Annotated in this window: 79 protein-coding genes, 1 tRNA gene and 1 other RNA gene; 21 read left to right on the forward strand and 60 right to left on the reverse strand. The window is 38.8% G+C overall.

The window, feature by feature from the left end:
* Both HC176_RS08050 and HC176_RS08055 read right to left on the reverse strand, forming a co-directional pair.
* The coding region (locus tag HC176_RS08050; protein WP_483414747.1) for an HYR-like domain-containing protein at positions 1 to 2,975 on the reverse strand (2,975 nt) is incomplete at its 3' end.
* Positions 2,976 to 3,004: 29 nt separating this feature from the next.
* Positions 3,005 to 3,529: a hypothetical protein gene (locus tag HC176_RS08055; RefSeq protein ID WP_167917683.1), complete on the reverse strand. Its 525-nt coding sequence runs from the start codon at positions 3,527 to 3,529 to the stop codon at positions 3,005 to 3,007.
* Between the two features lie 508 nt (positions 3,530 to 4,037).
* Between HC176_RS08055 and HC176_RS08060 the strand changes: the two genes are divergently transcribed.
* The 4 genes from HC176_RS08060 (at position 4,038) to HC176_RS08075 (ending at position 8,342) form a co-directional block, all read left to right on the forward strand.
* On the forward strand, positions 4,038 to 4,523 hold the full coding sequence (locus tag HC176_RS08060; protein ID WP_167917684.1) for a SixA phosphatase family protein: 486 nt from the start codon (positions 4,038 to 4,040) through the stop codon (positions 4,521 to 4,523).
* A gap of 91 nt (positions 4,524 to 4,614) precedes the next feature.
* Positions 4,615 to 6,681, forward strand: coding sequence for a polyphosphate kinase 1 (gene ppk1, locus HC176_RS08065; protein WP_167917685.1), 2,067 nt, complete (start codon positions 4,615 to 4,617; stop codon positions 6,679 to 6,681).
* A gap of 1 nt (position 6,682) precedes the next feature.
* Positions 6,683 to 7,588: a Ppx/GppA phosphatase family protein gene (locus HC176_RS08070; protein ID WP_167917686.1), complete on the forward strand. Its 906-nt coding sequence runs from the start codon at positions 6,683 to 6,685 to the stop codon at positions 7,586 to 7,588.
* Positions 7,589 to 7,757: 169 nt separating this feature from the next.
* The gene (locus HC176_RS08075; RefSeq protein ID WP_167917687.1) at positions 7,758 to 8,342 is read left to right on the forward strand and encodes a porin family protein; all 585 of its coding nucleotides are present in this window, start codon (positions 7,758 to 7,760) and stop codon (positions 8,340 to 8,342) included.
* Here the strand turns inward: HC176_RS08075 and HC176_RS08080 are convergent.
* Together HC176_RS08080 and dnaX are read right to left on the reverse strand one after the other, a co-directional pair.
* Positions 8,339 to 8,920, reverse strand: a complete 582-nt coding sequence (locus HC176_RS08080) for a MiaE family protein (protein ID WP_167917688.1) — start codon at positions 8,918 to 8,920, stop codon at positions 8,339 to 8,341. The two genes, HC176_RS08075 and HC176_RS08080, sit on opposite strands and share 4 nt — an antisense overlap.
* A gap of 18 nt (positions 8,921 to 8,938) precedes the next feature.
* Positions 8,939 to 10,657: a DNA polymerase III subunit gamma/tau gene (gene dnaX, locus HC176_RS08085; protein ID WP_167917689.1), complete on the reverse strand. Its 1,719-nt coding sequence runs from the start codon at positions 10,655 to 10,657 to the stop codon at positions 8,939 to 8,941.
* Between the two features lie 240 nt (positions 10,658 to 10,897).
* Between dnaX and rnpB the strand changes: the two genes are divergently transcribed.
* Positions 10,898 to 11,249, forward strand: an RNA gene (gene rnpB / locus HC176_RS08090) — RNase P RNA component class A.
* Positions 11,250 to 11,358: 109 nt separating this feature from the next.
* Here rnpB and HC176_RS08095 read toward each other — a convergent pair.
* The 4 genes from HC176_RS08095 to HC176_RS08110 form a co-directional block, all read right to left on the reverse strand.
* Positions 11,359 to 11,877 carry a nuclear transport factor 2 family protein gene (locus HC176_RS08095; RefSeq protein WP_167917690.1) on the reverse strand — a complete coding sequence of 173 codons (519 nt, stop codon included), beginning with the start codon at positions 11,875 to 11,877 and terminating at the stop codon, positions 11,359 to 11,361.
* Positions 11,878 to 12,031: 154 nt separating this feature from the next.
* On the reverse strand, positions 12,032 to 12,577 hold the full coding sequence (gene rsmD, locus HC176_RS08100; protein WP_167917691.1) for a 16S rRNA (guanine(966)-N(2))-methyltransferase RsmD: 546 nt from the start codon (positions 12,575 to 12,577) through the stop codon (positions 12,032 to 12,034).
* A complete protein-coding gene (locus HC176_RS08105; RefSeq protein ID WP_167917692.1) occupies positions 12,577 to 13,404 on the reverse strand; it encodes a DUF3822 family protein in 828 nt (275 codons plus the stop codon). The genes rsmD and HC176_RS08105 overlap by 1 nt, the downstream gene beginning before the upstream one ends.
* The gene (locus HC176_RS08110; protein WP_209309689.1) at positions 13,388 to 14,125 is read right to left on the reverse strand and encodes a hypothetical protein; all 738 of its coding nucleotides are present in this window, start codon (positions 14,123 to 14,125) and stop codon (positions 13,388 to 13,390) included. Before HC176_RS08110 ends, HC176_RS08105 begins: the two co-directional genes overlap by 17 nt.
* 132 nt (positions 14,126 to 14,257) lie before the next feature.
* On the opposite strand from HC176_RS08110, the gene HC176_RS08115 reads away from it, so the two are divergent.
* The 5 genes from HC176_RS08115 to HC176_RS08135 all read left to right on the forward strand — a co-directional run bounded on the left by HC176_RS08115 (position 14,258) and on the right by HC176_RS08135 (position 19,062).
* A complete protein-coding gene (locus tag HC176_RS08115) occupies positions 14,258 to 15,691 on the forward strand; it encodes an ATP-dependent DNA helicase (protein ID WP_167917693.1) in 1,434 nt (477 codons plus the stop codon).
* Between the two features lie 57 nt (positions 15,692 to 15,748).
* Positions 15,749 to 16,324 carry a DUF4126 domain-containing protein gene (locus tag HC176_RS08120; RefSeq protein ID WP_167917694.1) on the forward strand — a complete coding sequence of 192 codons (576 nt, stop codon included), beginning with the start codon at positions 15,749 to 15,751 and terminating at the stop codon, positions 16,322 to 16,324.
* A 119-nt stretch (positions 16,325 to 16,443) separates the two neighbouring features.
* Complete coding sequence (kdsB, locus tag HC176_RS08125) at positions 16,444 to 17,172, forward strand: 3-deoxy-manno-octulosonate cytidylyltransferase (protein WP_167917695.1); 729 nt, start codon at positions 16,444 to 16,446, stop codon at positions 17,170 to 17,172.
* Complete coding sequence (locus HC176_RS08130) at positions 17,163 to 17,867, forward strand: HAD family hydrolase (RefSeq protein ID WP_167917696.1); 705 nt, start codon at positions 17,163 to 17,165, stop codon at positions 17,865 to 17,867. The genes kdsB and HC176_RS08130 overlap by 10 nt, the downstream gene beginning before the upstream one ends.
* Positions 17,868 to 17,979: 112 nt before the next feature.
* Positions 17,980 to 19,062 (forward strand): iron-containing alcohol dehydrogenase family protein, encoded by a 1,083-nt coding sequence (locus tag HC176_RS08135; protein WP_167917697.1) that lies wholly within the window; start codon positions 17,980 to 17,982, stop codon positions 19,060 to 19,062.
* Between the two features lie 197 nt (positions 19,063 to 19,259).
* Here HC176_RS08135 and HC176_RS08140 read toward each other — a convergent pair whose 3' ends face one another.
* A complete protein-coding gene (locus HC176_RS08140; RefSeq protein ID WP_209309690.1) occupies positions 19,260 to 21,863 on the reverse strand; it encodes a zinc-dependent metalloprotease in 2,604 nt (867 codons plus the stop codon).
* 127 nt (positions 21,864 to 21,990) lie between these two features.
* Between HC176_RS08140 and HC176_RS08145 the strand changes: the two genes are divergently transcribed.
* Complete coding sequence (locus tag HC176_RS08145; RefSeq protein ID WP_167917698.1) at positions 21,991 to 22,734, forward strand: NYN domain-containing protein; 744 nt, start codon at positions 21,991 to 21,993, stop codon at positions 22,732 to 22,734.
* A 53-nt stretch (positions 22,735 to 22,787) separates the two neighbouring features.
* Here HC176_RS08145 and HC176_RS08150 read toward each other — a convergent pair whose 3' ends face one another.
* The 8 genes from HC176_RS08150 to panB form a co-directional block, all read right to left on the reverse strand.
* On the reverse strand, positions 22,788 to 23,771 hold the full coding sequence (locus tag HC176_RS08150; RefSeq protein WP_167917699.1) for a Gfo/Idh/MocA family protein: 984 nt from the start codon (positions 23,769 to 23,771) through the stop codon (positions 22,788 to 22,790).
* Positions 23,772 to 23,837: 66 nt separating this feature from the next.
* Complete coding sequence (locus tag HC176_RS08155) at positions 23,838 to 24,557, reverse strand: YebC/PmpR family DNA-binding transcriptional regulator (protein WP_167917700.1); 720 nt, start codon at positions 24,555 to 24,557, stop codon at positions 23,838 to 23,840.
* Between the two features lie 87 nt (positions 24,558 to 24,644).
* Entirely contained in the window at positions 24,645 to 24,938 is a 294-nt protein-coding gene (locus HC176_RS08160) for a 4a-hydroxytetrahydrobiopterin dehydratase (protein ID WP_167917701.1), read from the reverse strand.
* A 43-nt stretch (positions 24,939 to 24,981) separates the two neighbouring features.
* Entirely contained in the window at positions 24,982 to 25,821 is an 840-nt protein-coding gene (locus HC176_RS08165; protein ID WP_167917702.1) for a sugar nucleotide-binding protein, read from the reverse strand.
* Between the two features lie 29 nt (positions 25,822 to 25,850).
* Positions 25,851 to 26,933, reverse strand: a complete 1,083-nt coding sequence (gene gcvT, locus HC176_RS08170; RefSeq protein ID WP_167917703.1) for a glycine cleavage system aminomethyltransferase GcvT — start codon at positions 26,931 to 26,933, stop codon at positions 25,851 to 25,853.
* Between the two features lie 85 nt (positions 26,934 to 27,018).
* Positions 27,019 to 28,395, reverse strand: a complete 1,377-nt coding sequence (locus HC176_RS08175; RefSeq protein ID WP_342448677.1) for an aldehyde dehydrogenase — start codon at positions 28,393 to 28,395, stop codon at positions 27,019 to 27,021.
* 28 nt (positions 28,396 to 28,423) lie between these two features.
* Complete coding sequence (locus HC176_RS08180; protein ID WP_167917705.1) at positions 28,424 to 29,125, reverse strand: pseudouridine synthase; 702 nt, start codon at positions 29,123 to 29,125, stop codon at positions 28,424 to 28,426.
* 68 nt (positions 29,126 to 29,193) lie between these two features.
* Positions 29,194 to 30,012, reverse strand: a complete 819-nt coding sequence (gene panB, locus HC176_RS08185) for a 3-methyl-2-oxobutanoate hydroxymethyltransferase (RefSeq protein WP_167917706.1) — start codon at positions 30,010 to 30,012, stop codon at positions 29,194 to 29,196.
* A 304-nt stretch (positions 30,013 to 30,316) separates the two neighbouring features.
* Between panB and dnaK the strand changes: the two genes are divergently transcribed.
* Positions 30,317 to 32,230, forward strand: coding sequence for a molecular chaperone DnaK (gene dnaK / locus HC176_RS08190; RefSeq protein ID WP_167917707.1), 1,914 nt, complete (start codon positions 30,317 to 30,319; stop codon positions 32,228 to 32,230).
* Between the two features lie 292 nt (positions 32,231 to 32,522).
* Here the strand turns inward: dnaK and HC176_RS08195 are convergent, their stop codons facing one another.
* Genes HC176_RS08195 through rlmD form a run of 3 tightly spaced genes read right to left on the reverse strand, consistent with a single transcriptional unit; the run spans position 32,523 to position 35,256 of the window.
* The gene (locus HC176_RS08195) at positions 32,523 to 33,287 is read right to left on the reverse strand and encodes a DUF6048 family protein (protein WP_167917708.1); all 765 of its coding nucleotides are present in this window, start codon (positions 33,285 to 33,287) and stop codon (positions 32,523 to 32,525) included.
* Positions 33,253 to 33,828, reverse strand: coding sequence for a DUF6452 family protein (locus tag HC176_RS08200; protein ID WP_167917709.1), 576 nt, complete (start codon positions 33,826 to 33,828; stop codon positions 33,253 to 33,255). Before HC176_RS08200 ends, HC176_RS08195 begins: the two co-directional genes overlap by 35 nt.
* 15 nt (positions 33,829 to 33,843) lie before the next feature.
* Complete coding sequence (gene rlmD, locus HC176_RS08205) at positions 33,844 to 35,256, reverse strand: 23S rRNA (uracil(1939)-C(5))-methyltransferase RlmD (RefSeq protein ID WP_167917710.1); 1,413 nt, start codon at positions 35,254 to 35,256, stop codon at positions 33,844 to 33,846.
* 243 nt (positions 35,257 to 35,499) lie between these two features.
* Here rlmD and rocD point away from each other — a divergent pair, with 243 nt between their 5' ends.
* A complete protein-coding gene (rocD, locus tag HC176_RS08210; RefSeq protein ID WP_167917711.1) occupies positions 35,500 to 36,744 on the forward strand; it encodes an ornithine--oxo-acid transaminase in 1,245 nt (414 codons plus the stop codon).
* A gap of 214 nt (positions 36,745 to 36,958) precedes the next feature.
* Here rocD and HC176_RS08215 read toward each other — a convergent pair whose 3' ends face one another.
* From HC176_RS08215 to HC176_RS08270, 12 genes are all read right to left on the reverse strand, one after another.
* The gene (locus HC176_RS08215; RefSeq protein WP_167917712.1) at positions 36,959 to 37,675 is read right to left on the reverse strand and encodes a hypothetical protein; all 717 of its coding nucleotides are present in this window, start codon (positions 37,673 to 37,675) and stop codon (positions 36,959 to 36,961) included.
* A gap of 69 nt (positions 37,676 to 37,744) precedes the next feature.
* Positions 37,745 to 38,335, reverse strand: coding sequence for a LutC/YkgG family protein (locus tag HC176_RS08220; RefSeq protein ID WP_167917713.1), 591 nt, complete (start codon positions 38,333 to 38,335; stop codon positions 37,745 to 37,747).
* Position 38,336: 1 nt separating this feature from the next.
* On the reverse strand, positions 38,337 to 39,713 hold the full coding sequence (locus HC176_RS08225; protein ID WP_167917714.1) for a lactate utilization protein B: 1,377 nt from the start codon (positions 39,711 to 39,713) through the stop codon (positions 38,337 to 38,339).
* Positions 39,714 to 39,731: 18 nt separating this feature from the next.
* Positions 39,732 to 40,469 (reverse strand): (Fe-S)-binding protein, encoded by a 738-nt coding sequence (locus tag HC176_RS08230; RefSeq protein ID WP_167917715.1) that lies wholly within the window; start codon positions 40,467 to 40,469, stop codon positions 39,732 to 39,734.
* Between the two features lie 42 nt (positions 40,470 to 40,511).
* Positions 40,512 to 41,375 carry a fumarylacetoacetate hydrolase family protein gene (locus HC176_RS08235; protein ID WP_167917716.1) on the reverse strand — a complete coding sequence of 288 codons (864 nt, stop codon included), beginning with the start codon at positions 41,373 to 41,375 and terminating at the stop codon, positions 40,512 to 40,514.
* Positions 41,376 to 41,400: 25 nt separating this feature from the next.
* Positions 41,401 to 42,192: an SDR family NAD(P)-dependent oxidoreductase gene (locus HC176_RS08240; protein WP_167917760.1), complete on the reverse strand. Its 792-nt coding sequence runs from the start codon at positions 42,190 to 42,192 to the stop codon at positions 41,401 to 41,403.
* A gap of 137 nt (positions 42,193 to 42,329) precedes the next feature.
* Positions 42,330 to 43,211 carry an AraC family transcriptional regulator gene (locus HC176_RS08245; protein ID WP_167917717.1) on the reverse strand — a complete coding sequence of 294 codons (882 nt, stop codon included), beginning with the start codon at positions 43,209 to 43,211 and terminating at the stop codon, positions 42,330 to 42,332.
* Positions 43,212 to 43,423: 212 nt separating this feature from the next.
* Positions 43,424 to 44,839: a purine-cytosine permease family protein gene (locus HC176_RS08250; RefSeq protein ID WP_167917718.1), complete on the reverse strand. Its 1,416-nt coding sequence runs from the start codon at positions 44,837 to 44,839 to the stop codon at positions 43,424 to 43,426.
* 41 nt (positions 44,840 to 44,880) lie between these two features.
* Entirely contained in the window at positions 44,881 to 46,170 is a 1,290-nt protein-coding gene (locus HC176_RS08255) for a class II aldolase/adducin family protein (protein WP_167917719.1), read from the reverse strand.
* Positions 46,171 to 46,261: 91 nt separating this feature from the next.
* A complete protein-coding gene (locus tag HC176_RS08260) occupies positions 46,262 to 47,632 on the reverse strand; it encodes an FGGY-family carbohydrate kinase (protein WP_167917720.1) in 1,371 nt (456 codons plus the stop codon).
* Positions 47,633 to 47,727: 95 nt separating this feature from the next.
* Positions 47,728 to 49,008, reverse strand: a complete 1,281-nt coding sequence (locus HC176_RS08265; protein WP_167917721.1) for a sugar isomerase — start codon at positions 49,006 to 49,008, stop codon at positions 47,728 to 47,730.
* Between the two features lie 78 nt (positions 49,009 to 49,086).
* Positions 49,087 to 51,192, reverse strand: coding sequence for a bifunctional aldolase/short-chain dehydrogenase (locus tag HC176_RS08270; RefSeq protein WP_167917722.1), 2,106 nt, complete (start codon positions 51,190 to 51,192; stop codon positions 49,087 to 49,089).
* Positions 51,193 to 51,606: 414 nt separating this feature from the next.
* Here HC176_RS08270 and HC176_RS08275 point away from each other — a divergent pair, with 414 nt between their 5' ends.
* Positions 51,607 to 52,623, forward strand: coding sequence for an AI-2E family transporter (locus HC176_RS08275; protein WP_167917723.1), 1,017 nt, complete (start codon positions 51,607 to 51,609; stop codon positions 52,621 to 52,623).
* Between the two features lie 25 nt (positions 52,624 to 52,648).
* Positions 52,649 to 53,548: a mechanosensitive ion channel family protein gene (locus HC176_RS08280; protein ID WP_167917724.1), complete on the forward strand. Its 900-nt coding sequence runs from the start codon at positions 52,649 to 52,651 to the stop codon at positions 53,546 to 53,548.
* Between the two features lie 252 nt (positions 53,549 to 53,800).
* Here the strand turns inward: HC176_RS08280 and HC176_RS08285 are convergent, their stop codons facing one another.
* From HC176_RS08285 to HC176_RS08350, 14 genes are all read right to left on the reverse strand, one after another.
* Positions 53,801 to 55,105: a cryptochrome/photolyase family protein gene (locus tag HC176_RS08285; protein WP_167917725.1), complete on the reverse strand. Its 1,305-nt coding sequence runs from the start codon at positions 55,103 to 55,105 to the stop codon at positions 53,801 to 53,803.
* Positions 55,102 to 55,584: an SRPBCC family protein gene (locus HC176_RS08290; protein ID WP_167917726.1), complete on the reverse strand. Its 483-nt coding sequence runs from the start codon at positions 55,582 to 55,584 to the stop codon at positions 55,102 to 55,104. Before HC176_RS08290 ends, HC176_RS08285 begins: the two co-directional genes overlap by 4 nt.
* A gap of 4 nt (positions 55,585 to 55,588) precedes the next feature.
* Positions 55,589 to 56,050, reverse strand: a complete 462-nt coding sequence (locus tag HC176_RS08295; protein ID WP_209309691.1) for a TspO/MBR family protein — start codon at positions 56,048 to 56,050, stop codon at positions 55,589 to 55,591.
* Between the two features lie 79 nt (positions 56,051 to 56,129).
* Positions 56,130 to 56,813, reverse strand: a complete 684-nt coding sequence (locus HC176_RS08300; RefSeq protein WP_167917727.1) for an SDR family NAD(P)-dependent oxidoreductase — start codon at positions 56,811 to 56,813, stop codon at positions 56,130 to 56,132.
* Between the two features lie 23 nt (positions 56,814 to 56,836).
* Positions 56,837 to 57,052: a hypothetical protein gene (locus HC176_RS08305; RefSeq protein ID WP_167917728.1), complete on the reverse strand. Its 216-nt coding sequence runs from the start codon at positions 57,050 to 57,052 to the stop codon at positions 56,837 to 56,839.
* A 165-nt stretch (positions 57,053 to 57,217) separates the two neighbouring features.
* Positions 57,218 to 57,442, reverse strand: coding sequence for a hypothetical protein (locus tag HC176_RS08310; protein WP_167917729.1), 225 nt, complete (start codon positions 57,440 to 57,442; stop codon positions 57,218 to 57,220).
* 4 nt (positions 57,443 to 57,446) lie between these two features.
* Positions 57,447 to 58,142, reverse strand: a complete 696-nt coding sequence (gene folE, locus HC176_RS08315) for a GTP cyclohydrolase I FolE (protein ID WP_167917730.1) — start codon at positions 58,140 to 58,142, stop codon at positions 57,447 to 57,449.
* A gap of 35 nt (positions 58,143 to 58,177) precedes the next feature.
* Positions 58,178 to 58,450: a TIGR03643 family protein gene (locus HC176_RS08320; RefSeq protein WP_167917731.1), complete on the reverse strand. Its 273-nt coding sequence runs from the start codon at positions 58,448 to 58,450 to the stop codon at positions 58,178 to 58,180.
* Positions 58,447 to 58,875, reverse strand: coding sequence for a hypothetical protein (locus HC176_RS08325; RefSeq protein WP_167917732.1), 429 nt, complete (start codon positions 58,873 to 58,875; stop codon positions 58,447 to 58,449). The genes HC176_RS08320 and HC176_RS08325 overlap by 4 nt, the downstream gene beginning before the upstream one ends.
* A gap of 108 nt (positions 58,876 to 58,983) precedes the next feature.
* Entirely contained in the window at positions 58,984 to 60,516 is a 1,533-nt protein-coding gene (locus tag HC176_RS08330; protein WP_167917733.1) for a cryptochrome/photolyase family protein, read from the reverse strand.
* A 26-nt stretch (positions 60,517 to 60,542) separates the two neighbouring features.
* Positions 60,543 to 61,967 (reverse strand): SDR family oxidoreductase, encoded by a 1,425-nt coding sequence (locus HC176_RS08335; protein ID WP_167917734.1) that lies wholly within the window; start codon positions 61,965 to 61,967, stop codon positions 60,543 to 60,545.
* A 29-nt stretch (positions 61,968 to 61,996) separates the two neighbouring features.
* Complete coding sequence (locus HC176_RS08340; RefSeq protein WP_167917735.1) at positions 61,997 to 62,632, reverse strand: flavin reductase family protein; 636 nt, start codon at positions 62,630 to 62,632, stop codon at positions 61,997 to 61,999.
* The gene (locus HC176_RS08345; RefSeq protein ID WP_167917736.1) at positions 62,632 to 63,942 is read right to left on the reverse strand and encodes an ABC1 kinase family protein; all 1,311 of its coding nucleotides are present in this window, start codon (positions 63,940 to 63,942) and stop codon (positions 62,632 to 62,634) included. Before HC176_RS08345 ends, HC176_RS08340 begins: the two co-directional genes overlap by 1 nt.
* A gap of 8 nt (positions 63,943 to 63,950) precedes the next feature.
* Entirely contained in the window at positions 63,951 to 64,607 is a 657-nt protein-coding gene (locus HC176_RS08350; protein WP_167917737.1) for a TetR family transcriptional regulator C-terminal domain-containing protein, read from the reverse strand.
* 267 nt (positions 64,608 to 64,874) lie between these two features.
* On the opposite strand from HC176_RS08350, the gene HC176_RS08355 reads away from it, so the two are divergent.
* Positions 64,875 to 65,723: a DUF2911 domain-containing protein gene (locus tag HC176_RS08355; protein WP_167917738.1), complete on the forward strand. Its 849-nt coding sequence runs from the start codon at positions 64,875 to 64,877 to the stop codon at positions 65,721 to 65,723.
* Between the two features lie 83 nt (positions 65,724 to 65,806).
* On the opposite strand, the gene HC176_RS08360 is transcribed toward HC176_RS08355, so the two are convergent.
* The 5 genes from HC176_RS08360 to clpB all read right to left on the reverse strand — a co-directional run bounded on the left by HC176_RS08360 (position 65,807) and on the right by clpB (position 74,857).
* Complete coding sequence (locus HC176_RS08360) at positions 65,807 to 66,502, reverse strand: DsbA family oxidoreductase (RefSeq protein WP_167917739.1); 696 nt, start codon at positions 66,500 to 66,502, stop codon at positions 65,807 to 65,809.
* Between the two features lie 73 nt (positions 66,503 to 66,575).
* On the reverse strand, positions 66,576 to 67,562 hold the full coding sequence (locus HC176_RS08365) for a Gfo/Idh/MocA family protein (RefSeq protein ID WP_167917740.1): 987 nt from the start codon (positions 67,560 to 67,562) through the stop codon (positions 66,576 to 66,578).
* Positions 67,540 to 69,252 (reverse strand): sodium:solute symporter family protein, encoded by a 1,713-nt coding sequence (locus HC176_RS08370; protein ID WP_167917741.1) that lies wholly within the window; start codon positions 69,250 to 69,252, stop codon positions 67,540 to 67,542. The genes HC176_RS08365 and HC176_RS08370 overlap by 23 nt, the downstream gene beginning before the upstream one ends.
* A gap of 116 nt (positions 69,253 to 69,368) precedes the next feature.
* Positions 69,369 to 71,894: a PIG-L family deacetylase gene (locus HC176_RS08375; RefSeq protein WP_167917742.1), complete on the reverse strand. Its 2,526-nt coding sequence runs from the start codon at positions 71,892 to 71,894 to the stop codon at positions 69,369 to 69,371.
* A gap of 356 nt (positions 71,895 to 72,250) precedes the next feature.
* A complete protein-coding gene (gene clpB / locus HC176_RS08380; RefSeq protein ID WP_167917743.1) occupies positions 72,251 to 74,857 on the reverse strand; it encodes an ATP-dependent chaperone ClpB in 2,607 nt (868 codons plus the stop codon).
* Positions 74,858 to 75,060: 203 nt separating this feature from the next.
* On the opposite strand from clpB, the gene ytxJ reads away from it, so the two are divergent.
* The 3 genes from ytxJ to HC176_RS08395 all read left to right on the forward strand — a co-directional run bounded on the left by ytxJ (position 75,061) and on the right by HC176_RS08395 (position 77,019).
* Complete coding sequence (ytxJ, locus tag HC176_RS08385; RefSeq protein WP_167917744.1) at positions 75,061 to 75,450, forward strand: bacillithiol system redox-active protein YtxJ; 390 nt, start codon at positions 75,061 to 75,063, stop codon at positions 75,448 to 75,450.
* A 3-nt stretch (positions 75,451 to 75,453) separates the two neighbouring features.
* A complete protein-coding gene (locus HC176_RS08390) occupies positions 75,454 to 75,861 on the forward strand; it encodes a gamma-glutamylcyclotransferase family protein (protein ID WP_167917745.1) in 408 nt (135 codons plus the stop codon).
* A gap of 69 nt (positions 75,862 to 75,930) precedes the next feature.
* Positions 75,931 to 77,019 (forward strand): adenylate/guanylate cyclase domain-containing protein, encoded by a 1,089-nt coding sequence (locus HC176_RS08395; protein ID WP_167917746.1) that lies wholly within the window; start codon positions 75,931 to 75,933, stop codon positions 77,017 to 77,019.
* A 72-nt stretch (positions 77,020 to 77,091) separates the two neighbouring features.
* Here the strand turns inward: HC176_RS08395 and HC176_RS08400 are convergent, their stop codons facing one another.
* Positions 77,092 to 78,276, reverse strand: coding sequence for a hypothetical protein (locus HC176_RS08400; RefSeq protein WP_167917747.1), 1,185 nt, complete (start codon positions 78,274 to 78,276; stop codon positions 77,092 to 77,094).
* A gap of 208 nt (positions 78,277 to 78,484) precedes the next feature.
* Positions 78,485 to 79,768 (reverse strand): fumarylacetoacetase, encoded by a 1,284-nt coding sequence (gene fahA, locus HC176_RS08405; protein ID WP_167917748.1) that lies wholly within the window; start codon positions 79,766 to 79,768, stop codon positions 78,485 to 78,487.
* Between the two features lie 206 nt (positions 79,769 to 79,974).
* On the opposite strand from fahA, the gene glyA reads away from it, so the two are divergent.
* Complete coding sequence (gene glyA, locus HC176_RS08410) at positions 79,975 to 81,246, forward strand: serine hydroxymethyltransferase (protein WP_167917749.1); 1,272 nt, start codon at positions 79,975 to 79,977, stop codon at positions 81,244 to 81,246.
* A gap of 187 nt (positions 81,247 to 81,433) precedes the next feature.
* On the opposite strand, the gene HC176_RS08415 is transcribed toward glyA, so the two are convergent.
* From HC176_RS08415 to HC176_RS08445, 7 genes are all read right to left on the reverse strand, one after another.
* A complete protein-coding gene (locus tag HC176_RS08415) occupies positions 81,434 to 81,865 on the reverse strand; it encodes a DUF6326 family protein (RefSeq protein WP_167917750.1) in 432 nt (143 codons plus the stop codon).
* Positions 81,849 to 82,481: a hypothetical protein gene (locus HC176_RS08420; RefSeq protein ID WP_209309692.1), complete on the reverse strand. Its 633-nt coding sequence runs from the start codon at positions 82,479 to 82,481 to the stop codon at positions 81,849 to 81,851. Before HC176_RS08420 ends, HC176_RS08415 begins: the two co-directional genes overlap by 17 nt.
* A 64-nt stretch (positions 82,482 to 82,545) precedes the next feature.
* Positions 82,546 to 83,127: a Crp/Fnr family transcriptional regulator gene (locus tag HC176_RS08425; RefSeq protein WP_167917751.1), complete on the reverse strand. Its 582-nt coding sequence runs from the start codon at positions 83,125 to 83,127 to the stop codon at positions 82,546 to 82,548.
* 100 nt (positions 83,128 to 83,227) lie between these two features.
* A complete protein-coding gene (locus tag HC176_RS08430) occupies positions 83,228 to 84,790 on the reverse strand; it encodes a hypothetical protein (protein ID WP_167917752.1) in 1,563 nt (520 codons plus the stop codon).
* A 238-nt stretch (positions 84,791 to 85,028) separates the two neighbouring features.
* The gene (locus tag HC176_RS08435; protein WP_167917753.1) at positions 85,029 to 86,051 is read right to left on the reverse strand and encodes a UDP-glucose--hexose-1-phosphate uridylyltransferase; all 1,023 of its coding nucleotides are present in this window, start codon (positions 86,049 to 86,051) and stop codon (positions 85,029 to 85,031) included.
* On the reverse strand, positions 86,048 to 87,217 hold the full coding sequence (galK, locus tag HC176_RS08440) for a galactokinase (protein WP_167917754.1): 1,170 nt from the start codon (positions 87,215 to 87,217) through the stop codon (positions 86,048 to 86,050). Before galK ends, HC176_RS08435 begins: the two co-directional genes overlap by 4 nt.
* Positions 87,218 to 87,229: 12 nt before the next feature.
* Positions 87,230 to 88,222, reverse strand: a complete 993-nt coding sequence (locus HC176_RS08445) for a GntR family transcriptional regulator (protein ID WP_342448676.1) — start codon at positions 88,220 to 88,222, stop codon at positions 87,230 to 87,232.
* A 268-nt stretch (positions 88,223 to 88,490) separates the two neighbouring features.
* Here HC176_RS08445 and HC176_RS08450 point away from each other — a divergent pair.
* Positions 88,491 to 88,564: transfer RNA gene (locus HC176_RS08450), tRNA-Arg, on the forward strand.
* Positions 88,565 to 88,766: the final 202 nt, after the last annotated feature.

Here is an 88,766-nt window from a genome sequence, read left to right on the forward strand (position 1 = left end):
ATGGTAAAGGCTGGTGTTTCGATGGTATAGGTAAATGCCCAAGTATCTGAATTATTGGCGCAGTCCGTATAAGTGTAGGTGTATGTTCTCGTGCCTTCACAGGTCAATGGGTCCGGGGTTTCGGTAACTACTGCAGCTGAGGGCGACAGGGTATTGCCACAGGCATCGGTAACCGTGGGTAGAGTAAAGGTTTCAGTAGCATCGGCGATGCACTCTACGGTGCTCCCCCCATCTTCATCGGCGATGGTGAAGGCGGGGGTGTTGATGGTGTAAATGAATGCCCAAGTATCTGTATTTCCTGCACAGTCTTCGTAGGTGTAAGCATATGTTCTCGTTCCTTCACAGGTCAGCGGGTCCGGGGTTTCGGTAACCACAGCAGCAGAGGGCGACAGGGTGTTGCCGCAGGCATCGGTAACTGTTGGCAGGGTGAAGGTTTCGGTGGCATCGGCGATACATTCAACGGTGCTTCCTCCATCGGCCTCTGCGATGGTGAAGGCGGGGGTGTCGATAGTGTAAGTGTACTCCCAAGTATCGGTGTTTCCTGCACAGTCTTCGTAGGTGTAAGTATATGTTCTCGTACCTTCACAGGTCAGTGGATCCGGATCTTCTGTAACTACTGCAGCCGAGGGTAACAGCGTATTGCCACAGGCATCTGTAACCGTTGGCAGAGTAAAGGTTTCAGTGGCATCGGCGATGCACTCTACGGTGCTCCCCCCATCTTCATCGGCGATGGTGAAGGCGGGGGTGTTGATGGTGTAAATGAATGCCCAAGTATCTGTATTTCCTGCACAGTCTTCGTAGGTGTAAGCATATGTTCTCGTTCCTTCACAGGTCAGCGGGTCCGGGTCTTCGGTAACCACAGCAGCAGAGGGCGACAGGGTGTTGCCACAGGCATCGGTAACTGTTGGCAGGGTGAAGGTTTCGGTGGCATCGGCGATACATTCAACGGTACTTCCTCCGTTGATATCGGTTATGGTGAAGGGTGGAGTGGTGATGGTAATGGTCTGTTCAACATCAGTGAATTTTCCACAATCATCAGTCACCCTATAAGTTCTGATAATAACTTCGGTACAAGTTCCACTGTCGGAAACATCAGATAGCCAAGTTACTATTGGAGGGATACCCGAGTTATCAGCCTCATCGGTTACAACATTGGTATCTGGGTCTGGGATGGTATCCGTACATTCCAAATTTATAGGTTCTGGGTTGCTGGCGGTAGGAGGTGAGTTAACGTAATCTTCATAATCAATGGGTATTTGAAGTTCTCCGGTAATTGGTTCACCGACGCATGTCCCATTTTCTTGATACCCTAAAATTAAATCGGTAATAAATGCCACACCCGATATGGCTCCTTCACCGCTAATGTTTCCTGTAACGGAAACATTGGGTTCGAAATTACTATCTCCCAATACAGAACAATCGGTTGTAACTGTTAATGAAAAACTTAAATCTGCCAAAACAGTATCAGGATCGGTTGGAAGAGGTAAATCTCCTATTTCCCAAATGATACTTCCAAATGGGCCAACACTAGAATCATAAAATGGCGTATTTGGGTTTGTTGTGCTGTTTAGTGGCGGATAAACGTTAGAACTGAGATTTAGATTAGTAGGGTCTATAGCTTCTGTGAGCGGAATAGTGATGATCCCGTTAGTAATATCTTCGGTCCCTGTGTTTCTGATATCAATGGTAAAGATAGCACTTTGTGAAGGTTGTAAAGATGAGTTTGTTCCACTTGGTGGATTCCCATTTATTGAAGTGTTTGTAATAACGACTTCAGGCTCCGGAATATAAGCATCTACGGCAAATGTAACGTTAAATATAGCATAAGAGTCATTCACAGTACCATATCGAAATCTAGTAGAGGTTTGTCCGTTGTCTATTAGAGAATTACCTGAATTGTCAACATTGAATACCACCACGTCTAGACCAGCATTGTTTTGTCTAGATTCATCTCTAGGGTCATCAAATGAATCTCCATCGTTATCGACTAATATTGAAGAGTTAAAAAAGTTAGTAGTAGTATTTCTGCTATGTGATAGGGGTTGAAAAATACCAGAATTTTGTTGCTCTATAGAAAAGAAATCTCCAGCCCAACCTACTTCACCTTCGCTAGCCATTAGGCCCAATTTTAAGTTTACATCACCATTTTGAACAGCATCAAAGCCAGAAGCTGAAATGGTTTGTGGCAATCCGCCGGCACCAACATAGGCATAGCCATCAAAAACCGTAATGTCTCTCCATTTCATTTTAGAATTTTCATAGACTACAACCATGCCCCATCCGCCAGAAAACCCAGTAACATCAATGTTTCCTTCTCTTAAGGCGATATCCGCAACAGTATATTCACCTAAACCACGGGCTTTAACAAAATCAGTAACTTCGGAGTAGCCAACATAGATATTGCGGTTATTTCCATTTGTAGGATAATTTATTTCGGGGTTTGGGTTGGTTGAAGCTGAGATAAGCTGATATGTGGTGTCTCCAGGTCCTTTTAAACGCACTTGGGTTTTATTTAGGGATTTTGGAGATCCATTATGGGTTACATTAAACGTATTGGGATTATTATCGCCATCAGCATTGGTGTCGGCTCCGGCATCTGCACGACCTACCCAATATAAACCAGCATAAAGAATGTTTGAACATTCTGGTACAGCCCCATTTTCAGTAGAAAATAGTAGGTTGGCTGACGAAGAATTGATTGTTTCTGCAATTGCGTCCACATCAACGTACTCCATGTCATCATCATTGTCGGCTGTATCACTGTAGTTCACCAACTTAAGGTTGGCATTACCAATCATGGCAAAGTCGCCTTTAACGCTATATACTTCTTGGGTAGGGGTAGCATTAGATGTTCTTGGGTTGAATACAACTTGACCATAACTGTCTAAAACAGATATAATAAGCATAAAAGCTAAGCACAATAAATTAATTGAGGCCTTGCTTTTGTAAGTTGTTTTAGAGTAGATGTTTCTCATTTTTAACCTTTTTAAATCAGATTATAATATTATGAAGGGTTTGCCGAGATATGGAAAACTCTAACATTGGGGGTGACTTTTATAAAGTTTTGAATATCTTCATCAGTATATTCGAAGTAGCATTTTAGAAAAACATATTTCAGTTTAACAAAATGAGGGCTGTCGCTTAAATCCAATACCTGGTTCAAGTCGTTTTTTGATTTCAATTTTACAGTTATTAATTTCACTTCTTTAAACTGATCGTTATCGGTATTTAAAAAAGCGAAAGAATTATTGTCGCTTAAAGTGATTCGCTTGATGTCGCCTTCACCATAAACTTTATCGATTTTGTTGTTCGAAACATAAATCGTTGTATGTAAGTTTTGGTAAAGGTCATAAAACTCTGTTCTGTTTTTGCTTTTGTCAACTTTTCCGGCCGATTTACTAACCGACGGATTTTCTTTTTGTAGCTCATAAATATCATAGTCTTGAGCTGCCACTTGGTTGCTAGACAAAAATAAAATGGACAAAAACAGAAATAAAAAGAAAAATGATGGAGTAGTTTTATTTTTCATAATTAAGAAATAATAAAGTTCGCGATACGACAGATAACAGTATTTAATTACAGTATGGAACGCTAAAACTAGCGTGAGGCACGCCTGAACTTGCCAACCAGTAAACCGTTAAATATAATCTTGAAGAGAGATAATTGCGCAGACATAGTATTGGCTAGCAACACTATATTTAGTCGAGAAATTAGATTTGGGGTCATAATTTTAAATTTTTGTAGGTAAAACAAAAGAACACATATATTGATAGCTGTTCAAAATTTCATGGTAAATCACTTATAAATTCGTTTAAAAGTTTCCTGTTGACATTTTATCGGTTTTTATGAGTTTTTTAACGATTGAATGTTCAATATGTTAAAATGTTTATAATTAATAATTTAACAATTTTAATTGATGCAACTTCGTTTTTTTACGATTTAGTCATTATTTTTAGTTAGCTTTAATGAGCAAATAAATTGAATTTTATCGACAAAAACAACTTTTTAACGATAAAAAAAGCATTTAATCGATTGATATGAAAGAGTTAATATTAGTTAGGCATGCCAAATCGTCTTGGGAATATGATGTCATTGATCACGAAAGACCATTAAAAAAGCGAGGTTTTAATGACGCCAATTTGGTTTCGAATCATTTAAAAAATGAAAATTTTAACATAGATTTAGTGATTTCGAGCGATGCTGTAAGGGCTAAAACAACAGCTGAAATCTTTATTGAGAATTTAAACATCAGCAACGATATTGTGCAATTTGAACACAATCTTTACGATTTCTCGGGAGAACTTCTTACCCAAGTTATTAAAAATTGTAATGATGCCGTTGATCGTTTAATGGTATTTGGGCACAACCACGCTATTACGGCATTTGTAAATACGTTTGGGGATAAATATATTGTTAACGTGCCAACAACGGGCACCGTGATATTGCAATTCGATATCAATTCTTGGGACGACCTAAAACTTGGAAAAACCATAATGACCATTTTTCCAAAAGATTTAAAATAAGGTGTTCTTTGCAGTTTATTAATGGTTTGGGCATCCGTTTTTAGCTTAAATAGAATATATTTGTTTTTCAAAATACATATCATACATTTTAATGGCTGAATTAAAAATTCCTACCGATAACACATACATAAACAGAGAAATTAGTTGGTTGCATTTTAATGCACGAGTGATGCAAGAAGCTGAAGACGAAACGGTTCCGTTGATTGAACGACTTCGGTTTTTGGGCATTTTCTCCAATAATTTAGATGAGTTTTTTAAGGTGCGTTATGCCACCGTTAAGCGTATTGTTGAAGCTGGGAAAGGAGGAAAGAGCGAATTGGGGGGCATACGCGCCGAAGAATTGCTCGAAATCATCACACAAATCGTTATTGATCAACAAACCGAAAGCTTACGTGTACTCAATGCCATTCGCGAAAAGCTTAAGGAAGAAAACATTTATATAATCAACGAAACGGAAATTACTAGTGAGCAACACGATTATATAAAGGAATATTTCCTTAAAACGGTCAGCCCGGCGTTGGTTACCATTATTTTAAATGATTCGGTGGTACTTCCTAATCTAAAGGACAGTGCCGCATATTTGGCCGTAAAAATGGTGATGCCCGGTAACCAGAAACAATTTGCGCTTATAGAAATTCCGAAAACCGTAGATCGTTTCGTGGTACTGCCTAAACAGGATGACAAAGATTATATTATTATGGTTGATGATTTGCTGCGCCATTGCCTCAGCGATATTTTCAACATCTTTAATTATAAGAGCATTTCGGCACACATGATTAAAATTACCCGAGATGGCGAATTGGATTTTGAAAGTGATTTGAGTAAAAGTTTTATTGAGAAAATATCCGATAGTGTAAAGCACAGGCAGGTTGGTGAGCCCGTTAGGTTTGTGTACGATAAAACAATTGATCAGGAAACCCTTCATTATTTAATGCAAAAAATGGGTATCGATAGTACCGATAGTATCATTCCAGGGGGGCGATACCACAACAGGAGAGACTATATGGGCTTCCCAAGTTTAGGGCGTACCGATTTAATGTACGATAAAATTGAAGCCTTACCCATAAAAAACTTAAGCCTTCAGGACAGTATTTTTTCACCCATTGCAAAAAAGGATTATTTACTGCATGCGCCGTACCAAACCTTTTCGTATGTAGTGAAATTTTTGAGGGAGGCCGCTTTAGATCCCACGGTCAAAACCATTAAAATTACAATTTATCGCTTAGCGGAGATATCGCATATTGCAAGTTCACTGATCAATGCTGCTATCAATGGAAAATCGGTTACGGTATCCATTGAGCTCCGTGCCCGTTTTGATGAGCAGGCCAACATCGATTATGCCCAACAGATGAAGGATGAAGGCGTTAATCTCATTTTTGGCGTGCCCGGACTAAAAGTGCATAGTAAAATGTGTGTTATCGAGCGTGAGGAGGGCAAAAAAATAAAACGCTATGGCTTTATAAGTACGGGGAACTTCAACGAATCGACCGCTAAGGTTTACACCGATTATACACTGTTTACCGCCAATCAAAAAATACTAAAGGATGTCGATAAAATTTTCGCGTTTTTTGAAGCCAATTATCGAATAAACCGATACAAGCACCTTATTGTTTCACCGCATTACACCAAAAAAGAAGTTTTTAAATTAATCGATAAGGAAATCGAAAAGGTTAAAAATGGGGAAGAAGGACTTATCAGGCTAAAAATGAACAGTATATCGAGCTATCCCATGGTCGATAAACTATACGAAGCCAGCCGCTCGGGGGTTAAAGTGCAAATGATTGTTAGGGGGCTTTGCTGTTTGATTCCCGGCGTTGAAGGGATGAGCAAAAATATCGAAGTCATCAGTGTAGTCGATAAATTTTTGGAGCATTCAAGAATTTATATCTTTGGAAAGGATGAAGAATCCAAGCTTTATATTTCGTCTGCCGATTGGATGACCCGAAACATTGAAAACAGGGTAGAGGTAAGCTGCCCCATTTATGATGCCGATATTAAACAGGAAATTATCGATACATTCAACATCAGTTGGAACGATAATGTGAAAGCCCGTTTATTAAACACTGAAAAGGAAAATGAATATTTGATGAACGATAAGCCTAAAGTAAGATCTCAGTTTGCTATTTACGATTATTACCAAAAAAAATTAGAAGACTAATATGCTCTCAATCAAAAAGTATGCAGCCATCGATATTGGTTCAAACGCCGTAAGGTTACTTATTTCAAACATAATTGAACAAAAAGGAAAGCCCGTAACGTTTAAAAAAAACTCGTTGGTGCGTGTTCCAATCCGTTTGGGTGCAGATGTTTTTGTAAAGAACAAAATTTCCAAAGAAAATACCGAACGTATTCTCGATACCATGTTGGCTTTTAAATTGCTGATGAAATCCCATAAAGTGGTGAAGTACAAAGCATGCGCTACATCGGCCATGAGGGAATCGGCCAACGGCAAAAAAATTGTTGAACAGGTGTTGGAACATTCGGGTATTAGTATTGATGTAATTGGGGGCGAAGAAGAAGCGGCCATTATTGCGGCCACTGATTTGGACAAATATATAGACCCCGACAAAACCTATTTATACGTTGATGTAGGTGGTGGTAGTACCGAGTTTACTGTAATAGACCGTGGTAACCAAGTAGCGTCGCGTTCTTTTAAAATAGGTACGGTGCGTTTGCTTAATGACATGGTCTTAAACGAATCGTGGCAAGAACTAAGGGAATGGATTGGTGAAAACGTTAAAGAGTACGAGAAAATTTCTGTTTTGGGATCTGGTGGAAACATCAACAAAATATTTAAAATCTCTGGAAAAGCTTTAGGAAAACCGCTATCGTATTTTTATATGACTTCGTACTACAACACGCTTCAGTCGTATTCTTACGAAGAACGTATTTCAGAATTAGGGCTTAATCAAGACCGTGCCGACGTAATTATTCCGGCCATGCGCATATACCTTTCGGCTATGAAATGGAGCGGTGCAAAAGATATTTTTGTGCCTAAAATTGGACTGGCCGACGGCATTATAAAAAGTATATACTACGATACCGTTTCTAGCAATACACAGTAAAATTTTGCACTTCAGCCTTTTAGTTGCTTTGTTTTGAAATTATAAATTATATTCGTGCATATTATTAATTATAACCCAAATCTATTAATAATGAGCAAGCCATAATGATGAATTTCAGCGACTTTTGAATATGGCCAAAGCATCTGATAGATTTACAAATAAACAACAGATGAAAAAAATATTACTTTTAACTGTTCTTAGTTTTTCCGTTTACGGTTTTTCCCAAAATCAAGATTCACTTAGCGTTAGCACCGAAGAACCCAAGCAAAACACCTCTACTTTTCAGGGTGTAAAATATGGTGTACGTGGTGGTTATACCATTTCGCATCTCGATTTTGAAGATGCCCCAATAATGGAAAACAAACACCGAAATAGTATTTACATAGGTTTTTTTGCTAATATCGGACTTTCTAAAACATTTTCTATTGTACCCGAATTGCAGTTCTCAGCAGAAGGAGCAAGGGCAGAAGTTCTACATCTCGATTATATACAAATGCCTGTATTTTTTAGGTTTAGATTCAGTGAAAAAATCCATGCCGGTTTAGGGCCGCAAATAGGATGGAAAGTGCATAAAGTGGGTGACAATATGGTCGATTTAGCCTATTCGGCCGTTGCAGGTGTAGAATACAAAATAAACTATGCGCTGTATGTTGATGCCAGATACAACTACGGATTTGGGAATGTGTTTCACGAAAATACCGGAGTTTCAGCCAAAAACCGAAATATTCAAATAGGTGTAGGGTATAAGTTTTAACCGTGAATAGTTTCGCTTTTTCCTAAATCACGCATAATTTCCGCTTCATATTCAAGAAGTTGCTGCCATTTGGCGTCAACTTCTTTTTTATTGCCATAGGTTCTGGCAAAACCTAAAAACATGGTGTAGTGGTTGGCTTCACTAACCATAAGTTTTTTGTAAAATTCGGCCAATTCCTTGTCTTCCAATTCTTCTGAAAGCAACCTGAAGCGTTCACAACTGCGTGCTTCAATTAATGCGGCATAAAGTAAACGGTGCACCAATTGTGTGGTTCGGCTACCTCCTTTAGGGAAAAACTTAACGAGTTGTACTACGTAATCGTCGCGGCGGTCGCGACCCAAGGTCCATCCGCGTTCTATAATTTTGTCATGAACCATTTTAAAATGGCTGATTTCTTCTTTTACTAAAGCTGTCATTTCCTGAACCAATTCGGTATACTCCGGAAAACTTACAATTAACGAAATGGCTGTGCTTGTTGCCTTTTGTTCACAAAAGGCATGGTCGGTCAATATTTCTTTTATATTTTTCTCAACAATGTTGACCCAACGCGGGTCGGTTGGCAGTTTTAATCCGAGCATAACAGCTATTTTTATTAATTAAACATCCAAATCGAAAGCTTTTCGCAACATATCAATGTTGGGGTTCTTTTCCTTTAGTTTTTCAAACTTTTCAAAAGGGGTATAGGCGTATTGTTTTTCCTTGATTTCGTTTATGGTTATGGATAGGTTGATGTCGAAATTATTGAGCTCCTTCCTTATATACCCTAAAAGGTCGTATTGTTGGCGCTCAACTTCAACTTTATTGGTTTCATTGGGGTATTCCAAATGCGCAGTTGTGCCTTTAACTTTAGGTTGGTCAATCGACAAAATAGAAGCGAGGTTGTGCTGTCCATCGACAGTAATTTTATCGATGTAAGCCTTCCAAACCTTTATAAACTCCTTTTCGGTAAACGGTTCTTTCGGTAAATCTTCCTCGTTAACCACCACTTCCATTTGTTTGATTTGGTGGGCTTTCTTCTCGCGAATACTTTTTAAGGATAAACCTGAAGTACGTTTGGAATCTTTATTGAGTTCAATTTTTGGAGGCTGCTTGGCTTGAAATTGTTCAACCTTTTTTGTTGGTGCAGGTTTGGTTTCAACATTGGCCTGAGGTTCCGCAACTTGATTTTGTACAGGCGTTTTAACCGGAATGGGCGTAATGCCCTTCTTTTTGAAGTATGACGCCGGAATTATGTAATGTTTGCTATTTTTTTTTTCTCCATCAAAAGTGATAGAGGCAAGTTGCATGAGGCAAAGTTCGACGAGTAACCGTTGGTTTTTACTGCTTTTGTACTTAAGGTCGCAGTCGTTGGCGAGATTGATACCTTGCAACAAAAAATCTTGCGAGGCCTTTTGTGCCTGCTCTTGGTATTTGGCTTTGGTTTGTTCGCCCACTTCCAAAAGTGGAATGGTCTGTTGGTTTTTACAAACCATTAAATCCCGGAAATGCGATGCCAACCCAGCAATGTAATGGTGCCCATCAAACCCTTTGGAAAGTGTGTTATTGAACAACAATAACAACTCTGGAATTTTGTTTTCCAAAACCAGGTCGGTGCTCTCAAAATAGGTTTCGTAATCCAGCACGTTCAGGTTTTCGGTAACGGCCTGTCGGGTTAAATTTTTCCCCGAAAAGCTCACCACACGGTCAAAAATAGAAAGCGCATCACGCATAGCACCATCAGCCTTTTGAGCGATGATGTGTAGGGCATCGTCTTCGGCTTCTATACCTTGTTCTTCGGCAATATATCTTAAATATTCCTTAGCATCGTTTACCGTAATACGCTTAAAATCGAAAATTTGGCAACGCGATAAAATGGTTGGGATGATTTTATGCTTTTCGGTAGTAGCCAAAATAAAAATACAGTGCTTGGGTGGTTCTTCCAAGGTTTTTAAAAAGGCGTTGAAAGCGGCCTGCGAGAGCATGTGCACCTCGTCAATAATATATACTTTATATTTTCCTATTTGCGGCGGAATGCGTACTTGGTCGGTGAGGTTCCTAATATCGTCTACCGAGTTGTTCGAAGCGGCATCCAGCTCAAAAATGTTAAATGAAAAATCTTCGTCATCCTTTTCGCTACCGTCGCTGTTTATCATTTTGGCTAAGATACGTGCGCAAGTGGTTTTGCCCACACCACGCGGACCGGTAAACAACAAAGCCTGGGCCAAATGGTTGTTTTCAATGGCATTTAATAAGGTGTTTGTAATGGCCTGCTGCCCAACCACATCTTTAAACGTTTGGGGTCTGTACTTGCGCGCCGATACTACAAAGTGTTCCAAATCTTGCTGAATTTATTTCAGCATCATTTTTGATGCCTTGATAACCGAAACAAAGTTAAACATTCCATTTATAATTGAAAATACAGAATGTAGAATTTGCTAGTAGTTATCAACAACAATTTAAAGCACTCTTTACAAATGAGTGCTAGCTTTTATAAGTTAAAATTACAACTTCGGTTAACCTTCAATTCTTTCTCAACAAAACCTAGCTTTTAAGCATTTTCAATTGTACTTTTGCAATAAGTAAATCGCCTTATCGCTCGAATGCTGAACTTGTTTCGGCAAACGGGAGGAAAGTCCGAACACCGTAGTGCAACATAGTGGTTAATGGCCACCGGCCGAGAGGTCAGGAAAAGTGCAACAGAAAGAATGTACAGGTAATGCTGTAGTGAAATCAGGTAAACTCTATGTGGTGCAATGCCATGTAAACCAGCGTTTGAAGGCGGCACGTTTGATGCTGGAGGGTAGGCAGCTAAAGTATACTGGTAACAGTGCATTCAGATAAATGATAGGGGCGTTCTGGGTTGGTTTAAGAGAGATTCTGAAACGAGTTCAGAATGAACAGAATTCGGCTTATAGATTTGCTTAAATAAACAACCCCTTCTTAAATTTAAGAAGGGGTTTGTTAAGTAAGTTGTTAAAAATAAAAAGGTAGATTGTTTTTAATTAATAATTTAACCTGTTTTAGTGAACGATGATAATCAGTTATTCATTGAAGTAGTATCGGCCATCACTTTAGCAGCTTCAATTTCCTGAAGGGTTTTGGATATTCCGCTGGTATCGTAGTATGCGTATTCCTGAACAATTTTACCATCAACAAATTCAAGGGTTAAATGAACGGGAATGACCAATTGTTTTCCGGTAACATTGGCTTTTCCGCCCCAATTTCCCCAATAGTTTACCCAAGTTTTTCCGTCTTTATCGATAACCATTTCATGTATACCGCCTTCTTTTGAAAATCCGTACGACGAAAAATTAGATAGCATTTGCTGCATACCTTCTATCATTTCAGATGGTGAAGCCGCCTTGTTGGTGTTGTGGAAAATTTTGGCGGTATCGGCAAAGTGCGATTTCCAAGCTTCCCAATCTTGGTTTTCGTAAGCTTTGATGCCCGCTTTTACGGTTTCGATTTCTGCTGATTCTTCAAAATAACGCTGTGGTTTGTTTTGGCAAGCAACAAAAACAATAATTGCCAAACTGAGTAAAAGAAGTTTTTTCATGTTATTTATGGTTTTAAAGTTAGTATTCAATACAAACCATAAACAAGTTCAAGAAAAAGAAATGTTCCCTTTTTGAGAGAAAGTTAGCGTTGCATAAAGTCTGGGACTCTTAAGGAGAACACTAAAGTACTGAAAAAAAAGATATTAATAAGAATTAGGCTTCGTTTTTTTCAAAAAAGCTGAATACATTACCGCCGTAGCTTTTGGAATAACTAAAATGCTCCACTTCCGAAAGGTTGGTGTGTTTGGAATGTTCCACTACCAAAATACCATCTTCCAACAAAAAGTCATTTTGGAACACCAATTGTGGAATTTTAGCAAAGTCTTCATCCGAAAAGTCGTAAGGTGGGTCGGCAAATACTATGTTCACTTTAAAGCTGGCTTTTTCTAAAAACTTGAACACCTCGGCTTTAATGGTTTCAATGGGCATTTCAAACTTTTTGGCTGTTTCGTTTATAAACTTAACACAGGCAAAATGTTGGTCTACACAAGTAATTTGTTGAGCGCCCCGTGATGCGAATTCGTAACTGATATTTCCCGTTCCGGCAAAGAGGTCGAGCACCGTAACTTCATCAAAATAATACAAATTGTTCAAAATATTGAACAACGATTCTTTGGCCATATCGGTTGTGGGCCTTACGGGTAAGTTTTTGGGAGCAACTATTTTTCTGCTTTTGTATAATCCTGAAATAATTCGCATTAAAAGCTTTTTATAATGGTGTAATTACTGTGTGCGTTTAAGGGTTGGGCGTTAAAATCGTATTTGTAATTGTCTTCGCGTTTGCCCAAAAATACTAATCTTATGTATTTGTATGCGATAACATAAAGCTCGTCGTTAGCATCAATATCGCCCAAAAAGATAAGGTTGGTGGTTTCTGGACTTAATTTCAGCTGTTCCAAACAGAACAAAATATAATAAATAAAATCTTCTTTGGTTCTGTATGCAAACGAATTGTACAATAACAATTTACCGTTCTTTACAATTAAAATTTCAAAATGGTCGTTACTAACATTTACATAGGCTTTTGTGGTCTCTAAGTTTTTCTCGGTTTTTAGAATTTCTTCAATCAAAACTGTAGAAACGTGTTTAAACGTAAAATCGCCAAACTTGTCGTAAATATAATTGTTGATGTTGATGTAGGGCACGTAAACGTTTTCACTACGATTGATTTCAATGGAATCGAAGGTAATAAAATCCGATTTTAAAATCTTCGAGTTGAACTTTAAGTAATCGGCCAAATGCTCTTCGTTAAACAAAGACTTTGGCACTAGTGTCGATAGATTATTATCGTGAATCACCCGAACTTCATTGAAATCTTGCTGTAATGCGCTTTCGGTATCGAAAAAGTGTTTCAATTGGTCGAGCGCTTCAAAGGGGATAAGTTGTTTGCCAAAACTCACCGTTTTTAAAAAGGTTACGGTTTGGGGGTTTCGGTTTAATATACAAAAAGAAAGTCCACTCAAGCTTATTTGAATGGACAGTTCTAATATGTTGTTTTGGGTAGTATCTTTATTCGTTGGCACCATAGGTTTTTGGCCAGTTTCCAGATGTGTTAACTTCGTTCATTGAGCCTACTTTTAAGGCATCGCCGTTAACACCATCAACCGATACTACTTGTTTTTCTTGTACCAAAAGGTCTTTGTTTTGGTCGAAAAGAATAACGTCTTTTTCTACGGAAGCTTCAAACACTGGGATTAAAAGTTTGTTTTGCTCAATATGGCCAGCTTCCATTTTAAATTTGGCACCATCTTCCCCAACAGGAACATTCATCATTTTTTTGTAACGATTAGACTTTTTAAATAAAGAATCTTTTACAGAAACATAGCCCAATGTATCTATAAGTACAATATCCTTAAAAGTATCAACACCGTAACGTTTAGTCATTTCTTCATCAATTACACTAGAGTCACGTCTTTGGGTAATGGTAAATTCGGCAGTATCAATAAACTTGATTAAATCGTCAAAGTTTTTTGCAAACTTTCCTGTAACTTGCTTGTGTGCCAATTGAGAGTCTCTAATATCCTTTAAACTTTCAATAACTACTTTATAACGCTTGTTTTTTTCTTTATTAAATTGGATAGGCTCATAAATAGACATGTAAGTTTGGTAACCCAAAAAAGCGATAAGTACCCAAAGTAATATGTTTAAAACGGGTTTTAATTTATTAGGTATAAATTTGTCAACCAGCTTCACCAAGCCAATTGTAACTAAAATTACTGCAACAGCAATCAGAATAAAATTCAACATAGTTTGTTATTTAATTAAAAAAAGTTTATTAAAGGTATTTAGCAAATCTACAATTTTTTTTTAATCGTAAAAACAATGTTCGGTAAAATCATTTTTATATTTGAATAAATTATTAACCCCGAAAACCCTCAAATGACAGCTCCCGAGTTCTATTCACTTTTAAAACAGCAGTTTCCGTTTCAACCTACCCTAAAGCAAAATATTGTTTTGCAACAATTAGCGGAATTTATTTTTACCAAACGGCCCAATGCGCTTTATGTGTTGAAGGGCTATGCTGGGACTGGAAAGACAACCATTGTGGGTTCTATAGTTAGTAATTTATGGAAAGCTAAAAAAAGTGCGGTTTTAATGGCACCCACGGGTAGGGCCGCCAAAGTGATTTCCAATTACTCGGGGAAGGAAGCCTTTACCATTCACAAAAAAATATATTTTCCGAAGAAAGAAAGGGGAGGGGGCGTTAAATTCGTTTTGCAACCCAATAAGCATAAAAACACCATTTTTATTGTTGATGAAGCGTCCATGATTCCTGATACACCCGGCGAATCCAAACTATTTGAAAACGGATCTTTATTGGACGATTTGATGCAATACGTTTATTCGGGCCACCAGTGCAAATTACTTTTAATTGGCGATACCGCACAGCTGCCACCCGTAAAATTGGATTTGAGCCCCGCTTTGAATGAAGACAACCTCGGGCTCAATTACAACAAAGAAGTCACCAAAATGGAACTCGACGAAGTGGTGCGCCAAGAACAGGATTCAGGTATTTTGGCCAATGCCACCGTGTTGCGCGAATTGCTTTTAAATGAGATTTTCGACAGTTTTAAATTTGATTTAGCACCTTATAAAGATATTGTGCGTTTGGTGGACGGCTATGAAATTATGGACGCCATTAATGAAGCTTACAGTGCAAATGGCATGGAAGAAACTGCCATTGTGGTGCGAAGTAACAAACGGGCCAATCTGTACAATCAACAAATCAGGAGTCGGATTCTATTTAATGAAAACGAATTGACACCGGGCGATTACCTCATGGTGGTTAAAAACAATTATTTCTGGATAAAACCCACAACTGAAGCCGGTTTTATTGCCAATGGCGATATTATTGAGGTTTTGGAAATTTTCAAAATACAAGAGCTTTACGGTTTCCGTTTTGCCGAAGTAAAGGTAAGGATGGTGGATTACCCACGTATGCAACCCTTTGAAACCGTTTTACTGTTGAATACCATTGAAGCCGAAACGCCTTCGCTCTCTTATGAAGACTCTAATAGACTTTATGAAGAAGTAATGAAAGATTTTGAGAGCGAAACCAGTAAATACAAAAAGTTTTTAAAAGTAAAAGCCAGTAAACATTTTAATGCGCTGCAGGTTAAATTTTCGTACGCCATAACTTGCCATAAATCGCAGGGCGGGCAATGGCAAACCGTTTTTGTAGAGCAACCGTATTTGCCTAATGGTGTCGACAAGGAATATTTACGTTGGCTTTACACTGCCGTTACGCGTGCCAAAGAAAAGTTGTATCTTATTGGTTTCAAAGACGAGTTTTTCGAGGAGCAATTTTTATAAAAACAGAAATAACGTTTCTATATGGTTCCGTAGAATTAACTGATATTTTATATAATAATGTTTGTAGAAACCATAATAAGCATTTGTTTGGGCATTGGGCTATCGGCTTCGGTAGGCTTTAGGGTGTTTTTACCGTTGTTTACTTTAAGTTTAGCCTCTTATTTTGATGTTTGGCAACTCAACGAATCTTGGCAATGGCTAGGAAGCCATGCCGCACTTGTTGTTTTGGGCGTGGCCACGTTAGTTGAAGTTGTTGCCTATTTTGTTCCTTACATTGATAATCTGCTTGATAGTATTACCGTGCCGTTGGCGGCAATTGCAGGAACCACTATAATGCTTTCTACAGTGGCCGATTTAAGTCCGGTGGTAACATGGTCGTTGGCCATTATCGCCGGTGGTGGTACCGCAGCCGCAGTGGCAGGTACATCAAGCACCACACGATTGGCATCAACAGCAACCACAGGCGGTTTGGGCAACCCTGTTGTTTCTGCGCTAGAAACGGGCACATCGGTAGCCATGTCAATCATTTCAATATTTGCTCCCATTTTGGCGGCCTTTTTGGTAATCTTCATATTATTTGTAATTTTCAAACTGTACAAAAAGTTTAAATCGGCTAATACCGAAAACCTTTGATATTTATAGTACATTTGACAACAGAATTAACACTGAATTTCAATTTTACGCGCACCTTATTTCAAAGTGCTAGCTCGTTTCAACGGAATTTCATTGTATAGAATAAAGCGTATTTAAAAATGAAAATAATTTCAATGATTCCTGCCCGCTATAGTGCCTCGCGTTTTCCTGGGAAGCTTATGCAAGACCTTGGCGGAAAATCGGTAATACGCCGCACTTACGAAGCTGCGGTGGCTACAAATCTTTTTGATGATGTATTCGTGGTAACCGATAGCGATATTATTTTTAAAGAAATAGTAAACAACGGCGGCAAGGCTATAATGAGTAAAAAGGAGCACGAATGCGGTAGCGACCGGATTGCTGAGGCCGTTGAGTTTATGGATATTGATGTAGTAATCAATGTGCAGGGCGATGAGCCTTTTACCGATCGCGAATCTCTGGAAAAACTCATTGATGTTTTTAAAAACGACAGTAAGAAAGAAGTCGATTTGGCCTCATTGATGGTTGAAATTACCGATGAGGATGAAATTAACAACCCCAATACCGTAAAGGTGATAGTAGACCAGGCTAAATTCGCTTTGTATTTTTCTAGAAGCCCCATTCCTTATCCGCGAGCCAAAAATGTAGGGGCAAAGTATTATAAGCACAAAGGGGTTTATGCTTTTAGAAAACAAGCTATCTTAGATTTTTATAATTTACCCATGATGCCTTTGGAAGCCTCAGAGAAGCTGGAGCAATTGCGTTATCTGGAATACGGAAAGCGTATAAAAATGGTTGAAACCGATAGTGAGGGTATTGAAATTGATACGCCCGAAGATTTAGAGCGTGCCAAAAAAATATGGAAATAGATTATTCAAACATAAAAGTAATTGGTTTTGATGCCGATGATACCCTATGGGTTAACGAAACCTACTTTAGGGAAGCCGAAGCAGAATTTGCCAAACTGTTATCTAAATATGAAACGCCGAATAAAATTGATCAAGAGTTGTTTAAAATGGAAATAGACAATTTGGGGTTGTACGGTTACGGCGTTAAGGCATTTACGCTGTCGATGGTGGAATCGGCGCTCGAATTGTCAAACTACCAAGTTTCGGCCAATGTTATCGAATCCATTTTGAGCATCGGAAAAGATATGCTCAATAAACCAGTTGAATTGCTTGATGGGGTAGAAGAAGTGTTAGAAAATCTATCGCAAAAGTATAGGTTGATTTTAGCCACCAAAGGCGATTTGTTAGACCAAGAACGAAAATTGGAAAAATCGGGCTTAACCAAGTATTTTCATCACATTGAAGTGCTGAGCGATAAAAAAGAACCTAATTATTCAAAATTACTGAATCATTTAGATATATCGCCATCAGAATTTTTAATGGTCGGCAACTCACTTAAGTCTGATGTATTGCCATTGGTAAACATCAAAGCTAACGCTATCCACGTGCCTTTCCACACCACTTGGGCACACGAAGAAGTTTCAGAAGAAGAAAAAAACGGCAAATCGTACAAAACTATAAATTCATTAAAAAAACTCTTAACTATTTTGAAATAAAAACTTTACGGTATTCCCTATTACGAAAATAGATTTAAAGTTTTTTTGAAGGAGCATAATTTAAAATAATAGTACTTTTGCTTTTTGAAAAAAAAGAAGAAAATTAACTTAAATGAGTCATAAAAACTTTCCAATGGTGCCAAGAGTTATTTTTGGCAGAGGTAGTTTCAACCAATTAAACGAAATAATTGCCCCAAAGCGCTTGAGCATCCATGCGCCTTTTATTTTTTTGGTTGATGATGTTTTTAAGGGCAATACATCATTATTATCAAGGATTTCATTGTCTTACGACGATAAGATCATTTTTATTTCTGCAGAAGAAGAACCTAAAACTTCGCAGGTAGATCAATTGGTTGAAGACATTATTTTAATGTCGAAAGAGCGTCCATCAGGTATCATTGGTATTGGTGGGGGTACCTTGCTCGATTTGGCTAAGGCTGTTTCCATTATGCTCACTAACGAAGGCGAATCTAAAGATTACCAAGGTTGGGATTTAGTAAAAAATCCGGCCATTTACCATGTGGGGATTCCTACCATTTCAGGAACTGGAGCCGAGGTATCTAGAACCACTGTTTTAACGGGCCCCACTAGAAAGTTAGGCATAAATTCAGACTACACTCCTTTCGATCAGGTTATTTTAGATTCCGACCTTACGGAAGAAGTAGAGCACAATCAATGGTTTTACACGGGTATGGATTGTTATATCCACTGTATAGAATCGTTAAGTGGGACTTATTTGAACACGTTTAGTCAAAGTTACGGCGACATGGCATATCAGCTTTGCAAAGAAGTGTTTTTGGACAATAATTTAACTGAAGAGGAGTCGCGCGAAAAACTAATGATGGCCTCCTGGCACGGCGGTATGAGTATTGCTTATTCACAAGTTGGAGTGGCGCACGCCATGAGTTACGGTTTGGCTTATTTATTGGGGACAAAGCACGGTATTGGCAATTGCATTGTATTTGACCATTTAGAAGAATTCTACCCAGATGGAGTTAAGCTTTTTAAACAAATGAAAACAAAACATAACATTGAATTGCCACAAGGCATTTGTGCTCATTTAAGCGATGAAGATTTTGATATTATGATAAATATAGCCCTAAGCTTAACACCACTTTGGGAAAATGCTCTTGGGAAGAATTGGGAAAAACGCATTTCACGCGAAAAGTTAAAATCGCTTTATCAAAAAATGTGATTCTTTATCCATAAATCACCTTGTTGGTTTGTTGGAAATCAATGTTTTGGTACGGTATTTGTTTCTTTATAAGTGAGTTAATGAAACATAAAGTAAACAATTATTTGTCCCTAAAAAGAAACATTTGCTCGTTATAAAATAAAAGCTACTCTTAAAAAGAAGTAGCTTTTTTTGATTTTATAAAGTGAGCACTATTCTTATTTCATCTCATCCAATGCATTATCAATTAAAGTCCTTAAATGTAGTTTATGGGCTTTTGTTGCAAGGTCGCCAGTATTGTTGGCCATCTTTTTAATTTCATTTAGATTGTATAAAGCCATAGACTTGGCATTATTCACATATGAACCACTAGACTTTCCCGATAAAATAGCAATTAACTCATTTACATATTCCAGTTGCAAGTTCTGCCTGAACGAGTTGATTTGTGCACTATAAACGTCAGCTTTAAAAATAGCATCATTTAAATCTTTCATAACTTGTGCTAGGGAATATTCATTTCCGTACAACTCTGAATCCACAATACGTTGAAGTGTATTAGGGTGTAGCAAATGATCTAGCACTTGCTTTTGGTAACCTAAAACCATTTTATGTATTTTGGGGTCTTCGGGGCCATTTCTAAAATCAAAACCACGACGCTGTTCGGCTAAGTAATTGTAAAGCTCATTAGGGCTTTTAAAAGCATCTGGCGCAAACACATATTTTTTAAGTGCAGCCATGGCTCTTTTTTGATCTTCCAAACTCACTGGGGTGTAGGGTTGTTTGGCTTGTTCTTGCCCTGGGTAGTTGCGCTCCACATAAACGCCGCCAATGTATCTGGAAATAACCTTGGCCATAGTGCCTTTTTGGGAGTTCAACAGAAAGAAAGCCCTTTTTAATGCATCATAATATTGGTCATTTTTAACAAACTTAAACTTTAATTTGCCCATTAAATCGTCAGACAGTTCAATTCTATCAACGGCATAACTAATGGCATCGCTAGATAAGTCTGAAACCATCACCCGAGGATCAATACCCCGACTGGAAGAGCGCATATCGTCGGCGTCATTACCAAAATTTAATTCATGGTTTGTTGATTTGTTGAGCAAATCTTGTTTTTCCTGTTTGGATTTAAAAGGGGTGTAGCCAAACTGAATGGCCCAAATATCATAAGGCCCTACCGTAACATCGGTATATTGTCCTTGTTTGGAGCGATCTTTGGTGATATTTAAGGCGGCATAATCCATAACCGATGCAGACAAACACTTGCCTTGAATAAATTCGGGGTCAGCCAATTGTTCAGGAGAGAATAGTTGGCTAGCTTTCATGTTGTGGTTTAACCCTAAGGTATGCCCAACTTCATGCATTATCAATGCCAGCATGGCTTCCTTTTTCAAACGCTTCAACTCCATGTCAGAGTCTTCTGCAGCTAATGCCGCAGCTTGGGCAAATTGTAAATCTTGATGCAGCTGATGACCCATAGAACAGTATTGATGGTTTGCCCCTGTTGAGTGCTCTGAGGCATTATGGTCAGTCGAACTAATGGGTTCGTAAAGTTTATCGTAAAATACGCGATTTGTAAAATGCACAAATTCGAGCATTATATCTGCTCCTAAAATTTGACCGGTTTTTGGGTTTACCAAACTTGGCCCGTATCCTCCAAATGGTGGATTAGGAGAAGAAGTCCAACGCAATACGTTGTACTGTAAATCGCCGGCATCCCAAGTAGCGTCGTCGGGTTGTTGCTTAACTACTATGGCATTTTTAAAACCTGCTTTTTCAAAAGCTTTGTTCCACTGCAAAACACCTTCTTTTATGATTTCGCGCCATTCTATTGGAGTGGAGTTTTCCATCCACCAAACAATCGGCTCAACGGGCTCTGAAATTTCCAATTCAGGATTTTTCTTTTTTAGGTGCCAGCGGTGAATAATATCGCGGTAGGGTGTTGTACTGGTAGAAGTTTGGTCGTCTACCTGAGTCATAAAATAACCAACACGAGGGTCGTCAAACCTAACTTGGTAATCGTTTTCAGGTATTGCAATGAGGCTGTGGTATACTTTTATACTTACGTTTCGAGCATCAGCAACCGCATTAGAGCCATTGTTTGTGGGCTGGGGTGTTGAGTAAACATATTCAATAACCAAGTCGGTATTTTTAGCGTAGTTTTTAATCTTCCTAATTTTTGTTTTCTCTTTACTTAAACTCCCTAATTTAAATGTTGAAGAAGAACTTTTTGGGTTTGAGGACGGTTTAATTTGAGACCAGGTTTCCTTTAAAAAAAGATCGTCTGCTTTTATTAAAAATAAGCCGTTTTCTGTATCCTGAGATTCTATTTTGATACTCGCCAGTACCCCTTGACTGATGTTAGCATCCTTAGATTTGGATAAGGCATTTTCCGGGTCAAAGTAAAACGAAGTATTTTGTGTAATAAATTCAATCGTATTGAAATATTTTTCAATTTTGAACACTTTAGAGCCTCTATAAGAGCCACGATTCATTCGGCCAGCATCCAGAACTCCATCGGCAATCTGGCTAAAATAAATGTAATCTTTACCTATTTGGTCTTCAGAAATTAAGAGTTGTATGGATCCTGTAATGGTATCTTGGTATATAGGAAAAAGTCCGTCTATTTTTTTGCTGGACTTTACCAGTTCTGCAATGCTTTTGGTTTTACCCGTTTTTCCCGCATCGACTACAGCCTCCGTTGTGGCATCCTTTTTTCTTTTCTTTTTTTTGTTTTGGGCGTCGAGATTGGTTGGTGAGAACACCAAACAAACGGCAAATACCATGCAGGCCCAAATCGGGCTACGTTTTTTTGAAATCATTTTTAATAATTATTTGAATTAGTCGCTCTAAAAATAGTTATAATTTAAAGGGGCAGAACCAAAATAAAAGTTAAAAAAAGAAAACGGTATTGACTCTAGCTGTTTAATTTCAGTATATTTAACCATTATGATAAAAGACATTAAAATTGCCGTGTTGATTGATGGCGATAATATTCCATCAAAATACATTAGTGAAATGATGGAGGAAATCACCAAATACGGCACCCCCACTATAAAACGAATTTACGGTGATTGGACCAAACCATACCTAACCAAATGGAAAAAAGTATTGCTCGAGCATGCCATAAACCCCATACAACAATACAGTTATACCAGTGGAAAGAATGCCACAGATTCGGCCATGATTATTGATGCCATGGATATTTTATATTCTGAAAAGGTGAATGGTTTTTGCTTGATATCGTCCGATAGTGATTTTACCAAACTGGCTACCAGATTGCGCGAGGCAGGAATGGTGGTTTATGGAATGGGCGAAAAGAAAACCCCAGATCCGTTTATTGTGGCTTGCGATAAATTTATCTATTTGGAAATTTTAGGAGGAAGCGATGATAACGATAAAGATGAAAAGGGACGCAAACGAAAAAAATCGAACCTTTATAATATTACGCCAAAAGTTATAAAACTGCTAAAAAATTCGGTTGATGATGCGGCCGATGATGATGGCTGGGCGTTTTTAGGCGATGTGGGCACATTAATTATTAAGAAACAGCCTAATTTCGATTCGCGTAATTTTGGTTTCCAAAAGTTGACACCGTTGTTTAAATCGTTACCGCAGTTTGAATTGGAAGAACGTAACCAGTCCAATTCCAGGTTTAAGTTGATTTATGTTAGGAACGTCAATGCCAAATAGATAAATTATTCACTTTATTTTCGGCATTTTTTAGCTAGAAAAACCCGAGGAAATTAAATAGTCCCAAGAATTTTATCCATTACCCAACTGGTGTGCAATGCCGTTTCGCCCGTTGAAGGGTGTTTCATTTTATTTAAAATTAAATCATTCCGAAGGTTTTCAACATGGTATTGCTGAATGTGCTTTGGGTTTTCAATAAACAATTCTTCCTTCTGGTTTTCGCTGTTTAAAACAATTGGTTTTTCATGAAATACCGAGAATTCAATGGTGCCTTTAGTACCGTAAATAGTGGTTTTGTCTAAGTGGGCATTGCAACCAAAATTCCAAACTCCAGAACCTGTTACGCCCGATTCATGCACCCATGAAGCCGTTACGGCATCTTTTGCTGTATACAGTTTTTGCTGGTTTAAACAAATGCCCGTGGCTTCCTTAAAATCACCCAAAAGAAAAGCAAATAAATCTAAGCCATGGCTGGCCAAATCGTCAAAATAACCTCCTGGGGCAATGTTAACATCGGTACGCCAGTTGTAAGCTTTCGATAAATCAATTTCATTAGCAGGCTTGCTTAAATGCGAACTGATATGTCGTACATCGCCAATTAATCCTTGATCAAGCCATTCTTTCACCTTTAAAAATCTTGGAAGTGATCTTCGGTAGTATGCTACAAATAGCGGTAAGTTTTTATTTTTAAACGCCTGAACAATCTCCTGACTTTCGGTGTAGCTTGGCGATAAAGGTTTTTCAATACAGCATGGTTTAGCGGCTTCGGCTACTTTTAAAGCATATTTTTTATGGGTATCGGGTGGGGTAGCGATATAAACGGCATCCACATTACTATCGTTTATTAGATCATCCGGATCTGTGTAAGTCGTTTTTATATTATGACGCTTGGCATAATCCTTCAATTTTTCTTCATCACGACGCATTACTGCAGCGATTGAAAACCCATCGGTTAATTGGTAAGGCGGGCCACTTTTTACTTCAGTAACACTACCGCAACCAATAAATCCCCATTTTATGCTTTTGTTGTTTTCCAACGGTTTAATTTTTCAGTGTTCAGGATAAAAAAAGAGTGCTTTAAAAAGCACCCTAAAAATTATTGTTTATTCAGTCGATTCTTCCATGGTATGGTAAACGTTTTGAACGTCGTCATCCTCTTCCAGTTTTTCCAAGAGTTTTTCAACATCTTCGGCTTGCTCTGGAGTAAGTTGTTTTGTTACCTGCGGAATACGCTCAAATCCGGACGACAAAATTTCAATGTCCCGTTTTTCCAATTCGGCCTGAATGGCACCAAAACTTTCAAAAGGGGCGTAAATTAAAATACCATCATCATCGGCAAATACTTCTTCGGCACCGAAATCAATAAATTCCAGTTCAATTTCTTCAGGGTCTAAGCCTTCGGCATTGATTCTGAAATTACAAGTGTGGTCGAACATAAAAACAACCGAACCCGATGTACCCAAACTGCCGTCGCATTTGTTAAAGTAACTGCGAACATTGGCAACAGTTCTGGTATTATTATCGGTAGCAGTTTCAACTAAAACGGCGATACCGTGTGGCGCATAGCCTTCAAAAATAACTTCTTTATAGTCACCCTGATTTTTATCGCTGGCACGTTTTATGGCCCGCTCGATATTATCTTTGGGCATGTTTACGGCCTTGGCATTTTGGATAACCGCTCTTAAACGTGCGTTACTATCGGGGTCGGGGCCACCTTCCTTAACGGCCATTACAATATCTTTTCCAATACGCGTGAAGGCCTTACTCATGGCGGCCCAACGTTTCATTTTTCTTGCTTTTCTAAACTCGAAAGCTCTTCCCATAATTAAAATGTTTATTCTTCTGTTCCCGTAAAGGAGCGGGTTATATTGTTCCGCAAATTTAAAAATCTACCAACCAAAAACAAACTATTATTCGTCTTCGGGCTCTACAATATTTTCTATGGCTTCTGCCAGTTTAAAGTCTTTATCGGTAACACCGCCAGAATCGTGCGTGGATAGAGAAATGGAAAGTACATTGTAAACGTTGCTCCAATTGGGGTGGTGGTTTTGGGCCTCGCACTCAAAAGCAATTCGGCTCATGGCACTAAAGCAATCTTTAAAATTTTCGAATTCGAATTCGGCATGCAGGGCATTGTCAAAATATTCCCATTCTGGAAATCGAAGTAATTTTTTTTCTATGTCTTGTTCTGGAAGTTTACTCATAATATTGTGTTTTGCTTAAAAATAATCATTTAACTACCTCTAGTCAACTTAATTTTAATTCTGATAAAATATCTTGACTAATGAGCTGTAAATGATTGGGCAATTTGTTGGTTTTCGGCAAAACGGCTAAGTAACGATCGTCGTTGGTAGTATAGACTTGTTTAAAAACGGGTTGTTTGTTTAGTTCAAGGGTTTCTATTAATTCTTTAATAAAATCGTCATGGTGCACTAAATCGTTACTTCCCAGATGAAAAACGCCATATTTGTCGCGATTGATAATATAATGGATTTGTTGTGTAACTTTAGAATCGGTGGTTACATTCATAATCAAATTTGGAAATATTTCAACTGGCTCCTTGGCGTTAATATTTTGAACAATTTCCTGAACCCGGGGCGACTGCGCTCCAAACACCATAGGCAATCTTAAAATAGCGACTTGCTTTTTGGGCAATCGCAATAGCATGTTTTCAATTTTGATTTTAAAATGCCCGTAAATGCTGTTGCTATAAGTTTTATCGTCTTCGTAACTGGGGTATTTGGAATAGGCATCGAATACATTGGCAGACGACAAAAACAATAGCTTTACTTTGTTGGCGAACACATATTCTGCCAAATGAAGGTGCATTAAGATTTGTTTTGAAAAATTGCCGCGCAAGGCGGAAACAATTACCGTTGGTCGCACCAAATCCAGTATTTCATAAATATCGTCTTCCTCAATATTAAACTGGAAAAAATGCTGATTCTTTTCAAACGATTTATTGCTAATATTGTAAGTGCCGAAAGTGTTAAAATAGGGGCAGAGTTCTTTATAAATGGCACCGCCTAAAAAGCCGCTGGCGCCAATAATTAAGATTCTATGTTTGTTGTTTTCACTTCTGCCCATATCCATTCGTTCACTTTAATAAGTATGGTTTACCCCTTGTAAAATGGTAACTTTACAACGGTGGCAGGTACAACTTTCTTGCGTATTTGAATATTTATGGTGCTGCCCACTTTGGAATATCCCGTTGGAACGTACCCCAAACCAATACCTTTACCCAAGGAGGGCGACATGGTGCCCGAAGTAACACTTCCTATGGTTTTTCCGTTGTCGTCGAGAATATCATAACCTTGGCGGGGAATACCACGTTCGTTTAATTCGAAAGCGATGAGTTTGCGTTCCGGGCCGCGTTCTTTTTCAGCCTTTAAAGCTTCCGAGTTGGTGAAATCTTTCGTGAATTTGGTAATCCATCCCAAGCCAGCCTCAATAGGCGAAGTGGTATCGTCAATATCGTTTCCGTAAAGGCAATAACCCATTTCGAGTCGTAAGGTATCGCGGGCAGCCAAACCTATGGGCTTAATACCGAAATCTTTTCCAGTTTCAAAAACCTTATCCCAAATTTGCTTCACTTCGCTGTTCTTGCAATAAATTTCAAATCCGCCACTTCCGGTATAACCTGTTGCCGAAATAATAACGTGCTCGATACCTGCAAAATCACCCACTACAAAATTGTAAAATTTAATGGCCGATAAATCTTCACTGGTTAGGCTTTGCATGGCCTCGACAGCTTTGGGACCTTGAATAGCCAATAAAGAATAATCATCACTTAAATTGCGCATCTTCGCACCAACATCGTTTTTCGATTCGATCCAATTCCAATCTTTTTCAATATTACTCGCGTTAACCACCAATAAATAAGTGTGCTCTTTTATGCGGTAGATAATCAAATCGTCAACTATACCACTGTTTTCGTTGGGCATACAGCTGTACTGCGCTTTGCCTATGGTGAGTTTTGAGGCATCATTACTGGATACTTTTTGAATGAGTTCCAAGGCATGTTCGCCTTCAATTAAAAACTCACCCATATGCGACACATCAAAAACGCCAACGGCATTCCGTACGGTTTCGTGTTCTGCATTAACGCCTTCGTATTGTACGGGCATATTAAAGCCTGCAAAAGGCACCATTTTTGCGCCAAGCGCTTCGTGTGTTTGGGTTAAGGCTGTGTTTTTCATTCTTGCTTGTTCAAAATTTGAAAAGCAAATGTATCGAAATTTTAGGGATTAGTTTTTTTTGAAATTTTAAAGTTTTCTAAAATAATCAACCGAAGAGCTTAAACAGCTTTTTTACTAGGTTTAGTTTGTTTTTATAAGGTGGATACCGCAACGACGGGTCGAACCAAGTGCCTCGTTTTATCACCGATTTTTGATGCGAAAACGTATCAAAACCGAACTTACCATGGTATTGTCCCATACCACTATTTCCAACACCACCAAACGGAAGATTTTGATTACCAAAATGAACAAGTGTATCGTTAACTACACCACCACCAAAACTATAAGTGTGAAGCGTTTTTTCAACAAATGAATTATGTTTTGAAAATATATAGAATGCCAAAGGTTTCGGTTGGTTGAGAATAACTTCTTCGATATCCGATTCTGAATGATAGCTCAAAACGGGAAGGATGGGGCCGAATATTTCTTCATTCATTATATGACTTTCCAAACTAGGATTATCAACGATTGTAGGTGAAATGCAAAGCGTTTTTTCATCTGTTTCACCACCAAAAATAACGGACTCGTTTTTTAAAAGTTCGGTGAGTCTTTTGAAGTTTTTGTGATTTATAATTCTGGGAAAATCAGGAGATGTTTTTGGCTTGGAACCATACATTTTTATGATTTCAGCTTTTAAAACTTCAATGAAATCAGATTTAATTTTAGAATGGACAATGACATAATCTGGAGCGATACAGGTTTGTCCGCCGTTTAAAAATTTGCCCCATGCCAATCGGCGGGCGGTGAGTTTTAAATCCACCGAACCGTCAATGATGCAGGGCGATTTACCGCCTAACTCTAAAGTTACGGGCGTTAAATGTTTTACAGCAGCTTTTGCTACAATTTTCCCCACGGAAACGCTTCCGGTAAAAAAAATATAATCCCACTTTTGGGCGAGTAATTGAGTAGCTGTTTCGGTATCGCCCTCAATTGAAATGGCAATTTCTTTTGGAAATACGGTGCTGATGATTTTAGTCAGTAGTTTTGAAGTATTTTGCGTAAGTTCGCTGGGTTTTAAAACTACCGTATTACCAGCAGCAATAGCCATAATTAGGGGGGAGAGAGCCAACAGAAACGGGTAATTCCATGGGGCAATAATGAGCACGTTGCCATAAGGTTCTTTATAGATGTAATCTGATGAAGGGAACGTTAAAATGGAGGATTTTACCCGTTGGGGTTTGCTCCATTTTTTAAGGTTTTTAATCGCTAGGTTAAGTTCCGAAACGACCAAACCGAACTCACTCAAAAAGGTTTCGAATTCCGATTTTTTAAAATCTTTTTTCAAAGCATCGTAAATGGCCTCTTCATTCCTTTGAATTTCTGCTTTTAAGGCTTTAAGCAGGTCAATTCTAAAACGGACTTCTTTTGTTTTTTGAGAAGCGAAATATTCTTTTTGAGCGGCTAAAATGTTTGGAATGGAAATCAAAAGAGTTTTCTATAAATATAGAAAATTATTCTGAACAAGCTTTCCAAATCGCATCATCGGGTAGTGGTGCCGAAACAGAAATAGGTTCTTGTTTCACGGGGTGAACAAATTCAATATGTTTGGCATGCAAGTGGATGCTCGCATCTTTATTACTGCGGTCGAAGCCATATTTTAAATCGCCTTTTATAGGGCATCCGATGGCCGATAGTTGACTGCGAATTTGATGGTGGCGCCCCGTTTCCAGATTCACTTCCAACAGAAAATAATTATCCAATGCCTTCAGCAGTTCATAATGCAAAATGGCCTTTTTGCTGTCTTTTACTTCTTTGTTATGGGCGGTAGATTTATTATTCTTTGGATTTTTTTTCAGCCAATTTATAAGCGTATCAGCTTTTTTAGGTGGCTGTTTTTTAACAACGGCCCAATACGTTTTTTTTATATCCTTAGAAACGAAAAGTTTGTTAAGTCGTGGTAGCGCTTTACTGGTTTTTGCAAAAACAACCAGTCCTGTGGTGGGCCGGTCCAAACGGTGAACGGTGCCCAAATAGACATTACCTGGCTTGTTGTATTTATCCTTAATATATTCTTTAACTACGTCGCTAAGCGGTTTGTCGCCCGTTTTATCCCCTTGAACAATATCGCCAGCCCGCTTATTTACGATGATAATGTGGTTGTCTTCGTAAAGAACTTGTAGATTGTTTTTATGGGAAAGGGTTTTACTGGCCACTAATTCGCGGATGTTTTGTGGTTTTTGGTTTTAACAAATTGGAATTTGGCAATTGGAATTTTTCAGTATTAATACTGCTCCTCATCGTTAGGGAAATCCCGTGATTTCACATCGTCAACATACTGAGAAATGGCGTTGCTCATATCGTCGTACAAATTCAGGTAACGGCGCAAAAACCTAGGATGGAACTCGTGTGTCATGCCCAACATATCGTGTAATACCAAAACCTGTCCGTCTACATCATTTCCTGCACCAATTCCAATAATGGGGATACTCACACTTTCAGAAACCTGCTTAGCCAAAGCCGCTGGAATTTTCTCCAAAACAATGGCAAAACAACCAATTTTCTCGAGCATTTTCGCATCTTCAATCAATCGTCGTGCTTCCTCTTCTTCTTTGGCACGAACGGTGTAAGTACCGAATTTGTAAATGGATTGTGGTGTTAAACCCAAATGCCCCATTACCGGAATGCCGGCGTTTAAAATACGTTTTATGGAATCCTTTATTTCTTTTCCACCTTCCAATTTAACCGAGTGCGCACCACTTTCTTTCATAATCCTAATGGCCGATCGCAGGGCTTCCTTGGGGTCACTTTGGTAGCTTCCAAAAGGCAAATCGACCACTACTAAACTGCGTTCTGCCGCTCGGATTACCGAAGAGGCATGGTAAATCATTTGGTCTAAAGTAATGGGCAAAGTGGTTTCGTGCCCAGCCATAACATTACTGGCCGAGTCGCCAACCAAAATAACATCAATACCAGCGCTATCAACTATTTTTGCCATGGTATAATCGTAGGCGGTAAGCATTGATATTTTTTCACCATTGGCTTTCATATCAACCAACGTTTTTACGGTAATGCGCTTGTATTCTTTTTTTGATGTAGACATCTTAATTATTATGAATGAGTTGTCAAGCAAAAGTAGTAAATAAACCATATACAGTTAAACTTTTCTTTTAATGGATGGTATACTGTTAAATACCGATCACTTTAGTAGCAACTAATCGGTTTGACAGGTTAAAAAACATTTTTTAAGCTGAAAACTGCGACTATGACTGAATACTCATAAAAGTATGACACTGTGTCAGCATTTTTTTGTTGGCATAATGATTGACTTATACAAACCGAATTTAAAATTGAACACAACGTTTCTGCGCAAGCAGAAATTTATAAAACACAAATAAAGCATAGTTATGAGTAAAATTATTGGAATTGATTTAGGAACAACAAACTCTTGCGTTTCGGTAATGGAAGGAAATGAGCCTGTTGTAATCCCAAATGCTGAAGGTAAGCGTACTACACCATCTGTAATTGCGTTTGTTGAAGGCGGTGAGATTAAAGTAGGAGACCCTGCCAAGCGTCAAGCAGTAACTAACCCCACAAAAACCGTTTATTCGATTAAACGTTTTATGGGTAATAAATATTCTGAATCTAAAAACGAAGCAGAGCGTGTACCTTATAAAGTAGTAAAAGGCGATAACGATACCCCACGTGTGGATATTGAAGGTCGTTTATACACGCCACAAGAACTTTCGGCTATGATTCTTCAAAAAATGAAGAAAACGGCTGAAGATTATTTAGGGCAAGACGTAAGTCGTGCAGTAATTACTGTACCTGCTTACTTTAACGATAGTCAGCGTCAAGCCACTAAAGAAGCCGGAGAAATTGCTGGTTTAAAAGTAGAGCGTATTATTAACGAGCCTACTGCTGCAGCACTAGCTTACGGATTAGATAAAAAAGGAACAGACCAAAAAATAGTAGTATTCGATTTTGGGGGTGGTACGCACGATGTATCTATCCTAGAATTAGGTGACGGTGTATTCGAAGTACTTTCTACCGATGGTGATACACATTTAGGTGGTGACGATGTAGATGAAAAAATCATCAACTGGTTAGCCGATGAGTTTAAAGCTGAAGAGAACATGGACTTACGTGAAGACCCAATGTCACTTCAACGTTTAAAAGAAGCTGCCGAAAAAGCTAAGATTGAGCTGTCATCTTCTGCACAGACTGAAATCAACTTGCCTTACATTACGGCAACGGCTAGCGGACCAAAGCACTTGGTGCGTACGTTAACGCGTTCTAAGTTTGAGCAATTAATCGACGATTTAGTAAAACGTACTATCGAACCATGTGAGTCGGCTTTAAAAGCAGCAGGTTTATCAAAATCTGATATCGACGAGGTTATTTTAGTAGGTGGTTCAACCCGTATCCCAGCGGTACAGGCAGCGGTAGAGAAATTCTTCGGAAAAGCGCCAAGCAAAGGGGTTAACCCAGACGAGGTAGTATCTCTAGGAGCCGGTATCCAAGGTGGAGTATTAACTGGTGATGTAAAAGACGTTCTTTTATTGGATGTAACGCCATTATCACTAGGTATCGAAACTATGGGTAACGTATTCACCAAATTGATTGAGGCGAATACCACCATTCCTACTAAGAAATCACAGGTATTCTCAACAGCGGCCGATAATCAGCCATCTGTTGAAATCCACGTGTTGCAAGGTGAAAGAGCCATGGCAGCCGATAACAAAACTATTGGACGTTTCCACTTAGATGGTATTCCACCAGCACGTCGTGGTACACCACAAATTGAGGTAACTTTCGATATTGATGCCAACGGTATCATCAAAGTATCTGCAGAAGACAAAGCTACAGGTAAGAAACAAGATATTAGAATTGAAGCATCTTCAGGATTAACAGAAGAAGAAATCGAAAAGATGAAAGCTGATGCTGAAGCAAACGCGGAAGCAGATAAAGTTGCAGCTGAAAAAGCTCAGAAACTGAACGAAGCCGATTCTATGATTTTCCAAACTGAAAAGCAATTGGAAGAGTTTGGTGATAAATTATCAGACGATAAGAAAAAGCCAGTAGAAGAAGCTCTAGAAGAGTTGAAGAAAGCTTATGAAACTAAAGATTTGGCACAAATCGAGCCTGCTTTAGAAAAAATAAACGAAGCTTGGAAAGTAGCCTCTGAAGAAATGTACAAAGCACAAGCCGAAGCACAGCAACAAGCTGGCGGAGCGCAACCAGGACCTGAAGCGAGCCAAAATGGCCAATCAAACGAAGGTAGCGACGTGGAAGACGTAGATTTTGAAGAAGTGAAATAATAAGCTAGAATTAAGTCGGAAGACTGAAGTTAGAAGTAAAAACGCAATCATTAATTTGATTGCGTTTTTTAATTTCGTCAATAAATTATAGCTAAAAAGTTGTTTTAAATTTAAAATTAAGCAAAAAATATCAAGAACATTACCTCGATATTAAACTTTATACACTTGGTGAGATACTACCTATTTAATTCTAGCCTAAAATTAGTTAACTCTTACAAGAATGCTCCAACAATAGCTTTAAAATTTTGGTTTACAGCTAGATATTAAGGGTGTTTATTTGTTGATTTCTAAATTAGTTCTCAGCTTCAACCTCAATCTTTTCAACGTCTTTATACTTTTTATACAACGGAATACGGTACGATAAAAAATAACTGTATCCTACGCCAATACCACTGCTATCATAGGTTTTTCCAAATCCAGGAATGTAAACATTTTGGAAATTGTTGGGTTCGGTTTCGCTGGCTTTTAGTTTTAATTGCGCATTTAGCCCCATATACAGGTTGTTAATCAGCTCTACCTTTATGCCTAAAATGATTTCTGCCCAAATGGATGTTAATCCACTAAAGGATTCGCCGTCACTCGAAGTGAGTTGCGGTGCCCAGTACTGGTTCGTGTTATACACCGTAAAGCTGTTTAAATATTGGCTAAAACTGGCTGCACCAATTCTAAATCCGGCGTAAATCATGTTATCCATATCCAACCAGTTGTCATACATATTGTAATCAACACCAGCTTTTATATACGAGCCTTTACTGGTTATATCTAAATAATCGGTTACTGTATTTTTTTCTTCAAAACCTATTTCACCGGCGACATACAAATCGCGTTTTAAACGATAATCTCCCTGAATTTCAAAGCCGGCATAATCATCGTCAAGCGAAGAACGAATTAATTTCCCGAAATCACCACCAATTCTTAGTCCGTATTTTAGTTTTACTCTTGTAGTGTCCGTTTCAACGCTAGCGATATTGTCATTTTGAGCGCTAATCGAAACATTGAAAAGTATAATGGCGAAAAGGTTACTAATGCGTAATATTAAAGTGCGTTGTGGTTTCATCTTCTACAGATTGGTTATCGGTTAAGGGTTGTCTGGAAAGCATCCAATTATCCTCGTCGGGTTCGATGGTTAGGGTTACGTTTTTAAAAATAGTTTTGTAACCGCAGGCACGAGAAACGAACACTTGCTCTCGGCTGTAATTGATTGTAATTACATCTGGATTACCCTCAATAAAATCATCGCTAGTATCTTCTTCTGTACCGTTATCGTTGATTTCAGCTTCTTTAAAAAGAACAAATTGCGTGGTATTGGCATCGGTTTTTAAAGGCAGTAATATTGTTGATTCACTTATAAAACCGTAGCCTGGTAGGATGGATTTAATATTTAAGTCTGTTACCAATAATGTATCTGTTGTCAATGTGTCTATTATCAATAAACCGAAAACATTTTTGGGATTATCGTTGTTGTTAACGTCCAAAAAATCGATGATTAAATGTGGTGTAGTAGGCGTACTGGCCGGACAAATATCATCGCGCTCGCAACTTATCGATAGAGCAGCTAAAAGCAATACGGAGATGATTAGAATTTTGAAATATTTCATGTGTTTTAAAATCAATTATTGGCGTTCTAAAAGCACCACGTTTTCAACATGGAAGGTTTGCGGAAACATATCTACCGCTTGGGTTTTTACTACTTTGTAATGGGCATCCATTAACGCTAAATCGCGCGCTTGGGTGGCACTGTTGCAACTCACGTAAACCACACGTTTAGGAGCGATGTTCAAAATTTGTTGCACAACATCTTTATGCATACCATCGCGTGGCGGATCGGTAATGATTACATCGGGTTTACCGTGTTTTTTGATAAATTCCGCATTGAAAACATGTTTCATATCGCCCACAAAAAAGTCAACGTTATTTATGCCATTTAATTGTGCATTTTCTTTCGCTGCAGAAATGGCATCGGGAACGGCCTCAACACCAATTACTTTTTTTGCTTTTTTGGCCACGAATTGAGCAATGGTTCCGGTGCCGGTGTACAAATCGTAAACCAATTCGTTTCCAGTTAAATTGGCAAAATTTCGTGTGATTTTATATAATTCGTAAGCCTGTTCGGAATTGGTTTGGTAAAACGATTTGGCGTTTATTTTAAACTTCAAGCCTTCCATATCCTCAAAAATATGGTCGTTGCCTTTGTAGCAAATCACTTCTTGGTCGTAAATGGTGTCGTTGCCTTTTTCGTTGATGACGTAAAGTAACGAAGTTACCTGAGGAAATTCTTCTGCAATAAAATCGAGCAATAGTTCCCGTTTGGTTTTATCCTCTTTAAAAAACTGGATGAGTACCATAACATCGCCTGTTGTCGAGGTGCGTATCATTAGGGTACGCAATAATCCGGTTTGGTTTCGCGTGTTAAAAAATTCTAAGTCGTTATCAATCGCGAACTGTTTTATGGCATTTCTAATCGCGTTGGAAGGGTGTTCCTGCAAATGACATTTTTTAACATCCAGAATTTTATCCCACATGCCCGGAATATGAAAACCTAATGCGTTTTTATCGCCCACATCTTCTCCCGATTGAATTTCATCAAGCGTTAACCATCGGCTATCGCTAAACGAAAATTCCATTTTATTTCTATAAAAATATTGCTTTTCTGAACCTAAAATAGGCGTGACTTCGGGCAACTCGATATGGCCAATGCGGGTGAGGTTATTGGTCACTTCTTTTTGTTTGTAAAACAATTGGTGTTCGTAGGCCATGTGTTGCCACTTACAGCCTCCGCATGTGCCAAAATGTTCGCAAACGGCTTCGGTACGCTTTTCCGATAATTTATGAAAAACGGTCGCTTTGCCCTCGTAATAGGCTTTTCGCTTTTTAAAGGTTTGCACATCAACCACATCGCCCGGCACCGCATTGGGCAAAAACACCACTTTTCCGTCGGGTGCTTTGGCTATGGTTTTTCCTTTTGCTCCAGCATCAATCACTTCCAGATGCTCAAAAATTTGTTTTCTCGATTTTTTTCTAGGCATGCTGCAAAAGTAATGAAAGGATTTGCTATTTACGATTTACGAATCATGATTTTTTAAACGCTTTTATACGGCAAAAACAGCAGCTTGGGCCATAAAATATTTCACAAAGCAAGTAATATTTAGTAATTTGCATGCTCTTAAGGATGATTTCTCTCCCACGCTGCTTTTTCGTCCCGTTCGGGTTTATGAAAGAATAAAGGTACAGAAGGAATAGTTGTTTTTTTCAATTTAAATTTTATTAAAATGGCTGTTTTAGACCAATTAACTTCGCAACAAGCGATAGATTTAGAAAACAAGTATGGCGCACACAATTACCACCCATTGCCCGTGGTATTGGCCAAAGGCAAAGGCGTGCACGTTTGGGATGTTGAGGACAAGAAATACTACGATTTCTTATCGGCGTATTCGGCCGTAAACCAAGGGCATTGCCACCCCAAAATTGTAAAGGCCATGACCGACCAAGCCCAAACGCTAACCTTAACCTCACGTGCGTTTTACAACGATATGCTTGGGAAGTTTGAAAAATATGCTTGCGAATTTTTCGGCTTCGACAAGTTGTTACCAATGAATACTGGTGCCGAAGCCGTAGAAACCGCATTGAAAATTTGCAGAAAATGGGCTTACGAGGTAAAAGGTATTGATGAAAATGAAGCCGAAATAGTGGTTTGTGAAAATAATTTCCACGGCCGGACCACCACGATCATTTCGTTTTCAAACGACTCGGTTGCGCGAAAAAATTTCGGTCCGTACACCAAAGGTTTTATAAAAATTGAATATGATAATTTAGAAGCTTTGGAAAGTACGTTGAAAAACAACCCAAATGTTGCCGGGTTTTTAGTGGAACCCATTCAAGGGGAAGCAGGTGTTTATGTGCCCAGTGAAGGCTACCTTGCAGAAGCAAAAGCCCTTTGCGAAAAATACAATGTATTGTTTATTGCCGATGAAGTACAGACGGGCATAGCCCGCACCGGAAAATTATTGGCGGTGAACCACGAAAACGTAACGCCCGATGTTTTAATCCTTGGAAAAGCTATAAGCGGTGGGGTATATCCCGTATCGGCAGTTTTGGCCAATGATGACGTTATGGGAGTTATCAAACCCGGAAACCATGGTAGTACTTTTGGCGGAAATCCCGTGGCGGCTGCAGTGGCTATGGCAGCCTTGGAAGTAATTCGTGATGAAGATTTAGCCGAAAACGCTCATGTTTTGGGGGAATTGTTCAGAAGTGAAATGGACAAATACATACAAACCAGCAATATTGTTAATCTAGTTCGTGGTAAAGGCTTGCTCAATGCTATTGTGATAAATGATGATGACGACAGTGACACCGCTTGGAACATCTGTTTGGCATTGAGGGACAGCGGTTTGTTGGCTAAGCCTACGCATGGCAATATCATTCGTTTTGCACCACCTTTGGTGATGAATGAAGAACAATTGATGGATTGTGTGGGAATCATTACCAAAACCCTCAAAGCTTTTGAAAATTAAAGATTGCATAATTAACCAAGCGTATCATTTTGATGCGCTTTTTTTATAAAACTTTTAAAACAACAGCCAAACTAAGTTTAGAATGTTAATTAATCGGTTTTATATATTTGGAAAAGATTAGACAAGATAATAGATTTCCATCAACATTTTTGGAAATACGATGTTATAAGCCACAGTAGGATAGATGACGATATGGCCGCAATAAACAAGTATTTCAGGTCTCCCGCTTTACCACACGTTTGGTTATGGTTTTTATGTCTTCAAAAGCTTCACCTTTTAATAGCCATGAAATACCAAACGGAATAATGGCAGTGGTTTCAAAAACATAAACGTAGTGGTTTTTTAACGGAATGGGAATATTGGTGAACTTTTCAAGAACCACAAATATAATAATCAACCCTACTGAGATAAAAACCATATTTCCGCACCACTTGTAAATGATATTGTTGGGGTCGTGTTCGTCTCGGGTAAACTTAAACCGAGACATCCAACCCATGCAAAGAATAAACACACCCGCAGCAATAAAATGAATACCATTTAAAGTTGTTGATTGGTGCCCAAAGAGTGGGAGTGGAATTTGATTGGCATTTGAACAAAGAAAATCGATGGTGGTGCTGGCGCTGTTGGTGCACGAGGTGGGGATAAAGACAATCAACAATGCCGCGAAACCACCAATGTTGGTCAATACATCATCACTTATTTTTTCAGAAGATTTATCTAGCACATACCCCCTGTATGAAATTAAAAACAGTCCAAATGTGGCGAGTATAATTATAAGGATTTGCGAGGTTAGCCTATCGTAATAATAATGACTTACCGAGGCTAAAAACTCCCCTTTGATAATCGGTAATACAATGGGCAACAACAACCCCAGCGTACCGATAAGTTTTCGGATTCTATAATCGGATGACAAAAGGGGTTTGTCTTGCATTGGCAGCTAAATTTAGCTACAATATAGCAAAACTATAATAAATGTAATGGCTAGGAAATTGGAGATGTTTTAATCCAGTAAAAATACGCTCAAACTTAAAGCGCCATGAGCTCCAATAACCAGAGATTGCTCAATATCAGCAGTTTTGGACGGACCTGAAATGAACACTCCAAAATCTGTAGGTTGTTGGTTTAATTTTTCATAGGCTTGATGCATGTAAGGTAAAACATCTGTCTTTGAAAGTACCAAAACCAAATGTTTAGTAATAAATGGAAGCACTCTAATCGGGAGGTTTTGGTCGTTGACCCAAACGGCACCATTTTCGGCCACAGCCAAATCACTGTTAAGAATTAATATATCGAGATCTTCCAAATCTCTCGGATCTTTAATAGTGTTCAAATCAACCGTATTAAAAGCATAAGTACCCTCTAAAGCAGAATAGTTTACTTTAGTATCAGGAAGCATGGCATTTATTTGTTTTACTACATCATTTGCTGAAATAGCGCGGTAAACATTGCCGCCAACTACTTCAACTTTTTTAGTGAATTCTTCAATTAGGTTTAAATTTTCATCAAATATGGCTGGGTCTATTTGTGGCAATGGTAAGGGTTCAGGTTTGTTGGCCTTTAACTTTGCTAATATTTCTGCTCTACTTCGCATGTTAACTGTTGTTTTTGTTTTTTTGTCTTTGGTTATACCACTCATCAAAACTTTGTTTAGGTCCCTTTGGCAAATCTCTTTCCTTGCCCCAAACGTTGGGTTTAGAATTGATTAACGATTGTGGCAAGTTTCTAAGCGACCACCGTGCTATTTTACCCACTTTTTCAAACTGATTGGGTTTGGTGAACACGCTTCCCATTATTTGCATCGATTTCTTTTTTACAAAGGGTTGTGGCGTTTCCTTGGTTATGATTTGGCGCCATTTGTACAATTGGGCATGTATGTCAATTTTTACCGGACAAACATCGCTACAAGAGCCACAAAGAGTAGAGGCAAACGGTAAAGTACTGTGCTTTTTTAAATCTTTCCCAGGCGATAAGATGGAGCCAATTGGCCCAGGAACTGTAGCATCATAACTGTGCCCACCGCTACGGCGGTAAATAGGGCAAGTGTTCATGCAGGCACCACAACGGATGCAGCGTAGAGAGGCCCTGAAATCTGGACGACTGAGTTGTTCCGAGCGCCCATTATCCACAATTACAATGTGCAATTTTTTACCTTCGGAAGGCTTTTTGAAGTGCGATGAATATGTCGTAATAGGCTGCCCTGTGGCAGAACGTCCCAACAAGCGCAGAAACACACCCAAATGCTCTAACTTTGGAATAATTTTTTCAACACCCATGCAGGCAATATGAACGGGAGCTAAATGAGCACCCATATCGGCATTTCCCTCATTGGTGCAAACTACAAACCCGCCCGTTTCGGCGATGGCGAAGTTAACACCGGTAATAGCCACATCGGCCTCAATAAATTTTTGCCGAAGATGTTTTCTGGCTTCACCTGTTAAATACTGTGGATTGCCGTCGCAGGGTTGAGTGCCTAAATGCTCCTGAAAAAGCTCGTCAACTTCGTGTTTGTTTTTGTGGATGGCCGGTAGCACTATATGGCTGGGTGGTTCTTTGGCTAATTGAACGATTCGCTCACCTAAATCAGTATCGATGACCTCTATGCCGTCGGCTTCCAAATGCGGATTTAAATGGCATTCTTCAGTTAACATTGATTTACTTTTTACCACCTTTTTGGCTTTGTTATTTTTTAATATCTTATGAACAATTTGATTGTGCTCTTCTGCATTGGCTGCCCAATGTACCTCAACACCATTTTTCTGTGCATTGGCTTCAAACTCTTCTAAATAGGTGTCTATATTAGAAAGCATGTGGGCTTTAATTCCTTTACCTAGGTTTCTTAGCTCTTCCCAATTTTTTACATTGTGAACAGATTTATCACGTTTATGGCGAACAAACCAAAGCGCTTTATCGTGCCAATCGACTTTCTTTTCGTCTTTGTTGAATATGCTCGCTAATTTTGGATGACTCATAATTTGGTTGTGTTTAAATTAAAGGTTGCTATTTAAAATCTCTGCAACGTGAAGAATTTTTAGCGGCTGCTTATTACGGTTCACTAAACCTTCCAAATGCATGAGGCATGAGGTATCGGTGGCCGTTATCACTTCAACGCCACTTTCCAAATGATCTTTTATTTTATCCTTGCCCATTTTTACCGAAACAGCTTCTTCGGCAACAGCAAAAGTTCCACCAAAGCCACAGCATTCATCTCCGCGTTGAACGGGCATCAATTCAACGCCTTTTACTTTTTTTAGCACTTCTTCTATGTAGGAATAATCAGAAGTAACGCGTTCGGAACATGAGCCCAACCGCAGCCCTCGTAAACCATGGCAACTTTTGTGAACACCCACTTTGTGGGGAAACGATGCGTCTAAATTCTTAATTTTTAAAATATTTAAAAGGAAGTCACACAATTCGTAAACATTATTTCTAACTCCGGTAACGGCATCAGTTTGAGGTATAATGTCGTAATGTTTTTTTACATGGTATGCACAGCTGCCAGAAGGGGTAACGATATAATCAAAATCCTTAAAATTATTCACAAAATGATAGTAAGTACCCACTGATTCTGATTCATAACCAGAATTTGCCATGGGTTGCCCACAGCAGGTTTGCCCTGATGGGTATACTACTTCTACATTCAGTTTTTCCAAAAGTTCGAGCGTAGCTTGCCCCACTTGCGGATATAATTGGTTAATATAACACGGAATGAATAAACCTACTTTCATTTCAATAATTTTTGTTTTTAAAAATGTGCGTTCTTGTTTAGCTTACAAATTACTTCTAAAAGATACTACTTTTTGTTTAGATGTACCTAAGCCTTCAATACCTAATTCTACAATATCACCGGCTTTTAAATAAACGGGAGGCTTCAAACCTAGCCCAACTCCAAAAGGTGTTCCAGTTGAAATGATATCACCGGGAAGCAAGGTCATAAACTGACTAATATGGCTGATGGATTGCTGTACGTTGAAAATAAAATCGGAAGTCGAACTGTTTTGCATCACTTCACCATTTAGTTTTAACCATAAATTAAGATTGTTTGGATCTTCAATTTCATCGGTAGTAGCGATAAAAGGTCCAATAGGAGCGAAGGTATCACAGCCTTTTCCTTTGCACCATTGCCCAGAACGCTCAATTTGATAAGCGCGTTCGCTTACATCGTTATGCAGAACGTAACCGGCAATGTGGTCGAAAACATCTTCTTCTTCCACATACGATGCTTTTTTACCAATTACAATAGCTAATTCTACTTCCCAATCGGTTTTTGTACTTCCTTTAGGAAGCATTATATCATCATTTGGTCCAACCATAGCCGTGGTCGATTTAAAAAATAGCACCGGTTCTTTTGGTACTTCCATTCCGGCTTCGGCCGCATGTTGTGCATAGTTCAGCCCAATGCAAACTATTTTTGACGGGCGTGTTAATGGCGCGCCCAACCGTACATTGTCATCAATTTCCGGGCAACTGTCTTGGTTTGTCACCAACCAAGTTTTTAGTTTTTCTATACCGTTATTTCCGAAGAAATCTTCGTTATAGTCTGAGCCAAATGCCGAAACATCTATTTTTGTTCCGTTGGCCAATTGTATTCCTGGTTTTTCTGCAGCTTCAGCACCAAATCGTATTAATTTCATAATTGATGTTGTGTTATTTTTTTCATTAATTTCCATTCAGGGTAACAAAACCACCATCAATGGCATAATTGGATCCTGTAATAAATCCTGCTTCGTCCGAACATAAAAACAGCGCCAAATTGGCTATTTCTTGGGGGCTTCCCATACGCCCAATAGGTTGCGTTTTTGAAAGTTTTTTGAATATTTCGTCCTCTTTTCCAGGGTAGTTTTTCTTTATGAACCCGTCAACAAACGGGGTGTGTACACGACCAGGAGCTATACAGTTACAGCGGATGCCATCTTTTATATAGTCTTTGGCAATGGAGTAGGTCATGGTCAATACCGCACCTTTGGTCATCGAATAAGCAAAGCGATCGCTTAAACCAACGGTTGACGCAATGGAAGCTAAATTCAAAACCACCCCGTTTTGTTGCTTTTTCATAAACGGAACAACTGCTTTTATGCAGTTATAAACGCCTTTAATGTTAACGTTATAAAGACGGTCTAAATCTACTTCATCACAGGCTTCTATGTTTCCCAAGTGAGGAATTCCGGCATTGTTTATTAAAATATCAATCGAGTCACCTGAGTCGTTTTCCGCTATTTTATTGATGACATTGAATACTTTTTGCTGATTGGCTACATCGCATTGATGGGCTTCGGCCTCGCCGCCAATTTTTTTAATTTTAGAAACCACAAATTGAGCAGCTTCCAAATCAAAATCCAAAATATGGACTTTTGCTCCATGAAGAGAAAAGGTAAGCGAAATGGCTTCGCCGATACCACTACCACCACCAGTAATAAGTGCCATTTTATTTTTTAAGCTGAATTTTGTCATCATCGTTTAGCTCTGAATTTATGTCGCTAGACATAGGCATACAAAATTACGTTGTAATCATGCAACAATCTTCTTAATATTTGATTCACTGTGATACTTTTTTTGCCTTGTTGTGTTTGTGGTATCATATTTGGCAATTATTGTTGCGGTAGATTAGACCTTTTACGTTTTTCGACATATTCTGAAGGGGTACAGTTCATGCTGAGTTTAAATTGCCTGTTGAAGTTTGAAACATTGTTGAAACCAGATTCGTAGCAAATGCTTGAAATATTGAATTTATTCTCTTGAAGCAGTTTACAGGCATAACCGATACGGATTTCGGTAACATATTTTGAAAAAGTCTTTCGGTTGACTCTTTTAAAGAAACGGCTAAAGGCCGAAGGATTCATATTGGCAATTTCGGCAGCTTTATCGAGCGAAATGTCTTGATTGAAATTTTTAAAGATATAGGCTTGAACATTGTCTTGGGCATCACTCTTTGAGGCTTGAAACGAATTGACAAATCCTTGGCTAGACAAGCGCATGGTACTTTTGTGTTTGGCCAATTTGTTCAATATATGTAGAAAAGCCATGGTTTTTTCAAAGCCTTCCAATTTCAGCATGTTATGAATTTCTGAAATTACGTTTTTATCAATATTCAAAAATTTTAGTCCAAAACGGGCACGTTCAAATAATTCCAAAATATGGATCATTTCTGGCTTTTCGAAAAACTTGGGGCCGAGATAATCTTTTTTAAAGTGTATGGCAATGGCTTTGGCCGTTTGTTTTGAATTTTGAAGGAAATAGTCTTCATCATTTTGCCACATATGCGGTAGGTTTTCACCAATTAGCACAACGTCCCCAATACCAAATTTTTCAACGTTATCGCCAATAAAACAAGTCCCCTCACTTTTTAAAACCACTACCAGCTCCAATTCTGGATGGTAATGCCATACTTTTAAAAAGTAAGGGTACTCGTTAACTTTAGTTGCGAACGAACTGTTGCCAAGGTTACTCCGATCTAAAAGGTGAAGTTTCATATTTAAAAATACACTTCATTTTATTTAGCCCAAATGTAGTTAATAATTAGTGTATTAGCAAAAATAGTACAAGGTATAAGGAGTAACATTTAATACACCTCTATCGTAGCTAAACGGAATAAGGTATGAACAACAGAGGGATAATTATAGTAACAAAAAAGCTTCCTCTATTAAAAAATTGGAAGCTTTTTTTGTAAAGTTAGAGCTTAACGCTAATGTTTTTTACTCTGAAATTGTTTGCTAAAAATCAAGAATAGTACACCACAGAGTATCCAAGCGGGCAGGGTTACGAACGACAGGAACACATCGAACTGAATGGATATGAAGTAAAATATGCCGAAGCTCACTGCCCATGCCCAAAACACCGATTTGTTGAACTTAATATTGGCTTCTTCGGCGTAGTTTTTAACGATGCCGACCTTCTTGTGGAAGAAATGTTCGAACACGATAATAGCGCCAACTGGCGATAGGATAAAGCCGTACAGAGCCACGAAGCCAAGGAGTTTCATTGCAAAGGCCGGAAACAAACCTGCAATGGTAGCGATTGAGCCCGCCAGTATGGTCACTTTTGCTGTTGACAGCTTGGGCAGAATGGCCTGAAAGGCCAGGCCGGCCCTATAAATGGTAGGATTGGCTGTTGTCCATCCAGCAAGCACTACAGCTATAATCCCAAAAACACCGATGGCATTATTGGCCAGAGGCCCGGGGGCAACCGGAGGGGCTTCCCCGTTGGTCAAAAAGGCCTGGGCCTCTGGGGTCTTTAAATAAACGGCATACAATAAGCAAGCAGCGATCCAGGCCATGTAGTGCCCAACGTACATACCGGCGGCCGTTGTCCATCCGGAACTGGCCTTTTTTGCAAACCTGAAAACCGAAAGGTCGGACATGCCAATATGCATTGCACTATTGGCGAACCACGACCATATCAGAACATGCCAAAAGGTATATTTTATTTGGCCGGGGAAAGGCTCTTTTCCCTCGCCCCAAATATCCCAAAAATCAGAAAAGCTGGAAACGCCCAATTGGTTTAGTGCAACAACGCCACATGCAATAAAAGCCAATACAATGACGGGCGACATCCAATTTGCGGCTTTTGAAACCGTATCGTAACCTCTGGCAGCAATGATGGAAATTACGGCACCAATCAAAATTACGATAATGATCCAAGTTAGGCCATTGGGCAGGGTGTCGTCAAGTTTTGGCATGGGCATATCGAACGGAATACCAACTGCCGTGGCAGAAACCGTGATCATGGATCCTGCTAAAAAACAAAAGAGGACACCGTTGGCCAGATTGTAAGCGGTGACCAAGTTTTTCCCACTTATTTTTTCCAATTGAAAATAGAGCGTCAGCCTGTTTTTAACGGCAATTTCGGCCGTAAGGAAGCGCCAAGACAAAACGGCCAACAAATTCCCGAGCAACAGGCCCACCAACAGATCGAAAGCACTAACACCGGCGGTTAAAAATAACGGCCCAATCATAAATTCGGTTCCTGCCGCATGCTCTCCGGCATACATGCCCAAGAAGCTCTTCCAGCTTTTTAGGTTGGATTTGGGAACAGGGGTGCGTTCAAACTCGCCTCCTGCAATGTCTTCAATAATTTCTTCTTCTATGTGTGATAATGCCATATGTTGTATTTTGTTTGGTTAGTACTGGTTTATTTTGCCCATTAGGTTAAAAATTTCTTTCTCAGTTCTTCAACTTGTTCATCGTTTATGGGAACCATTTCACCAAGTGAAGCGCCCATAACAATCGATTTTGCACTAAATTCGGCCACTTCAAGGTAATCAAAAGTCTGTAGTAATTTATCGCCAGTTATAATTACGGAATCGTTTTCAATAATTAAGGCCGTGGTGCAGTTTTCAACAATTTCGGAGTTGTTGTTGAACTTAAAATGTGTGCCATATTTTACCGATGGGATATCTTGCAGGAAAATCCAGCTCTCTGGTATGGTTCGCACATTCAAATATGATTTTGTTATCCCGAAGGCCATCAAGTACGGAGATTGTGTCATGATAATGGAATTTACGTTTGGGTTGTTCTTATAGATTTCTTCATGAATCCAAGTGGCCCTACTGGGGATTTTCGCTTTTTCCCTTTTGCCGCCCTTTATCTGTACAATATCCTCCAAGCTCATATCCCAACGGCTTACATCGGTAGGGGTGATTAAAAAATCGTTATCTTTATATCGCATAGAAACCGTGCCGTACGAGCTGATCATTAAGCCCTGTTCGCAGGAACGTTTAACGATATTGCAAATCTGCAAACGCTTTTCAACCTCGTCGGGAAAATGTTCAGTGGTTTCCATTTCGGGAAGCATATGTGCCGCCTGTTTCTCGAAGCTGTTGATGTCTTCGTCGGTTAAATAGTTTGGGGTGCCAATTTGCGAACCGTACAAAATAGTTCGGGCACAAAACTCCAACATTTCAAAGCGTTCAAAAGCATCGGTTAAATCACTTCCGCCCAATACCGTACCATGGTTTTCCATGATAACAGCTTTATATCCTTTTTTAAACTCATCGGCTATTACTTCGCCTAATTTATCACTGCCGGGCAATTCGTATTTGGCATATCCAATTGGGCCACAAATATGTTTGGCTTGCGAAATAATATTGGTATTAGGTATGTTTCGAACAATACTGAAAGATACCAAAGCAGGAGGGTGGGCATGGATAACCGATTTTATGTCTGGCCTGGCCTCGTATATAGCTTTATGGAATGGAAACTCTGAGGATGGTTTATGTTTGCCAACAATGCTGCCATCTTTTTTTACGCAGATAATATCAGAGGCTCTAAGTGACCCTTTATCAATGGCCGATGGGGTTACCCAAATATCGCCATTATCGTCAATTATTGAAATATTGCCACCCGATGTAGTGGTCATTCCACGTTTGTAAATTCTACTAATAATTCTAGTAATCTGGTCTCTGGGATGTTCTAATTTGAGGTTTTTCGACATTTTTACAGGTTTTATGACATGTTACATTCTCACCAGTGCTACTATTGAATTGTTGTTCTGTTTACTTTCAAAAACAAATGGTTTCCAGTTTTTATTTGGTTATGAACGGAACGTGTTTTTTCAATGAATAATTTTTTTTGAGAAATTTTGAATTCAATTTTTTATCTGAAATTGAAATGGCAGCGCCCAAAGCCGAGCCCAATGATGAGTCGGTGGTTCGCAATTTCATATTTCTGAAATAGTGCGACAGCAGTTTAACAAAAAGGTCGTTGTCGCTAAAGCCGCCATCAACATAAAGTCTTTTTATCTCCGCACCTCTAACTACGTCGCGAATACTTTTTACCTGTAACAGTACAAGTTCGGTCATTAATTGATGGTAGGCATGTTCAAATTTGTCGTAGGTGATTTCGGTTTTGTCCGGCATGTTTTCATCCTTTATGCTTTCCCATTTAAACATGTGCTTAAAGTCGTGCATGATTTCAGAATAGAGGTCGTAATCAAACTTTACGTGGCGGTGGTAATCCTCATCAACCCCGAATTGCCCGCTCAATTTGGCGACCTGGATTTTATATTCGTTGCCCAGAAACACACGTGTTGCCTTTACGGGTTTCCCGTTGATCCGCATATAATTTATGGAATCTTCAGCATCGGTATCTTCAACTATGGCGTGCTCCGCAAACGGGTTTAGCGTAATGCTCCAAGTTCCGGTTGAAACCAATACGAATTTTTTCTTTACGCTGCGCACATAAGGCAACAGGGCAGAAGAACTATCGTGAATGCCCACACCTATTTTGATGCGTTTTCCGTTGTAGTTCATGTTGATGCTGGTTTCGGTAGAAACGATGGGAGGCAAAATTTTATGCAATTCCTCTTTGTATACCCAACTGTGATAATCTTTTATGGTATAGTCCCAAAGTGCGGTATGGCAGCCAATGCTGGTGTATTCGCTCAATGGAATGCCCGTAAAAATATAGCTGAGATATTGCGGGAGGTGCAACGAGTATTTTATCTTTTTGAATATTTCAGGCTTGGTGTACTTGATCCAGTACAACTGCAGACCGGAATTTAAAAGGCTTAAATCGAAACAGCCGGTGGTTTTCAGAAATTCTTCTTTCGGCCCATATTTTTCAACAAAGGAATCTATCACGCTTTGGTCAATGTCCTTGGTGTAATTGTAAAGCGGTGTGAGTACCTCGCCGTTTTCGTCGAGGTGGACAAAACTGGCGCCGTAAGTTGAAAAGTTAATGGCCGTTACGTTAAACTGCTTGGCATTGAGGATGTTTTCGAAAACGCCTTTTAGCCAATTTTGCAATGCGCTTAAATTTTCGGTTGGGTGGCCATCTTCATCAACTATTTCATCGAATTTGGAATATTCTTTATAGACTTCTTTGTAGTCTTTATCAAAAAGGAAGAATTTTTTATTGGTTTTTCCTATGTCAAATACCGCCGTTACGTTTATCATTTCGTCAATTTAGTTTTGAAATAACTTTTTGGTGGGTTAATGTTGGTTTAGTATTGGGGTTTAAAAATGCCCTAATAAATGGGCATTTAAATTTATTATAATCCAGTGGCCACGGTGTGTTTGCCTCTTTCATCTATAAGCTGGTTTCTTACATCCAAGGAGCGGTAAGCGTTTATAGGGCTTAGCGCACCGCCAGCTTTTAGTCTAGCTTCTGCCAACAGCGGACGAACATCGGTTCTGTAGGCATCCTGGAGGATCTCTTGGCATTTTACCACATCGTTGTTTAATTGTGCGGCCTTCAGCTCCGCTTGGTCAATCAACAAAGCTTTGGCGTAAGCCTCTTGAATGGCCTCCAAAGATTGTATCAAATCTTCCAAAGGATCTTTTACGTTATGGCTGGCATCAATCATCCAAGCCAAATCTGGATTGTTCGGATTGTTTTGCATACCATAAACCAATTCGTTAAAGATTAGGAATAGGGCATAGGGCTTGATGCTTCCCACGGTTAGATCGTCATCGCCATATTTGCTGTCGTTAAAGTGGAAACCTCCCAATTTGGCTTTCGACATTAATATGGAAACGATCTGCTCGATATTGCTGTTTGGCAAATGGTGGCCCAAATCCACCAACGAATAGGCTTTTTCGCCACAAGCATTGGCCAACATAAACGAGGTGCCCCAATCTTGGATTACCGTGCTGTAGAAGTTTGGCTCGTAAGGTTTGTACTCAATGAGCATGCTCCAATCGTTGGGTAAGCCTTTGTAGATTTCCTTTAAGCTGTTCTCCGTATTTTGAAGCGCTGTTTGGAAGTTGTTCTGGCCAGGGAAACAAGACCCATCGGCCAACCAAACGGTCAAACTTTTTGAACCCAATTTATCACCGATGTTGATCACATCCAGGTTATGCTGAATAGCCTGTTGCCTTACCGCTTCGCTGGTGTTGCTCAACGAACCGTACTTGTAAGTTTCCTTGGCATCCTTTTGGTCTTGGAACGTGTTGGAGTTTACCGCATCAAACTTAATATCCAAGCCGTTGGCGATTTCTTTAATGGCAGCATAATCCTGTGGAATGTCCCAAGGAATATGGAGCGAAACCGCGCCTGCCGTTTGCGTAAGGGCGTGCAATATGCCCACGTCCTGTATTTTTTGTTCTAAGCTTGAAGGCTCTCCATAGAATGAAAAACGCCCAAATCTGGTACCTCCAGCACCCAATGCCCAACTCGGTATAGCTACTTGGAAGTCTTTTAGTTTATTGATGATACCTTGTACGTCGGCACCTTTTTTTGATAAGTTGTTCGATAAAAAATCGAATTGTTCTTGGTGCGATTGAAGGCTTTTTTTATTCGAATCTTGAATATGGTTCTGTTCTATTTTCATGGATTAAAATTTAAAAAAAAACTCCCATATATATTTGATATGCTATGGAAGTTTTTCAACTAAAACTAACTCTAATAACTATCTTACGAAGGCATTTGCCATTCCGCCGTCCACATTAATGATGTTTCCGGTGCTTTTATCTAAAATACCTACCAATGAAAACACGCCGTTGGCAATATCTTCTGGGTATATAATCTCGTTCAACAGGTTTCTTTTGGCGTAGTGTGCAGGAAGCTCCTCTACGGTAATACCGTAAGCTTTGGCGCGACCTTCGGCCCAAGCACCTTCCCAAATTTTACTGCCCACAATAACACCATCTGGGTTTACTACGTTTACACGGATTTTATCTTTTGCCAATTCGGCGGCCAATAAACGTGACATGTGCTGTTGTGCCGCTTTAGCCGTACCGTAGCCTACATTATTTGGTCCTGAAACCAATCCGTTTTTACTGGCGATACTGATGAAGTTTCCGCCAAGGTTTTGCTTGCGCATCACTTCAACGCCAGCTTTAGCCAATTCAAACTGGCCTTTAACCAAAACATCTTGTAACAAATCCCAATCTTTTTGGGAAGTTTCTTCAATTGGTTTAGAGATAGCCAAACCTGCACTATGTACAATAATATCTACCCCACCAAACTCAACACATGCTTTTTTGTATGCGTTAACGATAGAATCGTAATTGGTAACATCGCACACGGCATAAGCTGACACATCGCGCTTGTAAGTAGCGTGGGCTTCTTTTAGGCTGTTTTCATTAATATCAGTCAATACTACATTCGCACCTTCGGCAGCTAACTTATCGGCAATCGCTTTACCAATACCTCCACCAGCACCGGTAACCAATGCTATTTTACGGGATAATGGTTGCTCTTTTGGCATACGTTGCAATTTAGCTTCCTCTAATAACCAATATTCAATATCGAAAGCTTCCTGTCTTGGTAAAGATGTGTATTCAGTAATCGCTTCGGCACCACGCATTACGTTAATGGCATTGATGTAAAACTCGCTCGCCACACGCGTAGTTTGCTTGTTTTTTGCAAAACTGAACATACCTACTCCTGGATAAATAATAATTACCGGGTTAGGGTCGCGCATTGCTGGGCTGTTATCTCTTTTGCAAGTATTATAGTAATCGGCGTATTCTTGTCTGTACTGCTCGAATGCAGGCTCTAATTTTTTAAGCACGGCATCGGCATCCGATACATCTTCATTGGTATCTAAAGTTAATACCAAAGGCTGGATTTTTGTTCTCAAGAAGTGGTCTGGGCAAGACGTACCCATAGGGGCCAATCTTTCCAAATCATTACTGTTGATGTATTCCATCACCACATCGGTGTCGGAAAAATGACCGATCATTTGGTTTTCAGAAGAACACAATCCTCTTAATAACGGCATTAATTGGGCCGCTTTTTCCAAACGCTCTTCTTTTGGCAAACTTTGTACTTTTTGGCCACCAAAAACAGCACCTTGTTCCTTGATTTTGTTGTCGATATATTCAGAAGCTTTTTCAATCACTTCCAAACTGTTCATGTAGCACTCGTAAGACGTATCTCCCCAAGTAAATAATCCGTGGCTTCCTAAAACAATACCTCTAATTCCAGGGTTATCGTTTAAGCATTTCTCCAATTGAAGGCCTAAATCAAAACCAGGACGTTGCCAAGGCACCCACCCCATGGTATCGCCCCAAATTTCTTTGGTTACCTTTTCGCTGTCTTTAGCGGCAGCTACGGCAATAAGGGCATCGGGGTGCAAGTGGTCTATGTGTTTGAACGGTAACAAACCATGCAAAGGCGTATCGATAGAAGGCGCTTTACTGTCCAGATCGTATATACAGTGGTTGAACAAGCCAACCATGCGGTCTTCGTCTTCCAATCCGCCGTAAACATTTTTTAAATCACGCAATCTGTTAGTGTACAGGCCAGCGATACCGGAACGGGTTAACGTACCGATGTCTCCACCAGAACCTTTTACCCACATGACTTCAACCTCTTCATTGGTTAAAGGGTCTTTTTCAATGGTCTTACAGCTCGTGTTTCCACCGCCGTAATTCGTGATTCTTAAATCTGCTCCTAATATGTTAGAACGGTATAAGAATAAAGCGACTTGGTCGTCTCCTAGGCTTTCTGCTTTTTCATTATCCCAAAGATAATCTACGTATTTGAAGTTTTTTGTTACTGTGCTCATGTTGTTTTTAAAAAGTTATTCAACAAAAATATGCTAAGATTAGATTGATTCTATCCTGTACTGTACTGCAATTTTTTGATTTATATGATTTTTTTAGAAAAAAAATGTAGCAAAAAAACAAATTTAATGTCTAAACGTGTTTTTAGTGGCTTTTTTTAAATTATATAAAAAGTAGCGATAACCAAAAAAAACCTTTGGTAATGAGCGAAAGCATACCATAGCTTCCTCGATATATTAGCTATTGTTAATATTTTTAATAAAAAAAGCTTTTAACACTTAAACAAGTTAATTTTTTATCTTAAAGCGTTAATAGAAAACCTTTTTTCCTAAGATCTTACAAAAAAATAGAAGAACAAGTCAGAACTTATAAAAGTGTTTGGAAAGCTATTTATTGGTATTGATTAATAATTAAGTATGATAGAATCAAAAATCATCCGTCAAATTTTTGTGCTTTTGTTGATAGCACTAATTGGTGGTCTTATTTTTAAGGAAGTACTTCCTTATTTTTCGGGGGTGTTGGGAGCGGTTACCCTATATGTGCTGTTAAAAGATTTTATGCATAGGCTAACCAAAAAAGGCTGGCATCCTAATTTGGCAGCAGGCGTTTTAATGTTGTTGTCATTCATTGTTATTTTATTACCATTAAGTGGTGCGGTTTGGATGCTGGGCAATAAAATTAGTAAGGCCGTAACTAATTCAGAAAAGGTGGTTTCAGCCTTAAAACTGCAACTGGGCAATATTGAAAATCGCTACGGTTATGATCTTACTTCAGAAATTGATGCCAGTGCAGTTTCTGGCTGGGTATCGAAAAACCTTCAGGATTTGGCCGGTGGCACATTTGCCACATTTATAGCTATTACCATTATGTATTTTTTGCTATATTATATGTTGACCAACCGAAAAGAGCTTCGTGAATCCCTTTATGAATACATCCCAATAGGAGATGACAATTTAGAGATTATAGGAAAAAAAACACGAGAAATGGTTCGAGCCAATGCATTGGGAATACCTTTGGTAGCCATAGCACAAGGTGTGGTGGCACTAATAGGCTTCTTGATTTTTGGTATTGAAAACCCCTTTTTCTGGATGGTAATCGTAACTATTGGTGCCATGATTCCGTTTATTGGCAGTATGTTGGGGTCTGTTCCTGTGTTTTTGTTAACACTCTCAAATGGAGATACCTTTCAGGCTTGGGGTATTTTAATTTATGGTATCGTTATCGTTGGGTCGACCGATAACATCATCAGGCTATTTGTACTTAAAAAGCTTGACGATGTACACCCATTAATAACACTTTTTGGTGTTATCGTGGGAGTTCCTCTCTTTGGCTTTGTCGGTTTGATTTTCGGACCGTTGTTAATCAGTTTACTGTTAATTGTTATTAAGATTTATAAACGTGAATACGGCCAAGGTACGAAAGATAAATTATAGAATTAAGTTATTTAAAAAGGTTTAAATGAAAGAAAAATTTTCAATAGAAGAGGCTGTAAGCAGCCTATGGGATAAATTAGATAGCTGGATGGAAACCATTATTTTAAAGCTGCCAAATCTCGCTTTGGCCATATTGGTAATGATTGTGTTTTATTTTATAGCTAGGGGAGCGAGAAAGGTTTTTATAAAATTTATTTTATCAAGAATACAACAGAAGTCCATCCAGGATATCATTGCTAAAATAATTTTTATTACAGTGATATTGATTGGTTTTTTTGTTGCCTTGGGGGTATTAGATCTTAATAAAGTGCTGACCAGTATTTTGGCTGGTGCAGGTGTAGTTGGTCTAGCCATTGGTTTGGCTTTGCAAGGTACCTTGAGCAATACCGTTGGGGGTTTAGTGTTGTCATTCATGCCGAAAATTAGGATTAATGACTATATTGAAACAAATGATATAAAAGGATTCGTTTCAGAAATTAGCCTAAGAAATATTGTTTTGAGGCGACCAGACAATAATTATGTAATTGTTCCCAACTATAAATTTGTAGATGATGCATTTACTAACTATTCGATTACCGATAGAAGTCGAATTACGGTAACCTGTGGTGTTGGGTACGAAAGCAATTTGCAAAAAGTTGAAGATTTGGTTAGAAAGATTATTTCAGAAAGCTTCAAGCAAAAGCCAGGAGAAGATGTAGAGTTTTTCTTTACCGAGTTTGGAGATAGCTCTATTAATTTCATGACGCGTTTTTGGATAAGTTTATCTAAACCTAAACATGAACACACCGCAAAACATACAGCTATAAAACTGATTAAGGCGAACTTTGATAAAGCAGAAATCAATATCCCATTTCCAATTCGCACGTTGGATTTCAATAAAAACGAATTAAACCTCAATTTTGAAAAGGATAGTGAAGGGTCTTAACATGTAACAGTCTATCAATAGATCGTAAGTTATGTTATCTTATTTTTAGGAGCAGGTACACTCTGAATTGAATATTGATTTAGAACAATTGAAAAGCAAAAGCCAAATTGTAAATATTATCATCAATCCTTTTTTTCGTATTTGGCCTAAATCAATACTCTATGCACAACTACATTACGGTCAGTTATAATTATTACAACATAATAATAACGAAAATAGCCAAAGTTTTCGCAAAGTTAATTTTAAGCTTCACTAGTCCAACGCCGTTTTATAAACCTTTAAGCAGCGTTCTCGAGCAAACTTGTGGTCTACCATTTTTTCGGGATACGTGAGTCCCTGAAAATCGGGCACCCAAGTTTTAATATACTTTAAATTTTTATCGAATTTATCAATTTGTGTGGTGGGATTAAAAATTCTAAAGTATGGTGCAGCATCAACACCGCTTCCTGCTACCCATTGCCAGTTACCTACATTGCTTGCCATTTCGTAATCGTGCAGTTTTTCGGCGAAATAAGCCTCTCCCCATCGCCAATCAATAAGCAAGTGTTTACATAAAAAGCTGCCCACCAACATCCGTACGCGATTGTGCATAAAGCCGGTTTGGTTGAGTTGGCGCATACCGGCATCAACCAAGGGGTAACCCGTTTTTCCTTTGCACCAAAGTTTGAATTCAGCTTCGTTGTTGCGCCACTCAATACGGTCGTATTTGGGTTTAAAACTCTTCGTAACCGTATGCGGAAAATGCCATAGAATTTGCATAAAAAACTCGCGCCAAATGAGTTCCTGCCAAAAGGTTTCGTTGTTTTCGGCAATGGCTTTTTTTATCATTTTTCGGATGCTTACCGTACCAAACCGCAAGTGTGGCCCCAAACGCGAGGTGGCATCTTGCGCGGGGAAATTCCGTTTGCTTTCGTATTCTTGAATGAGCGTTGGCGTTACGGTATAATCTTCTATTTTTTGCGAAGCCGTTTTAAAACCCATGTCGGATAAAGATATATTGGGTAGTCTGGTATGTTCCACCAAATTCTTTAAATAACTATTGGTGTAATAAATCTCCAGATTGTGGCTTTTAAACTTTTCCTTCCAGGTTTTCATGTACGGTGTGTAAACTACATACGGGTCGCCATCGTTCTTTACTACTTCATCTTTTTCAAAAATGACCTGATCTTTAAAGGTTTTAAAAGCAATGTCATTGCCCTCTAGCAATGATTTGATGTGGTTGTCGCGCTCGGTAGCATAAGGCTCGTAATCATGATTGGTGAAAACGGTTTCGATGTTATAGGTTTCAATGAGATTGTTGAAAACGGTTTCGGGCGTATCGTAATATATGGCAATGCTACTGCTGTGCTCCTTTTGAAGGGCATATCGCATGGACTGAAGGGTTTCGAAAATAAAGGTGACGCGAGCATCATCTTCGGGCAGTTTGTCGAGAATGTTTTTATCGAAAATAAAAATGGGCAATACGGGGTGTTCGCTTCTAAGGGCTTCGTAAAATCCGAGGTTATCATCCAATCTTAAATCACGACGGAACCAAAATATATTTATAGGCTGTTTCATTGATGTTGTCCGGTTTTAATAAAAGTACCAAAAAGCATTTCAAGTTTTTGTTGTCTGTAGTTGAATATTTCTTCCAGTTTTGGCTTTACGAGAATGGGCTGTGCCCATTGCCCTAAAATTCCGAAGGGCAATTTATAATCAATAATATCTTCCATTTCAACACCGCCTTCAATTTCTTTTAAAAAATGTTTGTGGTGCCATAGGGCATAAGGCCCAAAACGTTGCTCATCGACAAAATACTTTTGATGCATACTATGGGTAATTTCGGTAACCCATTTGGTTTTTATGCCCAAAACGGGTGTTACGATGTATTGAATAATTTGTCCGGCATACATGGGGCGGTCGGCTCCCGAAAGAATTTCGAAACCCATGTAATCGGGGGTGATGGTCTTTAAATTTTTCGGATTGGAAAGGAAATCCCATGCTTCGGCGATCGATATGGGAAGTTTTTGTGTTTTATGTAACCGGTATAGTTTCATCAATTTAATTGTAGATTAAAATATAGGCATTTAAAGAGGTGGCAATACATAGCCAAATGAAATAGGGGAGCACTAAAAGTTGTTTGGCCAACATTATAGTTTTAAAATCGAATAAGAATTTAAAAATGATGATTGTTAGCAGGGCGATACACACCAGACTTAGGACTACTAAATGCTGATTAAAAAAAAGATAATTCCACCCCACGTTTAAAACCAGTTGGATTAAAAACAAAATGACCACCTTTTGATGTGGGTGTATTTTTAAAAGAATGGCCATATAAATTGAGAAACAGAGCATAATGGTGGTCCACGCCGCTCCAAAAACCCAGCCTGGTGGTGTCCATGGGGCTTTGTTTAGATTTTGGTACCATCCGGTTTGCGGACCGTTATCCATAAGCCAACTGCTCAGTGCCAATGCACCAAAATTGATAATCAAGAAAATAATGACATATAAACCAGTTTTCATTTGTTGAATTATTTTAAGGTTCTGTTGTTTGTTCGTTTATGTGTGATGGTTTTCCAAATATTATGATGAGAATCCATGTCTAAATTTTAAAGCTAACTATACCGCAGTCCATTTTAAAGATTTGCCCAGAACATGCAGCGGCCTTTTCTGAGATTAAATAGGCGGCCATATCTGCAACTTCCTGCGGGTTTAAATATTTTTTTAGCGGATGCCGATTAGTAATGTTATCGACCATTTTTTCATTTCGCAGTAAATTGGAAGCCAGTTGGGTGTCTGTTACCGTTGGAGCAATAGCATTAATTCTAACGGTAGGGGCAAGTTCGGCGCCCAAAGATTTTACTAAGCCCTCCACACCCGATTTTGCAGTAGCTATACTCGCATGAAAAGGCATGCCCAATTGGGTGGCCACGGTACTAAAAAGTAGAATGGATGGACTATTTGATGCTTTTAATGCCGGAAGGTATTGTTGTATGGCCTTAACGGCACCCAAGACGTTGATTTCGAAATCGGTCTGAAAGTCTTTGGTATTTAATCTGGAAATTGGTTTTAAGTTGATGCTGCCCGGACAATAAATTAAAGCATCGGCGCTTTCAATTTCGGGCAAATCGTCCTTTAGAACGTCGCAGGAGTAATGTTTTAAGTTGGGGTGGGACTCTGGAGGCGTGGTTCTACTTATGTTTACCACGTTGTGTGTGCTAACGAGTGTTTTTACAATGGCATTGCCAATGCCCTTACTTCCACCAATTATAATAATTGTTTTCATATGGTTTCAGGGCATTTTATGGGTTATGGCCTGCCCTTTAGCCGTTTTTCAATTTTTTGTTTAATGGCTGTTAATCGCTTCATAAGATCCATAATTTTTGGATCTTTCTTTTCCTTATAAATCGTATTCAAGCTTAATATTAAATCCTTAACTTCTCTCGAGGATTCAATACGCTCGCTGGTTGTTTTAAAGGTGTGCTTGCGTTGCTCAAATTCTAAAGCTCGATCAATAATCTCCATAGTTTTTATTTTATCCTGTATATTGAATGGTTCTGAAACGTATGTTGTTTCATGAATTTCACAATATAATAAAATCTATGATATTTGATCTTTTTATTGCTTTATTTTATAAAAACTTTAATAAAACATGTTGGTTTTGCTTAAAATTTGAGTACTTATTAAATATTACGCCGATAGAGGTGCACCCTTCAAGCGTTTTTCTACTTTCTGCTTTATGGCCGTAAGCCGTTTCATAATATCCATGATGTTTTCATCTTTTTTCTGCTTGTAAATGTTGTTCAAAGCTAAGATGAGTCGTTTGGCTTCTCTTGATATTTTAACACGGTCGCTGGTTGATAGCGATTTCATTTTACGCTGTTCAAATGCTAATGCTTCGTTAATGATGTCCATAATGTTAGCTTTTAATATAGTTTTGAAATTCAGTGATTTTTTCTGGTGTATTCAATTTTCCCCCAAAATAGGATGTAATGGTCATCGAGGTGTCGTCTTTAATGCCTCTTGATGATACGCACAGGTGCTTGGCTTCAATAATAACGGCAACGTGTTCGGTATGGAGTATATGTTTTAGTTCTTCCGCTATTTGATTGGTTAAACGCTCCTGAACTTGCGGGCGTTTAGCATAATACTGAACGATGCGGTTTAATTTTGAAAGTCCGATAACTTTACCGGAAGAGATGTAAGCCACATGGGCTTTGCCGATTATGGGTACAAAGTGGTGTTCGCAATTGGAGTAAAATGATATATCTTTTTCAACAAGCATTTGATGGTATTGGTACTTGTTATCGAACAGCGCCACTTTCGGTTTGTTTTTAGGATTTAACCCTGAAAAAATTTCATCAATATACATTTTAGCGATGCGCTGTGGCGTGCCTTTTAAGGAGTCGTCGTTAAGGTCGAGTCCTAAAACATCCAAAACTTCTTCGAACAACAGGGTAAGTCGCTGTTTTTTTTCGTCGTCGCTCATACTATGGGCATCTGCTTTCATTGGGGTTTCTAGCCCAGTGTATAGGTGGTCGTCTCCTATATCGTCAACCGATAGCCCGTTTAGACGATGCCCGTTAAGTTTTCCGTTAATTGTTCCTGTGCTCATTTTTTTTGTTTTTCTGATATTGAATACCTCACGGCTTAACGTTTAGATATCCTGTTGTGGGAAATGGTTTTTTGTCTGGAGCATTTAAAGCTACCAACTTCAAAATGCCTCAATTTTTTATGTTTTGTTTTTCGTCCCTGAACTCGTTTGCGCCACACTATAAAACTTCTAGGCTTTAATTGTTTTCGCATGAATTTGATCACTTCTTGTTCCTTCAAGCCAAATTGAAACTTTATCGCTTCAAAGGTGGTGCGGTCTTCCCAGGCCATTTCTATAATTCGGTCTTCTTCTTGTGCTGTAAATGTCATGGGGTACGGAAATTAAATTGCGAAGCGTTTTTTATTTTTTCATTCATCATTTTTTCGAAAAACCTTTTGTTCTCCCTAAATGTTTTGTTGTTTTTAAAATGAATGAAACTACCTTGTGCATGTATGCTAATACCATTGGTTCGATATACCACCAATTGATAATAGGGGATGGCCCAAGTATAGGTTTTAAGTCCTTTGTTGATATAAATTAGGATGCCTTTTTTCCTCAGCTCGATATTAGCATAATTAACATCGGAAACCACATTCATATATGGAGCAAGATTTGGACTTACCTCACTTATAATCATACGTTTTGAACCCACGCCATTCATTTTAATGGACTCAAAAAGTGAAAAAGGCCTGCCGACCATGTCTTCCAGAAGTGGTTTATGTTCTTTGTTATGGTATGTTGAATCGAGTATCATTTTATTCAAATATACAAAATGTTTAAGAGTTATTTAAATAAGTTAAACAAAAAAAATATTGGTGGTTTTTAAGATGGGAAGAGGAATATTGTTCAAAGCGCTTCAGACTTAATACTGTTCTGGATATTCTATAATTTTTTGGGCGCGTTCTTTTATTTTATTTAATTGTGATGCAGACATTTTATCTAAAATGCTATACATCATTTTCATGCGGTAGTTGTTGTGTAAAAATTTACGTTTTTCGTCCAAAAAGTTCCAAAATAGACTGTTAAATGGGCAGGCGTCTTTTTCAGTTTTTTTGTTCTTGTTGTAGTGGCAATTATCACAATAATTGCTCATTTTGCTAATGTACGAGCCTGAGGAAACATAAGGTTTTGTGGCAATTTTGCCGCCATCTGCAAACTGACTCATCCCACGGGTGTTAGGGAGTTGTACCCACTCAATGGCATCTACATAAATGCCCAAATACCATTGGTCTACTTCATCCGGATTGGTTTGGGTTAAAAGGGCATAGTTACCCGTAATCATTAAGCGTTGAATGTGGTGGGCATAACCGTTTTCCATCGAGTTGCTAATGGCGTGTTTTAGGCAATTCATTTTAGTGTTACCCGTCCAGAAAAAGTCGGGCAAGGGGTTATTGTTTTTTAGTTCGTTTTTGGTTTTGTAGTCTGGCATGAGCATCCAATACATGCCCCGCATGTACTCGCGCCATCCAATAATCTGTCGCACAAAACCTTCTACCTGCGAAATATCGATGTGCTCGCCGTGTTTGCGGTAGTAATTCATTACCTTGTTCACGACATCTTTAGGTGAAAGAAGTTTTAAATTCATGGCAAACGATAGCCGAGAATGGAATAAATAAGTTTCATTGGTGTGCATGGCATCTTGAAAATCACCGAAGTGAACCAAAAGATTTTCGCAAAAATATTTAAGCTGTTCCAGTGCTTGTTTTCGGGTAATGGGGTAAGGGAAGGTTTTGGTTTTAAATTCGCCAATGGTTTTAATGTTAGCTTGTTCAATATCGTCAATCAAACTATCTACGTCGTTTTTAAACCATTTATATTGCGGAATTTCAGTATCGCCAGTCCATTTGTTACGGTTGCTTTTATCGTAGTTCCATTTGCCGCCTTCTGGCTGATCGTTAACCATAAGAATGTCGTGCTTTTTACGCATGTATCGATAGAAACTTTCCATGAGATACTGCTTTTTGCCTTCGTAGAATTGAGCCAATTCCTCTCTGTCGGTATAAAAATGTTCTGCGGAAACAGACTGGGATTCTATACTCAACTGGTTGCAGAATGTCTTCAACTGGTCGTCCAGTCGGTATTCATCGGGGAGGATGTATTCAAACTTTTCAATATTTTTGTTTTTAATGACTTCGGAAAGATTATCAACTAGGTTTTGCTGATTGTTTTCATCATTAATTTTAAGGTAATGAACACGGTGCCCGCTACTTTTCAAATCTTCTGAAAACTGACGCATTGCCGCAAAAAAGCCAATCACTTTTTGAATGTGGTGCACCACATAATCGGTTTCCTGTCGCATTTCAAAAAGACAGTATAACACATCGTCTTCGATATTTTTAAACCATGTGTGTTTTATATTGAGTTGGTCGCCAAGTATGAGTCGGAGGGTTTTCATAAAATCTACTAAAATGAAAAATTAGGCTAAGCTTTGGCCAATTCGTTAATCATGCCTTTAAAAATAAACCCGTGAAACGGCAGCACACTGTACCAATACAATCGTCCCCAAAGTCCGCGAGGTCTAAATGTGGCGGTCTGTTTAAGCAGATTGTTTTCAATTTTGAATTCGAGCCATGCCTCACCGGGCAGTCGCATTTCTGCGTATAGTAAGAGCTTCTTTTTGTTTTTGTCGGCAAAAATAACGCGCCAAAAGTCGAGCGCATCGCCAACATTCAAATCGGAAGGATTGGTTCGCCCGCGCCTTAAACCAATACCGCCAAAAAGTTTGTCGATATATCCGCGAATACGCCAAAGAAAATTACCGTAATACCAACCTGTTGTTCCGCCAATGCTCCAAATTTTGTTGATTGTGATATTTTCGTTATTTACTTTACGCTCTTTATAATCACGAAAACAGCCAAATTGAGGTACGTTGATGTATTTGTACAAATTTTTCCGAAGCCGCCCACTGCTAATCATGGAATCTTTCCAGCTGGACACAATACTGTTTTGCTCAATTTTTTCGAACGCCAATTTTACCGCTTTTTTGTAGCTTATGGGGTGAACATCAAGAATGCTGTTAATATTACTCGGTTTTCCAATAATTTGAACGCCCATACTATCTACTAACGACGTGGCGAGCTTGTATGATGTTGAAGTGACAAAGTACAGCCAATACGACGATAATTTTGGGGTCATCACCGGAACGGTTAATATGTAACGTTTTAATTCGCGCACTTCAGCAAACTGAAGTAGCATCTCTTTGTATGTTATAACTTCCGGACCAAAAATATCATAAGATGTATTATAAAGTTCGCTTTTGCCTGCACCCCGAGTTAAAAAAGCGAGGACGTCTCTAACCGCAATAGGCTGTGTTTTGGTATTTAGCCATTTTGGAGCAATCATAAAAGGTAGCTTTTCAACTAAATCCCTTATAATTTCAAACGAAGAACTTCCTGAGCCTACAATAATACCGGCCTTAAATACGGTGAGTGCATACTTTGTTGAAGCTAGTGATTCTTCTACATTTTTTCGAGACTGTAAGTGTTTCGAGAGCTTTTTTTCGTTGGTAATACCACTGAGGTAAATAACTTGTTTGGCGTTTGTTTTTTCAATGGCCGATTTAAAATTTTGCGCACATTGCTCTTCAAGTGATTTGAAATCTTTTGAGGAATTAGACATCGAATGGATTAAATAGTAGGCAACATCAATGTCCTTTGGTATATTCTTGAGCGTTTCTGGCTTTAAAAAATCGCCCTCAATTACATGGGCGTTCTCTTCGTCAGCATAGCTTTTATCTGCCCTTAGTCTATCTCGTACTACACAAAACACGGTATGCCCCTCATTTAACAAAAAGGGGATGAGGCGTTTGCCAATGTAGCCCGTAGCTCCTGTAACAAGAATAGTCATATGGCTTTAAATCATTAAAAAATAAGGAGTTAATCCTTGTTCGTAACTAAATTTTTTGGACGTTGGTAACCGTAGCGTTCACGTGCTTGGGGTATGCTGTAGCCGTCTAATCCATTTATGGCAGCTACTTGGGCGGAAGATAGATTAATGAATCCGTCGTTTTCAATTAAGCCATCTTCAACGTAAAGTGCTTTAATTTTGCCCACTACCAAAATGGTGTTGTTGGCTTTTATGGGGTACTCTTCAACAAATTCCATCGCTAGCTGTATGGGCGCGCGCCCAACAAAAGGCGCATAAAAATCGTTTTTATATTCTGCTTTTAAATTGGTAACCTCGAACTCTGAAATGTTAGATTCGTATTTGGCCGAGGTATGGTGGGCATCTTGAATAATTTCTTGATGGATATGATTTACAGTATAAAAACCGGTTTCTTTAATATTTTGGTAGGTGTTTCTTAACACTGTAGTTGGGCGTAAAAAGAAACCGAGCAGAGCAGGGCTGGAGCCTAAATGGGTTACTGAGCTGAACACTGCAACATTTTCGATACCCTGCGCTGATCGGGTTCCAAGTAGATTGGCAGATTTGTAACCCGAGGAGCTATTAATCAAGTTTATCTTGTAAATATGATCGAGCTGTTCTATATCTGAAGCACTAAAGTAGGTCATTATAATTTCAAGTAATTATCAATTTTTATGTTTTGAGCTTTTAAATCGAACATTAAATTGTAAAGTCCGAAAAACGTACGATTGATGTATATGAAATGCTTGGAGCCGCGATTGCCATTCATTTTTTTTAGTTCAGTGTTTTTGGAATAGCGCTCACCCAAATCGGCTATTTTTCCGAAAAACTCTGCATCCGAAAAGTCGAAATGGTCTTGTTGAAACGGCTGGGTAAATAAACTTAACATTTCATGGAACATTTTAGTGAAAAACTCCAATTCTTCAGGTGAGTCGTCCGGTTTTAAAATTTCCAATTCAAATAATTTTCTTTCGAAAATGACTTTGTTGTTGATGTTCTCGCGTTTTGCCAACTCGAAATACGGCACATAAAAATCGTCAGGAATCGATTTCATACACCCAAAATCTAGGGCAATCAATTCGCCTTCTTTTGAAATTAAAAAGTTGCCAGGGTGTGGATCGGCATGTACTTTTTTTAAACGGTGGATTTGAAACATGTAGAAATCCCATAGGGCCTGACCTAATTTGTTGGCTGTGCTTTGGTTGGAGTTGTGCTGCACGAATTCCGAAAGGTGTTCGCCTTCCATATAATCCATGGTGATGATACGCTCTGACGACAAGGCTTCGTAATATTTCGGAAATTTTAAGTTTGGAATATGCTTGCATGCTTGGGCTATTTCTTCACTCTGTTGAAGTTCCAAAATATAGTTGGTCTCTTCGGTTAATTTGTTTTCGACTTCTTTGAAATATTTATCTGAATCCTTTCCTTTTATATTGAACATGCTCATGGCCACGGGTTTTACCATGGCCAAATCGCTAGCAATACTTTCCGCAACGCCCGGATATTGGATTTTCACAGCAAGTTTTTTCCCATCTTTTTCGGCAATATGCACTTGGCCAATGCTTGCCGCGTTAACAGACGTTGCGTTAAAGGTATCGAAGATTTCATTTGGTGTTTTGCCAAAATATTTTTTAAAGGTTTTAGTGACTAATGGCGGTGAAAGTGGCGGCACAGAGAACTGCGCTAAAGAGAATTTCTCGACATAGGCACGGGGCAAAATGCTTTTTTCCATACTTAGCATTTGGGCCACCTTTAGGGCACTGCCTTTTAATTGCTTTAAGCCATCGTAAATATCGGACGCATTATTTTTGTTTAAACGTTCTTTGGCTTCGCCTTCATTGGTTACCAATTTATCGCCGTAATATTTCAAGTAATTTACGCCCACTTTGGCCCCTGTAGAAACTAATTTGGTGGCTCTGGATATTTTCGAGGTCGGAATGCTATCAATTGTTTTCATGGCGCTTTCTAGTTCATGTGTATTTTTTCTTTGAAAAGAAACTTTCCTAAATCTAAAACGCTTTGTAATGGCGCAATATTTAGTACATCGAAACTGGTGTTAACCGATTTTTCAATAAAAACATCGGTTTTTTCGAAGCCGGACGATTGGTCTTCCATCCAAAATTTAATGATAAAAAGCAGTTGCGCCCAAGCCGATTCTTTCAGCGCTTTTTCCTGCAACCGCTCTAGTCGTTTTTCTTTTAAGTCTAACATTTGGATGCCCAAACCGTGCACGTATTCAGTAAAATGCCGTCTTAACCCTGATAAAACGCGTAAATTTTTCAAATTGTTGTTATGCTTGTTCAAAGCCTGTAAAACGTAACTGCGGTTGGCTGTTAAGTTTTCAAAAAAAGTGTAATAAAAGCTGAGTAATTTATTCCGGGCATCGAAAATTTTGTAATCTTCGTTTTTCTCCAAAACGCGAATCGAGTTAGTAAAAAAGGCTTCAAAAATTCTTTTTTCAACTGCTTCAAAACCCGTAAAATAATCATAAAATTGGGTTTCTTCAAAATGATGAAGCTTCGCGAAAGCGTAAACCGATTTGGGGTTTTCACCGTGTTCTAAAACATAATCCATATATATGCTTATAATTTTATCTTCTGATATGTTTTTCTTCTTTGCCATAACTTATTGTTTATCACAAATATATAAAATGTTTAATAAAAAAAATTAAAAGTTAAACAAAATTTTTTAATGTTAGCTTTTGAATGCTCGATTTATCGCCAAAATTGAAAAATTTAGAGTGTGCTTAAAAACACCATTTACGCCGAGATGTTTAATTTGTTCGTGGTTTTCTCTGTTGACCTGCGCTTACTTTTAAGGTTTTGTTAACAGTAATATGCGGGGTGATATGTACTTTTATGGAACATGTATAACTTAAATAAAACTAAAATGAAAAAATTACTACTATTGCTATTAGCCCTTACTACGGTTTATAGCGTAAAAGCCCAAGTTGAGACCCCGGCACCGAGTCCGTACTCTAAGACCGAACAAAAAGTGGGGTTGACCAACGTGACGTTGGAATATTCCAGACCCAATATGAGGGGAAGAACTATTTTTGGTGATTTGGTGCCTTATGATAAAATTTGGAGAACGGGAGCAAACAAAAATACTACGATTAGCTTGAGCACTGACGCTGTTGTTGACGGACAAACACTAAAAGCGGGTAGTTACGCTATTTTCACTAAGCCCGGAAAGGAATCGTGGGAGGTTTATTTTTATTCGGATACCGAAAATTGGGGAACGCCACAAAATTGGGACGAAAGTAAAGTAGCCGCTAAAGCAACCGCAGAGGTTTACAAAATGCCTGTAAAAATTGAAACGTTTACCATAACCTTTGATGATTTAACCAGTAGCTCGGCTGTTTTAGGAATGCTTTGGGAAGATGTGTATGCGGGTGTAAAAATTGAGGTGCCTACCGATGATTTGGTGTCTAAATCCATTTCTAAAGTGATGAATGGGCCAAGTGGCAACGATTATTATGCGGCAGCGGCGTATTACCTTCAGGAAGGAAAAGATATTGAGCAGGCTAAAATTTGGATTGATAAGGCTATCGATATGGCCGGCGATAAAGCACCATTTTGGCAACTAAGAAGACAGGCTTTAATTTATGCCAAAGCTGGCGATAAGAAAGGTGCTATTGAAGCGGCCAAAAAATCGTTGGCTGGGGCTGAAGCTGCCGGTAACGCCGATTACGTTAAAATGAATAAAGATTCACTGAAAGAGTGGGGGGCAATGTAAAATTTATTGAAAATAAAAATTAAAAAAAGCTGAATTGAAAGTTTAACTTTCAATTCAGCTTTTTTTATGCGGATTAAGTTATCTTAATTACAGTTGCCATCAACATCGCAACTATGGCCTTCAGAAACCATTTCAAGTTTACTTTTTTTGTTTTTCCAAGCCTTTTCAAGTGATTCGGTAAATACTTCCACCGGTTGCGCTCCAGAAATACCGTATTGGTCGTCTATCACGAAAAATGGCACGCTATTAATGCCTAAATTTCGGGCTTCCATTTGGTCTTGTTTCACTTCATAGGTAAAATCATCCGATTCCAACATGGCCTTTACTTTTTCGGCATCCATTCCTAAACCAGAGGCTATGGAGGTGAGTACATTTACGTCGTCAATATTTTTACCTTCGCTAAGATGGGCTTTCAAAAGGGCTTCTTTGGTTTGGTCGCTCAGGTCTTCTTGTTTAGCCAAATGAAGTAACCGATGTGCTTTCAACGTGTTCGCCGGAATCGAGGCTTCCAAATTAAAATCCAAACCTGCTTGTGATGCCATGGCGGTAACATTGTTAAACATATGTTTGGCTCGTTCAGGGTCAATTCCTTTGCTTTCAACAAAATGGTCGATTGCATTTTTATCGGTCGCGGTTTTTAAATTCGGGTCTAACTCGAAGCTTTTCCATTCTACAGTGATTTCATCTTTATTTGGAAATTGGCTCAGCGCCGCTTCAAAGTGTTTTTTGCCGATATAGCAGAATGGACATCTGATATCGGACCATATTTTTATATGCATAATATTTGCTATTTTATTTCTTGACTTAGACGTTTTAAGCCAAAGAAACTTTCACGCTAAAGAAACGAAGGTTTTAATAATCAAGCCCGATAATTTTCCGAACCTCATCAAGTGTTTTAATCAGTTTTTTACTGAAATCGAAAGTCATGATATCACTTTCTGTTTTTTCTTTTCTTAGCAGTTTATTAAAATGGATGGCCTCGTAATTATAGCCAATCGTGGTATAGTTAAAATCCTTAACTTCTTCTTTTCCGTTTTTTATAATGGAGACCGTAGATGGCGCATGAAATTGCGTATTAATTTTTAAAATGCCTTTTTCGCAATGAAAAATGGCTTGGGTGGGCGTTTCTTCAATCAATGAACTTTTTAATTCGGCCTTTGCTCCATTGTCATAATCGAAAAGCATGTGGCAGGTACTATCGGTGCCATTCTCAAAAAAAGTGGCCTCGGCTTCAATATTTTTTGGCATTCCTAAAGTAGAAAGCGCAGCAAAAATAGGATAGATGCCAATGTCGAGCAGACTACCGCCGCCCAAATTTTTGGCAAATAGCCGGGTGTTGGTGTCGTACGGACGCGTAAAGCCAAAATCAGCTTCCAATTTTACAATATTGCCGAAGGTCTTGTTTTTTAGTTCCTTTAAAACATATTGGTAATGCGGTAAGAAATAGGTCCAAAGCGCTTCCATTAATAGGACGTTTTTCTCTTTGGCTTTGGAAATCATGTCGTCTACTTCAGAGGCATCCATGGCAAAAGGTTTTTCGCCTAAAACAGCAATGCCGTTTTCTAGACACATGATGGCGTTGTCTTTGTGCAAGCTATGAGGTGTAGCTACGTAAACCGCATCAATATCGGGGTCTTTGGCTAAAGCTTCGTAGCTGTTGTAAGCTTTTGTGGCGTGGTGTTTTTTTGCAAATTCATCGGCTTTTGCTTGCGACCGCGAAGCCACGGCATACAGTTCGGCATCGCTTATGGTTGCCAAATCGGTGGCAAATTTATCGGCTATTTTTCCGAGGCCAATAATGCCCCATTTTATTTTCTTATATGTTTTGTCTGGTGTCATTTTTTTGTGTTAATTGAATTAAACAGGCTAGAGCAATCACGATAATACAGCCTACAAAATTTAGCCATAAAAACGGTAGGTTAATGATTTCAAATTCATTTAAAAAGTAAAGTGCAATCACGATAGTTTGGGTGATTAGTGCCCCAATAAAAACGGCATTGCCCTTAACGAATTTAAAGAAGAACGCTAACAGGAATATCCCTAAAACATTGCCGTAAAATATAGAGCCAATAATATTTACCAATTGGATTAAATTTTCGGCCAAATTGGCTACACAGGCCACGGCAATGGCCATGATGCCCCATGCGAAAGTAAACCATTTTGAGGCTTTAACCATATGTTCTTCGGTTTTATCACTGGTGTTTCTTTTGTATAAATCCATGGTGGTGGTCGAGCCTAAAGCATTGAGCTCGCTCGCGGTACTCGACATGGCAGCACTTAAAATAACCGCCAATAAAAGCCCGATAAGTCCGCGAGGTAAATTGTTCAAAATAAAGTGGATAAATACATAATCTTTATCGTTGCTTTCCACTTTTATATCTTGGTTTTCTGAAGCTTTATCAATAAGTGTTCTGGCTTCTGCTCGTATGTCGTTTTGGGCTTCGTTGGCCAAAGCAATGTAGTTGGCTGCTTTGGGGTTTTCGTTGTTAATATAAGCGGCTATAATGTTCTGCTTGTCGTTAAAAACGGCTTGTTGTTCTTGTTGAAGTGTTTTGTATTCGTCCGCATATTCGGAGCTTAAAACTAAATCGGTGGCGGTTGGGTTGAAATTTACTGGTGAGGCATTAAATTGATAAAAAACAAATACCATTACGCCCACCAATAGAATGAAAAACTGCATGGGGATTTTCAGCAGTCCATTGAAAATAAGTCCCAGTTGCATTTCCTTAACCGATTTCCCCGAAAGGTAGCGCTGTACTTGGCTTTGGTCGGTGCCGAAATATGAAAGCATTAAAAAAGTTCCGCCAATAATGCCACTCCAAAACGTATAGCGGTTATTAAGATTAAATGAAAAATCGAGCACTTCCATCTTGCCACTGGCACCAGCGATATCAAGTGCTTTTTTAAAGGTGATATCTTGCGGAAGTTTGTCAACAATCAAAAAGAAAGCGACCAGCATCCCAATAAAAATCACCAACATTTGATGCTTTTGGGTAACGTTTACCGCTCGTGTACCACCCGAAACGGTGTAAATAATTACGAGTACGCCAATGGCGATGTTAAGCGTTAGTAAGTCCCAACCCAAAACCACCGACAAAATAATGGCTGGTGCAAAAATGGTGATTCCGGCAGCCAAGCCCCGTTGAATCAAAAATAAAATGGCCGCCAAGGTTCGGGTTTTCAAATCGAAGCGATTTTCCAAAAACTCGTATGCCGTGTACACTTTCAATCGGTGATATAAGGGAATAAAAACCATGCAAATCACAATCATGGCAATAGGCAGTCCAAAATAAAACTGAACAAAGCCCATACCGTCGTTAAAAGCTTGGCCAGGGGTAGATAAAAACGTAATCGCACTGGCTTGAGTGGCCATTACCGATAGCCCGATGGTCCACCATTTAGAGGTGTTCCCGCCGCGTAAATAGTCCGTTACATTTTTACTGCCACGGGTTTGCCAGGTACCGTAGGCTACAATGGCGGCGAGTGTTAAACTTAAAACAGTCCAATCAATCCAACTTAAAATCTGCATATTTTAAAAGGATTTGGTTATGAGGTAAAACACAAAAAAGTAAATGGCATTGGCTATTAAAACTACGGAATACCATTTTTGCCAAATTTGTTTCGGGGCTTTATTGTCTTCCATGATTAATCGTTTAGTTGCGCTTGTTCATTGCTATCTGTTTTGCCAATGGAAAGCATATTGGCAAATAATCGGTAGGCCCCGGAAACGCCCGCTGGGAATTCCCTAAAAAAGCTTAAACCGGTATAAATGTAATAGCCTTTTCCGTGTTTGGCGACCAATAAGCTACCGTTTTTAGGGCTTTCTCCTTTATCGTTAAGCGATAAAATGGGTGTGAATTCCTTGCCCCAAGAATCTGGGAAATAGAGTCCGCGTTCCTGTGTCCAGCCTTCAAAATCCTGTGGGGTAATTTTATTGGGTTCATTTAAAACCGGGTGCTCGGGTTTTAAAAAGCGTACCTCGGCATGCTCGTCGGTAACACGGTCTCGCGATACGTGCAGTTCATACGGAGCCAACTCTTCAGTTTTTAGGTCTCTATTGGTGTTGTATTGTACGATCATGTTTCCGCCATCGGCCACAAAATCGAAAAGTATTTGCTGTTTAAATTTGAGTTCTTCTACGGTATTGTATGCCCGTATGCCGACTACAACGGCATCAAAATGCTTTAAGGTTTCGGGAGTAATTTCAGAAGGATTCAACACGCTAACGTTGTACCCAATTTCGTGTAAACTTTCAGGAACCACATCGCCCGCACCAGGAATGTAAGCAATATTGTCACCTTTCTTTTTAATATCTAAACGCACAATTTTACTTTCGCTGGGCAATAAAACTGTTTGAAACGGAATATGATTATAATCAATTTCAATAAGTTTTTTGGCGTAGGTTTTATTTTCAATATGAGCCGTGGGTTTTAAGAAGCCTTCATTTTTGTTTTTGGGCGGAATAACCGTGTAAACCAATGTTTGTTCTTCGCCTTTGTTGGCTATGTTTATCTTTTGCTTTTTGGGGTAAATGTTCCAGTTTTCAGGATGCGCTATTTGTACGTAGCCCGTCAAGTTATCGCGGCCGGCCTTAACCGTAACGTGAATGTCGCGTGGTTTATTGTCGCTGAAAATAATCACTTTTTCGGTAAGGGCAACCGATACTTCGGGAATGATTTCAAACGGACGGTACAGTTCACCTTTGTCGGGTTGGGCGTAGCGGTGAATAATATTTTTTGAAAATGTAAACGGTGTGCCTGCAATTTGCAAATGGAAATCGACTTTTAAAGTTTTTGGTGTTTCCGGGAGGCCAATGAGGGTTTTATCATCCACATGGTACATGCCCAAAGAGCCTTTCTTTTCTAGCCAATAGGGTGAGGTGTAAGTAGCTTCGCTTTCAATTTTTATTGGTTCTTTAAAATTATATTTTACGTTATTTTTTAATGCGATATTTTTTGAAATGTTGGCGTGGTTTGGGGTAATTAAACTCATCAAAGTAATGGGCACATCGCTTCTGTTCAGCACTTCAAGATTAACATTAATGGTTTCTGAAGGCGTGGCTATGCTGGTATCGGCTGAAGCCTCTAAATACAAACCAGCGCACATTTCAATAATCGATTTTAGCTCTTTTGATTTTTGGGTTTTCCAATGCTCGTTCTCAATATTCTGAAGCAATTTGTAGGCTTCCACCAATTGCGGAATATGTTCCGAAGGGTTTTTAAAATTGAAATTCGCTTCTGCTTCATTCAAAATATTGCCGATGGCCTTTCCGCCTTTAATGCGGTTCCAAGAGGTATCGATACCCGAAAACATATCGTTGTTGTTCAAAAGTGGCTCGCCCTTTAAAAACTCGATGTATTCGTTTTGATTGCCCCGTTGTAGGTTGGTGCCAAACCCCTGACTTAAATGCTGGCTCCGTGCTAAAGCAGCGACTTCGTTGTTTGAGATACCTGTGAGTGGATAATAGGTGCCAATATCGAAACTGAGCATGTTGCTTTTGTCGGCTTGTTCAAACTTTTCCTCGCTGCCATAAAACCACCAGCTGGTATTAAAAAATATGCGCTTGGGCTGCCAAATGGAAGTATGCTCAAGTTGCTCGGGAAAGGCAGATGGATTGTTGGCCAAATCAAACGCTTCCATGCTCAACATGGCCGAACCGGTATGGTGGCCGTGGGTAGTGCCGGGCGAGCGGTGGTCAAAACGATTGATGATCACATCGGGTTTAAACTTTCTAATAGCCAAAACCACATCGCTCAATACTTCGTTTTTATTCCATATGTCGAAAGTTTCGTCGGGGTGTTTGGAATAACCAAAATCGTTGGCCCTCGAAAATACTTGTTCGCCACCATCAACACGTCTGGCCGCTAAAAGTTCCTGGGTGCGGATGACGCCCAAAAGTCCCCTGATTTCAGGACCTATAAGGTTTTGTCCGCCATCGCCACGGGTTAACGATAAGTAAGCTGTATTGACGTTTAAATGGTTGGATATGTACGAAATCAGTCGGGTGTTTTCATCGTCGGGGTGTGCCGCCACATAAAGCACCGAGCCCAAAACATTAAGTTTTTGGATGGATTTATAAATTTCGGTGGAAGATGGGGTTTTAGGTTTTTGGGCTTGAAGAGAAGCCCAAGTAAATACGAATAAAAACAGGTAGAGTAAAGTTCTTTGCATCGTGTTATGTTAAAGAAATCAAATATAAAAAAGAAACCAGCGTTTGGGCTGGTTTTAAACTTTATTTAACGGTTAAGCTATAGCGACACACTGTTGATTTTTAAATTTGTTTATAGCTCATTTTTTCAGAGTCGGGACTTGGTTCTTGCGGTTCGGCGGGAATAATGGGGCGTGCATGCTGCTCGAAGAATAACTGTTGAATGGAATCCATGCGTTATTATCATGTTTTTGATTAGACACGAAATGTTTGAAGGGTTTACAGTTTTAAATAAAAAAAGCAACACTAGTATTTTTTATGGACTGTGTTGCTTTTTTTTTATCCCGATTACTCGGGTAGTCAATCAAACTAATAAATCTTAAAATTTTTCTTGAACGAGGTCGCCTTGGTTTCTAAACACCAGTTTATCGTCAAATGCATCGAGTAAAATGATGCTATCTGTTGTGACTTTCCCCGCCAAAATCTCTTTACTTAAAGCGTTAAGCACTTCTTTTTGGATGACGCGTTTTACAGGTCGGGCACCATATTCTGGATTGTAACCTTTGTCGGCCAAGTAACTCACGGCTTCTGGTGTAGCATCAAAAGTGATACCTTGTTTGGCTATCATTTTAGTGATGTTTTTAAGCTGTAGTTCTACAATATCGATAATGTTTTCCTTGCTTAAAGGCGTAAACATAATAGTATCGTCTATTCGGTTTAAAAACTCAGGCCGCACCGATTGTTTTAACAGCGCCAATACATCTACTTTGGCGACTTCTATGGCCGTTTCTATGTCTTTTGTGGCTTCAAAACGCTCTTGAATAATGTGGCTTCCAATGTTGGAAGTCATGATGATAATGGTATTTTTAAAATCGGCCACTCGTCCTTTGTTGTCGGTTAATCGGCCTTCATCCAATACCTGTAGCAAGATGTTGAATGCATCGGGGTGTGCCTTTTCAATTTCATCAAGCAGCACCACCGAATACGGTTTTCTTCTCACGGCTTCGGTCAGTTGTCCGCCTTCATCATAACCTACGTATCCTGGAGGCGCACCTACCAATCGACTTACGGCGTGGCGTTCTTGATATTCGCTCATGTCAATTCTGGTCATGGCGTTTTCGTCGTCGAACAAGTATTCCGCCAAGGCTTTTGCCAATTCGGTTTTACCAACACCAGTGGTTCCGAGGAACAAAAAGGTGCCGACCGGCTTTTGTGGATTTTGCAATCCGGCACGGCTACGTCTTACGGCGTCACTCACGGCTTCAATGGCTTCCTCCTGGCCAACCACACGTTTGTGCAATTCGTCTTCCAGCTTCAAAAGCTTCTCGCGTTCACTTTGCAGCATTTTGGTAACGGGTATGCCTGTCCACTTGGCAACCACTTCGGCAATATCGTCATAAGTCACTTCCTCTTTTATTAAGGAATTTTCACTTTGTTCCTGCAATTGCTTTTGAAAGATTTCAAGTTGCTCTTGGGCTTGTTTTATTTTACCGTAGCGCAATTCGGCCACTTTTCCGTACTCGCCTTCACGCTCGGCCCTTTCGGCTTCCAATTTGAAGTTTTCAATATCCTGTTTGGTGTTTTGGATATTATCGACCACTTCTTTTTCACTTTTCCATTTGGCATTGATTTCGTTACGTTCTTCTTTTAGGTTTGCTAAATCGGAACGCAGGCTTTTCAATTTCGCCTCGTCTTTTTCGCGTTTAATGGCTTCGATTTCAATTTCAAGCTGCATGATTTTTCGATCCAAAACATCCAATTCTTCTGGTTTGGAGTTGATTTCCATGCGCATTTTTGAAGCAGCCTCATCCATTAAATCGATGGCTTTATCGGGTAAAAAACGGTTGGTGATGTAGCGTTGCGACAATTCAACCGCGCCAATAATAGCATCATCCTTAATACGCACTTTATGGTGTGTTTCGTACTTTTCCTTGATACCGCGAAGTATGGAAATGGCACTTTCGGTATCGGGTTCATTCACCGTAACTTTCTGGAAACGTCGTTCCAGAGCCTTGTCTTTCTCAAAGTATTTTTGGTACTCATCTAAAGTGGTGGCACCAATGGCGCGCAGCTCGCCACGAGCCAATGCAGGTTTTAAAATATTGGCTGCATCCATGGCGCCTTGGCCACCACCCGCACCAACCAGGGTGTGGATTTCATCAATAAACAGTACAATGTCTCCATCGCTACTGGTTACTTCTTTAATTACGGCTTTTAAGCGCTCTTCAAATTCACCTTTGTATTTTGCGCCGGCAATTAATGCACCCATATCAAGGGCGAAAATTTGTTTGTCTTTTAAGTTTTCAGGAATATCGCCATCAATAATTCGATGGGCCAAACCTTCCGCAATAGCCGTTTTACCCGTACCGGGTTCGCCAACCAAAATCGGATTGTTTTTGGTACGACGTGATAAAATTTGAAGAATTCTTCGTATTTCTTCATCACGACCAATTACCGGATCTAACTTGCCATCTTTGGCCAGTTGGTTTAAATTTTTAGCGTATTTGCCCAGAGAGTTGTAGGTGTCTTCCTGGCTTTGCGATGTTACGCGGTCGCCTTGGCGTAATTCGGCAATAGCGGCGTTCAAGGTTTTTTCGGTAACACCTTGGTCTTTCAACATCTGTGCTATTTTACTATTCGATTTAAAAATCGCCAAAATCAAATGTTCAATCGATACATAATCATCTTTCATTTTCTTGGCAATAATCGATGCTTCGTTAAGCGATTTTCCAGCTTCGCGAGAAAGCATGAATTCGCCACCCGAAACTTTAGAAAAACTTTCCAGCTGCTTGTCTAAAGCTTGTTGAAGTATTGAAACGTTAACGTTCAATTTTTTCAAAATGAAAGGTAAAACGTTTTCATCCACCTCAAAAATGCCTTTAAAAAGGTGTTCATTTTCTATTTGTTGGTGCCCCAAGCCTTGCGCAGTTTGTTGCGCTTGCTGGATGGCTTCCTGCGATTTTATGGTATAATTGTTTAGGTTCATATTTTTATTTTTTTGGATTCCCTTTTAGAGATCCTGATTTGTTTTTTACTTTTACAACCACACAAAGTCAATTATCTTACCAATGTAGTAAGGGAGACAAAATGTCTGTTAAATACTGATTTGTAGTGACTTTTTGTCCGTTTGTAAGATTTGAAATTTGATTCGACTGAGTTAAAAATGATTAATAAAGAAAGAGAAGTTTTATGGGATTATTAAATAAATTATTTGGAGGTTCAGACGAACCCAAAGAAGAAAATGCTTTGCCTTGGATTGAATTGAATGCTATTAATCAGTTGGACGATATTCAGCAAAAATCAAACGAAAAAACACAATTCATCTTTAAACATTCTACGCGTTGTGGTATTAGTCGTATGGTAAAAAAGCAATTTGAGGCCGATTACAATTTAAACGACACCGATGCCGATTTATACTATTTGGATTTAATTGCCTTTCGTGAGGTTTCCAATGAAATTGCAGCTAAATTTCAAGTGCTTCATGAATCGCCGCAATTGTTGGCTATTAAAAACGGAAGTGTTGTGGCGCACGATAGCCACGGAGCCATCAACAATCTGGATTTAAGTCAGTTTGTTTAATCGATGACTTCAACTTATTTATTTGTTTACGGCACGTTGTTGAAAGACACCGGAAACGATATGGCCAGTTTTTTGCACGCCCATTCCCAGTGTTTGGGCAATGGTTATTTCCACGGAAAACTTTACAAAGTATCTTGGTACCCCGGCGCAGTTTTAAGTGAAAACACTTCTGAAAATGTACACGGAAAAATATTCAAAATACACGATGCTGCCGTGTTTAAAGTGCTTGATGACTACGAGGGCACTGGCCCCAATTACCCCGAACCACATTTGTTTAAAAAGCATCAGGTTACTGCTTTTTTGGTAGATGGTACGCCAGTTGAGACCATTGTTTACCTTTATAATTTACCGCTAGATGGATTGCGTCAAATAAAATCGGGCGATTTTATAAAACACGTTTCGGATAGCTAAAAACGTTGGGGCAGACTTTCTTTTTTTATGAAGAAAGGTTAACTTCGTTTTCTGCATTAACCAACAACCATGCTCGCACCGCGCATTAAGTACAACCTTTCCAGAATATTGCCATTTGGTATTATTTGGTTGCTGTTGGCATTCGTTTTTCTGTTTATTGAATACGCCGCAGCACCCGACACTGTGGGCGAAGGCGCTATAAAAGTTAATCTTAGAGTGTTGCTTTTTGCGTGTAGTGCCATTTTTGTTTTGGGGCTGATTATCGGCACGATTGAACTTTATGTAATTAATCCGTTGTTTGCCAAAAACAGTTTTGCAAAAAAAATGTTGGGCAAGTTGGCTATTTACATTTTGCTCCTGTTTGTTATTTTGCTGTTCACTTTTCCTGTTGCGGCCAGCTTGGAGTTGGGCGTGTCTGTTTTTAGCGAAGCGGTTTGGACTAAGTTCGCGGTATTTTTAAAAAGCCTGACTTTTTGGAGTACGGCTTTGCAATTGGGAGTATCGTTGGGTATATCGTTGTTTTATGTGGAGATGAGCGAAAATATGGGGCATGGCGTATTACGCAATTTACTCACCGGAAAATACCATAAACCCCAAGAGGAAACACGTATTTTTATGTTTTTGGATATGAAATCCTCAACCACGATCGCCGAGCAGTTAGGGCATGTTAGATATTTTGATTTGCTGAATGCCTATTATCGCGATTTGTCGGGGGCGATTATTGAATTCTCGGGTGAAATTTACCAATATGTGGGCGATGAGATTGTGGTGTCGTGGCCATTAAAAAAAGGATTGCAAAACAACAATTGTCTAGCTTGTTTTACGCAGATGAAAACCGCCATGCAGCAACGTGCCGATTGGTACAAAACACAGTTTGGTGTAGCGCCAACTTTTAAAGCGGGTTTCCACATGGGTAAAGTCACCACGGGCGAAATAGGAAGTCTTAAAAAAGACATCATTTTTACGGGCGATGTGCTCAATACTACCGCACGTATCCAAGCATTGTGCAACAGTTTTGGGGTTGATGTTTTGATTTCCAAAGTGTTGGTAGAGGCTTTAAAACTTGATGGTACTTATACTTTGACGCCATTGGGTGAAACGGAACTGCGGGGTAAAATGGAAGCTTTGGAATTGTATGCGGTTACTTGGTTTTCTTAGCTGATACTCTTATGGTGCGGGACAAATGATATAAAAAACGCCCAACTCAAAGTTGGGCGTTTTTTACATCATTTAATTCAAAGAATACGAATTTATAATATTTTTCAGTTGGAGCTTAAGGTCCTCTCCGGTGTCGAAAATCATTTGTTCTTCAGTAGGGAAGGGCACACGTCTGTTGTTTAAAAAGGGGAGAAGTGTGGTTTCCAAAGCCCGGCGGTCGCCACGGGCATCGGCGTAAATATGTTCAAACACAAACTCGCTATCCACCGGAAAGGCATCGGCTAGCTGTTTGGTGTTTAAATTGTAATACTCTACGTTTCCGGCCACTTTTACGGCTTTAAATTGTGTGAATTCGTAAAACTCGCAACGCACGGTTTTTAGGTTGTCTACCTCAATGGCGTTGCCCAAGCTGTCTTTTACTTGGTTGCACTGCTCGTCCAATAATAGTTTTTTGCCATCTACAATTTGCTTTTCCTTAATGATTTGGCGCTCTCTTATTTGTTCGGGCGAAGTGTTTATTTCCCGCAAATTAACGCGCATATTGTAATCGTACTTTACCTCGTTTGTGGGGTTGTTATGGTACACCGTCCATAGGTTATTCAATCCGTAAGTGCTGAAATTCAATAAATCATCTTCCAATCGCTGCGGAATCACTTTTCGGGTATCGTTTATCATTTCAACCAAAACAAAGTCTGCCCCCTTTTGGTGTGCCACTTCAATAAGTTGTCGCACATCTTTGTAATTGGGGTTGATGTCTTCAATATCACGGAATTGATCATAGGCAAAACGGTAATCGGTTTTGTTGCTCAATTTCGACTTTAAAATGCTCGTCGCATTAACATATAGTTGTTCCGAAGCACTGTTTTTGGCTTTAATAATTTGGCTGTGGTAGTTCGACAGTTTAAAACGGACTTCCTTTCCATTGACGTACAGCGGTAAGATATGCTTGATGCGCTCTTGGCGATTATCCAAAGCCACATAGGCATCGTAAATACGAATGTAGTTTTCAGGATTGTTATCTTTTTTAAGAAAATCGATGTTATCCAAATCGCGGGCGGTGGCTTTGCTGTATGCCTCGTGGAGCATGATTATAAAATCGGCTTTTCCTTTTTTGTCTTTATTGGTGCGTAATTTATCTAAGGCATAAGAAATAGCTTGATCGTAATTGCCCACGCTTACGGCCTTTTCTATTTGCCTACTGGTACTGCACGATAGTGCGATGAGAGCCACTAAGCTGAAAAGTAAAAATTTCTTCATAGGTTAATCGTTTTGGTTTGTTCGGAAGGCTTTTCAATTTTGATGCCAAAATAAATAAACTACCGATTAAAAACTAATTAATCCGATGAAATGGGAATTTATTTCAAAATAAAGTAAGAAAATTAGTTTGTAATTTCTTTTGTCTTAAAAAAAATGCTCCTTCAAATAAAATTGAAAGGAGCACATATTTTTGAGATTGATTTTTGATTTATTTCTTATTGAAAACGGGTAACAGTTTGGTAGATACTTCGCCAAAACCAATACGGGTACCGTCTTTTTCGCAATAGCCACGCATGATTACCGTGTCGTTATCATTGATAAATTTACGTTCGGAACCGTCTTTCAATTTAATGGGTTTTTCGCCCTTCCAAGTGAGCTCTAACATTGAGCCGTAGCTATCTTCGGTGGGGCCAGAAATGGTACCGCTCCCCATCATGTCGCCGGAATTAACAGGACATCCGTTTACGGTATGATGCGCCAATTGTTGTACCATGGTCCAGTACATGTATTTAAAGTTACTTTTGCTCACCACGGTTTCTTTAGCACCGTTGGGCTGAATGGCCACCTCTAAATTAATATCGTAGCTCTTTTTGCCTTTATATTTTAGGTAGTCCAATTGCGGTTTTACAGGTTTCGGCCCAGCAACGCGATAAGGCTCTAAAGCATCGAGTGTAACAATCCACGGCGAAATGGAAGTGGCAAAACTTTTGGCTAAAAACGGGCCTAGTGGCACATATTCCCATTTTTGGATGTCGCGTGCGCTCCAATCGTTCATGAGCACCAACCCGAAAATATATTCCTCAGCTTCAGCAATGGGGATGGGTTCACCTAAATCGTTGGCGTCGGTAGTAATAAAAGCCATTTCCAATTCAAAATCCACTAGCTTGCTCGGGCCAAAAACTGACTCGGTAGCACCGTTGGGCAAGGTTTGGCCTTGCGGACGGTGAATGGGAATACCCGAAGGAATAATAGAAGAACTCCTGCCGTGGTAGCCTACCGGAATGTGCAGCCAGTTCGGTAACAAAGCATTGTCGGGATCCCTGAACATGGTGCCCACATTTTTGGCGTGTTCCATGCTGGAATAAAAATCGGTGTAATCGCCAATCTGCACGGGCAATTGCATTTCAATTTCATCCAAACGGAATAGCACGATTTCTTTATGGCTTTTGTTGTTTTTAAGCGTGTCGTTATTACTATCAAAAATGTCGGCAATGCGGTTTCTTACGGCTCGCCATGTTTTTCTTCCGTCGGCAATAAAATCGTTCAACGAATCCTGAAGAAAAATATCGTCCGTTAAGGCAATGCCTTCAAAATATCCCAACTGGTGCAGTGCACCCAAATCTATGGCGGTATCACCAATTCGAGTTCCAATGGTAATGATATCGTCGCGAGTTAAAAACACCCCAAATGGAATGTTCTGAATTGGGAAATCGGAGTTTTTATCAACGTGCAACCACGATGTTCTATCTGGATTGTTAGCGGATAATGGCATAACTTTATTAGGTGTTTATTGTTATAGTATTCTCATCAAACCTACATAAATTTTTTATTTTATCTGAAAAAATATAAAAAAATGTAAGATAGTTTTAACAGTTAAAAAGATGGTTTATAACTTGGTGCTAATTAACTGTTTTTTGATGGGTATAAATAATCTATTTGTTATTTTTGCCGAATATTTAACTAGAACATTATATTAATATGCAACGTGACGAACAAATTTTTGAACTAATACAAGCCGAAAAAGAACGTCAACTACATGGTATTGAGTTGATTGCTTCTGAAAACTTTGTGAGCGAACAAGTAATGGAAGCTGCTGGATCGGTATTAACCAATAAATATGCGGAAGGATACCCCGGAAAACGTTATTACGGCGGTTGCGAAGTGGTTGATGAAGTAGAGCAAATAGCTATCGATAGAGCAAAAGCTTTGTTTGGAGCGGCTTATGTTAATGTTCAGCCACACTCTGGTAGCCAGGCCAACACGGCAGTTTTTGCTTGCTGTTTAAAACCGGGCGATAAAATTTTAGGATTCGATTTATCGCACGGTGGTCACCTAACCCACGGTTCGCCAGTAAATTTTTCAGGGAAATTGTACAACCCAGTATTTTATGGGGTAGAGCAAGAAACCGGTGTGTTGAACTATGATAAAATTCAAGAGATAGCCACTAAAGAACAACCAAAATTGATTATCGCCGGAGCTTCTGCTTACTCACGCGATATCGATTTTAAACGTTTTAGAGAAATAGCCGATAGCGTTGGTGCTATTTTAATGGCAGATATCTCGCACCCAGCTGGTTTAATTGCCAAAGGTATTTTAAACGACCCGATTCCGCATTGCCACATTGTAACCACTACAACCCACAAAACGTTACGTGGACCAAGAGGGGGTATGATTATGATGGGGCAGGATTTTGATAACCCTTTCGGAATTAAATTGAAAAACGGAAACTTGCGTAAAATGTCTTCGTTGTTGGATTCTTCGGTATTCCCAGGAAACCAAGGCGGCCCATTAGAGCATATTATCGCGGCAAAAGCGATTGCTTTTGGGGAAGCTTTAACCGACGATTTCTTAAACTACCAATTGCAAGTAAAGAAAAACGCTAGCACTATGGCCGATGCTTTGGTTGAAAAGGGGTATAACATCATTTCTGGTGGTACCGATAACCACTGTATGTTGATTGATTTACGAAGCAAAAACTTATCTGGTAAAGATGCCGAAGAAGCTTTGGTAAAAGCCGATATTACTGTAAACAAAAACATGGTGCCGTTTGATGATAAATCACCATTTGTAACTTCTGGTATCCGTTTGGGTGTTGCCGCTGTAACCACTCGCGGACTTAAAGAAAACGATATGTTGGCTATTGTAGAATTGATAGATGAAGTAATTACCAACTTTGAAGACGATACTACTTTAGGAGCCATAAAAGAAAAAGTAAACAAAATGATGAAGGACAAGCCTTTGTTTGTGTAGTTTTCTTTTAAATGAATGATATTAAAAATCCAGCTTTTGGCTGGATTTTTTGTTTTAAAAAGTTGATTTTTAGTGTTTCATTTAACGGTTTTGTATATGAAAAGTAGCGTGTTGGTTAGCTAGATTTTCATTGTTAAAACAAAATTAGTAAAATAGAGCAAAACTTTGAAATTTTGCACTAATGGAGCTATTTCTTATGGTTGTTGCCTGTAGTTTTTTCCTCATATCTATATTTAGAAACGAGATAGATGATCAGTAGTAATATCCCAATTTCTATAATGCTGAAAAATATATAATGTTTGCTATTTGTACCTGTGGCTAAACTTACTATTTGAACGATAATCATAAGAATACTAACGCTTATATTTATAATTCTAAAAGCCTTGTTATTCAATATCATTGTAATTATAATCATTAACATAGGAATTTCCATAATAACAGAAAATCCTAAAAGAAACGATTCTGTAAATTCAATTCCTCCAACATTTCCGTTAAGAAGCTCGTTTAGAAAAACAGAATCATATAACGAAAATACATCACAAAAAATATAATTTACCGTCAATGAAACCCAAAGTTTTGAAACTAAATTCTTTTCCACACTACTAAAAATTAAATCCAAAATGCAACCCGGGTTCTGCAAAAAAGAACTTAGACCATTTGTCATCTTGCTGTTTAAACCCAATGGGCATTTCAGTATGGTATGGACGATGTGTAATAGCCAATGAAGGTTCTATAAAAAATCTTTTTTTGAAGAAATTAAAATGATAACCAATTCTATACGTATTAAAAATTTGAAAACCGCTATCAATTTTTTTATCATTTTGATTTATAAAATCTTGCCAGGCGCTCATTACATGAACTGCGGTGTACAAACCTTTCCACAAAAAACGTTGATAAGCAATGGCAAATCCTTTTTCTCTTATATATCCTAGGAAGTTTTCGTTTGGGTCGGTCTTTGAAGGGCCCCAAGGTATTCCTAAAGGTTCAAAATATCGCCATTGTTTTAATTCTAACGAAACTACATCTTTTGTGCTTATTCTGTAGCCAATATTTAGTTGAGCAAAATTTGGACTTTCATCATCAGGAACGAAATTCATCAACACAAAAGCGGTACTCCCTATGATACAAGGATGTTTCTTTATTTCTTCTTTGGTGTATTGGGTATTTAGAATGTTACAGGTGGTGAAAAATAACACTAACAAGGTATTTTTGAGCATCTTCATAATCTTAATCATTTATTGATGATGTAAAATTAAAGAGGTTTATACCTTCAAAACGTTCACTAAAGTGAAGAACAGTTTATTGTTTTGTTTTTTCTATAATCCTTGCTTTTATTCTGCTTAAAGATTGTGGTTTTACGCCTAAAAAACTGGCCAATTGGTGTTGCGGGATTCTTTGAATAAGGTCAGGTTTTTTATTGAGTAAATTTAGGTATCGTTCTTCGGGCGAGGAGATTTTAAAACTATCAAAATCTATTTGTTGTTTAGATAGGTTTTCTTCGGATAATATTCGACATAATTTCTCAAATTTTGGAAATTTTTCAAAAACTTCTTTTTCCATATCTGGAGTAGAAATTAGCAATATAGAATCTTCTACACAACTTATATAATATTCTGAAGGCTTGTTGGTTAACACACAAGTAGGTGTTAGCCCTTCTAACTCTGTATAAAAAGCTGTTGTTTTTTCGTTTCCATCTACATTGTAGTACTGGCGGATACATCCTTTTATAACAAAATACCCTTTGTTGGATTTTTCATTTTCTTTTAGTAAAATGTCTCCCTTTTTTTGTGAATAGAAAATATCTAACGAATTTATAACATCCTTCTCGTTTTTATCTAAATCAATGTATTTAGAGATAAAGTCAATTAATAAATTTGTCATTTTTTATTTTCTTGTAATTACAGGCAACTTCAAGGGTGTGCGTCGTTTTAATACTGAAACAAGTTTAGCTCAGGCGATTTATTTCAACTGCGTAAAAACATTATTCCTCTTCCTCTGGAAACATAATATGCTGATAAGCCCCCAAATCAGGAGAATCAGTTCGGTCAACATTCAAAATATCGAAGGGTACTTGTGTAGCAAAAATTGCTAGTCCTTGGTTAATGGCCGCCGATGCTTCTCCAATGAGCATTTGGTTTCGGTCGGTATTAAAAAAAATGGGGTCTTGGTTAAAGATGTTGCCCTCATAGTGATTGGTGTCATCAAAATCGTAATTAGGACCGGTTAGGTTGGTGTTTCGGCTACCAAAACGAATCAAGCAATTGGTGAATTTAAAGTTGAAAACTACGTTATCATCTTCAATCTCTTCCATTTGTATTTCAGGGTTGTCGTTTCCGTAAATGATGCAATTATTGAAGTTTGCTTCAGTAAGATCGGCCAATGTGGCATTGTCATCTTCATCTAGAACAAAATTGTTGAGCAATACAGCTGGAAATTGCCGTGAACTGTTGTTCCAATAGTTTGCAATGGTGCTATGGGTAAAGTTGTATTTACCGCCCAAAGTACCGGCGAATGACGATAGCCCAGAGTTGTTTATTACCACATTTTCTCCTAAAATACTGGTGTTTCGGCCTAAAATACCAAAACTACTGGAGTTGTATATTTGGGAGTTAGTGATCGTTAATTTATTGGAATTTGGGTCGCCTTCGCTAAAAATCCCAACCGTTGCATTTTTAATTGTGGTGTAATTAAAGATGTTGTTTGTGCTGCCTTCCAGTAACCAAATGGCACTCCATTGCCCGGGCACATTACTGTATAACGGTTCTAAGCGGTCACCTTCAAAAATCACTTCATTTTCTAAGGCATCAGGGTCTGAGCTTAAATTACCGTTTGAATGTATAGAGGCATCTGCCGGAACTATTAAACCGGAATTATCGTGGAAATGAACTCTGGCTCCGGGGTCTATATTTAAAATTTCCCCGTTGGGAACCACCGCGAATCCGTATATAACATAAGGTTTTTCGTTTGTGAAATTTAGTTCGTTGGGTAGTAACACTCTTCCTTGAATACCGGTGTCAACAACTTCGTTTCCATCAAAGGATTTTATCGTTTCGATTACTTTTGTAGTTTCATCGCGATCGGGATGAATAAAAATAGCATCTTGAATGAGGGACACTAATTCAACGTTCTGTTCGTAACTGCCCACATCGAATTTAATGGCATCGATGTAAAGAAATTGATTTTTGTCAACAGACAGGTTTTCAATATCGTATGTGGTTTCTACAAAAATGAACAGGCTATCTTTCGAGAGGATTTCGACATTTTCAAATGATTTTCCGGCTATACCATCAATGTTTAGTCGGTAACCCGAGTTTTCGCCCAACCTTAACCTAACGCTAGGTACAACAATGTCTTCATTACTTTGGTTATAAACCTTTAATTTGTATGTACTTGAACCAATATTGGTAAATACGGTGTCTAAATAGAGCGTATCTGCCGAGAATGCCAAATTACCCTTACTGCGCGAAAAATCGAAATCTTTGCGGCACGAGCTCCACAGCATTAAAAATCCTAAAATCAATATCGAGTAAACGCAACGTTTCATTAAAAGTGTATATTTTAAAGGCTAAAAATATAACTTTTGAAGGGATGATTTAGTATGGATGAATGGAAAAATAAAAAAAGCTGTCTGAAAAGTGCATTTTTTGTCAACCTGAACTTGTTTCAGGTTCTCATCAAATTTGATAATCCAAACGATGTGATTCTGAAACATGTTCAGCATAACGTTCTTCTAACTTTTCAAGCAGCCTCTTAAAATTTTTAGTAGCACTACTTACAATTAATTACAATAGCTCCCGAATCATTTTTACGGCCGATTCGGCAGTGATATCGCGCTGTGGTGAGCCAAACATTTCGTAGCCTACCATAAACTTTTTAACCGTGGCACTACGTAATAACGGTGGATAAAAACTCATGTGCCAGTGCCAATGTTTATTGTCTTCTCCGTTGGTTGGCGCTTGGTGGATACCGCTGGAGTAGGGGAACGAGGTGTTGAAAATTTTATCGTATGCTTTGGTTATTACAGCAATGGCTTCAGCATATTGATACGCTTCGTTGGCATCCATTTCTAAAATGTTGGTTTGATGTTTTTTGGGAACAATCATAGTTTCAAAAGGCCACACCGCCCAAAAGGGCACCAAAACCACAAAACTGTCATTTTCAAAAATAATGCGTTCCTGTTTTTCCAGTTCTTGTTTTAAGTAATCGCCCAAAAGGCTGCTGTTATTCTTGTTGAAATAATTGAGTTGTTGTGTGTTTTTCTTGAGTACTTCGTTAGGAAGCGTAGATTGACTCCAAATTTGACCATGTGGGTGCGGATTGCTGCACCCCATAACAGCACCTTTGTTTTCAAAAATTTGAACATAATTGATGTTCGGATTATCGCCAAGCTCTTTATATTCTTTTTGCCATGCTACAACTACTTTTTCAATTTCTTTGGGATTCATATCGGCCAAACTCTTGGAATGGTCTGGGCTGAAGCAAATCACTTTACAGATGCCCGTTTCGCTTTCTGCGGTTAAGAGTCCGTCGTTTACAGAGAAGGTTTTTGAGTCGCTTTGCAGAGCAGCAAAATCGTTGGTAAACACAAAAACATCTTCGTAGTTGGGGTTTACTTCACCGTTAATACGCGTGTTTCCGGCACAGAGGTAACACGATTCGTCGTAACTGGGACGCACTTCGTTATTTACGGCTTCGTTTTGTCCTTGCCACGGACGTTTAGCACGATGCGGCGATACCAAAACCCATTCGCCCGTTAATATATTTAATCGTTTATGCGAGTAATCTTGTAAATCTGTATTGTTCATTTTAGTTCTTTGTTTGATTGGTTGACTATATGGGTGCCATCTTCCAATTGAATAAAATACACCGAGCATGCTTTATTGAATTTTTCTTCGTAAGCTTTTGATGCTGTTTCAGCAAAGTTTTGGGCTTCATCCTTTGCAATTAAATTAATGGTGCATCCGCCAAAACCACCGCCCATCATTCGGGCGCCTAAAACTTTTTTGTTGGTCTTTGCCTGTTCGACTAAAAAGTCGAGTTCGTCGCAGCTCACTTTAAATTGGGTTGAAAGCCCATTATGGGAAGCATATATCAATGCTCCTAAGGTTTCCAAATCGTTGTCCTCAATAGCCTTTGAAGCTTTTTGGGCACGCTCGTTTTCCTGTATAACGTACAGGGCCTTTTGGTAATTTTCAGGAGTCACTTTATCTTTTATGGTTTTAAGATCATCTTCGGAAGCATCCCTTAGCGCTTTGATGCCCAGAAGTTCAGCAATATTTTCGCATGCCGATCGGCGGTCGTTATAAGCACTGTCTGAAAGGCTGTGCTTAACATTGGTATTGATAAGCATTAATTGGTGGTCTTTAAAATCGATTTCGTAAGGTTTGGCTTTTACCGTACGGCAATCTAAAAGCAAGGCATTATTTTTTATACCAAACATACTAGCGTATTGGTCCATAATACCACATTTTACGCCCACATAGTTGTGTTCTGCTTTTTGTGAAATTAGAATCATTTCTTCTTTTGAAAGACCTAAATCAAACAATTCATTCAGCCCAAAAACTACACTGTTTTCAAGTGCCGCAGAAGAGGACATGCCAGCACCACTAGGAATATCGCCCTTGAACACGATATTAAAATTACCGACCACTTTATTGCGGTTTTGTATTTCGGCCACAACACCAAAAACATAGTTTTCCCAACTGCCTTCCTTGGATGGCTTTAAATTGTTTAAATCGAATTCGATTTTACTATCCAAGTCCAAAGCATAAGCCGTACTCTTATCGGAATCGCTTTTTTGAATGGCTGCTGCAATGCCTTTATCGACTGCTGCTGGAAACACAAAACCGTCGTTATAATCGGTGTGTTCCCCTATAATATTGATTCTTCCAGGGGAAAAAATAAGTAGTGGCTCGGTTTTGAAATGCGCCAAAAATTGCGCTTTTACTTCATTAGTTAATTGATTACTCATATTAATATGGTGTTACAGTGAGTTTCTTAAAATAAGTTCGTTCTTATTTTCTATTTGTAGTTGCTGCTTGTTGATGATCATGTTTGCCAATTGTTCGCCCATGTGATGAAAATCTGTTGAAATGGTGGTAATGCCGCCTTCAACAATCTCTTTTAAGAGGTTGTCATTGTATGAAATGATACCGACATCTTCAGCCAGCTTGAGGCTATCGGTTTTGATTTTTTTTATGATTCGGAGCAAGTCTTTGTCGTCTGGGATAATGTAAATTTCACCATGGCTTAGATTTCTATTTTTAAAGGAACTGATAATCTCATTTTTTACTGAATACTTTTTGCAAAAATTGATGAATCCTTTGAGCATGCCTAACGGCTGCTTGTCTTCATTAAAAATAAGGATTAATTTTTTGTATTTTGAAATGAGGTTTAGGGCTTTTTCAAGATTGTTGAATATATCCTTTTCAAAATTTTGATAAATACCGTAGTATTCGGATAGTTCGGGATGAGTTTGATCCAAGATATAAACATTGTCTTTTGGGAGTTTTTCCAACACCAAATTAGTTTGTTCCAAATTAGCAGGCATGATTACGTAATAATTGTATAGCCCGTTGTTTTCGTCAATCAGTTTTCGAAACATGTCTTTATTAAAATGGTGGAAAAAGGTGTCTACCCGAATATCTTCTTCGAGATTGTTAATGAGCGAACTGTACAGGTCTTCTTTAAATGAATTTAATTCGTCAAACAGAAGAAAAACTTTCTGGGCTATTTCAATATTGTCGTTAACCAAAAAATAGCCTTTACCGACAACCGACTCGATAATACCCCTGGTTTTTAGTTCATTAAAAGCCATCAGAACAGTGTCTCTTGAAACGTTTTGAGCCTCACTGATACTGTTTAAAGAGGGTAGCTGTTCTCCTTTTTTGAGTTTTCCTGATACAATAGCGTTTTCAATAGAATTTACTATTTGTTTGTACTTGGGTTTTCCTGCCTTATTTTTTATTTCAATCATGCTCATGGTGCAAATATAATAAAAAACAACTGGTAGGTACCAGTAGGATTTTGTAAATTTCCTTACATTAGGCAATAAGAAATTTTAAAATTAAAATTTGTCTGATAAAATTAAGCTAATAACTATTTTTAACTTGTTGAAAAAGAATATATTAGAAGTGTTTGTTCGGATCCGTAATTAATTATTTTAAAATTATGGTATTTCTTTTGGTTAGATTTAGAGTTAATTTTTATATTTGCGCACCGGAAAATAAATGAGTTTTCCAATAGGTCGCGTAGCTCAGCTGGATAGAGCATCTGCCTTCTAAGCAGACGGTCACAGGTTCGAATCCTGTCGCGATCACAAGAGGCCATGCTAGTAATAGCGTGGCTTTTTTGTTTTAACGGGGTTTTCTTAGAATTTTGAAAATCAAAAAACACGGATCAGTCCTAAAAGTTGGGGAGTTAAATAGTTTTATCTTTGGGGAAAATTAAATTTGTGGAAATTTCTAAAGAATTACTATCCTTATTGCTACCTGATTTTTTGGTAGACCATTTTAGTTTTA

Source organism: Tamlana crocina (assembly GCF_012037625.1).

What these genes read in the sequence shown, in the direction of transcription:
- HC176_RS08055 (WP_167917683.1), bottom strand. Translation starts at nt 3,529, where the DNA reads ATGAAAAATAAAACTACTCCATCATTTTTCTTTTTATTTCTGTTTTTG.
- HC176_RS08060 (WP_167917684.1), top strand. Translation starts at nt 4,038, where the DNA reads ATGAAAGAGTTAATATTAGTTAGGCATGCCAAATCGTCTTGGGAATAT.
- ppk1 (WP_167917685.1), top strand. Translation starts at nt 4,615, where the DNA reads ATGGCTGAATTAAAAATTCCTACCGATAACACATACATAAACAGAGAA.
- HC176_RS08070 (WP_167917686.1), top strand. Translation starts at nt 6,683, where the DNA reads ATGCTCTCAATCAAAAAGTATGCAGCCATCGATATTGGTTCAAACGCC.
- HC176_RS08075 (WP_167917687.1), top strand. Translation starts at nt 7,758, where the DNA reads ATGAAAAAAATATTACTTTTAACTGTTCTTAGTTTTTCCGTTTACGGT.
- HC176_RS08080 (WP_167917688.1), bottom strand. Translation starts at nt 8,920, where the DNA reads ATGCTCGGATTAAAACTGCCAACCGACCCGCGTTGGGTCAACATTGTT.
- HC176_RS08095 (WP_167917690.1), bottom strand. Translation starts at nt 11,877, where the DNA reads ATGAAAAAACTTCTTTTACTCAGTTTGGCAATTATTGTTTTTGTTGCT.
- rsmD (WP_167917691.1), bottom strand. Translation starts at nt 12,577, where the DNA reads ATGCGAATTATTTCAGGATTATACAAAAGCAGAAAAATAGTTGCTCCC.
- HC176_RS08105 (WP_167917692.1), bottom strand. Translation starts at nt 13,404, where the DNA reads ATGGTGCCAACGAATAAAGATACTACCCAAAACAACATATTAGAACTG.
- HC176_RS08110 (WP_209309689.1), bottom strand. Translation starts at nt 14,125, where the DNA reads ATGTTGAATTTTATTCTGATTGCTGTTGCAGTAATTTTAGTTACAATT.
- HC176_RS08115 (WP_167917693.1), top strand. Translation starts at nt 14,258, where the DNA reads ATGACAGCTCCCGAGTTCTATTCACTTTTAAAACAGCAGTTTCCGTTT.
- HC176_RS08120 (WP_167917694.1), top strand. Translation starts at nt 15,749, where the DNA reads ATGTTTGTAGAAACCATAATAAGCATTTGTTTGGGCATTGGGCTATCG.
- kdsB (WP_167917695.1), top strand. Translation starts at nt 16,444, where the DNA reads ATGAAAATAATTTCAATGATTCCTGCCCGCTATAGTGCCTCGCGTTTT.
- HC176_RS08130 (WP_167917696.1), top strand. Translation starts at nt 17,163, where the DNA reads ATGGAAATAGATTATTCAAACATAAAAGTAATTGGTTTTGATGCCGAT.
- HC176_RS08135 (WP_167917697.1), top strand. Translation starts at nt 17,980, where the DNA reads ATGAGTCATAAAAACTTTCCAATGGTGCCAAGAGTTATTTTTGGCAGA.
- HC176_RS08140 (WP_209309690.1), bottom strand. Translation starts at nt 21,863, where the DNA reads ATGATTTCAAAAAAACGTAGCCCGATTTGGGCCTGCATGGTATTTGCC.
- HC176_RS08145 (WP_167917698.1), top strand. Translation starts at nt 21,991, where the DNA reads ATGATAAAAGACATTAAAATTGCCGTGTTGATTGATGGCGATAATATT.
- HC176_RS08155 (WP_167917700.1), bottom strand. Translation starts at nt 24,557, where the DNA reads ATGGGAAGAGCTTTCGAGTTTAGAAAAGCAAGAAAAATGAAACGTTGG.
- HC176_RS08160 (WP_167917701.1), bottom strand. Translation starts at nt 24,938, where the DNA reads ATGAGTAAACTTCCAGAACAAGACATAGAAAAAAAATTACTTCGATTT.
- HC176_RS08165 (WP_167917702.1), bottom strand. Translation starts at nt 25,821, where the DNA reads ATGGGCAGAAGTGAAAACAACAAACATAGAATCTTAATTATTGGCGCC.
- gcvT (WP_167917703.1), bottom strand. Translation starts at nt 26,933, where the DNA reads ATGAAAAACACAGCCTTAACCCAAACACACGAAGCGCTTGGCGCAAAA.
- panB (WP_167917706.1), bottom strand. Translation starts at nt 30,012, where the DNA reads ATGTCTACATCAAAAAAAGAATACAAGCGCATTACCGTAAAAACGTTG.
- dnaK (WP_167917707.1), top strand. Translation starts at nt 30,317, where the DNA reads ATGAGTAAAATTATTGGAATTGATTTAGGAACAACAAACTCTTGCGTT.
- HC176_RS08195 (WP_167917708.1), bottom strand. Translation starts at nt 33,287, where the DNA reads ATGAAACCACAACGCACTTTAATATTACGCATTAGTAACCTTTTCGCC.
- HC176_RS08200 (WP_167917709.1), bottom strand. Translation starts at nt 33,828, where the DNA reads ATGAAATATTTCAAAATTCTAATCATCTCCGTATTGCTTTTAGCTGCT.
- rlmD (WP_167917710.1), bottom strand. Translation starts at nt 35,256, where the DNA reads ATGCCTAGAAAAAAATCGAGAAAACAAATTTTTGAGCATCTGGAAGTG.
- rocD (WP_167917711.1), top strand. Translation starts at nt 35,500, where the DNA reads ATGGCTGTTTTAGACCAATTAACTTCGCAACAAGCGATAGATTTAGAA.
- HC176_RS08215 (WP_167917712.1), bottom strand. Translation starts at nt 37,675, where the DNA reads ATGCAAGACAAACCCCTTTTGTCATCCGATTATAGAATCCGAAAACTT.
- HC176_RS08220 (WP_167917713.1), bottom strand. Translation starts at nt 38,335, where the DNA reads ATGCGAAGTAGAGCAGAAATATTAGCAAAGTTAAAGGCCAACAAACCT.
- HC176_RS08225 (WP_167917714.1), bottom strand. Translation starts at nt 39,713, where the DNA reads ATGAGTCATCCAAAATTAGCGAGCATATTCAACAAAGACGAAAAGAAA.
- HC176_RS08230 (WP_167917715.1), bottom strand. Translation starts at nt 40,469, where the DNA reads ATGAAAGTAGGTTTATTCATTCCGTGTTATATTAACCAATTATATCCG.
- HC176_RS08235 (WP_167917716.1), bottom strand. Translation starts at nt 41,375, where the DNA reads ATGAAATTAATACGATTTGGTGCTGAAGCTGCAGAAAAACCAGGAATA.
- HC176_RS08240 (WP_167917760.1), bottom strand. Translation starts at nt 42,192, where the DNA reads ATGACAAAATTCAGCTTAAAAAATAAAATGGCACTTATTACTGGTGGT.
- HC176_RS08245 (WP_167917717.1), bottom strand. Translation starts at nt 43,211, where the DNA reads ATGAAACTTCACCTTTTAGATCGGAGTAACCTTGGCAACAGTTCGTTC.
- HC176_RS08250 (WP_167917718.1), bottom strand. Translation starts at nt 44,839, where the DNA reads ATGGCATTATCACACATAGAAGAAGAAATTATTGAAGACATTGCAGGA.
- HC176_RS08255 (WP_167917719.1), bottom strand. Translation starts at nt 46,170, where the DNA reads ATGTCGAAAAACCTCAAATTAGAACATCCCAGAGACCAGATTACTAGA.
- HC176_RS08260 (WP_167917720.1), bottom strand. Translation starts at nt 47,632, where the DNA reads ATGATAAACGTAACGGCGGTATTTGACATAGGAAAAACCAATAAAAAA.
- HC176_RS08265 (WP_167917721.1), bottom strand. Translation starts at nt 49,008, where the DNA reads ATGAAAATAGAACAGAACCATATTCAAGATTCGAATAAAAAAAGCCTT.
- HC176_RS08270 (WP_167917722.1), bottom strand. Translation starts at nt 51,192, where the DNA reads ATGAGCACAGTAACAAAAAACTTCAAATACGTAGATTATCTTTGGGAT.
- HC176_RS08275 (WP_167917723.1), top strand. Translation starts at nt 51,607, where the DNA reads ATGATAGAATCAAAAATCATCCGTCAAATTTTTGTGCTTTTGTTGATA.
- HC176_RS08280 (WP_167917724.1), top strand. Translation starts at nt 52,649, where the DNA reads ATGAAAGAAAAATTTTCAATAGAAGAGGCTGTAAGCAGCCTATGGGAT.
- HC176_RS08285 (WP_167917725.1), bottom strand. Translation starts at nt 55,105, where the DNA reads ATGAAACAGCCTATAAATATATTTTGGTTCCGTCGTGATTTAAGATTG.
- HC176_RS08290 (WP_167917726.1), bottom strand. Translation starts at nt 55,584, where the DNA reads ATGAAACTATACCGGTTACATAAAACACAAAAACTTCCCATATCGATC.
- HC176_RS08295 (WP_209309691.1), bottom strand. Translation starts at nt 56,050, where the DNA reads ATGAAAACTGGTTTATATGTCATTATTTTCTTGATTATCAATTTTGGT.
- HC176_RS08300 (WP_167917727.1), bottom strand. Translation starts at nt 56,813, where the DNA reads ATGAAAACAATTATTATAATTGGTGGAAGTAAGGGCATTGGCAATGCC.
- HC176_RS08305 (WP_167917728.1), bottom strand. Translation starts at nt 57,052, where the DNA reads ATGGAGATTATTGATCGAGCTTTAGAATTTGAGCAACGCAAGCACACC.
- HC176_RS08310 (WP_167917729.1), bottom strand. Translation starts at nt 57,442, where the DNA reads ATGGACATCATTAACGAAGCATTAGCATTTGAACAGCGTAAAATGAAA.
- folE (WP_167917730.1), bottom strand. Translation starts at nt 58,142, where the DNA reads ATGAGCACAGGAACAATTAACGGAAAACTTAACGGGCATCGTCTAAAC.
- HC176_RS08320 (WP_167917731.1), bottom strand. Translation starts at nt 58,450, where the DNA reads ATGACATTTACAGCACAAGAAGAAGACCGAATTATAGAAATGGCCTGG.
- HC176_RS08325 (WP_167917732.1), bottom strand. Translation starts at nt 58,875, where the DNA reads ATGATACTCGATTCAACATACCATAACAAAGAACATAAACCACTTCTG.
- HC176_RS08330 (WP_167917733.1), bottom strand. Translation starts at nt 60,516, where the DNA reads ATGAAAACCCTCCGACTCATACTTGGCGACCAACTCAATATAAAACAC.
- HC176_RS08335 (WP_167917734.1), bottom strand. Translation starts at nt 61,967, where the DNA reads ATGACTATTCTTGTTACAGGAGCTACGGGCTACATTGGCAAACGCCTC.
- HC176_RS08340 (WP_167917735.1), bottom strand. Translation starts at nt 62,632, where the DNA reads ATGACCTACTTTAGTGCTTCAGATATAGAACAGCTCGATCATATTTAC.
- HC176_RS08345 (WP_167917736.1), bottom strand. Translation starts at nt 63,942, where the DNA reads ATGAAAACAATTGATAGCATTCCGACCTCGAAAATATCCAGAGCCACC.
- HC176_RS08350 (WP_167917737.1), bottom strand. Translation starts at nt 64,607, where the DNA reads ATGGCAAAGAAGAAAAACATATCAGAAGATAAAATTATAAGCATATAT.
- HC176_RS08355 (WP_167917738.1), top strand. Translation starts at nt 64,875, where the DNA reads ATGAAAAAATTACTACTATTGCTATTAGCCCTTACTACGGTTTATAGC.
- HC176_RS08360 (WP_167917739.1), bottom strand. Translation starts at nt 66,502, where the DNA reads ATGCATATAAAAATATGGTCCGATATCAGATGTCCATTCTGCTATATC.
- HC176_RS08365 (WP_167917740.1), bottom strand. Translation starts at nt 67,562, where the DNA reads ATGACACCAGACAAAACATATAAGAAAATAAAATGGGGCATTATTGGC.
- HC176_RS08370 (WP_167917741.1), bottom strand. Translation starts at nt 69,252, where the DNA reads ATGCAGATTTTAAGTTGGATTGATTGGACTGTTTTAAGTTTAACACTC.
- HC176_RS08375 (WP_167917742.1), bottom strand. Translation starts at nt 71,894, where the DNA reads ATGCAAAGAACTTTACTCTACCTGTTTTTATTCGTATTTACTTGGGCT.
- clpB (WP_167917743.1), bottom strand. Translation starts at nt 74,857, where the DNA reads ATGAACCTAAACAATTATACCATAAAATCGCAGGAAGCCATCCAGCAA.
- ytxJ (WP_167917744.1), top strand. Translation starts at nt 75,061, where the DNA reads ATGGGATTATTAAATAAATTATTTGGAGGTTCAGACGAACCCAAAGAA.
- HC176_RS08390 (WP_167917745.1), top strand. Translation starts at nt 75,454, where the DNA reads ATGACTTCAACTTATTTATTTGTTTACGGCACGTTGTTGAAAGACACC.
- HC176_RS08395 (WP_167917746.1), top strand. Translation starts at nt 75,931, where the DNA reads ATGCTCGCACCGCGCATTAAGTACAACCTTTCCAGAATATTGCCATTT.
- HC176_RS08400 (WP_167917747.1), bottom strand. Translation starts at nt 78,276, where the DNA reads ATGAAGAAATTTTTACTTTTCAGCTTAGTGGCTCTCATCGCACTATCG.
- fahA (WP_167917748.1), bottom strand. Translation starts at nt 79,768, where the DNA reads ATGCCATTATCCGCTAACAATCCAGATAGAACATCGTGGTTGCACGTT.
- glyA (WP_167917749.1), top strand. Translation starts at nt 79,975, where the DNA reads ATGCAACGTGACGAACAAATTTTTGAACTAATACAAGCCGAAAAAGAA.
- HC176_RS08420 (WP_209309692.1), bottom strand. Translation starts at nt 82,481, where the DNA reads ATGATTAAGATTATGAAGATGCTCAAAAATACCTTGTTAGTGTTATTT.
- HC176_RS08425 (WP_167917751.1), bottom strand. Translation starts at nt 83,127, where the DNA reads ATGACAAATTTATTAATTGACTTTATCTCTAAATACATTGATTTAGAT.
- HC176_RS08430 (WP_167917752.1), bottom strand. Translation starts at nt 84,790, where the DNA reads ATGAAACGTTGCGTTTACTCGATATTGATTTTAGGATTTTTAATGCTG.
- HC176_RS08435 (WP_167917753.1), bottom strand. Translation starts at nt 86,051, where the DNA reads ATGAACAATACAGATTTACAAGATTACTCGCATAAACGATTAAATATA.
- galK (WP_167917754.1), bottom strand. Translation starts at nt 87,217, where the DNA reads ATGAGTAATCAATTAACTAATGAAGTAAAAGCGCAATTTTTGGCGCAT.
- HC176_RS08445 (WP_342448676.1), bottom strand. Translation starts at nt 88,222, where the DNA reads ATGATTGAAATAAAAAATAAGGCAGGAAAACCCAAGTACAAACAAATA.